The organism is Lactonifactor longoviformis DSM 17459 (genome assembly GCF_900129135.1).
In the GTDB taxonomy this organism is placed as follows: domain Bacteria; phylum Bacillota; class Clostridia; order Lachnospirales; family Lachnospiraceae; genus Lactonifactor; species Lactonifactor longoviformis.
In genome coordinates this window covers 300,271-415,613 of the sequence record NZ_FQVI01000001.1, presented here as the reverse complement: position 1 = coordinate 415,613, position 115,343 = coordinate 300,271, and the positions used below count along the sequence as shown (strand labels likewise).

Below are 115,343 nucleotides of genomic sequence, written 5' to 3'. Positions count from 1 at the left end.
CTTTCCCGTATCGAAACGGACGTACTCAACAATTTCAAGGTGCTTGGCGTATCGGCGCACCCCTTATCCGGCTATGAACGCTTAAAGGTGCTGCATGGGGTATTCCACCCGGCAGGCGAGCCGTTCTCATTCTCCTATGACTGGCTGACCCCGACAGGGCTTACCACAAAGGACTTTATCGCCCCGTCCTCTTTCAAGTTCGGGGAGGGACGCTACTTTGCTATGGGGAAAAAAACGGGGGCGGTATCGTTCCTTGAAATCCTTGCCCCGGAGTTAAACGACCGTATTTTAGCGGATATGTTGGACTTGGAAACAGGGGTTATTGTCAATCTCCATATTAAAAGTATCGACCAGTCGGAAGCAATCAAGACCATTAAGCGCAAAATCACTGACCTTGACAAGATGAAGATTGAGGAACAGAAAAAAGCAGTTAGAAGCGGTTACGATATTGACATACTCCCGTCCGACCTTGCCACTTTTGGGAATGAAGCAAAGAATTTGTTGCAGGATTTACAGAGCCGCAACGAGCGAATGTTTCTGCTGACGTTCCTTGTGGTAAACATGGCAGACACGAAGCGGAAACTGGAAAATGACATTTTCGCGGCGGCGGGCATTGCACAGAAATACAACTGCGCCTTGACCCGTCTTGACTATCAGCAGGAAGCGGGGCTGATGTCCTCTATCCCTTTGGGGGAGAACCTTATCCCTATTCAGAGAGGGTTGACGACGAGCAGCACCGCTATTTTTATCCCGTTCATCACACAGGAACTATTTCAGACTGGGGCTGCCCTGTATTATGGCTTAAATGCCCTGTCAAACAACATGATACTCTGCGACCGCAAGCAGCTTAAAAATCCAAACGGGCTTATCTTGGGAACACCGGGCAGCGGAAAATCCTTTGCGGCAAAGCGGGAAATCACAAATGCTTTTCTCATTACCGACGACGATATTTTTATCTGCGACCCGGAAGCGGAGTATTTTGCCCTTGTAAAACGGCTTGGCGGGCAAGTGATACGGTTATCCCCGACAGGCAAAGGTATGGACGGTACGCCCCAGTATGTGAACCCTATGGATATGAACCTCAACTATTCCGAGGACGACAGCCCCCTTGCACTGAAAAGCGATTTTATCCTTTCTCTCTGCGAGCTTGTCATTGGCGGCAAGGAGGGCTTACAGCCTGTTGATAAGACCGTCATTGACCGCGCTGTAAGAAATGTGTATAGGGACTACCTTGCTGACCCCGACCCGGAGAAAATGCCTATCTTGGGCGACCTTTACGACGAGCTGTTAAAGCAGCCGGAGCCGGAAGCTGCCCGCATTGCCGCAGCATTGGAGCTGTATGTTTCCGGCAGCCTTAACGTATTCAACCACAGAACCAACGTGGAGCTTTCTAACCGCCTTGTCTGCTTTGATATAAAGCAGCTTGGAAAGCAGCTCAAAAAGTTAGGTATGCTCATTGTGCAAGACCAGATATGGAACCGCGTTACCATTAACCGGGCAGAGAAAAAGTCCACCCGCTACTATATGGACGAATTTCACTTGCTCTTAAAAGAGGAACAGACCGCAGCTTACAGTGTGGAGATTTGGAAGCGTTTCCGTAAATGGGGCGGCATACCGACAGCTATCACACAGAATATTAAGGACTTGCTTGCTTCACGCGAGGTGGAAAATATCTTTGAAAACTCTGATTTTGTCCTCATGCTCAATCAGGCGCAGGGCGACCGGGCTATCCTTGCAAAGCAGCTTAATATCTCCCCGCAACAGATGAAGTATGTAACCCATACCGAAGCAGGCGAGGGACTTATCTTTTATGGAAATGTGGTGCTGCCCTTTGTAGACCATTTCCCGAAAGATACCGAGCTTTACCGCATTATGACGACGAAGCCGGAGGAAGTGAGCAGCCTATGAAAACAGACGTGATTATCAACCGGGACGCGCTTTGTGCTTTGCAGGAATTACCCAGTGAAAGCGTCCATTGCTGCGTTACAAGCCCGCCGTACTTTGCGCTGCGGGACTATGGGCTTGACGCACAAATCGGACAGGAGGATACGCCGGAACAGTATATTGACAGGCTGACCTCTGTTTTTCGCGAGCTTTACCGGGTGCTTAGAAAGGACGGTACGTTATGGCTGAATATCGCAGACACCTATTGCGGCACAGGAAATAAAGGCGGCTATGCTGACCCAAAAAACCCAAAGGGACGCACCGGACAGCGGATTGCAAGGAACAGCCGCGTTACCGGCTGCAAACAAAAGGACTTAATCGGTATTCCCTGGCTCTTGGCGTTTTCCCTACGGGAACAGGGGTGGTATCTACGGAGCGATATTATATGGCAAAAACAAAATCCTATGCCGGAAAGCTGCAAAGACCGCCCGACCCGCTGCTATGAACATATCTTCCTGCTTTCAAAGGAAAAGAAATATTACTATGACGCTGCCGCCATTGCAGAACCCTTAGCACCTACTACCGCAGAACGGTATCGCAGAGCGCGCAGCACCAACAGCAAATACACACAGGAAATACCCGGACAAGGAAAGGTGCAGGGACTAAACCGACCGCGGGACGGTGGCTACTATGACGACGCGCTCATGCCGACCACGCGGAACAAGCGGGACGTGTGGCTGATTAACACTGTCCCATATAAAGGGGCGCATTTTGCAGCTTTTCCCCCGAAATTAGCGGAAACCTGTATCTTGGCGGGCTGTCCCAAAGGTGGGATTGTCATAGACCCGTTTTTCGGAAGCGGAACCACAGGATTTGCAGCAAAAAGCCTTGACCGCCATTATATCGGGATTGAATTAAATGCAGAATATTGCGCCCTTGCGAGGGCGCGGATTGGAGGTGCAGGACTATCAAGCAATTAAAACCACGCGATAAAATCACACAGAAAATGACCCGCGACGGGCTTATCGAGGTAAACGAAACACAGCAGACCGCCGAGCGTATCAGCAGCCGGGAAGCAGACAGCGACTTTTCACAGCCGGACAGTGCCGCAGCGGAACGCGTCATAGAACATCTTGACGCAGCACATACCCGAAAAGCAAACAAAAAGGAAGTCAAAAAAGAGCAGGAAGCTACTGCTTTGCGTACTTCCACTTCCCGCTTACAGTTTACCGAGGAAGAACGGGCAACGCCGGAACTGGAAACTTACATCAAAAAATCGGAAAAAGCCGCTGACCGACTGGACGCAGCAAAGGCAGCTATCCCAAAGCAAAAGAAACTGGTTAAGGAGCGCACCTTTGACGAAGCCGCAGGAAAGGCAAAGACCCGCCTGCACTTTGAGGAACAGGAAAAGCCGATACCCGGCGGCAAAGCCCACAGCAACCCGTTATCCCGCCCCGCGCAGGAAGCGGGTATTTTTGTTCACAACAAAATCCACAGCGTCGAGAAAGACAATTCCGGCGCGGAGGGCGCGCACAAATCGGAGGAACTTGCCGAGCGCGGCGCAAGGTACGGGACAAGGAAATTCAAACAGGGCTACCGCAGCCATAAGCTGAAACCCTACCGGGAAGCAGCAAAGGCAGAAAAGGCAGCGTTCAAGGCAAATGTGAACTTCCAGTATCACAAAGTCTTGCAGGAAAATCCTCAGCTTACAAGCAATCCCTTTTCCCGGTTTATGCAGAAACAAAAAATCAAACGCCAGTATGCAAAAACTGTAAAGAAAGGCGGTGCAGCCACCGCCAAAGCAACCGCCGGAGCGTCACAGACAGCAGCAAAGAAAGCGGCTGCCTTTGTAGGGCGACACCCGGCGGGCGTGATAATCGCTATCGCCGCGCTGCTTCTGTTCATCATGGTATCAGTAGGGCTTTCCTCTTGTGGGGCAATGTTTTCCGGCAGCATGAACAGCGTGTTAGGGACTTCCTACACGTCCGAGGACAGCGACCTTGTGGCAACGGAACAGAGCTATGCTGCAATGGAAAACGAACTGCAAAGTGAGATTGACAATATCGAAACCACCCACAGCGGCTATGATGAATACCGCTATGACCTTGACACTATCGGGCATAACCCACACGAACTTGCGTCTTATCTGACCGCCCTTTTACAGAGCTACACCCCACAGAGCGCACAGGCAGAGCTAAAACGGCTGTTCGGCTTACAGTACACCTTGACGCTGACGGAAGAAATCGAGATACGCACCACTACCGACGAGGAGGGCAACGAGGAAGAATACGAATACCGTATCTTGAACGTGAAGCTGACAAACAAGCCGATTGCTTCCCTTGCGGAAGAACTGCTGAACCCACAGCAGTTTGAAATGTTCAAAGTGTACTTACAGACACAGGGCAACAAACCGTTGATTTTTGGCGGCGGCTCTCCCGACGGCAGCCCCTCCGAGGATTTAAGCGGCGTGGAGTTTGTAAACGGCACACGTCCCGGAAACCCGGAGTTTATGGAGCTTGCAAAACAGCAAGTCGGAAACGTGGGCGGTTATCCCTATTGGAGTTGGTATGGCTTTAACAGCCGCGTGGAATGGTGCGCCTGCTTTGTGTCATGGTGCTACAATCAAGCCGGAAAAAGCGAACCCCGCTTTGCAGGCTGCGAATGGCAGGGCGTTCCTTGGTTCCAGTCAAGGGGACAATGGGGCGCGCGGGGCTATGAGAATATCGCACCGGGCGACGCTATCTTTTTCGATTGGGATTTAGACGGTGTTGCAGACCATGTGGGGCTTGTGCTTGGCAGGGACGGAAGCCGCGTCTATACCGTTGAGGGCAATTCCGGCGACGCCTGCAAGATAAAGAGCTATGACCTTAACTATCAATGTATCAAAGGCTATGGGCTGATGAACTGGTAAAGCAGCCCCAAAAAGAAAGGAGAAATGACCTATGGCAAACAATAAAATCGACCGTATCAATAAGGAAATCGCAAAGACCCGCGAGAAAATCACAGAGTATCAGAACAAGTTAAAAGGACTGGAAGCGCAGAAAACCGAAGCGGAAAACCTTGAAATCGTGCAGCTTGTACGAGCTATGCGTCTGACCCCGCAGGAACTGAACGCTATGCTGTCCGGCAGCGGTATTCCCGGCATGAACGCCGCACACGCTACCGAAGCGGCAGACTACGAAGAACAGGAGGAAAATGCAGATGAAGAATAAACTGAAAAAGACCATGACTGCCCTTTGTGCCGCCCTTATCCTTATGGGCGGTTTTTCTGTCCCTGCCTATGCACAGGGCGCAGCCACAGAGCCGCCCGCAGGGGACGCGACCAACGACAGCAACGTAGTTGTGGAGGAAAAAGAGGAAACGCCGCCCCTTACCCCAAAGGGAAACGCAACACTGGTTGACGATTACGGCGGCAATAAGCAGCTTATCACTGTTACCACCAAAGGCGGCAACTATTTCTATATCCTCATTGACCGCGCCGCCGAGGGCGAACAGACCGTACATTTCCTAAATCAAGTGGACGAAGCCGACCTTATGGCACTGACCGAAAACGGCGAAGCTGCCAAAAAGCCGGAAATCTGTAACTGTACGGAGAAATGCGAAGCCGGAAAGGTAAACACGTCCTGCCCGGTATGTGTTACCAGTATGACAGGCTGCACAGGCAAAGAACCTACCCCAACACCAACCGAGCAGCCGGAAGAACCGAAAGGAAAAGGCGGCAATCCCGGTGTGGTGCTTGCCTTAGTCCTCTTTGCCCTGCTTGGTGGCGGCGCAGCGTTCTACTACTTTAAGTTTCTAAAGCCGAAGCAGAATGTAAAGGGCGATACCGACCTTGAAGATTTTGAATTTGAGGACTACGACGAGGACGAGCCGGAAGCAGATACCGGGGAAACTCCCGAAGATGAAGAAACGGAGGAAGAAACCCTATGACCCTGTTTACCGACAATCCCTTTGAAAAGATGATGATACAGAAACCGAACGGGCGGCGTGATAATGCGCCGCCTGTTCCTTATCCCCCGGCTTGCGCTTCCTGCCCTTACAAGGGACAGTCCCCTTGTGTTGGGTATTGCATTAGAAAGATTGAAGCAAAACGACAGCCGGAACGATAAAAAGATGTACTTTCGATATGGAATATGATATAATTGTTCCAACCATAGGAAATGATAGAGTTAAACAAATTTTTAGAGTAAGCAAAGGAGATAAAAATATGTTACCCATTTCTGATATTCTTATTCGCTCAATAAGTGGATATGTGTTTATAGTTCCAGTTTTTATATTGTATTTCTTATACCTTAAAAAATCAGGAAGAAAGCAAAGCCTTCTCCATATTACTGCTGTATTTTTATTCTATTATTATCTTTTCGGGATTTTGACCGTAACAGGTATTGGTTATACAAGCACAATATCATTTCGTCCGAGGATTTCTCTGATTCCGTTTCTCGGTATGATAAGTGGACCAATAGATACCATACTGAATGTTGTTTTATTTGTTCCTTTTGGATTTTTTCTGCCGTTGCTGTATAAGAAATATCATCACATAAAGACTGTTGTATTAACTGGTTTTCTGTTCTCTTTATCTGTTGAAATTGTTCAGATGTTTGGTTGGGGTTCAACAGATATAAATGACCTTATTACAAATACAGTTGGAGTCTGTTTAGGATATTTGGTTTATTATTTGCTATCAAAAGTCTTGCCTAATAATTTAAGAAAACAATTTCAATCTGAGAATGTCAATGATATGGTCGAAGTGCCTTTGTTTGCAATTTACACATTTATAATCATGGTTACAGTTCAACCTTGGGTAATCCATAGTTTACTCAATATTGGATAAATTTTAGTTTTGTCAAATCATTTTACTATTTCATATCGCACAATTTTATACAATCACTTGTAGGAGCAATCGAAAAATCGGTTGCTCTTTTCTTTTACCCGAAAGGAGGATTTTTATTTGATTTTAGTTATCGCAGAAAAGCCCAGTGTGGCGCAGACAATCGCTGCCGTACTTGGGGCAAAGGAAAAGAAAGACGGATTTCTCACAGGAAGCGGCTATATCGTTTCTTGGTGTGTGGGACATTTGGTAGGGCTTGCGGAAGCTGCCGCTTACGGGGAGCAGTATAAAAAGTGGAGCTATGACAGCTTACCGATTTTGCCGCAGGAATGGAAATACACCGTTTCCGCTGACAAGGAAAAGCAATTCAAAACCTTAAAGGAGCTTATGCACCGGGCAGACGTTTCCGAAGTCGTCAATGCCTGCGACGCAGGGCGCGAGGGAGAACTCATTTTCCGTTTTGTCTATGAAATGGCAGGCTGCAAGAAACCTATGCGCCGCCTTTGGATTTCTTCTATGGAGGACAGCGCAATCAAAGAGGGCTTTTCCTGTCTGAAGAACGGCAGGGATTATGACCCTCTCTTTGCTTCCGCATTATGCAGGGCAAAAGCAGACTGGCTAATCGGTATCAATGCCACCCGCCTTTTTTCTGTCCTTTACAATCATACCTTGAACGTGGGGCGCGTACAGACCCCGACCTTAAAAATGCTTGTTGACCGGGACGCAGCGATTACCACTTTCAAGAAAGAAAAATACTACCATGTACGCCTTGCATTATCCGGCGCGGAAGCTGCAAGTGAACGAATTTCAAATAAGGCAGAAGCCGACGCATTAAAAACGACTTGCGAAGCGTCGCGGGCAGTATGTACTTCCCTTGTGAAAGAGAAAAAGACCGCAGCTCCGCCGAAGCTCTTTGACCTTACTTCTTTACAGAGGGAAGCAAACCGCCTGTTCGGATATACGGCAAAACAGACCCTTGACCTTGCACAAGCCTTGTATGAAAAGCGTTTGCTTACTTATCCGAGAACAGACAGCGCATTTCTGACCGACGACATGGGCGACACAGCGGCGGGCATTATCAAGCTGCTTTGTGGGAAGTTTTCCTTTATGGCGGGAAAAGACTTCACGCCGGAACTTGGAAAGGTGCTGAACAGTAAAAAGGTATCAGACCACCATGCCATTATCCCAACTATGGAGCTTGCAAAGACCGACCTTGCCGCGCTGCCGGAAAGCGAAAGGAATATCCTTACCCTTTCCGGGGCGCGTCTACTTATGGCGACCGCTGCACCGCATACCTTTGAAGCGGTTACGGCAGTCTTTGAATGTGCCGGACAGTCCTTTACCGCAAGGGGAAAAACGGTGCTGTCCGACGGGTGGAAAGAGATTGACCGAAGATACAGGGCAGCCTTAAAGAACAAGCCCGAAACGGACGACGCAGACAGCGACACAGAAAAGACCCTGCCGCCGTTTACCGAGGGACAAACCTTTGACAATCCGGCTGCAACGGTAACGGAGCATGACACAACACCGCCAAAGCCCCACAACGAAGCGTCGCTCCTTTCTGCTATGGAACGCGCCGGAAGTGAGGACACCGACCCGGACGCAGAACGCAAAGGGCTTGGAACTCCCGCCACCCGCGCCGCTGTCATTGAAAAACTGGTAAAGGGCGGCTTTGTGGAACGAAAAGGCAAGCAGCTACTTCCCACAAAAGACGGTATCAACCTTGTGTGCGTCCTGCCGGACACCTTGACAAGCCCGCAGCTTACCGCAGAATGGGAAAACAATCTGACGCAGATTGCAAAAGGCAAGGCAGACCCCGCCGCATTTATGGAGGGTATCGAGAATATGGCGCGGGAACTGGTAAAGACCTATCCGTTTCTTTCTGATGATAAAGCGCAGATGTTCAAGCCGGAACGGGAAGCGTTGGGAAGCTGCCCCCGCTGCGGTTCTCCTGTCTATGAGGGAAAGAAAAACTACTATTGCAGCAACAAAGAATGTATCTTTACCATGTGGAAAAATGACCGTTTCTTTGAAGAACGAAAAGTAACCTTTACCCCGAAGATTGCCGCTGCACTCTTAAAATCCGGCAAGGTAAATGTGAAAAAGCTCTATTCCCCAAAGACAGGCAAAACCTACAACGGAACTATCGTATTGGCTGATACGGGCGGGAGATATGTCAACTACCGCATTGAACTGCCGAAGAAAAAATAACTGAATAGCAAGCATAGGAAAAGAGTACCCTTTTCCGTAAAATCCCTGCTTTCTCTACCGAGAACGGCGGGGATTTTTGCTTGTTGGGAAGTTTCCCAAACCCTCTGAAACCGAAGAAAGGAGGTTACACATGGCAAGTTTACGGGACACCGTAAAGGACTATCAAGAAGAATTAAGGGACGGTATCGCTTGGGTGGCGTTTTGGAAAACGGGACGCTCTTGGAACGCAGAATATTTCCACCTTGAAATGAGCGATATTCTCTACCCGGAGGACAGAAGCCGCATGGAAGAAATCAAACAGGCTGACCCTGCCGCCGTTGTGGTAAACGGCTATTACTCCGGCTATCTTGGCGAGGATAGGAACCTTGACGAGCTGACCGCCGGGGTGCGCCGCCACTACGAAAACGGATATAGCAATATCGGGGAATTTATCGAAGCCCACGACGACAGGCTGCCGCCGGAGCTTATCGAGGAAGCAAGAGCCGCCGCCCACGCTGCGGGGCTGCCTTTCTCTGAAAAAGCCTACCGGGACGGCGAAGAACCCGACCCCTATCTATTTGACGGGAGCATGAGCATGGAGGACTACGAGCTTATGCACCGCATGATTGAGAAAGAAAGGAGCGAACACATGGAACAACCGATTTTAAGCGGGTATCTTTCTAATCTTGGAAAGTACACCGAGGGCAGACCTGCGGGCGAATGGGTATCATTCCCCACGACTGCCGAGCATTTGAAAGAAGTCTTTGACCGTATCGGCATAGACGGCAAAAACTACGGGGAGCTGCATATCACAGAATACCAGTCCTCTATTGCGGGACTGGCAGGAAAATTGACCGAGCTTGAAAGCCTTGACGAGCTGAACTATTTGAGCGAACTTTTGAAAATGCAGTTTGACGACGACAGGGAAAAATTTGTTGCAGCTATGGCATACGGCGACCATACAAGGGACTTGCAGGACATTATCAACCTTGCACAAAACCTTGATTGTTACTGGCTTTATCCGTCCGTACAGAGTGAGGAAGATTACGGGCATTATCTGATTGAAGAACTGGACGAGTTGGAGCTGCCCGAAGAAGCAAAAAAATATTTCATGTATGAGGAATACGGGCGGGACGCTGCTATCAATGACGGGGGCAGATTTACCGAGCAGGGCTATATCTACAATAACCGTAATACCTTTACAGAATGGTATGACGGGCGCGACGTGCCGGAGGAATACCGGGTAACGCCGCAGCCGCCAGTACAGGAAAAGGAACAGGCAGACCTTGACGCTTCCGCAGCTATACCGACCACCGCCACAGAGCAGCCCCCGGTTCTCCCGATTATCCTATCTTCTGAAAAGCCCGCTGACAAGATGAAAGAGATTACCGACCGACTGGAACAGGGGATTTTAGGACTGTATGAAAGCGACCGTTACGCCGACTATCTGCGTACTATGTCAAAATTCCATGATTACAGCCTTAACAATACAATCCTTATCGCCATGCAGGGCGGCAATCTTGTGAAAGGCTATAAACAATGGGAAAAGGAATTTGACCGCCATGTAAAGCCGGGAGAAAAAGCTATCAAGATACTTGCGCCGTCCCCGTTTACCGTTAAGAAACAGGTGGAAAAAATCGACCCGGACACCCAAAAGCCTGTTTTCGATAAGGACGGGAAACCTGTTACCGAGGAAAAGGAAATCAAGATACCCGCCTTTCGTGTGGTATCTGTCTTTGATATTTCACAGACCGAGGGAAAGGAGCTTCCTGCCCTTACCTATGAGCTGACGGGCAACGTGGAACAATACAAGGATTTTTTCGCTGCCCTTGAAAAGACTTCTCCCTTTGCTATGGGATTTGAAGCACTAAGCGGCGGCGTAAAAGGACGCTGCAATTATGAGGAAAAGCGTATCATCATCAACGAGGGCATGGACGAATTGCAGAATATCAAGACCGCAATCCATGAAATCGCCCACGCCACGCTGCATGATACTGCCCTTGCTATGCCGGAACGCCCCGACCGCCGTACCCGCGAGGTACAGGCGGAAAGCGTCGCCTATGCTGTCTGCCAACATTACGGGCTTGATACGTCGGACTATTCTTTTGGATATATCGCCGGGTGGAGCAGCGGAAAAGAACTTGCAGAACTGAAAGGCTCTCTTGAAACAATCCGCAGCACCGCCGCAAATCTGATTGATACCATAGACGGACATTTTGCAGCAATCCAAAAGGCACAGGATAAGGAACAGACCACCGAACAGGCGCAGCCCGCACAGGAAGCTACCAAACAGCCCGAAGCAGAAGCCGCCACGCCGGAGCTTCCCGAAGAAACAGCCCCGGTACAGGAAAAAGAAACACAGCCGGAACAGGCTGCACCCGCCGCCCCTTATTATCCTATCAATGAAGCTGCCGCCAAACGTGCAAAGGATATGAACAGCTTTTCCGATTATAAGCAAGGCAGCGCGACGGCTGAATACAGGCATTATGTAGATGAAGCCGTACAAATCGCAGAAAGGCAAAAACAGCGGGTAGACCCGATGTACCATGAGAAAATCGACAGCCTGCTTGACACCTATGCCCGGAAACTGGCGGCGAACATGAATAAAGGCTATGAGATTGACGCGCGTGTTCCCTCTATCCTGATTGCGGGCGGCTCTAACTTCCCCACAAGGAAGAAAGAAAAGCAGAACGCAGCCCGCGACAGCAATTACCGGGAATGGCAGGACATACAAGGGCTTCTTGATAAAATCCGCAGTACCGGCATGGGCGGTATCAGCGCAGACGACCCGCAGGCAGTACAGAAGTTAGAAAAGAAACTGGAAAGCCTTGAAAAATCACAGGAAACCATGAAAGCCGTAAACGCCTATTACCGTAAGCATAAGACCCTTGACGGCTGCCCGCATTTACCGCCGGAGGAACTGGAAAAACTGAAAGCAGACATGGCGAGCAGTTGGCATTTGGAGGACAAGCCATTTGCGACTTGGGCGTTATCCAACAACAGTGCAGAAATCCGGCGCGTGAAAGACCGTATCAAATCTCTTTCACAGCAAAAAGAAATCGGTTTTGTGGGTTGGAAATTTGACGGCGGCAAGGTGGAAGCAAACACCGAAGCGAACCGACTGCAAATCTTCTTTGAGGATAAGCCGGACGAAGCCACGCGGGAAGCCCTAAAAAGTAATGGCTTCCGTTGGTCGCCCAAAGCAGGGGCATGGCAGCGGCAGCTTACCAGTAACGCCTATTATGCGGCTGATTATGTCAAGGCGATTGTACCCCTTACGGGGGAAAAGCCTACCGAGTTACAACGGGCGCATATCCGGGCGCAAAAGGTAGATGCACAGGAGCAGCCGGAACAGGAAGCCCCACAGGACAAAGACACCTTTTCCATTTATCAGATAAAAGGCGGGGACGAAACAAGAGATTTGCGCTTTGAACCTTACGACCGTCTGACTGCCACAGGACACCGGGTAGACGCGAAAAACTATACACTTGTCTATTCCGCAGAGCTTACGCCGGGGACTTCCCTTGAAGATATTTACACCCGCTTTAATATCGACCACCCGAAAGATTTTAAGGGACACAGCCTTTCCGTTTCCGACGTGGTGGTGCTTCATCAGAACGGGCAGGACACCGCCCACTATGTAGACAGCTTCGGTTATAAGGAAGTGCCGGAGTTTTTCAAGGAGCAGGAAAATGCCCTCATTCCCGCCGACTTGGAAACGGGCGAAACAATCAAAACACCGAGAGGGACTTTCTATGTAACCGCCATGAGCCGCGAGCAAATGGAAGCTGCCGGATATGGATTGCACCACCAGTCCGACGACGGAAAATATCTGATTATGGGGAACGGCACTAGGGCTTTTGCTGTTCCCGTTCAGCCAGAGAACTATCTGAAAGCTGCCGAGCAGACCACAGAGCAAAACTACAACATGATTGACGGGCAGATAAACAACACCCCGACTACCGCAGAACTGGAAGCAAAGGTAAAGGCAGGAGAAACCATTTCCCTTGTTGACCTTGCGGAAGCTGTCAAGGCTGACAAGGAACGCGGCAAGGCAGCAAAAACGGAAAAGAAGCCCTCTATCCGGGCGCAGCTTAGAGCAGACAAAGAAAAAACCGCACAGAAAAAAGCGGCAAAATCAAAAAATCACGAATTGGAGGTATGAGCATGATTAGACTGACCGTTGAAGAAACAAACCTGTTGAGCATTTACAATGAGGGCGGTAAGCGCGGGCTTATGGAGAACATCAACGCTGCGCTGCCGTTTATGGACGAGGATATGCGGGAACTGGCGAAGCGCACCCTTGCGAAAATTGCACCTCTGACAGAAAATGAGTATACGGAGCTTGCCATTTTCGCCGCTGATGAGGTATGACCGGGCTAAAGCGGCTTACGCCGCCCCAAAGCCGGAAAGTCAACAGCCTTGTAAAAAAGGAGTGCTGCAACTGCGATAACGGACACTGTATTTTACTGGACGACGGGGAGGAATGTGTCTGCCCGCAGCTTATTTCCTATTCTCTTCTATGCAAATGGTTTCAGACCGCCGTACTTCCCTTTGATAAGCTGCTGTATGCAGAGCTTTTCAAGACCGAGGATAAAAAGCGTTGTACCGAGTGCGGAGCTTCTTTTGCGTCCACCTCTAACAGCGTCAAATACTGCCCGGACTGCCGGAAGCGTATTACCCGCAGACAGGCAGCGGAGCGCATGAGGAAACGACGCGCCCTTGTTACGCAGTAGGGGCAAAAAAAGCCTTGATTTACAGGGCTTTCCGGGTGTGAAAATGACGCGGCAAGGGTTTTATACCTTTTCCCTCAAAAATGGCGTTCTACTGCGTAACATTTTATCGCTGTACCCATAAGAAAGCCGGGGCGCGGATAGTCTTTACCGACTGTCTGCGTCCCGGCTTTTAAAACTTCAAAACCACTTTGTTTTTTCATCTCTGAATTGTGGCATATCATTTTGGGCGTATGGATTATAGGTATTGAGATTACAACCAAATTCTTTCAACTCCATTATTTTGTTATTTTCCGTCCATACTATTAAAGAAATTCCGTCAAATTCTTCAATATTACCATTATTCATTTTGTTTTTGAAATACCATTCTACAATAGTTTGATTTTCCTTATGAAAAAATTGTTTAATATCCCACACTAAGACTTTTCCACGAGTATTCCATTCATCAAACCAATGTTTTACTGTTTTTCGACTTTCATACTTAGGACTCCAACTTTCAGTGTAAATCACATCTTCTGTAAAAATACTATCAATCCCTAAATCTTGTTGTTTTAGCCACATATCAAACCATAAATGAATAATTCTTTCTCTTTCATTCATAACTTTTAAATCCTTTCTCTATATTGATTTGAGGGGTTGCACTCTTATCTGCGGTAAGTAAACGGTATATCGTAAGGGGGATATACCACGTAGCAACGACAAGCCGCCATATTAAAATGCCCCCGCCGATAATGCCGTCCAAAATGAAGTTAATGGCAACGATACCCACCGTTCCAGCTATGTCATATCCATGCGGTACAAGCCATACGAACATACGGCGAATGCCAAAGGGGATACCGCAGCACAGCCATACATAAAAGTAATTGGTCTACCCGTCCTCTGTAAAGATGTTCTTGAACATGAAGAATAAAAACAATGCAATAACGGCGGGCAAAACGTTTCTCTTGAAAAAGTCTTTCCAAATTTCTCCGCGTGTCATGGTATCACTCCTTTTCCATTGGAAATTGTGGGATAGCTTCTAACAGTTTCATTATGAGTGTTTGCCGTAAATCTTCGTCGATTTCCTCTTTGATAGTCCCGTCCGGCTGACACTTTTTTACCATTGCAAGGCGGTTGATTTCGTCGCCGTAACAATCAAGCACCTTTTCCAACGCCCATTTTTCGCCCACAACGGCAGCGCATATCGTTTCATAGTCCGGCATTTCCTGTTCCATTTTCTGACACTTCCTTTGCTGAAAATGTATCACTTTAGTATGTGGCTACTGTCTTTGATAGGAACTATTATATCACACAAGTATGAACAAAACTACTCCCCGCGTTCTTTCCCTTTTTCCCGTTCCGGCTCTCTTGGCTGCCGTAAAATGCTGTCTATGTTCTGTTTGATAACGTCGTACTCTTTGACCTGTTTTTTCAGTTTGCCATAGTCCGCGTAAAGGGCTTCTTTCTGTTCCCGGAGCTTTTCATAGTCTACTTGTAGCGCGGCGACATTCGGGAGCTTGGAAACGCCCGCCGTTTTTAGTGCCTTTGCCGCTGCTTCATGGAGTATCAGACTGCTTTCCTGCTTTGCCCGGTATGCGTCCTTATCCTTTGCCCTGCGGTATGCTTCATAGACAGGTTTTGTCTTTTGGTAGGTGGTAACGTGCTTCATCAGCACCGCCATGTTTGCAAGACGTTTCTCCACGCTCTTTAATGCGTCTGCTGTCTTTTCATTTTCCGCATTTACTTCCTCAATCCGGCTGACTAAATCTGCGTACTGCTCAATCTTATGTTCTGTCAAGAAATTCATAGTCTTTGCAGCCAGTTTCAGATTATGGATTTTCGCCCACTGTTCATAGCCCCGGCTCTGCGCTGCCTTGATACTGTTTTCAATGTCAATAAGCAGCGATACGCCGCGCTGCTCTTTGGGAGCTTTCGCCGCCTTTGTGCGCTTGCCCTCTATCCGTTCTTTGATTGCTTCCTCTGTATAATCTGCACCGAGGGTTTTTAAGCGGGTAAACCGTTCCTGTCCCGGAGCGCGGCAGGAGATATATTTTCCCGGCTTTATCTCATAGCCCGCTGCCTGTAACCGCTGCAACAATTCTTCAAAACTTGCCACTTGGGGGATAAGCGTATCAACGGTAATTTTCAGCTTGCCTTTCCAACTTGCACCGACCTTTTCCGCTTGATATTCTGCATAGCTTTTTCCCTTGCTGCCCTTACCCGGAACGACAACGGACAGCCCGTTTTCCCGGCACAGCTTATCGCTCATGTTCCGTATGCCATAGTAGCTGCGTTTATTGGAATTGTATTTGTGGTAGTCAACAAAATTGACCGCACAAAAAATGATATGGTTATGGATATGCCCTTTGTCTATGTGGGTAGTTAAGACGTATTCATGCTGTCCCTTTGTTACCGCGTCGGCAAGCTGTTTCCCGATTTCGTGGGCTTTCTCATAATCCACTTCCCCCGGCTCAAAGGACTGTATCAAATGGTGGGCGAGATTGTTCCCTTTCTCTATGGCTTGTGCAAGCGTAAATCCAAACTCAATATCTGCCGTTTCATAGCTGCACCCAAAGGAGGACACAAGCGTTTTCCCGTCTGTTTTATCCGGGTTTTGGATATAGTCAAGGGCTTTGCTCAACGTGCTTTTAATAGGCTTAATCTTTGTAACCGCCATATCTCCGCAAGCACCCCCTTTATTTCCTCTATGTCCTCTTGGTAGACGCTGCCTGTCGCGTTGACACGCTTTGCAATCTGATTGATATTGACCCCGATTTTCTGTATCTCCGCTGTCATGGCTTTTATGTCGCTATGGTCTGTCTGAATGATATACCCGTCAATGGCAATCTTGCGAAGATACGCCGCCATGTTCCGGGTGGGGACGAGCTTCATTTTCTGCTCAATCAATGCCCGTTCTTCCTCTGTTACATAGAATTTGATTTGTACTTTTCTTTTGCGTCCATTCATGCAATCACTCCTTTCCGTTCCGAGGGTTTGGGACACTTCCCAACAAGCAATTTTCAACCGACGCACCGCAGGACGGGAGGGAGAAAATACGGAAAAGGGTACTCTTTTCCTATGCTTGCTACGAAAGTTTTTTCCTCACTGGTTACTACAACGCAATGCTCTATATGCCAAAAAAGAGCAAAAGAAAAACGCTGCAATCTGTAAAGATTACAACGCTTCCTAAATCATATTCAATTTGCCGGACACATTTATTTGTCCTCTTTTTCGACTTCTGAAATTTCTTTTGCAGTTGCCGTTACAATCCGTATGCCATTATCGCTCATATCATCAAGGAGAGCGTCGAGCTGCCGCCGCTTTGTATCTTTTTGGGTGGGCGTATCTAAAAGAAACTGGTCTACGGATATATTGTAACGAAGCATAAGCTCAAAAAAGATTTGCAGACTGGGGTGCTGTCCTTTGTTTTCGATATTTGCAAGATAGCGAGGAGAAATATACATTTCATCACTTACCTGTTTGCGGCTTTCTTTGCGCCCCGTCCGCGCAGCTTTTATAGCTTCTCCAAATGCCTTGAAGTCATATTTTTCTACCGGTCTTTTTGCCATATTTATTCACCCAGTTACATTTTACTGTTCCCCTTTCTCTTTGGATATGTCTATACAGTTCCACTAAATAGCCATAATAATTCATATTTATATACTTGCTATTGTTCGTGTGTCCGACTATAATTATTATGATAAGATTTTCAGAAAGGACGGGTGTTGTTATGGAATATATGTCTTGCCCCGAAGCAGCAAAGAAGTGGGGAATTTCTGAAAGGCGGGTACAGATACTTTGCAGGGAGAAACGCATACAGGGTGTTTCAAAACTTGGGTATATGTGGTTGATACCAAAAGACGCGGAAAAACCGATTGACGGTAGAACCAAACAAGGAAAGGAGCTATACCATGAATAAAGTTTTGATTATAGATGATGATAAGGAACTTTGTGCGCTGATTAAACGCAGCGTGCTATCAGAAGATATAGAAGCTGATTTTTGTAATACGGGAAAAGAGGGATTACAAAAATTAAAAGAGAGAGAATATCAACTTGTGATACTGGACGTTATGATGCCTGGTATGGACGGATTTGAAACATTGGAAGAAATTAGAAAAGAAAGCAGCCTGCCGATTTTGATGTTTACATCAAAAAATGACAGTGCTTCTAAAGTACGCGGTTTAAGGGCAGGAGCTGATGATTATTTGACAAAACCTTTTGACATGGACGAACTGATAGCCCGTATCGTTTCCCTTATACGCCGTTATACCCGTTTCAATCAACAGGACGGAATATCACAGCAACTTGAATTTGACGGGTTGAAAATTGATATTGAAAATCGTTCTGTTACTACGGAAAATGGAACTTTTGAATTGCCTCCAAAAGAATTTGACTTACTCTTATACTGCGCGAAAAATCAAGGGAAAATTCTGACAAAGCAACAGATTTATGAAGAAGTGTGGAGAGAGGAATATTTCTATGATGACAGCAACATTATGGCGATTATCAGCCGACTTCGCAAGAAATTAGAGGTAAATCCCGGAAGTCCAAAATATATTCAAACGATTAAAGGTATCGGTTATCGTTTTAACAAGGAGGTTTGATTTTCTATGGAAGCAGTCATTTTTCTATCCATAATAATTGCACTTTTCTCTATTCTTGTTTCCTGCTTTGCTATTCGACGTGTTAAAAAACAGATAGCCGAGATAACAGACGCATTGATTGATGTAAAAAACGGAAATGGAAACAGACGTATTTTATCTGCAACAAATGAACTGGTAGCCCCTCTTGCCTATGAAATAAATGAGATTGTTGTGTCTTATGAGAGCAGGCTTTCTACTGTCCGGCAGACAGAAGAAACAAACCGACAGCTTATGACAAGTCTTTCCCATGATGTTCGGACACCGCTTACAACGCTTATTGGGTATCTTGACGCTGCACATAAAGGAATTGTTACAGGAAAAGACAGGGACGACTATATCGAAACAGCCCGCCGCAAAGCTCACGATTTGAAAGAATATATTGATGTTCTTTTTGACTGGTTCAAATTAAATTCTAATGAGTTTGCTATGGATATAAATATTGTTGAAGCTGCGGAGCTGACACGAAATATCTTGATTGACTGGATACCCATATTTGAAGATAAGCAGATAGATTACAATATTGATATTCCCGAACAGCCTTTCCGGGTAAAACTTGATACGGACGGCTATATGCGGATATTGAACAATCTTATTCAGAATGTAATTTCTCACAGTCATGCGGATAAAATAGAAATAATCCTATCAAAGCAGGAAAAAAATATGCAAATCCGATTAGCAGATAATGGAATAGGGATTGAAAAAGAAGATTTGAAGCATATTTTTGAACGGCTCTATAAATGCGATAAGGGACGGTCTGAAAAAGGCAGCGGTCTTGGGCTTTCTATCGCACACCAACTTGTAGAAAAAATGAACGGCACAATAACAGCAAATAGCACACAGGGAACAGGAACGGAATTTACTTTGCTTTTTCCCTTAGCAAATTAAGGTTCTCCCGTTCTTTTGACGGGAGCCTTAATTATTTTTGGGACAATATTTCAAATTGCAAGGTTAATGCAAGGTTGCGGCAAGGTTAATGCAAGGTTGGTATGATAGAATAGTTTACAGAACAGGAGGTTTGAATATGGACAAAAATTATATCATTGAAACAAAAAATCTTACCAAACAGTACGGCTCACAAAAGAGTGTCGCTGACTTAAATATTCATGTGCAGAAAGGGAGAATTTACGGACTGCTTGGAAGAAACGGAGCCGGAAAAACGACCACTATGAAAATGCTACTTGGATTGACAAAGCCAACTTCCGGCGAAGTTAAAATATGGGGAAAGTCTTTGCAGGGGAATGAAAAGAAATTGTTGCCCCGTATCGGTAGTCTGATTGAGTCACCCGGTTTTTACCCTAATTTGACTGCTACGGAAAACTTACAAATTTTTGCTACCTTACGGGGCATACCCAACCGTCATTCAATTAAAAACACATTGGATTTGGTAGGATTGCCTTATAAAGACAAAAAACTGTTTTCCCAGTATTCTCTTGGTATGAAACAACGGCTTGCGATTGCACTTGCAGTTATGCACGACCCTGAACTTCTGATTTTAGATGAACCTATCAATGGGCTTGACCCGATTGGAATTGCAGAAGTACGTTCTTTTATTCGCGAGCTTTGCGATACAAAGGGAAAAACAATTTTAATTTCCAGTCATATCCTTTCGGAGATTTCTTTGCTAGCAGATGATATTGGAATTATCGACCATGGCGCACTATTGGAAGAAGAAAGTCTTGCGGAACTGGAACAAAAAAGCAGCAAACATATCCGATTTACTCTTTCTGATACCGCACAGGCAGCAAGAATTTTAGAGCGTACTTTCCATGAGAGTCATTTCTCTATACAGGACGACCACAATTTACGCTTGCATAATCTTGATTTGTCCGTAGGAAAAATCGTGACTGCTTTTGTAGAAAATGGATTGGAGGTATCAGAAGCCCATACTTGTGAAGAAAGTCTTGAAGATTACTTCAAGCGTGTGACAGGAGGCGAAGGAATTGCTTAAACTGATTAAGTGCGAATTTTGGAAATTAAAGCGAAAAAGACTGTTGTATGCACTGATGTCATTGTCGTTATTTTTTCCGTTGATTTTGGCATATATGGCAAAGGCGGGAACTGGTGCAGATACAACAGAACACTATCTTCAAACCCGATTTGATTATGTCTATACAATGATGTTGGGATATGGTTTAGTTTTTTTGCTTCCATGTCTAATTGGTATCATTGCCGCTATTTTGTTTTTTATAGAAAGAGATTGTGATACTTCCAAAAACCTTAGAACAATTCCAGTTACAAATACACAACTCATTATGGCAAAAATTTCTATGCTCTTTATTTTCAGCGTTGCATTTTGTCTGATAAGCACATTGTCTGTTGCGTTGTTTTGTAAATTGTTTCATGTAGGAATGGTTTACGGTATGACTTATAAGATATTTATGAGCCTTATTTTTGGAGTTCTTATCGTAGCAGCTTCTTTACCGATTGTATTTTTAATTATTTACTTTAACAAAAGTTTTTTACTTTCTATCCTGCTTGCTTTTTTTTATTCCATTTTTAACTGGGGCATACTGGGAACGATTGGGACATCTATAAGTGCTGCCAAAATTGCTTTCTTAAATTCTTTTCCGGTTATATGTGTTATGAACTGGACAAGCGGCTTAATGATGGATAATTTGCAAAAAGATAATCTTTTGCCGGAAGCCTATGCGATTGTACCAACTACTTTCCATACAATTTTTATTATGGCAATTACAGTTGTACTTTCTTTGTGGCTGATAATTCGCTTTTATAAAAAATGGACGAGGTAAAAGATATGAGAAATATAATAAAAACTGAATTTTTAAAATTAAAACGATATTCTGTAATAAAAGCCGGAATTATTATGACAACACTTTCTCCGTTGCTGTCACTGTTTTATTCCACAGCCAACGGTGGACCGACATGGACGTTTGACTATTTTATGCAACAGGTTATGATTAGTAATTGTACCTTATTTTTTCCGATTATTATTGCACTGATTGCAGGTTATATCATAACAAGGGAATATACAGACGATACTATGAAGAATATATTAACAATTCCTATTCCATATAAACAGTTACTTTCTGGAAAATTACTTATTCTATTGCTGTTGACAATCAGCTTTAGTCTTATAGGTTGTGTGATAGCATTAGTAATCAATATTATTGTCGGATTTCCGGGAGTTCATTTTGGCAATCTACTCAATATGTTTATTCGTGTTACTGGGGCGAATATAGGAATTTATATTTCAGTCTTGCCGATTATTCTGATATTCTGTTGTTCGGCAAATAATTTTTTGGGTGGAGTTGCACTAGCTTTTGTGTATGGATATTTTGGAACTTTTGAAGGAACACTGTTAAATTATTATCCGATTAAAGCAAGCATGATTTTAGTAGACCCTACTTGTGGTGCGGAATATGGTTATACTTATCACATTTTCCCCGCTTTCATTACAATAGTTTTGACTTTCTTGATTTCTATGATTATTCTTGCAAATAAAAAGAAAGAACCCGGTACATTGACTGTTGGTAAGAAGAAAAAAGCAGTTAGAAAAAAAGGTTGGTAAATACCAAAAAGATTGAACCGAAAATATGTATCATCTATTTAATAATTATGGAGGTAAAGATATGATGTATAGGACAGAATTATTAGAAGAAATTACTATTGAAAATGCGACAGTGAAAATCAATGCCAAAATAGAGGAAATGGAAAAGGAAAGCTATCGCCTTGTCACAATGTCATTTTGGGGAACCGAAAGGGCTGTATTGGTTTTCAAAAAAGGATTAAAGGGCAGTTTGCTTTAATATGTAGCTATCTAAATAGAAAATTACTCATTCTAAATTAACATCGGAGGTATAACTTATGGAAAAGGAAACAACAGGAACTGTAATTTCAGTTACAAAACAATGGTGGTTAAAAGTAAATCGTAAACCTGTCCGTACCCATGCTATGGATGGTGCAGCTTTTCCACATATTATCAAGGTCAAATACACGATAGGCGTCAAAGATTACACCTGCCAAAAATGGATTGGCGCAGGAAACAAAATTCCTGACAAGGGAACAACGATTAAAGTTATCTATTGTGAAGATAAACCATCAAAAGCAAGAATTGAACTCTGATTCAAATAGCTTGATATGGTAGGTTTTATTCGGTGTGGAGTAACAAGTTTTGGTAATTTGGATTCCTCACTACTGAAAAAATAGTGTCTTTTATGCACACTTCCTAATTCTACGCTACGACAGCAAAAGAAAAAAAGCCGTCGTAGCGCAGACATATTTTCACGCGCATTTGAAGCGGTGGCTTTAATTTTTAGAGCCGCCGCTTCTTTTTGTCTACTGCTAACATAAATTAGCGGCATTTAGGAGGGCTGCCGCTATGGGGATTTCTTTGTTGCTATACAGCATACATAGGTTACATTCATTAAAAAAAGTATAGCTCCCCCACCGGACAAGTCCGACTATACAGATGAACTATCAAATCAATTAAATACTGCTGTTATTTCCTATGCGTCGGTCTGCGCCTTGCAGATGGGCGCATTTTGCATTTTACAGAAGATTTTTCAAAGAAATTTTCGCTTTCGTCCGGCGTTTAAAAAAGTCGTCTGTATTATCCCGCGAAAAGGGGAGGTACTACCGCCTTTCGGCAGAAAGGAGGTGATTACATGGAACCTAATCGCAGAGAATTTCAGAAGCAATGTGTCTTTCAAAGTTTCTGTAAACGGGTGCTACACAACGAAGCCTGTAACGCCCATGATGAAATCCGGCGACGCAGGAAACGGGAAGTTTCTTTTTGTGACCTTGCCTTGCATGAGGAACGGCAGCTTTACACTACGGATAAATATTTTCAAGCTGAAACAGCCGAGCCGACTTATCAAATGGCAGGAAAAGAAATAACCCCGAAGTTATTGCTTGAAGCAATACGCACCCTGCCGGAAGAAAAGAGAACTGCTATACTTCTGTACTATTTCGAGGGCATGACTGACGTGGAAATCGGAAAAATGTTCAATACGTCGCGCAGCACGATACAGTACAGACGGACAAGCTCTTTTGAACTGTTAAAGAAATATTTGGAGGAACACGCTGATGAATGGAACGAATGGTAATCAAAACGACTACCCGGAAAATGCCCTTGTTCCCTATCCCGTTATTTTGGCGGCGAGCAAAGGCGACCCGGACGCTATGAAAATGGTCTTGCAGCATTTCAGCGGCTACATAGCAAGTCTTTCCATGCGGAAGCTCTACGACGAGCGCGGCAATGTCTATTATGGCGTTGACGAGGATATTCGGGAACGGCTGCAAGCAAGACTGATGAGGGCTATCCTCACTTTTCGGGCTGAATAACCTACGCGATATTGGAACGCTTCTTTCCCCTTTTCCGTTCCATACCGCAAGACAGCCCCCTGCTCTTTGATAAAGAAAGCGGCGCAATAGAACGGCGACGCAGCATAAGGCAAATCGGATACGTTCCTTTTGTGCCGAGCCATGCGGCGGGTACGCCATGACCTTTCTCTTAACAGAAAAGCGAGCGAGAAATACCACACCGTAAAGCAGGGATAGCAGCCTGCGGGCGATAACGCACAGAATACATAATGATACTTCCTTACAGCCATAGTCCGAGCGTTAGAAGCGTCGCAGGCAATGGGTAGGGCTTCGGCAGACCGCCGGAGGGGTGCAAGTCCCATGAGGTTACGCTAATAGCCGTCCGATTAAAGCCTATGTTACAGATTGATTTTTGACCCATTAAGAAAGGGGGACGACAAATTGAACAATAACGACGTGCCGATTTGGGAAAAGTACACTCTTACCATAGAAGAAGCAGCAAAATATTTCCGTATCGGAGAAAGCAAGCTGCGGAAACTGGCAGAAGAAAATCCCGTCCCGGACTGGGTAATGATGAACGGAAACCGTATTCAGATTAAGCGTAAGCAGTTTGAAAAAATGATTGATACGGTGGACGCAATCTAATAGTGAAATCGAGCCTTGAATGTGGTACAATGTAGTCAAGCATATCAAGGCTCTTTCCATTATGGAAAGGAGCATAACGATGTCGGAAAAAAGACGGGATAATAAAAATCGTATTCTCCGCACCGGAGAGAGCCAGAGAAAAGACGGGAGATATGCCTACAAATATATAGATACCTTTGGGAAACCGCAGTTTGTTTATTCTTGGAAGTTAGTGCCTACGGACAAAACCCCGGCAGGAAAGCGCGACGATATAGCGTTGAGGGAAAAAGAGAAAGAAATCCAAAAAGACCTTGACGACGGTATCGACCATATCGGAAAGAAAATGACGGTCTGCCAACTCTACGCAAAGCAGATACGCCACCGGGCAAATGTGCGGCATGGTACAAAGCAGGGGCGAAAACAGCTCATGCGGATTTTGCAGGAGGATAAACTTGGAGCCTGCCGGATTGAAAATGTGAAGCTCTCCGACGCAAAGGAATGGGCGTTACGCATGAAAGAAAAAGGTTACGGCTTCAAGACTATCAACAACCACAAGCGTTCCTTAAAGGCTGCCTTTTACACAGCCATACAGGACGATTGTATTCGTAAAAATCCATTTGACTTCCAGTTGAACACAGTCCTTGAAGATGATACGGAACCAAAGGAACCTCTATCCCCTACGCAGGAAGCGGCTTTTCTGTCCTTTGTACAGCATGATAAAGTCTATCAGAAATACTACGACGAGATTATCATACTGTTAGGGACAGGGCTTCGCATTTCGGAACTCTGCGGACTGACGGAAGCTGACATTGACTTAGACAAACAGCTTATCAATGTAGACCACCAACTTTTGAAGATTGCAGATGTGGGCTACTATGTGGAAACGCCTAAGACGAAAAGCGGCAACCGGGTTATTCCTATGAGTGAAAAAGTGTTGGAAGCATTTCAACGGGTGCTAAATAAACGGAAATATGTACAGCCTGTTATTTTAGAGGGCTACACAAAGTTTCTGTTCCTTAACCGGAACGGCTTGCCAAAAGTGGCAGTCAACTATGAAAGTATGTTCCGGGGGCTTGTAAGGAAATACAACAAAACGCAAAAGGTCGCATTGCCAAAGGTAATGACACCGCACACCTTACGCCACACATTCTGCACCACGTTAGCAAATGCGGGAATGAACCCTAAAGCATTGCAATACATCATGGGACATTCCAACATCAATATGACGCTGAACTATTACGCACACACAACTTCCGAAACGTCAATAACCGAAATGAAGCGGCTGATTGCATAGTAGTAAATGGAGAATTTACTACTCCACATACTACTTTTGAACACAAAAACATACGGGGATATAAGAAGATTTGAGAGTATCTTCCACAATGAAAAATGCCGGAAAAGCCTGTAACAATAGGCTATACCGGCATATAAGAACTTTTGAAAAGATAGTCAAAAATTACTTTGTGATTTAATATAAAAATGAGAACATACTTAAAAAGCAGAAAAATAGATATCTTGATTATCAGTATCATGTTATTAGTTCTCACCGCAGTGCTTGCGCCCACTGCCCGTTATTACATGCAACGCGCCGACGCCAGGGCTATCCTGACGGAGGCAAAATCTGCGAAGATGGCAGCTTACGTAACCGCTCTCGAGCACGCAACAGAAGGGAGCCCTTTCCAGGACCAGTCTCAGCCCTATGGCTTTGCAAAAGGCGTGGAAGAAGAAGTAGTTGAGCTTGCCGGCTGTCCCGGGGAGGTTTATTTGCAGCAGTATGATGCAGCAAAGATAGAGTTTTACAAACTGCTCTATATCGAAGGTGCATACACTGTGACCTACTTGCAGGATGAGGAAGGGGAACATTGGAATGTGTATTATTCGAAACATGTAATACAACATTAGAATATTTCCTGAAAAGTTTTACAGGCTACTGCTGGTTTGGACAGCAGTAGCCTGTAAGAGCTTATATTGAGACATTACTTTTAAACCAGGAGACAGTATGTTATACTTTTTAGAGATTTTATTGTTCGTATTGATATTTTTATTCGGCGCCTCTTTCTTTTCTTTTTTGAATGTGGTAATCTACCGGCTGCCGAAGAAGATATCTTTTGTAGGGGGGAGAAGCTTCTGCCCAATCTGCGGGGAGACCTTAAAGGGAAGAGACATGATTCCCATTTTCAGCTATCTTCTTTTGAGAGGAAGGTGCAGAAACTGCGGGGCGCCCATATCCTCCAGATATCCCCTGGTGGAAGCCCTGGGCGGATGTTTTAGCGTCCTCTGCCTGCGGCAATTCGGAAATACAGGGGAAGGATTTTATCAGATTACACTGTCTGCAGTTACAGTGTTTGCTTTTTTATCCATTTTAACAACAGTTACTTTTATCGATCTGGATACCATGGAGATACCCAATGGATTGGTGCTTGCGGCAGCCGGCTGCGGCCTGGTTTCTGTTTTTGTGTTTCCTGATATCACATTGCTTTCGAGAATAATCGGAGTATTCTCCGTTAGTGTTCCGCTGCTGCTCATTACCCTTTTGATTCCGGGTGCGTTTGGAGGCGGAGATATAAAGTTAATGGCGGCCTGCGGGCTGTTTTTGGGATGGCAGTTAAGTCTCGTCTCCCTGTTTCTGGCGGTTCTGAGCGGAGGTCTCTATGGAGGGGGCCTGCTGGCTGCCGAGAAGAAGGGGAGGAAGGAGCATTTTGCATTTGGCCCTTTTTTGTGTGCCGGGATGGGAATTGCTTTTTTCTGCGGGAATGAGATTCTGAACTGGTATCTGGGATTTTTTCGATTTTGACAGAGAAGACCAATAAGTAAAGGCAGGTGAACGGTTTGCCAAAGTATAAATATCGGGCCAGAGGTCTGGACGGCACGGAGACAAAAGGGTATGAAGATGCCGCAGGGGAAGAGGAGCTGTACGAAAAGTTAAAAGCAGCCGGACAGATTTTGATCTCCTGTTCTGAGAAAAAGGAAAATCGCTCAGAGAAACGGTTGAAGCCAGCTGTTCTGGCAGATTTCTGCAGACAGCTGGGGACGCTTCTCACAGCTGGGGTGTCGCTGGTGCGGGCGCTTAATATTATTGCCCAGGAAAGAAATCTGAAACCCAGAAGCAGAGGGATTTATGAAAATGTGCTCCGGCTGATCCGGCAGGGCGTTCCCCTGTCAGAGGCTATGGAATCCCAGGGGCCTGCTTTCCCGGAGATTCTTATCTATATGTTCCGGTCTGCAGAGGCCAGCGGAAGTCTGGACAAAACCGCCATACGTATGGCAGTGCATTTCGAGAAAGAGCACAGGCTGAACAGCAAAGTGAAAAATGCTATGATCTACCCTCTGATCCTGATCGTTATGGTTGTGGCGGTGGTGATATTTATTGTTTCTTATATCATCCCCCAGTTTTCAGAGGTGTTTGACACAATGGAGCAGCTGCCTCTTCCCACCCGTATGGTTCTTGGAATCAGTGATACCATCCGGAGCCACTGGCTGCTTATCATCATTATCCTTTTACTCGCAGGGGTGATTCTCTCCTTTGTCTTCCGGATCCCGCAGGTGAGGCTGCGAATGGATCAACTGAAATTAAAGCTTCCGGTCATCGGAAAACTGCTGAGGACAATCTATACAGCCAGATTTGCAAGAACCTTAAGCTCTCTGTACTCCAGCGGCCTGCCGATTATCACAGCTCTGCAGGTGGGAAAGAGGACAGTGGGAAATAGCTACATAGAATCCCAGTTTGAAGCTTCTATCCGTTCTGTGCGGGCCGGTGAGACGCTGGCCAGTTCTCTGGCGCTGATTGACGGGTTTGAGAACCGTCTGGCTTCCACTATACTCATAGGGGAAGAGACAGGAAGCCTGGACAGTATGCTGGATGTTATTGCGGATGCCCTGGAATACGATGCAGAGCTGGCGATCACAAAGCTTACCACACTGCTGGAGCCGGTGCTGATTATTGTAATGGGCGTGATCATAGGATTTATTATGATAGCCGTACTGCTTCCGATCTTCCAGTCATACTCTGCCATTGAGAATTCCGGGGGAGAGTATTAGACGGCCCGGGATGCGGGGATACCGGATTTGTCCAAATTACCAGGAGGAATGATAACACATGACGACATCTATTTATTTATCAAATAATACCATACAGATCCTGACCGGGGAAAAGGGAAAATGCAGCAGAGTAGAGCATTTATATTGCTTTGCCCTGGAAGAGGGGAACCTGATGAACGGAGTGATTACCAATGAGGCCGGGCTTCAGCAGGAGCTTCTTGGACTGTGGAAGGATCACAATCTCCCGGTGTCCAAGGTCTCCCTGGTGATCGACAGCACTCACTTCACCACCAGACTGGCTACTCTTCCGGTATTAAAAGAGCGGAAAATGCGGGATCTGTTAAAACGAGAATTTTCGGACATGGATTCTCTTCAGGATCCTCTTTACGATTACATGACAATGGAAGAGAACCGGGGAGCTAAGATGGGGAAGGTCATGTGCGCGGCAGCTGAGAGAAGCTTTGTTGGAAGCTTTGTGGAGCTGTTTGAACGTATGGGAATCACCATTGCCTCTGTAAAGCCTGCGCTGTGCAGCGCAGTTCGTCTGCTGGGTGCCCATGAAGCGCTGGCGGATAGCACCTGCATTATTCTTCTTCTGGATGGGGATAATCTGGTAAGTGCCCTCCTTGTGGGAGGAAAGTATGTGTATTCCAGCCGTGCCAGGCTGTTCAGTGAACACGGTACACCGGAATTTGCAGTGGAAGTGGCGAGAAATGTCAGCGGAATTATGCAGTTCCATACATCAGAGAAACTTGAGAATGTAATTACCCACGTCTATCTGGGGGGATTCTTCGGGACGGATGAGAGTTTGTCCGCAGAGAATATTGCAGGACTGGGACTGGCGGTGGAGCGGCTTCCGGAGACAAAACGGATCCAGATGCCTTCTGAGCGGGAGGCCTATGTGGAGGCTGGCACGGGGGCCCCTGCACTCTGCGATTATGTATATGCGGCAGGAAATTTTATCTTGTAAGCAGATAAGACTCCCACCGCACAGATGTATTATGTCATGCAGAGCATGGCGAGCAGCTCGCAGCAAGTACGCCGAGGCGTACTTGAATCAGTAGGCAGAATTCCAGGGAAAATGAGGTGTACAAAATGAGACAGGCGAATAAAAAAGATATTAACTTCTATCTTCAATTTAAGAAGAACCCCAATCAGGAGCAGATGAAAAAGAAAATACTGGCTGTTGCGGTTCCGGGCGGCATCCTTGTTGGCGTCTGCGTTGCGGTATCGCTGGTATTTCTGATTTCGAATCTAATGCTCCAGAATAAGCTGAATGGAATCAATGCATATCTGACGGATGAAACAAACCTGCAGAAATACGATGAAGTGAAGGCTCTGGAGACGGAGAATTCTGTTTTGGAGGCTTATATCGCGTCAGATACCTATGCCTGGAAGGCGATCCAGTCTTACCCCAGAGCCAACAGCACCGTGGTAAATGAGATTTTGGCATGCGGACAGGGGCAGATTGGCATACAGATTAACAGTTACGATGCCAGGACCGGAATGTTCCAGTTTACGGCCACGGCAGCCAACGCCGAAGAGTGCAATGCATTTATTGCCGCACTGAAGAATTCGGAGGTTTTTGCAGATGTACAGTATTCCGGATATGGCTACGAGGAAAGCCGGCAGTCTTACCTTATTAATGTGAGCTGCTTCCTCAGTGAGACAGCCGGCAGGCAGGAGGGATAAGCAGTGACGACAAAATTGACAAACAGGGATAAAGTTCTTCTCGCGGTATTAATTGTATTCCTTGTGATCGCGGGCTTCGTTGTGTTTATTATACTTCCGGCCATCGACAAGAGGAGTGATCTTCAGCAGCAGATAGAGCAGGCAGAGACGGAGAGGTCGGAGATGGAGGCAGAGATTGCGCTGCTTCCGTCCTATCAGAAGAGAAAAGAAGAAAATGAGGCGAAACGCCGGGAACTGATCCAGGATCTGTATCCTATGATGGAGAATCAGGAGATTGACAAAATGATCACCAATATGATTCTGGATATGGGCCTTATGGCAAGAGATTTTACAGTGTCCGTCCGCCCGGAGAACAGGAATTTTACACCCTACACAGCCTCGGCCATGGGGTTGGAGGAAGCGCTTACCCAGGAGGAGGGATCCCAGAGCAGTGAAAAGGATACCGCCGGAAATGAAATCTATATCTCAGATATCACAGTGACGGCGATTGGCAGTCTGGAAAGCCTTCAGACTCTTATAGACAGCGTTACCAATGAGTATCCGGCTCTCAGAGTTGTGAGCTATACCATTGGAGACAAGGATGCGCTGATCCTCGACAGAGATCAGAACGTACGCACAGATTCTACCCTGACCATCAGTCTGGAGATGTATATGTGCAGCAAATAGAGAGAAAAGTATGCCCGGGGCACCTATCATATTAGCCCCGGGCTTGGTTCGGAGGAAATGATTGTGAAGAATATTCCTATTGGAGAAGTGCTGAAAGAGTATGGCTATATCACGGAAGAGCAGCTTCAGAGAGCCCTGGCGTATCAGAAGGAGCACAGGGAAAAACGTCTGGGCGCTATTCTGATGGAACTGGGGTTTGTGACAGAAAAGCAGATGATCCAGGCTTTGGGACAGCGCCTTGGGATGAAAACAGTGGAGCTGAGCCAGATTACAGTGAATATTGAGGCTGTGGAGAAGGTTCCCAGGCAGCTTGCCGCGCGGTACCACGTACTGCCGGTGGACACCGACGGCCAGACCCTGACACTGGTAACAAACGATCCTTTGAACTTCTACGGCCTGGAGGATATCCGTCAGCTGACAGGGATGAATCAGGAAGTGCTGCTGGCTGAGCTTGCCCCTCTGAATAAGGCAATTGATTACTACTATGCAGAAGTAAATGCCCGTATGGCGGCAAAGGATGCCAACCAGAGCATAGAAGAGCCGGTGATAGAAGAGCTGGAAGTGGAGGAAGGCGGCGGCGATGTACCTGTGATCAAACTGCTGAACAGTCTGATTCACAGGGGATATCAGACTAACTCCAGTGATATTCATATAGAGCCTTTTGAGGACAAAACTTTGGTGCGCATGCGTATGGATGGGACTATTGTTGACTATGTTACCCTGCAGCGGTCTCTGCACCCTTCGCTCATTGCCCGCATAAAGATAATCTCGAATCTGGACATAGCAGAAAAAAGGATCCCCCAGGACGGCCATTTCCGCATTAAGATTGAAAATGAAAATGTGAATGTCCGTGTGTCAGTCATTCCCACTGTGTTTGGGGAGAAGGCAGTACTTCGTCTTCTGGCGAATAATTCAGTGATCGATCATGCCGGACAGTACGGAATGAATGACGAGAACTATACTAAATTCCGACGGATGCTCCAATCCCCCAACGGTATTATTTACCTCACAGGCCCCACCGGATCGGGAAAGACTACGACTCTGTATATGGTACTGGAGGAGCTCTGCAAAAAGCAGGTAAATATTTCTACTATTGAGGACCCTGTGGAGAAGAATCTGACGAGAGTCAATCAGATGCAGGTAAATACCATGGCGGGTCTTACCTTTGAGGTGGGACTTCGGGCGCTTCTCAGGCAGGACCCTGACATCATCATGGTGGGGGAGACAAGAGACGCGGAGACTGCTTCTATCTCGGTTCGATCTGCCATTACCGGCCATCTGGTGCTCTCTACTCTTCATACAAATAATGCCGTGTCTTCCATTGTGCGTTTGGTGGACATGGGTTTAGAGCCTTATCTGATAGCAAACTCTCTGGTGGGAGTAGTAGCCCAGCGGCTTATGAGAAAGCTGTGCCCCCACTGCTCCTATGAGGATATGCTTACCTATGAAGAGGCAGCCCTGCTGGGAACCGATAGGAAAGCAGTGCGCAGGGCCAAAGGATGCAACCGCTGCAATCATACGGGATACCAGGGGCGAATTGCCATCCATGAGATACTGCTGATTGACAAAGAGATACGCAGGATGATATCCGCAGGTTCCGCCATGGAGGAAATTGCTGCATATGCGCTGAAGACACAGGGGATGAAGACTCTGAAAACCAGCGCACTGGAGCTGGTGGAAACCGGAGTAACAACCATAGAAGAGCTGATGAAGGTTGCCTATTATGAATAGAGAGGGAGACTGCTATGAATGAAATCTTTGAGATTATCCAGGAAGCCAGGAAAAGAGGAGCCTCGGATATCCACATATCCCAGGGGCTGCCCATGCTGTTCCGGATCAACGGAAGTCTTGGGGAGGCCGGGGGAGGAATGGATGAGGGCAAGACCAGACAGGTGATTCTTTCCATGCTTTCCCTGGAACAAAAAGGACTGTTGGAGGGGGGAGAGGATCTGGATTTTGCCGTTGAGACACCGGACGGGAACCGGCAGCGCGTAAATGTTTTCTGCCAGCAGAAGAAATATGCGGCGACGATCCGTCTGCTGAACAACCAGATTCCTACCCTGGAAGAGCTTCAGCTTCCTAAGGTGCTTCGGGAGCTGGCAGAGAAGCCAAGAGGCCTGATTCTGGTGACGGGTCCCACAGGAAGCGGGAAATCTACCACTCTGGCTGCAATGATCGATTATATTAACCAGAACAGAGCGGAGCACATTATAACCATAGAGGATCCCATTGAGTATGTATATACCCGCAAACTATCCCTGATTCATCAAAGGGAGGTGGGATGTGACGCCCAATCCTTTGCCTCAGCCCTTCGGTCTTCCCTCCGGGAGGATCCGGATGTTATCCTGGTAGGGGAGATGAGGGATTATGAGACGATCTCAGCCGCCCTTACGGCTGCGGAGACCGGGCATCTGGTACTCTCCACCCTGCATACTACCGGAGCGGCCCAGACCATTGACCGTATTATTGATGCCTGTCCGGGCGCGGCCCAGAATCAGGTACGGACTCAGCTTTCCGGAATACTGGCGGGTGTTGTCACCCAGTGTCTGATCCCGAGAATGGATGGTTCCGGCAGGATTGCGGCTACGGAGGTACTGGTGGGAACCGATGCGGCACTTAATCTGATCCGGGAGAATAAATGCCATCAGATGAATACCATTATGCAGTCCGGGGCTTCTGTGGGGATGCATTCGCTGAACGCAGATCTGGCCAATCTGGTGCGGAAAAAGGTAATCAGCAGCAGCAGTGCGTTTAAGTATTCCAATGACCGCAAGGATCTGGAACAATACCTGACTTTTTAAAAGGCCCGGGAATTCCGGCAGAACAAAAAAAGAATGTGAAAAAAATGTCAGAAAAATGCGTGAACTACTGGCAATGATAAGAAATATCATTTATAATAGAACTAATGCGGCGGTCCTCTGCAGGGCCGCCATATTGTTTCGACAAATTTATTTAAGAAAGAAGGAAATCCTATGTACGATGTTATGTCAAAAAGAGCTACGGAGTTTATCAATCATGAGGAAATCCTTGACACTTTAGAATATGCCAAGGCGAATAAGAATAACCGGGAATTGATTGAGTCTCTCATTGAGCGAGCAAAAGACTGCAAGGGTCTGACACATCGGGAGGCAGCTGTCCTCCTGGAATGCGAAGAGCGGGATCTGGTGGAGAAAATGTTTGAGGTGGCAAAGGAAATCAAGGAAAGGTTCTATGGAAACCGTATTGTCATGTTTGCCCCTCTGTATCTGTCCAATTACTGTATCAACGGCTGTGTGTACTGCCCGTACCATTCCAAGAATAAACACATTGCCAGAAAGAAACTGACCCAGGAGGAAATCCGCAAAGAGGTAATTGCACTGCAGGATATGGGACATAAACGTCTGGCCCTGGAGGCTGGTGAAGATCCCAAGAACAATCCCATTGAATATATTCTGGAAAGCATTGAGACCATTTACGGAATTAAGCACAAGAACGGGGCCATCCGCCGGGTAAATGTAAACATTGCGGCTACCACAGTGGAGAATTACAGAAAGCTGAAGGATGCGGGCATCGGGACCTATATCCTCTTCCAGGAAACCTACCATAAGGAGAACTATGAGGCACTCCACCCCACAGGGCCTAAGCACGACTATGCCTATCACACTGAGGCCATGGACCGGGCTATGGAGGGCGGCATTGACGATGTAGGCCTGGGAGTTCTCTATGGACTGAATACATACCGTTATGATTTCGTGGGTCTGCTGATGCATGCAGAGCATCTGGAGGCAGCTATGGGAGTAGGACCCCACACCATTAGCGTTCCCAGAATCTGCCCTGCAGACGATATCGACACTGCAGACTTTTCCAATGCTATAGATGATGAAACCTTTATGAAGATTGTAGCTGTTATCCGTATCGCAGTTCCCTACACAGGCATGATCGTCTCCACCAGAGAATCCCAGAGGGTGAGGGAAAAAGTCCTGGAACTGGGGATTTCCCAGATAAGCGGAGGGTCCAGAACCAGCGTGGGAGGCTATGTAGAACCAGAGGAAGAGAATTCCGCCCAGTTCGATGTAAGCGATACCAGAAGTTTGGACGAGGTAGTGAGGTGGCTGTGCCAGCTGGGCAATATCCCCAGCTTCTGTACCGCCTGCTACAGAGAGGGAAGAACCGGAGACCGCTTCATGACCCTTCTAAAATCAGGACAGATAGCAAACTGCTGCCAGCCCAATGCCATAATGACCTTCAAAGAATACCTGATGGACTATGCCTCACCGGAGACGAGAGAGATTGGCGAAAAGCAGATTGAAAAAGAACTTTCCCATGTGAAGAGCGATAAGATCCGGGAGCTCACAAAAGAGCATCTGAAGGATATTGAAGAAGGGAAGAGAGATTTCAGGTTTTAAGTGCAAAAGCCCAAAAGGGGACGTGTTCTTTCTAGAAAGAACACGTCCCCTTTTGGGATCAGGGTGTCCCAGATTCGGAAAGGCCTGTCCCTTTTTTATATTTCTTCCCGCAGAACCAAAAGAAAATGATACCTGCCAGAAAGGTAAAGATTGAGATAAACTGGGAGGTGGACAGCGCCCCCACACTTCCCCGGATTAAATCTCCCCGGAAGAATTCCAGGATAAACCGTCCTGCGCTGTATAAGATCAGATACAAAGCTGCGATCTGCCCATGTGCCTTTACTTTTTTCGCCAGATAGATGAGCAGGAAAAAGTGAATGAAGTTCAGTCCGCTGGATATAAGCTGCGTGGGGATCAGGGGTATCCCATTGGGTGCAAATTCTGAGCTGTGGAATGTGATGCTGAAAGGACAGCTGGATTCCATTCCGTAACAGCAGCCCGCCAGGAAGCATCCGATACGCCCGAAGCCCTGTGCCAGTGCAACAGAGGGGATCAGGATATCGAAATATTGGAGAAAATTAAGCTTCTTATATCTGCTGTAAATATAGAAGGTAAGGATTCCTCCCAGGATTCCTCCATAGACAACAAACCCATAGGAGAGATCTAAAAGTACTTTGGGATTTTCCAGAATTTCTTTTATATCTGTGATAAAAAAGAGCAGCTTTGCTCCCAGCAAACCACCGATCAGACAGAGAAAGGTGATAGCAAATACAGGTTCCGGGTTGAGATTGTTTTTCTTTGCCCGGTATTCCCCCACCAGATAGGCAGCCAGAACACCAATGGCAATCATTAGCCCGTACCCGTGGATGGTGAGCGGTCCGATACTAAATAAGTCGTTTTTCATAAATATAGTCCTTTGCTTTTCCTTTTCTTATTCCGGATAGATCAACCGATCTCCGGTAATGCCTGTGAGAACATCCCTGAGATACTTATCGGCCAGATAATTGGCCATTCCCAGGTTCATGTCCAGATAGTTGCCGCAGTCCTTAGGGCTGGCGCCGGGAATTTCATCCCTGTAATCTCTTATAAATTCAAACATGCCGGTCAGAAGATCTACAATGTCAGTAGACTCGTAGTCCCCTGCAAGAAGAAGATAAAAACCGGTGCGGCAGCCCATGGGGCCAAAGTAAATAATCTTATCCTTAAAGTCAGGATCGTTTCGAAGAAAAGTGGCGCCCAGATGCTCAATGGTGTGAACCTCTGCAGTATTCATAACAGGTTCGTCATTGGGAGCGGTCATACGGATATCAAAGGTTGTGATCACCTGATCGCCCACCGGATCCTTGCGGGAGACGTAGACACCTGGTTTTAGTTTTATATGGTCGATGGTAAAGCTTGTGATTTTTTCCATTTTAATTCTCCTTTTTTCGTTAGTATATCTATTATAATGAATTGAAGGCATTCGTGCAACCCCTCCATTGACTTTCCATATCCCCGGTGATACAATAAAACCTAGCGAAAAAGCCGGCAGAAAAGCCCGAGTATGGAGGAAAATCAGATGATCAACGACAAGAAAATATTATTTAGCGGTATGCAGGCTACAGGAAATCTGACCCTGGGAAATTACCTGGGAGCTTTAAAAAACTGGGTGAATCTGAGCGACGAATACGAATGTTTCTACAGTGTCGTGGATATGCACTCGATTACGGTACGTCAGGATCCTGCTACCCTTAGAAAAAGAGCCAGAGCACTTCTGACCTTATATATTGCAGCAGGCTTAGATCCCAAGAAAAACTGTATTTATTATCAGTCTCATGTATCGGGACATGCGGAGCTGTCATGGATTCTGAATTGCTTTACTTATATGGGAGAGCTGAACCGAATGACCCAGTTCAAGGATAAATCTGCAAAGCACGCGGACAATATTAATGCAGGCCTATTTACCTATCCGGTTCTTATGGCGGCAGATATTCTGCTCTACCAGGCCGATGTGGTACCCGTGGGCATTGACCAGATGCAGCATCTGGAGCTTACGAGAGACATAGCCATCCGTTTTAACAATCTGTACGGCGATGTCTTTACCGTTCCGGAGGCATATATCGGCAAAGTAGGAGCCAAAATCATGAGCCTTCAGGAACCGTGCAAGAAGATGTCAAAGTCAGATGAGAATCCCAACGGGAGCATTTACCTCATGGACGATCCGGATACGATTATACGCAAATGCAAGCGCGCCGTCACAGATTCCGAAGCCTGCGTTGCTTACAGAGATGAGCAGCCGGGGGTAAAAAACCTCATTGACATATACAGCGCATGTACAGGAAAAACACCATCCGAAGTAGAGAGTGAGTTTGAGGGAAAAGGCTATGGAGACTTCAAGATGGCAGTGGGAGAGGCAGTGGTAAGTATCCTGAAGCCATTGCAGGACAGAGTGAAAGAGCTGGAAGCAGACAAAGCCTATATAGACTCCATCATCAAAGAAAACGCAGAGAAGGCCAACTATTATGCGGCAAAAACACTTCGAAAAGTACAGAGGAAAGTAGGCTTTCCGGATCGGATTCGATAGTCCTGTCCCCAAATGCCGTTGTCACAGGCCCGAAAAAGAGCTATAATTAAGACAGCAAGAATGTGACAGGAGGTAATGAATATGACGATTGATGAGGTGATTGCCGTACTGCAGATGCAGGAGGAGATTCTTCAGTTTAACCATTTTACAAATGAAGATGCGTGGGAGCTTGGGAATATTATTGTTTCGGAAGCTAAGAGAAGAGGACTGGATGTGGCTGTCAGCATCCGATTGAATAACGGATATACGGTGTTCCAGTACGCAGGAAATACCACCAATCTGGATGATGAGAGGTGGATGAGAAGAAAGTTCAATACTGTAAAGACCATAGAGAAGAGCAGTCTCAGGCTATACAGCGAACTGCAGAAGACAGGGGAATCTATGGAGGACTTATTCCTGGATGAGAAGGAATATGCCTGCTGCGGAGGCGGTTTCCCTATCCGGGTGGAGGAAGTAGGTGTGATTGGTGCTATTGTAGTATCCAACCAGAACCATTTTGTGAACCATGATATTGTAATTAAGGGTGTAAGCAGGTATCTTCATATTGACGAGGTCCCCAGGATCCGTACGGTTGGAATGTAATAGAATCAGAGGCAAAAAGAAGCAGAAGGAAGTCTGTGCAGACAAGCACGGCTTCCTTCTGCTTTACTGTCCCAGGATATCCTTTTGCAGATAATTCGATCGTAGTATTTGCAGACACTACACTAGTAAGAAGAAGCTGTAAGAATACGTTTCATATCCTCCGGGATATCGTCGGTAAAGGTAAGTCTCTGCCGTGTAACCGGGTGCTCGAATTCCAGGCGGTAAGAGTGCAGCGCCTGCCGTTTGATTTTTCGGTAGTCAGGGTTGTAGAGGTAATCCCCGATGAGCGGATATCCCAGATATTTCATGTGCACCCGGATCTGATGGGTCCGGCCCGTGTCCAGCTGAAGCTCCACCAGGGAATAAGAATCCCCGGTGTCTGTTACAACAGAAGCAATCCTGCGAAAATGAGTAACGGCCCGCTCCCCGCTGTGAAAATCAATCTGCCGTTCTATGGCGGAGCCTTCTTTTCTGGCAATGGGGGCATCTATGGTTCCCTCTTCGGGGGGGATCCCGCTAACCACAGCCCGGTATGTCCGGTGTATCTGCCGGTTCAGCATCATCTGAGACAGGACAGCGGCGCTCAGCATATGCTTGGCAATGATCAGAAGACCCGTAGTATCTCTGTCCAGACGGTTGATACAGCGGTAGACAAAAGTTTCTCCCTGCTGCTGATAGTAGTAAGCAATGCCGTTGGCCAGTGTGTTGTCATAATTGTTCAAAGATGGATGAATAGGAGTGTCTGCCTCTTTGTGAACGATAAGAATATCTTCATCCTCATACACAATGGACAGGGGCATATACACAGGACGAATGTTGGGGGAGGAATCTTCCGGTGCCAGATAGACAGAAAGGACATCCCCCTCCCTAAGAACGGTTCGGACATACGCCCATTGGCCGTTAACCAGAATTCCATTCTGCGTCTTTTTCAGATGGACCAGGATATGGCGTGAGTAGCCCAGCTTCCGAAGATAAGAACCAACATCTGTGCCTTCATCTTCTGCTGTGATGCTATAAGTAAAAGTTCTTTTCATAATAGTTTTCATCCACGCCGGATGATTTTACAGAGTATATCTGTATCTCATGTAAAGGCGTGGATTTCCCTCATTTCTACCAGTTCATATCCCACGCGGTTTCCGCTTTGGGATCTGTGGAATTACGTACGATTAGTTTCCCGTCCAGATTTATCAGCATTCTGGAGGCGGAAAGGTTATCCATACGGCGCATCAGGAGATTAAACGCCATAGTCCCCATCTCTTCTTTGGGAACGCGTATGGTTGACAAAGAAGGGGTAATGAGAGAAGCGGGAAAATTGTCATTGAATCCAATGACGGCAATGTCCTCAGGGATTCTCAATCCTGCTTCTTTAATAGCACGCATGGCGCCGATAGCCATCTGATCGTTTCCCGCCACGACACCGTCCAGAGGAAGATGGGTCTGAAGAAGCTTCTGCATACAGCGGTAACCGCTGACGGGACTGTAGTCACCCTCCGCGATCAGACGTTCATTCACCGGATATTGATGTTCTTCCAGAGCACGGATATATCCGGCTTTCCGCAGCTTGCCCATAGTAAACTGAAAAGGAGCGGCAATATAGGCGATGTTCTTTTTCCCTACAGCAATCAGATGCTCTGCCGCTGTCTTTATCCCCGCAGTATCGTTTACAACAACCGCGTCCAGCATATCGCTGATGGCAGCCTCCAGACAGACAACAGGGATAGAATGCCCGTTTGTGTTCAGAGAGGTAAGCATATGGATATACTCCCGGGCCTTGGGGCTTTCCGTATCCAGGGAGGAAGACAGCAGAATACCGTCCACCCACTGGGATTTGAGGAGCTGGATATACTTTTTTTCCTGCTCCAGGCTGGAATGGGTTCCGAATACACTGATGGTATAATTTTTCTCTTCCGCAGCTGTCTGTATGCTGTTCAAAAGCGCAGGAAAGAAGATACTGTTGATGGAAGAGACAATCACTGCTATATTGTTGGTTTTTCCGCTTTTCAGCCCACGCGCTATCATATTCGTCTCATAGCCCAGGGCATTTACGGCGTTCATAACTCTTTCCCGGAGCTCTTCGCTTACTGTCTTTGTGCCGTTCAGAACATTTGAGACAGTAGAGATAGATACCTTGGCATATTTGGCCACATCTTTAATGCCTATGGGCTTTTTTGGCGGATTAGGATTCATTTTCTTTATACAACTCCTTTACAGCAGACAGCCAATGGGAAGCGGCAATTTTCGCCTCTGGGAAATATTGGCATTCAGCACTAATGGTTTTATTATAATTACAGTCTTTTAAAAAAGCAACGATTTTTTTGAAATCTATATGTCCCTGTCCGGGCCAGCTGCGGTTCGAATCTGCAAAGTGAATATAATAGATATCACTATAGTGCTTTGCAAAAGAATCCAGAATATCCTTCTCTTCTATATTCATGTGAAAGGAATCCACCATTAGTTTTACATTTGTGTAGGCATTTTTATGTATGAAGTCAGCCACTTCGTCAGTACTGCACAAAAAATTATTTTCGTATCTGTTGATAGGCTCCATGACAAGGAGCACCTCTTGCTCTGCCGCATACCGGTCCAGCTCTGTCATAGATTCGGATAAAAGCTGCAGAGAAAAATTCTTTTGGGACAGCGCGGAGAGATTGCCCCGTATGCAGCCGATGATTACCAGACAGCCAAAACGGGAGGCGAGCGTGATAAAGGATTTCATCCGTGCAACTGCCTCTCCCCGTTTCTTTGGACTGGGGTCAATCAGGGATAACCCTTCCTCGGCATAGACTCTGCCTGTTCCAAAAGCGCTGATACGTATGCCGGTGTCAGAAAGGGCGGCGTCTATGTCTTCCACCGGAAGTTCTTGCGGGCGGGCGGTGTGGATTTCTACGCAGTCGTACCCCAGGGAATGAGCATAGAGAATTCCCTGGTCAAAAGGCCCTCCATACAGGAAAGGTGCGGTGTCCTCAAGCTGCGAGGCCAAAGTAAGAGAAAATGATACAGCGTTCATATGATATCCTCCCGTCTTAATATTCTTCCGGATAGATAACCACTTTAAGTGCTTTTCCGGCTCTCAGGAGATCCAGGCCCTGCCGGTACTGGCTGAGAGGAAAGGTGTGGGTGACAATTTCCTCCAGCGGCAGTGTTCCGCTTTCAATGATACGGGCCGTTTTTTCAAAATAATATTTTCCCAGGAATCCGCCGAATATCTGCGCTTCTTTCCGCACAATCTCCGCAAGCCGGATCGGGGGAGCGGCTGTCTCATCATGGCCAAACATCAGAATCTTTCCGCCGGGACGGATGACATCCAGTGCCGCCGGGAGAAGCTGCCCGACAGCTTCGATACAGTGGTCAACCCCAAGACCGTGTGTTGCGCTCAGGCATATTTCCTTCAGGTTTTCCCGGGCGGGGTCCACCGTTTTGGTGGCTCCGCATTTCTTTGCTTTTTCCCTGCGGAATTGGTGCGGCTCAGAGACAATCACCTGAACAGCCCCGTTCGCCTTTGCCATGGAGGCAAATAAAAGCCCCATAGGACCTGCGCCCAGTACGCATACGGTATCTCCGGCCTGAATCTTCAGTTTCTCAATAGCATAGCCCACACAGGACAGCGGTTCCGCAAGAGCGGCAATCCTCCAGGGAGTCTGCGGGGCGATCTTGTATACACTGTGGGCAGGCACGCAGGTATAGCTGGTGAGCGCCCCATCGGTGAAGAGGCCTCTGGTAAGGCCGTGATCTGCGTAAGGCGTACCTTGCTGGGAGTAAAGCGTGGTGCACATTTCGGGACGGTCGCTTCTGCAGTGCCGGCAATGGCCGCAGGGAGGATGGGGATCTACAATTACCCGATCGCCGGGGGAAAGGTTTGTGACATCACTGCCAACCTCCGTCACTTCACCGCAGTATTCATGTCCGAAGATGATATTTGGCCGGGCGGGGTGAAGGGGCGGATCCATGAGAACGTGAAGATCAGTCCCGCAGATTCCCACACCCAGAACTTTAATAAGGACATCATCACCGGCAGCGATATGGGGTTTTTCCCGTTCTTCATATGCGAATACTCCCGGCTTCTTAAAAATAATAGATTTCATAAAGCAACCTCCTTAATCTCAATGGAAAAGAAAAACGTTTCTAATATATCTTTTCTAGATTATACAATTTATTTATGCAAATTGCAATATAAATGTATAATAAATATATAAACTTAGTCAAAATGACGAAAAAACAAGGCGTGAAGTATTGACATCAGAAAAACGTTATGCTAACATAAAAAATAACCAGAAAAACGTTTTTTTAGAAAAGGAGAGAGCGCATGATACCAAATTTTAAGTTGAGCAACGGCGTTGAAGTACCTGCCATGGGACTGGGAACATTCCTGACAAAAAACGGGGAGGAGGCTGCAAGGTGTGTCTGCGATGCGGTAAAAGCCGGTTACCGGAGCATTGATACCGCTATGATTTACCTGAATGAAGAGGGGGTCGGAAAGGGAATAAAAGAATGCGGGATTCCAAGAAATGAGCTTTACCTCACAACAAAGCTTTGGAATGATTCTCACGGATATGAGGAAACGCTCCGGGCGTTTGATGCTTCCCTGAAACGGCTGGGGGTTGACTACATCGACGAGTATCTGATTCACTGGCCGGGTCAGGAAGGAAGTTTTCTTCCCACCTGGAAAGCGTTTGAAAGGCTGTATGAAGAAGGGGTAATCCGTGTCATAGGGGTTTGTAATTTTATTAAACCTGTGATGAAAGAGCTTCTTGCATCCTGCAATGTGAGCCCGATGGTAAATCAGATTGAGATACACCCAATGTTTCAGCCGGACCATCTGATTGCCTTTTGTCAGGAGCAGGGGATACAGGTAGAGGCGTGGAGGCCTATTGTATGGGGAAAACTGGAAAAGGAGCCGATTCTGCAGGCGGCTGCCAAGTACCGCAAAACTCCGGTTCAGATTACACTGAGATGGCATTACCAGAGGGGCGTGAGAACAGTTCCGAAGACCACGCATTATGACAGAATGAAGGAGAATATGGATATCTTTGATTTTTCTCTGACAGAGGAAGAGATGGAGGCTATAAAAGGTCTGAATACCTATGTGAGAACCGGAGAATCACCGGATGAATTCTTTGGTATGGATTCTTTTTGAGAGAAGAGTGTTTAAAAGGAGGTTGCTTTTTATGAAGAGAAAAACATTTGCAGCGATTTTAATGGTGTGTCTGTCTGCCGCCGCAGCTCTGTCGGGATGCGGGAACCGGGAAACAGAGGAAAAGAAAACGGAAACCGGAGCGGAAGAGGACAAAACCCAGGAGTCAGAAGAGGAAAAGCAAATGGTGATTGGGTACAATTCCTATGGGGACACTTCAGACTTTTCCAAAAGGCTGAGCGAAGGGTTTATTGAGAGGGCAGAAGCAGCGGGTATGAAGGTCCTGAAAGCAGATACGGGAGGAGATCCCACAAAGGCAATTAAAAATGTGGACAGCTTTATCCAGCAGGGGGCAGATCTGATCTTTGACTGCAGCTGGGTGGTATCCGCGTGTGAGGCAGTGGCAGACAAATGCCAGGAACAAGGGATTCCCTGCATTATCACAGACATTTATGTAGAAAATGAGAGCGCGTATTATATGGGGATCGATAACAATGAAGTAGGACTGACCACCGGTACCGCAGCGGGGAAATGGATCAATGAAAACTGGGGAGGAGAACTGGACTACGTGCTGATAGCCTTTAACGAGTCCTTTGGAGAGGGGGTGCGTCCCCGGGTAGGATCTGTGGCAGAGGGTCTTTCCCAGGAGGGGATCGAGATTTCAGAGGATCGCATCGTGTGGGTGGATCCCCAGAGCTCAGATGCCTCTGTGGCATGCAAGCAGCTGGGCACAGATTTTCTGACTGCCCATCCGGAGGAAAAGCATATCCTAATGGTGGGTGCCAACGACGAGATGGCCCAGGGATTCCTCTCAGCGGTGGAGACATCCGGAAGAACCTCGGACTGCATCCTGGTCAGCAATGACCTCACGACCATGGGCATCTCCAGCCTGTACAATGACAATATTTGGCTGGGTTCTACTGCTTTTTTCCCGGAAAATTACGGGGCTGCTCTTGTGCCGATGATTGAAGATCTGCTTTCCAGAAAAGAGGTTCCGAAAGAAGTCTATACAGAGATTAATTTTGTGGACAGGAATAATATCAGCCAGTATTATGAGAATCCGGACAAATAGCAGAGAATAAGACTGGTGGTGATCTAGTGGTCAAAATATTAGAAATGAGGAATATCTCCAAAAGGTTTCCCGGAGTTCTGGCACTGGACGGGGTAAGTCTTACACTGCATGCAGGGGAAATACTTGCCCTTCTGGGTGAGAATGGGGCGGGAAAGTCAACCCTGATGAAAATATTGAGCGGCGCTTACCAGGCGGATCAGGGAGAAATATTTTTAAAGGAAGAAAAAATCATCAGTAAGAACCCTGCAGAGATGATGAAAAAAAATATAGCTGTTATGCACCAGGAATTGAGCTATCTCAATGACCTGAGCATTGCGGAAAATATTTTTCTGGGAAAGCTTCCTATTAATAAATTCTTTCAGGTGGATTATAAGAAGCTTCGGGCAGATACAAAAAGACTGCTGGATATGGTTGGACTTGACCTGGACCCCATGACAGAAGTATCCACCATGACAGTGGCCCAGAAACAGATGATGGAAATCGCCAAAGCCCTCTCCGCCGAAGTCCAGGTTCTCGTATTAGACGAGCCTACCAGCGCTTTAAACGAGACAGAAGTCCAAATATTATTTGGGCTGATCAGACGCCTGGCTGCCCAGGGAAAAGGTATCATCTACATTTCCCATAAGATGGATGAGATTTTTGAGATCTCTCACCGGATTCAGGTGCTCAGAGACGGCAGGCATATCGGTACCGCGCATACAGGAGAGATAACCACAGGCGAGCTTGTGAATATGATGGTCGGAAGAACCATAGACACCATCTGTGCAAAAGAGGGCAGAAGCCCCGGGGACGTGGTTTTGGAAGTGAAAAATCTGGTAACTGCGCGGATAAAGGACATAACATTCTCTGTCAGAGCCGGTGAGGTAGTGGGCCTGTACGGACTTATGGGATCCGGACGCACGGAGCTTGTGGAAGCCATATTCGGCAAAAAGCCAGTAAGCGGCGGAGAGATACGGATAGACGGGAAGAAACTGAGCATCCGATCCCCCAGAGATGCCATCAGGGAAGGAATTGCCTATATTCCCAGGGAGAGAAGGAGTGAAGGTCTGGTACTCACAGAGAGCGTACAGCACAATATGAGCATTGTACATATTGACAAGCTTCAGAAATTTCTCAAGCTGGACTTAAAAAGGGAAAAGACCCTGGTAAGGGAATGGATTCAAAAGCTGCAGATTAAAACCCCTTCTTTGCATACACCGGTTAAAAACCTGTCCGGTGGGAATCAGCAGAAGGCAGTCATTGGAAAATGGATGATGGACGAGATGAAAGTAATTATTCTGAATGAACCCACCAGGGGAATTGACGTAGGTGCCAAGGCAGAAGTCTATCATTTAATAGAAGAATTGTGTCAAAAAGGCATGGCTGTCATTATGATATCCTCGGAAACCCCGGAGATAATGGGGGTATCCGACAGGATCCTTGTAGTCCATGAAGGCAGAATTACAGGGGAATGTGAAAGGGCTGAGTTTAAGCAGGAAACGATTATGCATTATGCAATTGGAGAAAAAAGCCTATGAAAATGAAGGAAGAAAAGAAAGGTCAGGAAGGGTCATTCGGAAAGTTTTTTCAGCAGTCAGGCACTACCATCAGCCTGGTTATTGTCTATATCATTATCTGCATTATTTTCACATTTCTTTCCGAATATTTTCTGACGGTGAAAAATTTTTTGAATATAGGCACGTACGCATCGATTACAGGAGTAATGGCGGCAGGGGTTACGGTGGCCATGCTTCTGGGACATATTGATATGTCCCAATACGCAACGCTGACCATAGCAACTATGACAGTTGCGCTTATGCTCCAGAAGGGGATGCCGGCAGGTCTGACGATTTTGGCGGCGGCAGCTGTAGGGGTATTGTGCGGCACCATTAACGGAGGACTCATTGCAGTTTTCAAAATTCCCGGAATCATTGTCACAATGGGTACCATGCAGGTATTCCGGGGGATTGCCTATCTGACCACCAATGGGAATACGGTAATGATTCACGATTCATCTTTTGGGTTCATTGGAAAGGGGTACGTATTTGGCACAATACCGTTTTGCATCGTACTGATGGCGGCCGTGTTTCTGATAATCGCCTATATCCTGAAATATACAAACTTTGGAAGAAAGATATTTGCAGTTGGAGGCAATGAGCAGGTGAGTTATCTTTCAGGGATACGAACGGGAACGGTGAAGTTTCTCGGCATGGTGATCTCCGGCGTCTGCGCTGCGGCAGCCGGACTTATCACATGCTCCCAGGTAGGGGCTGCCATTCCCTCCACCGGCACCGGATCAGAGATGGAAGTTCTCTCGGCTGTCATCCTGGGAGGGGTAAGTCTGTCGGGAGGGAAGGGGAAGATATCGGGAACTGTAATCGGGGTTCTGATTCTGGCAACTATCCAAAATGGCATGACCCTCCTGAGCCTGCAGTCCTTTTACCAGATGATTATAAACGGAAGTGTTCTGATTCTTGCAGTACTGCTGGATGTGATTAAAAGCGGTGCGTTAAAAAGAGAATAGCAGAAAGGAGAGGCAAGATGCCCAGAGGTAGGATCAAAAGAGACACGTATCTCAACGTTCTGTCTGAGAAAAAAGAGAACAGGATTCACGAGGCATCCCTGGAAATTCTGGAAAAGACAGGGGTTATGGTGCAGGACGAAGAAACCCTGTCCAGGCTGGAAGGGGAGGGCTGCAGCGTAGATTATAAGACGCAGACGGCTAAAATGGATGAGAGCTTTATCATGAAGGGGCTGAAGAGGCACCCGAAGGAGTTCCTGCTGAGGGCTGTGGATCCGGATCAGGACTGCTGCCTCACCAGCGGAAATTCCCTTTTGGTGACAACATCTCCAGGGATGTCAACTGTGGATCTGGATACCTGGGAACCCCGCCTGCCTCTCCCGGGGGAATACTACGAATATATGAGAGTCATCCACGGGCTGGAGGAGATCGACCTTCCCGGGAGTTTTCCCTGGGCGGGGTTTCAGGGCGTTCCGGAGTGTATGAGGCTGATTGAGGGATTCGCGGCAAAGGTAAGATGCAGCGGGAAAGCTTTGTGGGAGGGCAGCACCATGGACAATTATAAGTTTATGGTATCCATGGCCGGGAAGCTGGGTGCAGATGTATGGATGAATACAAATCCCACATCTCCCCTGACGTTTTCCAAAGACACAATGGAACAGATGAAGTATTTCTGTGAAAACGATGTAGTCTTCACTCTTACCAGCGGCCCTATCCCTGGGGTGAGCAGTCCGGCAACTCTGGCAGGGACCCTTGCTCTTAACAATGCGGATATCCTGGCCGGAAATGCCATTGCCCAGATGTATGCACCGGGGTGCAGATGTATGGCGGGGGGAATGATACTGACACTGAATATGCATACAGGAGCCCCTCTATTTGCCAATGCGGCAAGTTATCTGTCGGAGGCGGCCTTTGTCCAGATGTGGAGAAGATACCGGATTCCCTGTGTGACCAACTCTCCGGGCTGGTCCAATGCCAAAAGCATCGACTATCAGGCCGCCTATGAAACAAGCACTGGTTTTCTAATGCTTGCACTGGCAGGGGCCTCTGTGATTCCCTATGCCGGAGGACTTACGGCGGAGCTTACCGCCCATCCGGTAAAAGCAGTCATAGATGCGGATGTGGTCAGGATGGTGCGGAGAATACTGGAGGGGATTGCGGTGGAGAACGAGACGCTTGCAGTATCCCTGATTGATGAAATCGGCTTTGCACCTGCCTCCTATCTGGCCGAGGAGCATACCGTTGACTGGTATAAAAGGGAGCGGTGCGATCTGGAGCTGGCGGATACAGACACCATCTCCGGCTGGCTGGAGAAGGGAAAACCCACTCTGATAGAAAAAGGAAAAGAAAAGATGGATCGGCTGCTTCTTGGCGCACCGGCGTACAGACTGCGTCCAGGGCAGGAGAATGCAGTGAAAGAGGTCCTGGAAGAGGCGAGAGCGTATTACAGGGAAAAGGGAGCCATACAGCCGGAAGAGTGGAAGGCATATAAAAGAGCGCTGGATGCCCTGGAGCTATAAGATACACTTCAGGCAGTGCCGGGGATACATGAAGGTATGTCTCCCTGGTTAGCTGCCTCTGTGAGAAATAAGGAGGAGCCGCATATGGCAGAGATGGATAAAAAATGGATTACTACAGAGAATCCCGCAATCATATTTGAGGACAACGCAGTCGGCAGGATGAAAAAAGAAGTGTGGGATATGTCAGAGAAGGAACTGGATGCAGTGCTCGGGGAGTATGGGATTCCCTCCCCTTCTGAGCTTGGCACCGCGGGCACCTATATTCAGAACACACCCCGGCAGGAGCAAATAGAAAAAAGAAGAAAAAACGATATTGTATTTGTACCGGTGGGGTGTACGGAGAATCACGGGCTTCACGCAAATACAGGCCTGGACACCTTTATGTGTTCACAGATTCTGGAAGGCCTCCGCAGATATACAAAGAAGCAGGGACATGAGGTGAACCTTGCCTTTACTCCCCTGAATTACGGGGGACATCCCTACCATCACATCGGCATGCCCGGTACGGTTATCATGCCTGAGGAAGTAGTGAAGGAATCATTAATTTACTGTATGCTGGGGCTGTGGAACGACGGGTACCGGAAAATCATATTCCTCAACAACCATGGACACCTCTGGATGCTCGAATCTGCCATACAGGAATTCTGCAAGCGCTATCAGCTCCCCGGGATCTTCCGTGTCATTGAATGGCACAGAGCGGTCCGCGAGTTTTTCTATCCCATAGACAGCGAATTAAGCCTTGGCACCCATTTTGTCCACGCAGACGAGGCAGAGACATCTGTGGCACTCCTTATGTTCAGGGATATGATAAATATGGCCTATGTTCAGGATAAACTGGGGGAATCGCTGCTGCCGGACGGGCATATGGATAAATCCGTAGATCCCTTCAGACGGCCCTGCAGGTGGAGTGAGGGGGAAGGGCACAGCGCTATAGAACGTCATGCTACGCCGGAGGGGATTGTGGGGACTCCTTCTCAGTCAGACCCACGCAAGGCGAAGAGACCAATAGCGGCTATTTTAAGATACCTTACACTTCTCCACGACGAGATTCTGGAGACCTATCCGGCGGGAAGCGTTCCTCCTGTTGAAAAAGTTACGCTGCGCACGGCGGAGGAGATGGAACCCTTCCTCAGAGAACCGCTCAGTGAGGGGTGGAAATCGGTGGATGAGCTCCCCAGGATGGGGATTTTTGAAAGGCTGTAAGAAGAAAGAGGAAAAGTATGAACGGATTTGCAGAGGCAGTGTGCAGGCATTACAATAAAAGACCGGACGAAATCTACAGGAATTCCTATGAGGTGAAAGAGGGGATCCAGGTGATGGGAGTCCGGCGGGAAGGTGTAAACTATCTGGCCGTCTCAGGGGAAGGGCGCTGCCTGTTTGCGGGCCGGGATCTCCCTGATTTCAGACAATGCCCTATGAATCATGAAAACAGACTCACGTTAAACCGGTTATTTCCCCATACGGTCCCTCAGGCCCTCGGAAAGGATACCGCCTCCATCGGATGTGGCGACCGTCTGGGAAGGGCCAATGATGCCCATATAAGAGCAGTCTCCAGGGCCCGGATCAGACCGGTATTGGCCCAGCAGAGCATAAGAGAACTGAAGCTGACCGGCCGGGGATATGAAGATGTGATTGACGCTGCGGCCTGGAGTGTCTTTCGGATGGGATGGAAAGAAGGATACGGCGCAGACGGGGATCATCTGAAAACAAAAGAGGAGGCTGCACAGGCTCTGAAGGCCGGCTGCAGTATGATTACTCTGGACTGCTCAGAGGTTCTCGGAAAGCTGGAAGAGGACTGGGATAAGATACGGGAGGCATATGGAAGGATCCCGCCCGGTATAAGAAAAAAGTATGAGAGTAAATATCTTGGGAGCAGCGGGGAAGGGCAGCTGCAGGGAATCCATTTTACGGAGAGAATTCTGATGAAAACCGCAGCGAATTATCATAAGGCCGCAGAGCTGGCAGAGGAGATATACTGTGACGTAGTGAAAAAGGCCCCATCTCCTGTGGATTATGAGATATCTCTAGACGAAACTGACAGAGAGACAACACTGGAGGCGCACTTTTTTATGGCCAGTGAATTATCTGACAGGCAGATCCCTGTGACTGGGATTGCCCCCCGGTTTGCCGGAGAATTCCAGAAGGGGATTGACTATATCGGCGAACCCCGGCGGTTCAGGGAAAATCTGAAAGGACATGTGAGAATAGCCAGGCAGTTCGGATATAAAATCAGTGTGCATTCCGGCAGTGATAAATTCCGCATTTTCTCCGCAGTGGCCGGGGAAACCGGAGGTGTCTTCCATATAAAAACATCGGGAACCAGCTGGCTGGAGGCTGTCCGGATCATTGCCCGTGTGAATCCCCGGCTGTACAGGAGCCTGCACGAGAATGCCCTGAGGCATCTGAAGGAAGCCCGCGCCTGCTATGCGGTCACCTGCCGGACCGAGATGATACCGAATCTGGAGCAGGTGCCTGACTCCAGGCTGGAGGAGTTTCTCCTGGAAGACAACTCCAGGCAGCTGCTGCATATCACCTATGGGTTTCAGCTGGAAAAAGAAAGTTTGCGCAGGCAGATTTACAGCACATTGACAGAATATGATGCCGCGTATGGACAGGCAGTATATGAACATTTCAGACACCACTTGCAGGAGCTTAAGTGTTGGAAAGGAGAGGAAGCAGGATGGCAAAGGTAAGAGTAGGAGTAGCGGGTTACGGAACCATTGGACAGAGGCTGGCGGACGGGGTAGCGCTTCAGGGGGATATGGAACTGGTGGGCGTGGCGGATCTGGCCCCCACTCTCGCAGTGCAGGCATTGCGGGAGAGAGGAATGCCCTATAACCTGTATCTTGCACAGGGCGGAGATAAAAGAATATTTGCAGAAAAGGGAATTCCGGTAACCGGTACCTTTGAAGAATTGGCAGACAGCGTGGACATTATGCTGGATGCCTCTCCCGGGGGCGCAGGCGCAGAGAATAAAAAAATATATGAAGCCAGAGGAGTCAAGGCGGTATTTCAGGGAGGGGAACACAATTCCGTTGCCGAGGTGTTCTTTCACGGATACGCAAACTATGAAAGAGGGGTGAATAAGAACTACCTGAAACTGACTTCCTGCAATACCACGGGGCTGATACGCTCTGTGGACTGTCTGGACCGCAGATATGGCGTGGAGAAGGTGGTTGTCACCATTATCCGGAGAGTAGCGGACCCGGGAGATTATCACAGGGGATTGACAAATGCACTGCAGATAGACCGGGCCCCCAGTCATCAGGCGGTAGACTTAATGACAATCATGCCTCATATCAATGCTACAGGGATTTTAGTGCATACGCCGGTGACTCACGGCCATATGATCACTGTCGTAGTCTCCGGAAAGTCAAAGATTACCAAAGAGCAGGCTCTGGAAGCGTTTCGGGAGCATCCCAGAATCCGGGTAGTCTCTGTAGCGGAGGGGTTCCTGGGAAATGCCTCCTTCTTTAAGTATGCCAGAGATTTGGGAAACCCAAGAGGAGATATGTATGAGATCGGCCTTTGGGAGGACAGTATAGCGGAGAGCGGCAAGGACCTGATCTACGCTATTTATATTCCCCAGGAAAGTGTTACCATCCCGGAAACCATGGATGCTGTACGCGCGGCCTGCGGGATGCAGACAAGCGGTCAGGAAGGTACGGAAAAAACCAATCAGTATCTGCATATCGGTTCATACAGGCAGGAGGGGAGCCATGCGCTATGGAATTCATACGATAGATGATTTCACCTTGGACGGAAAGACGGTACTGTACCGGGCAGATATGAACCAGCCGGTAAACCGGGAAGAGGGGAGACTGGAGAGCTGCAGCAGAATCCGGGCATGCATCCCCACGATCCGGGAATTGCTGGACAGAAATGCTAAGGTAGTAATTCTTATCCATCAGGGAAGTGATATTGAATACCATAATTTCTTTACAACAAAACCGCACAGGGATGTGCTTGAGAAGCTGCTGGAAAGACCCGTGGGATTTCCGGAAGATGTCTGCGGCCCCGCAGCAAGAGATGCTGTGAGGCAGTTACAGCCGGGGGAAGTGCTGCTGCTGGACAATGTGAGATTTCTTGCCCAGGAACAGACGCTGTTCGAGAACGCTTTGAAGCTGTCCTTTGGGGAGCAGGCAAGCACCCTGCTGGTGGAAAAACTGGCGCCTCTGGGGGATTTGTATGTATGTGACGCATTTGCCGCCGCCCACAGAAGCCAGCCGTCTCTGTGCGGGTTTGAACTGGTGATGCCTTCCGCCATGGGGCGGCTGTTTGAAAAGGAATATTGCAGGCTTTCTGAACTGATGGAGAGTCCGAAGCGCCCCTGCACATTTATCTTAGGCGGGGCCAAGGTTTCAGATGCTTTTGGTGTCATGGAGGAGGTTCTGAGAAAGAAAACTGCGGACAGAATACTCACCGGAGGAGTGACTGCTAATCTCCTGCTGGCAGCCGCAGGCATTTCAATCGGTGAAAAAAGCCGGGAATATATAAGCACACATGGATATGAAAGGTATTATGACGTTTCCAGAAGGCTTTTAGGCACGTACAGGGACCAGATAAGCCTTCCTTTGGATGCAGCGTGGGCAGAGGACGGAAAACGGGCGGAAGGAGAAGTGAAGGCAGTTCCTTCCGGCGCCGGCATATTCGACATTGGCAGGGAGACTGCCGCAGAATACAGCAGAATGATTCAGAGCAGCAGCACTATATTTATAAACGGACCAATGGGAGTGTTTGAGAGAGAAGAATTTTCTCTGGGAACACGTAAGGTATGGGAAGCTCTGGCCGGAACAGGGGGAGAGACTATCCTGGGAGGCGGGGACAGCATTGCGGCTGCCGAGCGTTTCTGCGAAGTGGAACAATTCTCCTATGTGAGCACCGGGGGAGGCGCTCTCATACGTTTTTTGTCAGGAGAGGAACTGCCGGTGATTCAGGCGCTGCGATATGGGGCAGAGCTGTTTGCGGGAGATTACAATTATGAAGATAGAGCTTAAGTATGGAGAGGGAATACAGATTGCAGAGATACCGGATAAACACCTGAAAGGGGTGCTTCTGCCAGAGGAAGAGCAGGGGAGAAGAACAGAGGAGGAAGAGATCGCGGATGCCCTGGAATATCCCATAGGGACAGAAAGACTGCGGGATCTGGTACAGCCGGGGCATAGGGCAGTGATTATAACGAGTGATATTACCAGACCTTTTCCTTCGGCCACAGTGCTTCCCTTTGTGCTGAGGGAGCTGGAAGCAGGAGGGATCCCCCGAGAAAATGCTACGGTTGTATTTGCCCTGGGAAGCCACAGAACACATACGAAAGAGGAGATGGCCCGCCTGCTTGGAAAAAAGCTGTGGGGGCAGGTTTCCTGCAGAGACAGTGATCCCCTGGACTGCGTCAGGCTGGGAACAACCGCAAGGGGAACTCCTGTGGATGTTACAAGGGCTGTGGCTGAGGCGGATATTAAAATTTGCCTTGGCAATATAGAATACCACTATTTTGCCGGGTACAGCGGCGGAGCCAAGGCTGTCATGCCCGGTGTTTCCTCCTGGGAGGCGATCCAGAACAATCATAAACTTATGGCCTCAGACCAGGCCGCAGCGGGCCGGCTGGAAGACAATCCGGTGCGGGAAGACATCGAGGAGGCCGGGAGGATATGCGGCATAGATTTTATCTTGAATGCAGTGCTGGACCGGAATAAGAAAATAGCAAAGGCTTTTGCGGGGGATGCTGTGAAAGCCCACCGGGCAGGGTGCAGATATGCAGACAGAGTGTACCGCCGGAGGGTGGATGGCAAAGCAGACATTGTAGTGGTATCCCCTGGAGGCTTTCCCAAAGACGTAAATTTATATCAGACACAAAAGGCGCTGGACAATGCCGCCCACGCAGTGAAAAGAGGAGGCATTATCATTCTGGCCGGGGAGTGCCGGGAAGGAGTGGGCAGCCCTGTTTTGCAGAAATGGCTGACAGAGGCCGAAACACCCCGGAAGGTTCTGGAAAGGATCGCAGCTGAATTTGAACTGGGAGGGCATAAAGCAGCTGCCATAGCCGGGGTACAGGAGAAGGCATCTGTTTATCTGATATCAGAGCTTCCCGCCTCTGTGTCCCAAGCTATGTTTTTTATCCCGGCAAGAACAGTCCAGGAGGCATTGGAGGAGGCCCTTGATATAATGGGAAAAGATGCCTCTGTGCTTGTGATTCCAAGCGGAGGCGCGGTGTTTCCCTATACGACAGAGAACGGATAAGAGAAGGAAGTGAGGAAATGGGAGATACGGATGAAGTAAAACGATTGCAAGAATTCGCCCTCCGGATAAGAATGGGCATTGTGGAGGAAATTCAGGCCAGGGGATTCGGCCATTTGGGAGGCAGTCTCAGCATTGCCGATGCCTTGGCAGTGCTGTACGGGGAGGAGATGAGGGTTCAGCCGGACAATCCCCAGTGGGAAGAGCGGGATATGCTTGTGTGCTCCAAAGGGCATGCCGGACCTGCTGTCTATGCGGCATTGGCGCTCAAAGGTTTTTTTCCTTATGACTGGCTGGTGTCCCTGAATCAGCCGGGAACGCGGCTGCCCAGTCACTGTGACGCGCAAAAAACGCCAGGGGTAGATATGACCACCGGCTCCCTGGGACAGGGCGCCTCTCTGGCGGCAGGACTGGCTCTGGGAAAACTCCTGAAAAGGACTCCCGGCCGTGTTTTCCTGATACTGGGGGACGGAGAACTGAATGAGGGGCAGGTATGGGAAACCTTCCAGTTTGCATCAGCAAAGGCTTTAAGCAGCCTGGTGGTTCTGATTGATAAAAATAATAAGCAGCTGGACGGTTATACCCGGGATGTCCTGGATACGGGTAGTATATTGGATAAAATGCGGGCTTTCGGGTTTGAGAGCGAAGAGATCCATGGGAATTCTGTGGAGGAACTCCGCCGGGCCCTCTCCCGGACAAGAGACAGAAAGGGCATGCCTTCTGCGATTGTTCTGCACACGGTGAAAGGAAAAGGGATCCGGGAGGCAGAGGAGACTATGGCAAACCACAGTATGAATGTCTCTTATGAAAAATGTCAGGAATGGCTGCTGCTTCTGCAGCATGAACTTGAGATGCTAAGGAGGGAGGTGTGACAGTGAGGGTGATTTATAATGGGGAGATGGGAGCCCATCCCCTGAAGGAGGTTTTAGGAAGAACCATCCGGCAGCTGGCAGACGGAAACAAAAAAATCATATATCTGGACGCAGATTTAATGAGCTGTATCTGTATGAGAGAATGGGCTGAAAAAAATCCTGACAGAGGCATAAACTGCGGGATTGCGGAGGCCAATATGATAGGGATAGCCGCCGGGCTGTCTGCTGTGGGGTTTCAGCCGCTGGTACATACCTTCTGTGCATTTGCTTCAAGAAGATGCTATGATCAGGTGTTTTTATCCTGTGGATACGCACAGAACAGCATTACCGTAATCGGAAGCGACCCTGGTGTCTGCGCCGCTTTTAATGGGGGAACCCACACTGCCTTTGAAGATATGGCGCTGTACCGTGCCATCCCTGGATCCACAGTGATTGATATTTCGGATGAAAATCAGCTCATCAGCGCGTTAATTCAGACAGGCGGCAAAAAGGGGCTAACCTACATCCGGACCCCCAGAAAAAGTGCGGCAAAGCTCTACGGCGATTATTCCCATATGCCTGTGGGAAAAGGAATACTGCTCAGAGAAGGAAAGGATGCTGCAGTATTTGCCTGCGGAATCATGGTATGCGAGGCAATGAAGGCGGCAGAGCAGCTGGAAAGAGAGGGCATCTTTGTTTCAGTCATTGATATGTTTACGGTTAAGCCCCTGGATGAGGAGTGCCTTCTGCGGCATGCCAAGGCTTCGGGTCTCGTAGTAACGGCAGAAAACCACAACAAGATCGGCGGTTTGTACAGTGCTGTGACCGAAGTGCTGGCAGAGAAGCTGCCGGTACCGGTTGAATGTGTGGCGGCGGAGGACTGCTTCGGAGAAGTAGGACCCCAGGAATATCTGCAGGAGAAATTTGGATTAAACAGCAATGAGATAGTAAAAAAGGTGAAGCGGGGCTTAGAAAGGCGGACAAAACGGTCTCAGAAATAAACCCCACACAGGAGGGTGCTTCCTTAAGAGCTGCCCTCCTGTGTGGGGATTTTACCGTGCAGATTAGTTTCTATCTTGCTGCAGAATTCTAAAACATGTAATCTTTCCTCCTTTGAAAATCCGGCAAAAATAAACTCTAAATATTCCCTTTGCATCGTCTGCCCGGCCTGAACAATCTCTTTGGAAGCTTCTGTCAGCTTTAAATGGAGCTTTTTGTGGTTAAAGGAATTCATTTCACAGGTAAGATACCCCTTTTGCGTTAACTCTTTTACAGCAAGCGAGACATGTGATTTTTGCATTTTTCTTAATCTCACAATATCTGCAGAGGTATCGAAGCGTTTATTATTTGCAAGGAACAGTAAAATGTCTAACTCTGCAGAAGAAATTTGAAAGCGGCTTATGACAGTCTTCTTTCGGTTAAAATATTCTTTTTTAAGTGATGCGATAAGCAGCCAGTAATCGTTTTCCATTATGCCCTCCTGTATTTAGTACCAATACTAAAAGTATAGTTCTGTTTTGAACTTATGTCAACTGCTGGAAAGTGTGAATTTTTCCCTGTTTCTGCAAAGAAAGAAAATATATTGAGATACCTATGTAAGTGACGTATAATGAAAAATAAAAGATGTTGTACAAGAGGGGGATTTGCATGATTCAGAAAAATGAAAAATCGATTATGATTCTGGAGGACGATGATGATTTGGCAGAAGGAATCGCACTATCCCTGCAAGACAAAGAATTGAGCTTTATGCTTTGTAAAACCATAGGAGAAGCAAGGGAAATATTAAAAAATAATGAATTTGACTTGCTGATTTTTGATATAAATCTCCCCGATGGAAGCGGACTGGAATTCTGCCGTGAAGTAAGGCGTATGGTAAACGTTCCGATTGCTATATTAACTGCAAGAGATATGGAACTTGATATTGTTAAAGGTTTAGAGAGCGGAGCGGATGATTATATAACGAAGCCATTCAGTTTAATGGTGCTTCGGGCAAGAATCCGTGCCTTGTTAAGAAGAAACAATCCGGAATCAGAAAAAGATTATAGGGATTCTGTTTTTTTGTTTCGTTTTGCGTCTATGGAATTCTTCAAGTCTGGCAAACCCATAGAGTTAAGTAAAACGGAACAAAGAATTTTGTATTTATTAGTATCTAATCCAAATAAAATCATAACACGTGAACGTCTCTTGGAGTGGGTATGGCCTGACGGAACAGAGTATGTGGAAGATAATGCCTTGTCAGTTGGAATACGGAGACTGCGGGATAAAGTAGAAGATGATTCTTCAAACCCGGCATTTATTAAAACTGTATACGGCAAAGGCTATATATGGGAGAGCCTGTAAATGAATATGTTTATCGTGCTTTTCGTTATGATTCTAATCAATATAAGCATTACTTTTTTAGCAATCTATTTATACAAAAAGAAAATGTTTGTGCAGTATAACCGTATGCTGCAAAGACTGGATCGTGTTCTTGCCGGCAAAAGGCTGGATACTGTCTATGATGAATCTTTGGATTCTGCGATTTCAGAGAGGCTAAATCGCATTATAGAGTTAACGGAAATTCAAACAGGAAGGGCTGAGTCAGAGCGGGATATTGTAAAATCTTTAATTTCAGACATTAGTCATCAAATCCGCACGCCGCTGGCGAATATTACCCTATATATTGGATTGTTAAAAGAAGAAATAGCAGAGGAAAAAGCCATTCGTTTGTCAGATAAGATAGAGAAGAATGCTGAGAAATTAGATTCTTTTATGAAAGATTTGATAAAATCTTCTTATGCGGAACAAGAATTGATTTCTGTTACTCCCCGTTATATGGAAGTGGATGAATTGATAAAAAAAGGGTGTCAATACGTTGAACTGGAGGCTCTTAAGAAAAATATACAAATCGATGCTGAATATCATGGCTATATGGGATACGCAGACCCTAAATGGACAGAAGAAGCAATAGGAAATATCATTGAAAATGCGGTTAAGTATTCTCCGGAGGGTACATCTGTGAGAGTAGATTCCATACAGTATGAAACATTTGTCTGCATACAAATAAAAGACAATGGCATCGGAATTCCGGAAGAAGAACAAGGAAAGGTTTTTCAGCGCTTTTACAGGGCTTCAAATATAAGAGATAAACAGGGGTATGGAATCGGACTCTATTTGGCCAGAGAAGTGTTGCGCAGGCAGCAGGGATATATAAAATTAAAATCCGTACAAAATAAAGGTACTACAGTTGAAGTATTTCTTTTGAAAAAGACCTCTTAAAATAAAGCTTCTTTCTCAACTCTTCAGATTGTGTCAAAACTGTCATGTTCTGGAAAGAATTGAGAAAGAAGCTTTTGTTATGATTGAGAAAAAGGAAAGGAGGATGGTACATGGTAATTTTATCCGTAAAAGGCTTAAAGAAGTATTTTACAATGGGAGAAAATATTGTAAAAGCTCTGGATGGGATCGATTTAGAAATTCAAAAAGGAGAATTTCTTGCTATTGTTGGAACCTCAGGGAGCGGAAAATCAACGTTACTAAATATGCTTGGAGGGATGGACAACCCAACTTCCGGGGAGGTGATGATAGATGGGCATGACATATCTAAAATGTCAAGAGATGAACTGACCATCTGCAGAAGAAGAAAAATAGGATTTGTTTTTCAAAATTACAATCTGCTTCCTTTACTTAACGTATATGAAAATATTGTACTCCCTATTAAATTGGATGGCATTCAGCCGGATGATACCTATATAGATACCATATTAAAATTACTAAATTTAGAAAGCAAAAAATATGCTATGCCAAACCAGCTGTCCGGGGGCCAGCAGCAGCGTGCTGCACTGGCAAGAGCACTGGCGGCAAAGCCTACGATTATACTTGCAGATGAACCAACTGGTAATCTGGACAGTAAGACCAGCCAAGACGTTTTAGGCCTGATGAAAGTATCAGGTTTAAAGCTGGTCCAAACAATTGTGATGATTACACATAATGAAGAAATCGCACAGATGGCTGATCGGATTATACGGTTAGAGGACGGAAAAATCGTAAAAGGCGGTGCAGATGATGTGGAAAGTAGATAGTAAAAGGGTTATATCGGACATTGCCAAAACGACATATAAATCTAACAAAAAAAGGAATATAGTAACGATCACTGCGATTTTTCTGACGACATTTTTACTATGTACTGTAATTTCTATTGGATTAAGCTATTGGGATACCGTTTCCTTACGCCAGCAAAGAATGAATGGTATGGACTACGACATTGAATTAACGGAGCCAAGGGAGGAACAAGTATCTGCGATTAGAGATATGGATGAAGTAGCGTATGCAGGTTTATGCGTCAAATGCTCCATAGGATCAAGATATGGTAACAGGGAACTTGATAAAATAAAGTTTTTTTGGGCAGATACTATTTGTTGGGAAAAACAAGTAATCCCTGCACTGGAATCATATTCTGGTTATTACCCGCAGAAAGAAAATGAAATCATGTTGTCCAAGAGTGCCTTAAGAGCTATGGGGATTGAGAGGCCAGCGGCCGGCATGAAATTACCGATCACCTGTGAAAATTTAGCAGAAGGGTTTAAAAACGATGAGACAGAAAAGGAGTTTGAACTTAGCGGATGGTTTTTAGATTATACAGGGGAGAGTAAGGGGTATGTATCAGAAGACTTCTATAAATCAACAGGTGTCAGACAGACAGACTTAACACAAGGGTCTCTAAAAATATCGCTCAAGAATCCTCTGTATTCAGAAGCGGATATTATTCAAATGCAAAATGCAGTTAAGTTAGCTGGAAATCAGATTATAGAGGCGGATTATGATACCATTTCAAATTTTTGCAAAACCATAGCCGCACTGTGCATGATGCTGGTGCTTGTGTTTTTCAGCGGATATTTATTTATATACAATACGTTATATATTTCTGTAAATAAAGAGATTCGCTATTATGGCCAGCTAAAAACTTTAGGGACGACTTCTGTACAGTTAAAGAAAATTATTTATAAACAGGTTATCTGGAACTCTATCATTGGGATTGGCCTTGGATTGCTGCTTTCGGCGATGATAGGAAAGGGAGTGATTCCGCTGGTCCTGCAAAGTGTAAATCCCACCATTGACAAATATGACGCAGGAGATGCATCTATATGGGTATTTATAACTGCGGCTGTATTCGCTGCAGTCACAACATTCATCGGCAGCAAAAAACCAGTAAAAATTGCAGAAAATTTTTCCCCTGCAGATGCTATGCGATATATTGGAGTATCAGAGAAAATAAAACAAAGGAACACACGGGGCGGAGACATTGCTTCCATGGCAAGGCAATATCTTTTTCGGGAGAAAAAACAATTTATTATTATCCTGCTTTCCCTGAGCTTGGCGGTTTCGCTGTTCGAAGTCATAAATGTTGTGATTTCAGCGAATAATGCAAAAAATATTCTGAACCATACCTGTGACTATGATATTCGGGTTTTGAATCTCACGTTATTAAGCGACAGGGAAGAACAAGTCATAACCAAGGGATTGTTAAAAAAAATAGAAAAGACAGATGGTGTGAAAGATGTACGTGTTTTGACTTCCGCAACAGCTATTGTACCTTATCAGGAAGATATTTACGGCGATTATTATAGAGAATTATATAATTCCAGATATACTCCGGGGAACTATGAAAAGGATATGGAACTTTATAAAATACAGCCTGATTATTATTCTTTTACCTGCAGAATTGTGGGCATTGATTCTAAGGAATTTGATAAAATCAATCAGTCATTGGATAAACAGGAATTTGAAAATGGGAAAATTGCTTTTGTTTCTAAGACTTTTACAGCGGGGAGCAATGGCATTCCCGGGAAGGCGGTTCGCTTTTCCATTCCCACATCCGTACAGCCGAAAAAAGAAGAACAAATAAAAATCGGTGAAGTTTTAGATACGTTTCCGGCACATTACTCTGCCGGATATACACCGGATATCATTGTCAGCCATAAATATCTGGAAAAACTGATGGGAGAAAAATTGTTAATTGAAATGATTAAGATTGATTATGACGAATCATTTTCCCAGGACACGGAAACGGCAATCTTAGGTTTACTGAAAGATAACCCAAAACTTTCAGCGGAATCAAAATTACAGAGATATGCGGATATGAAAAATACAGAAAATCAAATTATAATTTTAGGAGGAAGCGTTGGACTTATTATCATGTTACTGTCCCTTTTGAATTTTGCAAATATGATGTCAGCCAGCATTCAAAACCGCTCAAAGGAATTTGCAATTCTGGAAGGTATCGGCATGACAAGAAAACAAATCAGGTATATGATAACACTTGAAAGTCTGTATTACGCGGGATTAGCAATTATTATATCCTTGTTGATAGGCCTGCCGGCCAGCTATTTTGTTTTCAACAGTTTCAACAGATACGGCATTCCATTCTCATTTCCTGCCGTGAGGAATCTGGTGTTGTTTGCAGCTATTATACTTGTCTGTGTGTTTACCGCTTTATGCATTCTGGATAAATCAAAAAATGAAACAATTATTGAGTTACTGCGTAAAGAGGACAATTAAAGGGGAAGAATGGAGAACGGGAATTATTCTTCCCCTTAAGGTATTCTCTGTGTTAGCTGGATTTCACTTTATTCCAAAGCTCATTATAATAACTGTCCACATCATCCCCCAGGAAGCGGAAGGTCTCACAGTTTTTCAGATCTTCCCCTGTGGGAAACGCGATGCGGCTGTTTCTGATCTCTTCATCTTCTATGAGCTTACGCCCCTCCAGATTCGGGGTAGAGTAAGTGATGAATTCAAAATTCATAAGGGCAATATCCGGGCGGCAGAGGAAGTTGATAAAGGCTTCTGCGTTCTCCTTGTTTTCTGCATTCTTGGGGATTACCCAGGAATCGATCCAGACATTTGAGCCTTCCTTGGGGATTACATATTCCAAATTGTGGTTTTCTCTCTGCGTATAGATTGCCTCTCCGGAATAAATGACGCCGATGGCAGCCTCATTGCCTATCATTTTATCCCTCACCTGATCAATGACATAAGCCTGAACCAGAGGCTTCTGTTCGATCAGATCATTGGTGGCCCGGGTAAGCTCTCCTACCTCTGTGGAATTCAGAGAATACCCCCGGCGCTTCAGAGCCACGGCAAAGGCATCCCGGACACTGTCCTGCATAAGAATGTTGTCCTTATAAGCTTCATCCCACAGCACATCCCAGCTGTCTATGGGTTCATCCACCATTGTTTTGTTGTAGAGGATGCCCACGGTGCCGAAACAGTAGGGGACTGAGTATTTGTTTTCCGGGTCAAAGCTTTTTGACTGATCCATATAAGTAGGGTCAATATTCTTTATGTTGGGCACATTGTCCCAATTAATCTCCGCCAGAAGGTTGTTCTCAATCATGCGCTGAATCATATAATCAGAGGGACAGACCACATCATAGGCGATGGCATGGGAGAGAATCTTGGGGTACATGATCTCATTGGTTTCATATTCCTCATACACCACATCAATTCCGGTTTCCTTCTCAAACAGTTCGATAGCCTCCGGATCCAGATATTCTCCCCAGTTATATACCACAACCTGTTCATTGGAGGCAGAGGTTCCCTGCACCCGGTAGAAGATTCCGCCGCCCACGATAAGGAGAATAAGTGCCACCGGAATCACCTGGCGCACGGGAAGGCGTCTCTGCTTTGCCGAGGGATCCTTTGTGCGGCTTTTTGGTTCTTTGGGTGAGGTATTTATAAGTATCATCAGAAGGATAACGGTAGCAAACAACAGCGTGGACAGGGCATACATCTCAGGACGTATTCCTTTTCTTACTTCGGAATAAATTTTTGTGGACAGTGTGTCTACTCCAGGTCCCTTGGTAAAATGCGTGATAATAAAATCATCCAGGGACATGGTAAAGGCCATAAGAAATCCGGAAACCACGCCGGGCAGAATATCCGGAAACACCACTTTAAAAAAGGCATACACCGGGGAGGCCCCCAGATCCAGCGCAGCCTCGTAGGTTCGCTTATTGGTCTGCCTGAGTTTGGGCATCACGCTTAAGATAACATAGGGAATGTTAAAGGTGATGTGCGCCAGCAAAATGGTGCTAAATCCCAGGGTAAACCGGCAGGCGATAAACAGCAGCATCAGGGAGATGCCTGTGACGATATCGGCATTCAGCATGGGAATATTGGTGATGCCCATACAGATGGTCCTGGCCCGGGATTTCATGGAATGGATGCCGATGGATGCCGCAGTGCCGATGACAGTCGCCGCAATGGCTGAGACAAAGGCAATAATCAGTGTCGTGTAAAGGGCATTCATAATGGCATTGTCCTGGAACAGGGAGATATACCATTTTCCCGTGAATCCCCCCCATTTGGCTCTTGACTTAGAGGCATTAAAGGAGAGGATGATCAAGGTTCCGATTGGGGCATACAGCAGGAATAAAATCAGTCCCAGATAAATCTTTCTGCCGATAAAATGTGTCTTCTTCCGGTTCATCAGAACATTCCTCCTTCCCCGTCTTTGTCGTATTTATTCATCACTGCCATACTCAGGAGAATGAATACCATCATTACCAAAGAAAGACCGCTGCCCACATGCCAGTTGCTGCCCTGCTTGAACTTCTGCTCTATGACATTTCCGATTAGAAGGATTTTGCTTCCTCCCAGGAGGTCGGAGATGACGAAGGTAGTCAGAGCCGGTACGAATACCATAATAATCCCGCTGATGACTCCGGGCATGCTCAGAGGGAGTATAATCTTCCGAAAGGTATAAGCCTCCGTCGCGCCCAGATCCCGGGCTGCATTGATGATGTCTCTGTCGATTTTCAGCAGGGCGTTGTACAGGGGCAGTACCATAAAGGGCAGAAAGTTGTACACCATACCCAGGATAATGGCATAGGGCGTATTGATAATCTGCAGAGAGGGCAGGTGCAGGAACCCAAGTATCTGATTGATCACCCCGTTTTTCTCCAAAAGCGTCTGCCAGGCCATTGTGCGCAGAAGAAAATTCATCCACATGGGAAGAATAAAAATCAGGACAATAAAGCCGGACTGGCTGACATTCATATTCACCAGGATCATGGCCAGGGGATAGGCCAGAATCAGACAGACAGCTGTGCTGATGATGGACAGGATCAGAGAGAGCCCCAGGGCCTTAAAGTTTTCCCGGGTGCCGATGGCCAGGAGATTGCCCAGGGTAAAGCCTCCGTCCTCCCCGGTAAGTCCGTAATAAAATATCATGGCAAGGGGTATGAGGATAAAGGCGGCCGCCCAGATGAGATACGGCCCTGTGAGTAATTTTTTATGACTATTCATCGATGGATACCGCCTCCTCATCCTCAGACTCTGGTTTGTTCATGATCTGTATATCAAAGGGATCTACATGGAGTCCCACCCGCTGGCCCACCGGGGACATGTCGGTACTGTGCACCAGCCAGCAGAAGCCGTTGGCCTCCACCTCCATTTCATAGTGCACACCTTTAAAGATCAGGTGGGTGACGATTCCCTGCATGGTCCCCTGGCTGGGGTCCACAAGATCAATATCCTCCGGGCGGATGACCACATCCACCGGTTTGTTTTTGCCAAAGCCCACGTCCACACAGGGGAATTTCACCCCCAGTATCTCCACCAGCTTATCCTCCAGCATGATGCCGTCCAGGATATTGCTCTCGCCGATAAAGTCAGCCACAAACGCATTCTGGGGTTCATTATAGATATCTTCCGGAGTCCCCATCTGCTGAATGTAGCCCTGGTTCATAACAATAATTGTGTCAGACATGGTAAGGGCCTCTTCCTGATCATGTGTGACATAGATAAAGGTGATTCCCAGCTCATTTTTCAGACGGATGAGCTCATACTGCATATCCTGCCGAAGCTTCAGATCCAGTGCGCCCAGAGGTTCGTCCAGGAGCAGAACCTTAGGCTCATTGACAATAGCTCTGGCGATGGCCACCCGCTGCTGCTGGCCGCCGCTGAGAGAATCGGGATATCTGCTGCCGAATCCCTCCAGATTTACCAGCTTTAAAGCGTAATGGATCTTATCCCTGATGTAGGTATCCGTCTTTTTTGCTATTTTAAGTCCGAAGGCAATGTTTTCCGCAATGGTCATGTGGGAAAAAAGTGCGTATTTTTGAAATACCGTGTTAAGATTCCGTTTGTTGGGAGGCAGGCTGGTAATATCCTCCCCGTCAAAAATCACCTGCCCCGAATCCGGTGTCTCAAAGCCGCCCATAATGCGCAGGGTGGTAGTTTTGCCGCAGCCGCTGGGGCCCAGAAGTGTCAGGAACTCATTTTCCCTTATGGAGAGATTCAAATTATCTAAAATCACCTGATCATCATAGGATTTCGTTATATCTATCAAATCAATTAAAATACGATCCATTTCCAGTCTCCTTTGTACGGGCGCTTTAACCGCCTGGCAAATAAGATATTTTTCCTTATTTACCAGGCGGCTAAAGTACCATTCTTAGACAAATTATACAGGAAGAGACGGGTATGTCAATACCATTTTTTATGTTTCCCATAATAATAAGAAGAAATTTTACACAGTTTTCTCCCTGGGAGGGAAGATGTTAAAAATACGTAATAAGATTGTGCAAAGAAAAAGTTTGTGGTAGAATGTTTAAAGATTAGTGTAAAGTTAGGAGGGTATTGCATGAATAAAGAGAAATATGTGGCATATGTAGGAACCTATACCCATGGAAGCAGTATCGGAATTCATCTGTATGATCTGAATGTGGAAGAAGGCACGATGAAGGAACGGAAAGTAATTCCTGTCAATAACTCTTCCCATATAGCAAAATCTAAGAACGGCAAATATCTGTACTCTATCGCGGATGAGGGTGTGGCCGTATTCTCCATAGCACCCGACGGTGATCTTACCTTCATCAATCAGGTAGATATCGACGGCATGAGAGGCTGTCATCTGTCCACAGATGTGGATGGCAAATATCTTTTTGTTTCCGGCTATCATGACGGAAAAGTTACGGTGGTACATACCCACAGGGACGGCAGGCTGGGCAGCGTTATGGATGGTGTGTTTCACAGGGGTCTGGGCAGCGTGGCTGAGAGAAACTTCCGTCCCCATGTAAGCTGTGTAAGGCCTACGCCGGACAACAAGTATCTCTGCGCAGTGGACAATGGAATTGATCAGATTAAAATTTACCGGATCAATGACAGAACCCATAAACTGGAGCTGGTGGATGTGCTCAGATGTAAAAGAGAGTCTGCACCCAGAAATATCAAGTTCAGCAAAGACGGCAGATTTGCCTATGTAATATACGAGCTGGCCAATACCATTGAGGTGTATTCCTACGACGGAAACGGAAAGCTGCCGCAGTTTGAACGCCTCCAGGAAATCAGCGTACTGGCTGCCACAGATGATGAAAAGCACGATGCAGCTTCCGGAATCTGCCTGTCACCGGACGGCAGTCATCTGTTCTGCTCCACAGCGGGGGAGGACACGGTGGGAATGTTTGAAGTAGATCCCGCCTCCGGTCTTCTGGAGAAAAGGTTTGTGCTGCCCATAAGCGGAGAGTACCCCAAGGATCTGGAGATATTCCCCGACGGAAAGCACATTGCAGTTGCCAATCATGCATCCAATACCATTACGACGTTTACAATTGACTATGATAAGAATATTTTAGTTATGAAAGGGAAACCACTGAAAGTAGAGACGCCGAATTGTATCCTCATATCTAAAATAGAAGAAAGCCCTGTGAATTAAGAAAGGAAGTGTTGTTCATGGAAGGTGGGCCTAGTCCTAGGTGGGATAGAATTTTTGAAAAAATGAATACTAAAGTTCTATAGGCAGGATGCGGCCATTTTTCGCTGCCCTCTGTCTGTAGGCAGCGAAAGGAGATAACCATGATTAGAGTTTTTAAGACAATAGATGGAAATATCCATCAGGTAAATGAGGCGACAGAGGGCTGCTGGGTGGCACTCACAGATCCAACGGCGACAGAGCTGTTCGAGATCTCCAACAAATACGGGATAGAGGTGGACGATCTCAGGGCGCCCCTGGATGAGGAAGAGCGTTCCCGTATTGAAGTAGAGGATGAATATACCTTGATTCTGGTGGATATCCCGGTCATCGAGGAGAGGAACGACAAGGACTGGTATGGGACCATCCCCCTGGGCATTATTGTCACAAAGGAAATGATATTTACTGTCTGCCTGGAGGATACCCTGATTTTGGAGCGTTTTATGGACGGCCGTGTCAGGAATTTCTATACGTATATGAAGACAAGATTTATACTTCAGATTCTGTATAAGAATGCCAGTATGTATCTGCATTATCTGCGTATTATTGACAAGAAGAGCGTAGAGGTGGAAGAAAAGCTCCACCTGTCTACCAGGAACCAGGAGCTGATAGAGCTTCTGGAGCTGGAAAAGAGCCTTGTATACTTTACCACGTCTCTGAGGGCCAACGAGGTGGTTTTAGAAAAACTGCTGAAGGTGGAAAGCATAAAGCAGTATCCGGAAGACACAGATCTTTTGGAAGACGTTATTATTGAGAATAAACAGGCCATTGAGATGTCAAATATATACAGCGGGATTTTAAGCGGTATGATGGACGCTTTTGCCTCTGTAATTTCCAACAATCTGAATATTGTGATGAAGTTTCTGGCAACAGTAACCATTGTAATGTCCATACCCACCATGATTTTCAGCGCGTACGGCATGAATGTCAACAGTGCGGGGATGCCCTTTGCGGGAAGTCCCTACGGATTTCTGATTGTGATTTTACTGTCTCTGCTGTTAAGCCTTGTGGTTGCTTTTATTTTCTCAAAGAAAAATTTATTTTAAGTAAGGAGCATTATGAAGTTTTTCAATAAATTAGAACGAAAATATGGAAGATATGCAATTTCAAATCTGACCAGATATATTATCATCTGTTATGTGATAGGATATCTGCTTGCACTGGCGGCGCCATGGCTTCTTACCATGCTTACCCTGGACCCTGGTAAAATTCTCCGCGGACAGGTCTGGCGTCTGGTAACGTGGGTTTTAATTCCTCCCGGAGGACTAAGCATATTTACTATTATTATGCTGTTTTTCTATTATTCTTTAGGGTCAGCCCTGGAGAAAACCTGGGGGGATTTCCGATATAATATGTATATTCTCACAGGACTTGTGGCAACCGTGATCGGTTCCTTTATCCTGTTTTTTGTGTCAGGGGGCAGCAACTACAGCGGTGCCTTCAGCACCTACTATATTAACCTGTCAATTTTTCTGGCTTTTGCAGCCAGCTACCCGGATATGCAGGTACTGCTCTATTTTGTAATACCCATTAAAATCAAATGGATGGCGTACCTGGATATTGCGTACCTGGCTATTTCCTTCTATCAGTCCGGCTGGGGGGGAAGGGTGGCGATCATCGCATCCTTGTTTAACTTTATTGTATTTTTCTTTGCCACCAGGGACTTAAACCGGATATCGCCAAAGGAAATCCACAGAAAGCAAAAGTTTGCCAAAGCAGTGAATCCCACCCGCACCGGGGACGGGGTGACAAAGCACAAATGCGCAATCTGCGGCAGGACTGAAAAGGACGGAGCCAACCTGGAGTTCCGTTTCTGCTCCAAATGCAATGGGAATTATGAGTATTGTCAGGATCATTTATTTACACATGAACATGTAAAGTAGAGGAGAAAAGGAATCTATGAGAAAAACAAAAATTATTTGTACGATGGGGCCGAACACGAATAAAAAGACAACCATGAGGGCATTAGTAAAGAATGGCATGGATGTTGCAAGATTCAACTTTTCCCACGGAGACCATGCGGAGCAGCAGTCCCGGATTGATCTTCTGAAGAATGTCCGGGAAGAGCTGAATAAACCAGTAGCCCTTCTTTTGGATACCAAAGGTCCGGAGATCCGAACCGGACTGCTGGAAGACGGTAAAAAAGTGACCCTGCGGGAAGGGGAAGAATTTACCCTCTATACCGATGAGATTGCGGGCAATGAAAAAGGATGTTCTATTACGTATCCCGGACTTGTAAGAGATGTTGACGCGGGCAATAAAATCTTAATTGACGACGGCCTGATTGAACTTGAAGTAGAGAAGGCAAAGGCAGGGAAAATTATCTGCAGAGTCTTAAACGGCGGAGAACTGGGCGAGAGAAAAGGTGTGAATGTGCCGAATGTGAAAGTGAAGCTGCCGGCAATCACGGAGAAAGACAAAGAGGATATTCTCTTTGGGATCCAGCAGGAGTTTGATTTTATCGCTGCATCCTTTGTGCGCAACGCAGCTGCCATCAAGGAAATCCGGAAGCTGCTGCGTGATAACGGCGGAGAGCATATTGCCATCATCGCCAAGATAGAGAACGCAGAGGGTGTGGAAAATATTAACGAGATTATCAGTGTCTCCGACGGCATTATGGTGGCCAGAGGAGATCTGGGGGTAGAGATACCAGCGCAGGAAGTTCCCCATATACAAAAAGAGATTATAAGCAAATGCAACATGAAATACATCCCGGTTATCACAGCCACGCAGATGCTGGATTCCATGATCCGCAATCCCAGACCTACCAGGGCGGAAGTGACAGATGTGGCCAATGCAGTCTACGACGGAACCGATGCGATTATGCTGTCCGGAGAGACCGCTGCCGGCAAATATCCTATTGAGGCCCTTAAGATGATGGGTGAAATCGCAGAGGCCACAGAGCCTTATGTGGATTACCGTTCCCATATGCTGCACAGAAGCATGTTCCGGGAAACCAGCGTATCCAGTGCAGTGGGAATCGCAGCGGTGCAGACAGCCAAGAATATTAATGCAGACTGTATCGTTACACCTACCATTTCCGGACAGACCGCAAGGCTGATCTCCAGTTTCCGTCCGGAGGTACCAATCTATGCAGTGACGCCGAATGAGTCTACCCAGCACAAGATGCAGCTCTACTGGGGCGTGACTCCGTTAAAAGGATACGAAAAGGATACCACTGAGCATATCATTAACCATGCCATGGGTACAGTAAAAAGAAAACGTCTGGTAAAGAAGGGGGATCTGGTTGTATTTACCGCCGGGGATCCTGCAACCAACACCAGAACCGGTGAGGGAGCCATTACCAACATGATGCATGTGGTAGAGGCAAAATAGCAGAAACAAAACGAGGAGATGAAAAAATGACTAAAGAACCTTTCGTTACATACGAAAAACTCAAAGAGATCAATGAAGCTTACCCTACCCCTTTTTATCTCTACGATGAAAAGGGGATTCGGGAGAATGCGCAGGCGGTAAAAGAGGCGTTTTCCTGGAACCCGGGGTTTCGGGAGTATTTTGCAGTAAAGGCGACGCCCAATCCCTTTCTGATTGATATCCTGCGGGAGTATGGGTGCGGCTGTGACTGCTCTTCTATGACAGAGCTTATGATGGCTCATGCCCTGGGCTGCAGACCGGAGGAGATTATGTTTTCTTCCAACGCAACTCCTGCGGAAGAGTATCAGTATGCCAGAGAGATAGGGGCTATCATTAACCTGGATGATATCACTCATATTGATTTTTTGGAACAGGTAACAGGGAGTATTCCGGAAACAATCAGCTGCCGCTATAACCCCGGAGGCTTATTCAAAATCAGCAATGACATTATGGACAACCCGGGGGACGCCAAATACGGCATGACCACAGAGCAGCTGTTTGAGGCTTTCCGTACATTAAAGGCAAAGGGGGCAAAGGAATTCGGGATTCACGCTTTCCTGGCCAGCAATACTGTGACGAATGAGTATTATCCTATGCTGGCAAAGGTGCTTTTTGAGGTTGCAGTTGAGCTTCAGAGAGAAACCGGTGCCCATATTAGTTTTATCAATCTTTCCGGGGGAATCGGAATACCTTACCGACCGGACCAGGAGTCCAATGATATCCGTGTGATTGGGGAAGGCGTCCGCAAGGTATATGAGGAAGTCCTTGTCCCTGCGGGGATGGGAGATGTGGCTCTCTATACAGAGCTGGGACGTTTTATGATGGGCCCTTACGGCGCCCTGGTCACAAAGGCAATCCATGAGAAGCATACCCACAAAGAATACATTGGCTGCGATGCCTGTGCCGTAAATCTTATGCGTCCGGCTATGTACGGGGCGTACCATCATTTGACCGTGATGGGAAAAGAGGATTCCCCCTGTGACCATATGTACGATGTCACGGGTTCCCTCTGTGAAAACAATGACAAATTCGCCATTGACCGGATGCTCCCCAGGATCGACAAAGGGGATCTGCTGTTTATCCATGATGCCGGAGCCCATGGATTCTCCATGGGGTATAACTATAACGGAAAGCTGAAATCTGCGGAACTGCTTTTAAAAGAGGACGGAAGCGTGCAGATGATACGCAGGGCAGAGACTGCAGAGGATTACTTTGCTACCTTTGATTGTTTTGACATCTATCAGAAACTAGTATCTGACAAATAATATACGATAGCAGGGGGAAGCATTTGCTCCCCCCTTTTTTTGTTCATAATATCACTGCCTGCATGAAAGGAAGAAATAATATGGAAGAATGTGCCATTTAATGGTATAATAGATTAGGTTGCATAGTAAACCATTGGAAAGAGGATAAAAGGGAGGAGTCCTACATACGGCAGCATAGTGCGGATCACTGGTTTAGCATTGCCTTCTGGCAGTGCCTTAAGGATTGAGGGAGGAAATGATATGAAGTGTCCAGATTGTGAAGCGGAGATTTGTGCAGGTTTGAAAACCTGCCCGGAATGCGGCTATGATTTCGAGTATGAAAAGGAAAAACAAGAACCGTCTGATGTACCGGAGCTGACAATGCAGGGAGGTCCTGCGGGCCTGACAGACCGAATAAAAGGGAAAGGCTTACTGTTGCTGGGAATCGGTGCAGTGGTTCTGGTGATTATCTGTGGAATTGCTGTTTACAGCTGGAACAGTGATTCCGGTGAACAGAATGCAGAAAAAAAATCCGGGACAGGCTTCACGGAGGTACAAAAGAATACTCTGCAGTGCAGTACAGCGGAGGGTAAAGCACAGACTATGGCGTCTGTGCTTTTTTACAGGAAATCTCAGACCCTCCATTCCACTACATCTGAGAATGGCTTTCTGGGCCTGGCAGAGGGAGCTTCCTCAGGATACCCAAGGGAAAGCGCTGCAAAAAGGGTGCCCTGGGGATTCAGCCACGCCTGGAGTTCTTCCAAAGCAAAAAAGATATCACAGATCCACAAGCTTCCCAGGCCCAGCCCGGCTGCTGCCAGGGTCATATTCTCAATGGCAGCTCCCACAGACTGTGCATTGCAGATCTCAAAAATCCGGTCTTCTTCCGTCAGTGGTTCTGACAGGTTAAGCCCGAGAGGGTTGGTGATAAAAATAGTAACCGGAGCCTGTCTCATGATTTCCAGAGTATTCCGTGCTCCCCCAAGATACTGCCGGCAGCCGGGAAGAAGAGGGCTTCGGGATTCCCGGTCCAGTCCCTGCTCCATGGCTTTTAGCATAACAGACTTAGAATCCCCGGAGACTACCGTGAATTTCCATGGCTGTCTGTTTTTGGATGAGGGGGCAAGGATTCCGGCCTGCAGGATCTCCTCGATGAAAGGCCGGGGTATGGGAATGTTTTTATATTTTCGGATACTTCTTCTTTCTGCTATGGTACTCAGCATATTATGATTCCTCCTGATTGTAAGTGTTCCTATTATACCAAACCTTTGGTATCGAGGCTAGCCTCAGGCACAAGAAACAGGAAGTGCCTCTCTGTCTGCAGACACCCGATTCACGGAGAGATTTTCTTTCCATAAAGTAATGACATATTTTTCAGACAATGGTATAATTATATATATTTAATGAGACAAAAAGGGCAGTTGCTGAACAGTGAGAAAACACAGGGCCAGAGGAAGACTATATGGATGAACGAGCAGAAAAAATGTTGCACGAAAATCCTTTCCTGAATAATATGGAGTTAGCGTATAAGCTGATTTTCGAGGACATTATTTTGGGCAAATTTCAAAATGGTGAGAGGATGCAGCAGGAAAGGCTGAGCTTAATGTACGGGATGAGCAGAACGCCTGTCCGGGAAGCCTTAATGAAGCTGGAGACGGAAGGATATATTAAAAAGGATGATCGGGTAGGATATAAGGTCAGTAATGTAGACATTATAGATTATATTGATTTCTGGGAGTTCAGAAAGAACCTGGAATCTCATATAGCGTACCTGGCCGCCACCAATATATCCATTCAGCAATTGATGAAATTATCCAGGAACCTGGAAAAGACAAAAAAGATGGGCAACAGCGGGAATTCACTGGAAGTCTTTCGCTGTGATGAGGAGTTTCACAAGCTGGTGGTAGAATCCTCCGGCAATAAATATTTTATTGATGTATATAACCTCTATGAAGCCAAGATCAGGTATTACCGTTATCTGTTTCAGCAGAAGGTAAATGCGTCCATGATTTATGATGCCCACAGTAAAATATACAAGGCGCTGGAGAGCAGGAGTGAAGATGCAGCAAAGAGGGCCATGTATCAGCATATGAATGCGTTTATGAGGCATTTGCGGGATAAATTAAGGTGATGCATATAATGAAAAAACCATATATTAAGTTTAAATGATAATAAGTTAACAATAATGTCTGAAAATTAATTCATAAAGCGGTATTTCGCACAGATTTTAGTGCGGGGTACCGCTTTTTGTATGGAATCTGACACGGAGTGAATTTGTATGTATTCTATAAGTAGAAACTGCAGGTGACGATGCCGGCAGTGCGAGAACCCGAAACCGATAAAAGAGAAATGAAAGAAGAGAGGAGGAGAAGTTTATAGTGAACGAGAAGAGTAAAAGCAATCGAAAGCTGTGGTTCAGTGTTTACGGGGTGGGTAATGTGGGATATGAACTTATCTACGAGTTTTTCAAAAATTTCCAGAATTTTTTCCTTACAGATATCTGCGGATTCAGCACCTTAATCACAGGTTCTTTAATTACTACCGTAAATGTCTGTAAAGCAATATTTACTCCCATATCCGGAATTCTTATTGATGCAGACCCTTTTAAAAGGAAGGATAAACATACCCCATGGGTATTGGGGATGCCGGTGTTTTTGGGAGCGCTGTATATCCTGATGGCTTATTTCGCCTGGAAGGGATTGTCCGGGACTTTGATCCTGGTTCTGTTCTCTATCTTCTACTTTCTGCCGGTACTGCTGCAGAATGGCTACCGAAGTGCAATTCCGTCTATGGCTATGAATGCCCAGGAGGCAAGTTTTCTCTCAGGTGCCATCAATGTGGGATCCAACGCGGGCCGTGTGCTTACCGGTATTATTGTTCCTGTAATTATGGTAAAAATGTCTGCCGACGGCAAGAGTGAGGATGCCCGGGGGTTCTTCTGGGCGGTAGCAGTAAGTGTGGTTCTGGCTGTTATTGTTTACTGGACTTCTGTTCTGGGAATCAAGAAGACTATTCGGGCCGATGCACTCCGTCAGGCAGGAAAAGAGGTTCAAAGTGCCGGAAAGAAGCAGGGCACCGGATTTGTTAAAATGATTGCTATGATTTTTACCGACAAGAACATATTGATCCCCTTTGTCTGCGGGCTCGGCATATTTTTCCGCACCTTTGTAGTAGCACCTACCGCACCTTATTTTTTCAAATATGTCACAGGCGATATGCTGCAATACGCAACATTTTCCACAGCGACAAACATTGCCGGCGTAGCTTCCTGCTTTGTGGCGCCTTTTATTGTCTCCAAGATTTGTGCAGATACAAAAAAGGTCTGTGTGATCAGTGTAAGCCTGTGTATTATTTGTCATCTGATTCTTTTTATCAGCGGAAGCAGCACTGCAGGCTTTATTGTTCTGATGACCTTGGCGCAGTTTTTTTATCAGGGAACTTCTGTTTTGCTGTTCGGTATGTTTGTGAATGCAGTGGATGCTTCTGAATTAAAAGTGCGGAAGAGAGGAGACAAAAAAGTGGCGTCAGGCACTGCTATGAGCCTTCATTTTACGGCAGTGATGTGTGCGCAGGTATTAGGAGGAGCTGTCCGGAACGTAGCCCTGTCACAGGCAGGCTATATAGGTACGGAAACAGCTGCCTCAGACTCATTGACCAAGGGTCTCATCAACATGTACGCAATCTGGCCCACAGTATTTTTGGCAGCGGGACTGATTGCCCTGTTTTTCTACACACTGGATGCAAAAACCATGAAGGCAATTCATGAAGAATTGGATCCTTTGCGGGAGGCCGCTGCGTCAGAGGCTCAGAATGCAATGAAAAAATAGTTTCTGTTATTTGTTATCCTAGTTAAACCTATAAAGATGGGAGGAGAAGTACATGAAAATTGCAATTGTAGGTGCCGGAGCCATGGGGAGTATTCTCGGAGCACATTTTATTCTGGGCGGTGCAAAAGTCTATTTTATAGATCCCTTTGAAGCGCATATCAAAGCCATGCAGGAAAATGGTCTGAAGATCCGGATAAATCAGGAAGAGCCCCGGAATCTTAAGGTGACGGCTGTTACCTCAGCAGATCAATTGACAGAAAAGATGGACTTAATCCTTTTTATGGTAAAAGGATTGTATACCGCATCAGCGGCGGAAAGCGCCAGAAAACTGGCGGATGAGAAGACCTACTGCATGACACTGCAAAATGGTGTGGGTAACGCTGAAATTCTGGCAGAGTATTATAACAGGCAGCGGATATTGGCCGGGATTGTAGAATTTGGAGGCCGTATAGAAGAACCCGGATCGGTTAGTGCCCTCATTAATCCGGCCGCTAAGATAGCGTTTGCCTCTACGACAGAGGAGGAGCCGGATGAGTTTATGCAGGAGACAGCAGATACCCTTGTGAGGGCAGGTCTGAAAGCATTTGCTATGAAAAAGAGCCAGATCGATTCTATTATCTGGTTTAAGCTGGCAAAGAACTGCTCCGGGAACCCAATCTGCGCTGTGACCCGTCTGCCTCTGGGACCGTACAATAATACAGAGGAGGGCCTGCCCATTGAAAAGGCAGTATTTGAGGAAGTGGAAGCAGTTGCCAATGCCCAGGGAATCAAGCTGGCGGATCAGGGGGCGCCTCATAAGATTCCAAAGGAAAGCCAGATGTATTATCATCTGCCGTCCACAGCTCAGGATGTGAAGGCTAAGAAAAAGACGGAGATTGACTTTATTAACGGAGCGGTAGTACGCTTAGGCAAAAGATACGGCGTTCCCACCCCTTACAACCATATGATTGCTGCTCTGGTTAAGATTATCGAGCAGAATTATGACAATCAGTTTTAAACAGGAGGGTTACCATGGCAAAGAAAAAAATGATTACCATCGACAGCGCCCACTGTAAGGCCTGTCAGTACTGTGTGGATGCCTGTCCCAAAGAGGCGCTTGTCCTGAGGCGGGAAATGAATACAGCCGGTTATACCTATGTACAGGTTGATAAAGAGAAGTGTATCGGCTGCGGATCTTGTTATATTGTATGTCCTGACTATGTATTTACTGTTATGGAAGAGGAGGGTGCATAAGCATGGCAAAAGAATTAATGAAGGGAAACGTTGCGGTAGCAGAGGCCGCACTCCGGGGCGGGATGGATTTCTTTGCGGGCTACCCCATCACACCGTCTACGGAAACTCTGGAATATCTTTCATACCGCATGGATGAGATTGGACGGAAAGGCCGTTTTATCCAGGCCGAAAATGAAATATCCGCCATCAACATGGTGATGGGTGCGTCTTCAGCGGGAGCCCGCGCTATGACTGCTTCTTCGGGGCCTGGCATCTCTTTAAAAGCAGAGGGGTTCTCCTATGCGGCCAGATACAGTCTTCCCTACGTATGCCTGAATGTACAGCGCTGGGGAAATGGACTGGGGAGTCTGGACAGCGGACAGGCAGATTATTTCCGGGATGTAAAAGGCTCCGGACAGGGGGATTACCACCGCATCGTTTACGCTCCTGCCGATATCCAGGAGCTGATAGACAGTGCTTATGAGGCGTGGGAGGCAGCAGAGCGTTACCGTATCGGGGTATGCATCTTTTCAGAAGCTTTTTTGGGGCAGATGATGGAAGCTGTAGAGATGCCTGACTTTAAAAAACGGAAAGAACCGCTGGATTGGGGAATCGATGGTACGGGAACAAAAGGACTGAAATATCTTCCGGGTTCCGGTCCTCATATTTCTGCATTTAACGCAGAAAAATATGCAAAAGTAGAGGCCGAGATGCAGAGGTGGGAATCGATTCAGACAGAAGATGCTGAGTATATCTTTGTGGCTTTCGGACTTCCTTCCAGGGTTTGCAAGGATGCTGTCACCAGGCTTCGGGCAGAGGGTGATAAGGCCGGCATAATACGGCCGAAGCTTATCTGGCCGTATCCGTGGAAGGCCTTTGAAGAGGTGAAGGCAGTAAATCCTCATGTCAAAGGGTTTATCTCAATTGAAACCAATGACTTAGGGCAGATGGTTGAGGATGTAGCCCTTGCCGCCAAACGGGCCGGACTTGATGTGCCTGTTTACTGTTATGCTCATGGTCCCGGGACCCCTGGTGTGCGTAGAGTCATGGAAAAATACCAGGCGGTTACATCCGGTGAAGAAAAGGAGAGATTTTAATGACTATTACAAAGACAAAGCCTGCTAAGACTGGCTATCATAATCTTTGCCCTGGCTGCGGCCATGGTGTTATTGTCCGTCTGATCGCCGAGGTTTTCGAGGAATTGGGCGTTGAAAAAGAGGCTGTTGTTTTAGGGGTGGGATGCAGCTGCACTGCAACACCGGCATTCGGAGCGATGGATCGTTTCCAGGCTGCCCACGGCAGGGGAACGGCAACAGCAACGGCTATCAAGCGCTGCCGCCCGGAGATTACTCTTTTTACTTACCAAGGCGACGGGGATGCTTATGTAATTGGTCTGAGCGAGACTGTGAACGCGGCATACCGCAACGAAAATTTTGTGGCTGTGGTTATCAATAATAATAATTTTGGCATGACCGGGGGACAGATGAGCTGGACCACTATGCCCGGCCAGGTCACCGAGACGAGTATTCACGGCAGAGACTGCGGATATACAGGGGAACCTTTCCATCTGCCTGAAATAATATCTGAAATTAGGGGATTTCATCCGGCATACGTTGCCCGGGGTGCTGTTTACGATGTAAAATCCATCAATCAGACAAAAAAAATGCTGAAAAATGCTTTTCAGGCACAGCTGAACAACGAGGGGTTCTCTCTGGTGGAGATACTGTCTCCCTGTCCGACCAATTGGCATATGACACCCCTGCAGTGCAAAGAACATATTGAGGATGAAATCGTAAAGGAGTATCCGCTTGGCGAGTTAAAGGTCAGGAAGGGGGAAGAAGGATGAAAGAGATTATTTTTGCCGGATTTGGGGGCCAGGGTGTTCTGACCGGCGGTCTGATTATTGCTGATATGGCAGCGAAAAAGGGGCTGAGTACTGTCTGGATGCCTGCATACGGACCTACCATGCGGGGCGGTAAGGCGAACTGTGTGGTGAAGTTTGGAGAGACAGCAGAAGAAAAAGTAGGCAGTCCCATTATGGAAGAGGCCGATATTCTGGTTGCCATGAATGTACCGTCCCTGGATTATCTGGCTTTCTGTAAACCGGGTGTTAAAGTGTTTGCCAACGCCCATGCAGTACCGGCAGATTATAACTATCCGGAAGGCACAGAAGTGACTGCCATAGACGTGGCTGAACTTGCCGCACAGGCAGAGAATATAAAAGGCCAGAATCTGGTCATGGTAGGTGCGGTAGTTAAAAAGTGCGGTCTGTTTACGGAAGCTTACGCGGAAGAAAGCATGTGTAAGTTTTTTGCAGGCAAGGGTAAAGGCAGGTTTAACGATGCAAATGTTGCAGCACTTCGTCTGGGGTTCGCAGCGGTGTCCTAAGCTATGTAATTCCTTGGAGAAGTGAAGCTATAAGGGGGAAACCATATGAAATTATTTCTCTTATGTATAATTGCAGCTTTAGTTGGCATTTCCTTCATATTGTCTAAAAAAGTGAAATCGGATTCGGATTTGCTGATCCCCCGGGGAGGTATCCCTTTCCTTGTAGTGGGCTTTACGATGGCTGCCGGTCAGTTTGGCGGCAGCTCATTGATCGGAGGGGTTCAGCTTGCCAGTGAATATCCTGCAGGTGCGGGCTTTTATGCGGGAGCCTATGCGCTGATAGGGGGAGCTATCTCCTGTTTTATTAATCTCTTTGTGGGCCCGGAGGTAAAAAGGAGGGCCAGGGGCTCTGTCACCCCTTCCGATTATATGCGCAGGAGGTACGGCCGTGTCGCTTTTGTGCAGGGATTTCACTCTATAGCTTATATGATGAGCCTGACTTGTGTACTGGTTTCCCAATTTATCAGCTTTGCGAACATAGTGGCGGCGATTGGATTTCGCTATACTACAGGGGTTATTATCTGTGCCGTTACTGTCTGCCTGCTGGTTTTCGGATCCGGTTTGCTGGGCGTGGCTTTTACGGACATGATACAATATTCATTTATTGTGATCCTGCTGCCCATCACAGCATATTTCTCCATTCAGAAACTGGGAAGTGTGGGAGTAACGGTGGGGGAACTGTTTGCCCAGCCGTTCTTTCCAACGGAATTACACTTTAACAAATTTATGTATATTTTATGGCCCTATGTATTTGGCAATATGTTTAATTATGAATATTTTATGCGCTACCAGTCCTGCCGCGGGGTTAAGGAGGCGCGGAAGGCCTGCGCTACGGCAGGGGTGCTTCTGCTGATTATAGCGCTTCCGGTAGCACTTCTGGGTGCAATTGCCAATTACTGTTACAACGGAGAGAATACCAGCAAAGTGTTTCAGGAAATTATAACGAATGACCTTCCCCCAGTCTGTGGGTATGCCATGATATTAGTCGTGCTTATGGCCATTCTCACAACAGCAGATTCTTTTCTGGCTTCAATCTCAGCCATTGCATCGAAAGACTTTTACGGAAATCTTCTCCATAAAGGAAAAAATATCAACGAACTGCCCCATACCCGGCTGATTGCCCGGGGAGCAGTCATACTAGCCTGTGTGGCGGCGGCTTTTTTGGCACTGGAATTTACACAGATCTTGTCTATTATGTTTACATTTGCTCCCCTGACTACCGGGGTGTTCTGGGCGCCCATTATTATAGGCATCTTCTGGAAGAAAGCATCGCGTAGAGGTATGATATGTGCGGTTGCCATAGCCGCTGCAACGGCGATTCTGCATATGACAGGGATTCTTCCGCTGTTTGACCGTCTTCTGGGCGTTATCTGTGTAAGTGCCGTCTCCCTGGTTGTGTTCAGTCTGCTGTTCCCGGACCCGGTGCAGAAGTCATAAAGAATACCGGAAGGCGGGCGGCGGCTTTAGAATTGGAGGAAAAGGATGGACTCTGAAATTCAATATATTTCTTACAAACTTTTTGCCGATCCGGTGCAGGTAAATGGTTATCTGCTATATGCACCGGACAGTAAAGAGGCCCTTGTCATAGATCCGGGGGGAGAGCCGGACCGTATCATGAAAGATTTACAGATACATGGCCTGAAGCTGAAATATATTCTGCTCACACATGGACATTTTGACCATATAGGAGGCGCGGCAGAGCTTAGGGAGGCAACAGGCGCCAGGATTTGTATGAGCCCTCTGGATGCACAATTCATTACGGATTCCCGATGGAATGCGGCTGACTTCGTGCACAGGCCTCCAGTCCCGGTCTTTCCTCTGGAAATCCCCCTAAAGGACCATGATGCTTTGTATCTTGGAACTCAGGCGGTAAGAATTCTGGCCACGCCGGGGCATACTCCGGGGGGAATATCTGCCTGTATTCCGGGGCACTTATTCTGCGGGGATACCATTCTCAAGGGAGAGCTGGGACGCAGTGATCTTCCAGGGGCAGATGTGCCCCAATCAAAAGTTAGTATCAGAAAAAAGATATTTACACTTCCCGGGGATACGGTAATTCACTGCGGCCACGGAGAGGAGACATCTGTGGCATATGAAAAAAAGAATAACCGTATCCTGTGTCAGGAGCAGAAAGGAAGGACGTTTGCTATGGAAAAAATATACAGGATCCTGTGTATAAATCCCGGTTCTACCAGTACGAAGCTGGCGGTATTTCATAATCAAATAAAGCTGGATGAGTCTAATCTGGAACACTCCGCGGAGGTGATTCACAGGTATCCCGACATTGTCAGCCAGCTGCCTATGAGAAAAGAGGCAATTTACAGCTACCTGGAACAGCAGGGAATAAAGCCGGAGGAGATTGACGTCATAGCCGCCCGGGGATGCCCGGCGGGACGTGTGTACCATGCGGGGGCTTACCGGATTGACCGGGATATGGCAGATGCCTGCCTGAAACCGGAAAATGCAGTACATGCCATGTGTCTGGCGCCTGTAATTGCCTATGAGTGGGTGAAGGATTTCGGGATTCCCGCCTATAACTACGATGTTGTAATGGTTGACGAAATGAAAGAGGTAGCCCGTATTACCGGTCTGCCAACGATTAAGAGAAATGCTTCCTGTCATGTGCTGAATACTAAGGCAGTCGCCCGGGAGGTGGCTGAGGGCATGGGCAGATCCTATGACCAGGTAAACCTGATTATGTGCCACTTAGGCGGGGGGTGCAGTGTGAGCATGCACGAGCACGGGCGTATTACCGATGCGGTCAGCAACGGGGAGGGTACCTTTTCTCCCAGCCGCGCAGGTACCTTTGCCAATAATGCGCTGATCAAATTGTGTTTTTCAGGAATCTATACGGAGAAAAGCCTGAAGGATCTTTTTGCCAACAGCTGCGGACTGGCAGCGCATCTCGGCACGAATGACTGCCGGGAAGCAGAGAGAAGGATTGAAGAAGGAGATGAAAAAGCAAGGCAGGTGTACGAAGCATTGGCTTATAATATCGCAAAGGACATCGGAACTATGGCAGTTACCACCGGAGGAAATGTAGATGCTGTGGTTTTGACAGGCGGGATTGCCCATTCCAGGATGCTGACCGGAATGGTTGAGGAACTGGTGAGGTTTATCGCGCCGGTTATCATCCGCCCGGGCGCTATCGAGATGGAAGCCCTCGCCGCGGGGGTTCTCCGTGTTCTGCGGGGCAAGGAAAAAGCATACACCTTTGCCGAACCTTTTTAAAAGATAAAGAAATAAACAGCGGATCCAGGGAGGAGGAGATGATGCTATGCAGGTAAAGGTTATGTTATCCAATCACCATATCCATCTGACACAGGAAATGGTGGACAGGCTGTTTGGAGAAAAAGGAATTACGTTCCGAAACTATCTTGCCGGTGACGGCGGTCCCTATGCTACCAATGAATTTGTGGATCTGGAAGGACCGAAAGGAAAGATAACGCAGATACGTGTTCTAGGACCCTGCCGGAATTATAATCAGGCAGAAATATTAAAAAGCGACTGTTTTAAGCTGGGGGTGGACGCCCCGGTGAGCTCTTCAGGCAAAACGGAAAATGCTGTGATGCTGAAGGTCATAGGTCCATGCGGAGAGGCAGAGATACCCTGCGGTATTCTGGCGCAGCGGCATATCCATATGGATAAAGAAACAGCGGAACAAAATGGTTTTGTCCGCGGGCAGACAGTTAAGGTAAAAAGCAGGGGGATACGTGCCATAACCTTTGAAAACGTTCTCGTGACCGTCGGCGGAAAAGGCATGGTAATGCATGTGGATACGGAAGAGGGCAATGCGGCGCTGATTAAAAACGGGGATATGGTGGAGATCCTTTCAGAGTAAAATTATAAATATATGATAGATTCAAACTGCCGGGCTTTGGGAAGCCTGGCAGTTTGACGATCAGATGGTTTCATACAGGAAGTTCTCCTGAATCGTTTGATCGAATTTTTTCAGAAACACCTCTGTGGCTTTGGAAACCGTCCGATTCTTTTTCCAGATAATGTTATTGCTGGTTTCGAACCATGGCTTGAGGGGGATAAACTTTAAACTGTTGTATACACTGGTATCTACATCTGTGTTGAGACAAAGGGGATATCCCAATCCTGCCTGTGACATTTTAACAGCGCTTCTGATTAAGGTATGGTTACTTACGATGGAAAGGGAATCAAAGCTGTCTCCAAGCCAGCCGGAGATTTCACTTCTTATAAAATCAGACTCCACAACAGACAAGGGAATTCTTTTCAGGTCCTCCCTTGTGATGGATGTATGGTCATACCATTCCGAGCCTTTGGGGGCAACGATTCCCCAGGTTGACGTGAATGGCAGGGGGCGGCATACTAAGTCATTTCTCATGGGACTGCCTGCGATTATAAAGTCCACATTGCCCTGGATTAAGGATTCAATCAGAGTCCGGGAGTTCCCGTTTACAAAGTTAAACTTTATTTTCGGATACATTTCGTGTATTTCTTTTGCTGTGCGCGATAACAGTCTTAGCGCAGGCGGCCTGTTTGCGCCCACATGAACCGTGCCGGTTACGGTGGAGTCGCTGTGAGCGACATCGTTTGCTGTCTTGTCTATAAGATTAATGATCTCAATTGCCCGTTCAAAGAATATGCTTCCCTCTTTTGTCAGAGAAATCCCATGATATCCCCGGCTGAACAGTTTTTTTCCAAGCTCAGTTTCAAGGCTTGCGATCTGCCTTGACAGGGCAGGCTGGGTAATGTGAATCTCTTTTGCAGCACCTGCAATAGAACCTGTACGGACAATTGTAACAAAATATTTGATGACTCTTAATTCCATAGAAATCTCCTTTTGGCCGGATAGTAGTCGCTGTACAGTAAATGTATAATAAAAAGTTATAGTTCCGTATAAATTATAAGCATTTGTATCTTATTTGTAAAGTAGTTATAATAAAATCACTAGCTAGTAGTAACTTTTGTTAAATTTAGACAAAGGAGTGAATTGAAGGAGATGGGTAAAGAGGCAATAAAGAAAACAAACTTAAGCCGAAATACAATGGCAGTTTTTTCACTTGTAGGCGGCGCCCTGGTTCTGATCTGTACAGGAGGAGGAATCTACGGCGCATCGGTTATGACAGTTGCTCCGGCAGCAGAGAGATTTGGTGTAACCACCGCAGTTACAGGTATGTACAATACGGCCTGGCTGGTTGGTCTTATTCTTTCCGCATTTTTAGGCGGAAAAATTATTGCAAAGATTAATACAAACGGAAGTGCAATTCTTGGGGGAGTTCTGGGGTTTTTGGGGCTGCTCCTGATGGGATTTGCACCTGCACTTCCCATATATTTTTTCGGTGCATTTCTAACAGGCTGGCCGATCTGTCTTACCGGACCGGCGCTTCTCCAGACAACCATATCAAAATGGTATTATAAGGGAAGAGCTACCATGATCGGAGTCGTAGGAATGACAGAGGCGATTGGAACTACCATCGTTGCGAATGTTACAGCAAAGCTCCTTGATAACGCGGGCACGGGTTATACGACGGCGCTGATCTTTGCGGCCTGCTTCGTTCTGGTGGGGAATCTTCTGGCAGGTCTTATCTTCTTTCGGGGAGTACCGGAGGACTACGGATATGTTCCCGTGGGTGCGGAGAATATGAGAAGTGAGAGCGGAGCATTAGATGTGCCCGGACTTACAAAAAAAGAAGCGTATTCCAAATCTTACTTCTGGATGTTCCTCATTGGCATGTCGATTCTCAATATGGGATATGGGCTTGTACAGCCACAGCTCTCTGCATACAGTCAGTTTTTAGGATATTCTGCTGCTCAGGCTGCAATCCTTGTTTCCGTGTGGAGCTGGGGGAAGAGTCTGATTAAGATTGTATATGGTTTTCTGGGCGATAAGTTTGGGCTTAGGGTTGGCATCTGCGGAATCGCCATTATCCCCATTATTACCGGTATTCTTTACATCTTTAATACCGGATTCCCTGTGCTGATATTATGCGCGGCAGGTATGGGTATTATCGGCGGACTGACAGGCGCCGGAACTTTGGGGATTTCCAGAATGGTAGGATCTAAGGAGCTTACCAAGATGGCACTGCTGCCACATGGATTTAACGGAATAGGCAACTTTTTTACCGGATTTATCTTTAGAGCAATGTTCACAGGAACCATGGGAGGATACCAGAGGGCTTATACACTTTCTGTTGTTGTGCTGGTCGTATATTTTGTACTAATGTACATATCACTAAACAAAAAAAATATGTTCGAGAGCGAAGGAACATTGTAAGAATTCAAGGAGGTCTATATGAATAATTTTGAATATTTTTTAGGAAGTAAACTGATTTTTAATAATGATCTGAAAGAAGGATTGATGGCGGCAAGGGAATCGGTAAAGGCGGATAAGGCGCTTCTCATCACTGACCCCGGGGCAGACTGCATTATCGCATTTGGCGGGGGAAGTGCGCTGGATACTGCCAAGGGTGCGGCAATTATCCGGACAAACGGCGGACAGATGAGAGATTACTTTGGGGTGAATAAGGTTAGGACGGCACCGTATCCTGTAATCGGAATTCCCACAACAGCAGGATCCGGTGCAGAGGTTAGTCGTGTGATTTCTGTCACAGATTCCCAGAAGAATGTCAAGGATCAGGTGATGGACAGAGCATGCTGCCCGGCAGTTGCCCTGTATGTTCCATCTGTGCTGAAGGGGTCCCCCAGGTCTGTTACAACAACAGCGGGTATTGATGCTTTGGGACATGCTGTTGAAAGCTACCTGAATATTAAGGGAAGCCCGGTCACACAGGCAGTCTCATTGATGGGTGCGGGAATGCTATACAAGAATATCCTTTCCTTTGTGGATGATACCGGGAACGAAGATGCTGCTGCTAATATGCAGATTGGCTCTACGCTGGGGATCATGGGTGCCGGTTTTACGGGAAATATTGACGGGCACTGTGTGGCAAGATCCGTTGGGGGAAGCGGAGAGATTAACCATGGTGCGGCAGTTGCTGTTGCGCTTCCCTATTGTATGGAGTTTAACCTCAATGCTGCAACAGACAAGCTTGCGAATCTCGCAAAAGAATTTGGACTTGCAAAAGATGGCATGAGTCAGATGGAGCTTGCACAGCAGGCCGTCTTAGGTGTCCAGAAGCTTCGGGATGATCTGGGGCTTTGCGGAAACTACAAAGATCTGGGAATGAAGCTTGACAATTTAGACGCTATGATTGAAAGAAGCGTGTATTTTTCACAGAATGGTTCGGATGCCTATGCATCTCCCGGAAATCCTGACTTTGAAGATTTTAAAAAGATGTATATGGATGGATATAACGGAAGGGTAATCAGTTTTTAAATTAGATCCTTGAATGAAATGGAGGCAGTCAAATGACGGATAGAGAAATGATTATGGAAATGGTGGAGAAAGCCAGGGCAGCCCAAAAGGAGTTTGAAACCTTTTCTCAGGAAAAGGTGGATGCCATTGTTCGGGCTGCGGGAAAAGTGATTTTTGACCATTCCGAGGAACTTGCAAGAATGGATTTTGAAGAGACCGGTATGGGAACCTATGAATCAAAGGTATCCATGCAGTCCAACAGGGCAAAGGCATTCTGGTTTCATATGAAGGGCAAAAAGAGCAGGGGTGTTCTGAGGCGGATTCCGGAAGAAGGCTTAATCGAGATTGCAAAGCCTATGGGGGTTATCGGTTCTATTACACCGGTTACTTCAGCCGTAATTTCACCAATGCATAACACCATGGCATCTCTAAAGTGCGGCAATGCAGTCATTGTAGGACCACATCCCAGGGCCAAAGCAACCTCTGGCCGTGTCGTTCAGCTGATGCAGGGTGCCATTGAAGAACTTGGGGCACCCAGGCATCTTATCCAGGTGATAGAGGAGCCAAGCATTCAGCTTTCAAAACTTCTCATGGAGCTCTGTGATGTCTGTATCTCCACAGGGGGACCAGGTGTTGTCAAGGCAGCCTATACCAGCGGGAAACCGGCTTACGGTGTAGGGGCCGGAAATGTGCAGTGTTTGGTAGACCGGGGGATGGACACCAAAGAGGTGGTTCCGAAGATTATTGCGGCACGTATGCATAATCAGGGAATTCCCTGTTCCTGTGAGCAGTTTGCACATATTCCGGAGGAATTATTTGATGATTATATAAATGAGTTCAAACAAGCAGGCTGCTGTTATATCGACGATGAGGTCCTTACAGATAAAGTCCGTAACACTTTATTTCCAGACGGGGAGATTAATAAAGAGCTCGTAGGCCGTCCTCCTTTTGAGATTGCAAAAGCCTTCGGTGTGAAACTCCCGGAGGATACCAAGATTATCGTTGTCAAGGTTACAAAATATGGTGACAATGAAATTCTTGCGAAGGAGAAGCTGTTTCCGGTTCTTGCCGTACGTTCTTATCAGACATGGGAAGAGGCCGTAGGGGTTGCAGAGGCCAACCTGACGGTCATGGGCAAAGGACATTCCACTACGTTTCATTCCAACGACAAGGATAAGATTGAGTATGCAGCAGAAAAAATCAGTGTTTCACGTTTTGCCATTAATCAGTCCTCTACCGCAGTAGTAGGCGGAACGATGCGGAATGGACTTGCGCCTACGGGCACCCTTGGGTGCGGATCATGGGGGAATAACAGTATCAGTGAAAATCTGGACTATAAGCATTTGTATAATATTAGCAGAGTCGTTTTCGAACCAAAGAACAATGTGGATCCAACAGACGAAGAAGTATGGGGTGAGTAGACCATGAGAATTGACAGGTTTTTAGAAAGAACTTCTGATGATGGAAAAAAAACGATGGTAGTCTCTGCCGCGGATGATCAGGAAGTTATGACATGCATTGGAGAGGTTTTAAAGAGGGGTCTCTGCAATTGTATCCTGGTAGGAAATAAAGATAATATTTTCTCTATCGCCCATGAGATTGGCATGGATATTTCAGACTGTGAGATTGTCCATGCCGCGGATGAAGTGGAGAGTGCAGGGAAGTCCGTCAGCCTGGTACGGGAAGGAAAGGCAAATGTCCTTATGAAAGGCGGGATACTCACAAAGACACTTATGCATGCCATTCTTGACAAAGAAAAGGGGATCAGAGGCGGAGGCATTCTGAATTCTGTCTGTGCCATTGACTGCCCGAAGCTTGACAGAATTGTCTATTTGTCGGATCCGGGGGTTGTGACATATCCTACTTTCCAGCAGAAGGTGGATATTATAAACAATACAGTATCCTTTGTAAGAAAACTGGGGGTGGATATTCCTAAGGTAGCAGTTGTGTGTGCGGTTGAAATCATCAACCCGAATATGCCTTCCACTCTGGAAGCAGCGGCGCTTGCCCTTATGGGGCAGCGCGGCCAGCTGAAAAACTGCATCGTAGACGGGCCCCTGGGATTGGACAATGCGCTTTTTCCGGAGGCAGTTAAGCATAAGAAGGTCAGTTCACCGGTTGATGTGTGCGGAAAAGCAGATATTGTGATTATGCCCAATGCTGAATGCGGCAATGGAATTATGAAGGCAGTGCGGTTTATGACAGATTCCGCTACGGCGGGCGTACTGCTGGGCGCGAAGGTCCCTGTGGTAATGACAAGCCGGGCAGACAGTGCTGAAAATAAGCTGCGCTCGGTAGGACTGGCCCTGGCAGCGTCAGAATAAAAGTAAGGAGAATATTTTGAGAGAAGAAAAAATATATCGGATCCTCACAATCAATCCGGGCTCTACCTCCACAAAAATAGGTGTTTTTGACAATGATACATGTATCCTTGAACATGTGGTAAGACACCAAAGGCAGGAGCTTGTCTCCTGCCCCGGGCCTGGAGTTTTTTCGCAGAAGGATATAAGAAAGCAGCTGGTGCTGGAGGCACTGAAAGAGAATCACATTCCCTTGGAAACCCTGGATGCTGCTTCCGGGAGGGCGGGAAGACTGCCGCCTATGGAAAGCGGTACCTATGAAATTAATCAGGATCTTATGGACAGTATACCAGATCCCCTCCCCTCACCGGCGCTTCTTGGAATGGTGATTGCGAAGGAGATCGCAGATGAGTACCATATTCCGGGGTTTATCGTTGATCCTGCCACAGTGGATGAGCTGTGGGAGATTGCCCGGATTACAGGATTCCCGGAGATTACAAAGGTTATCCATGTTCACTGCCTGAACCAGAAGGCAGTTGCAAGACGTGCGGCAGCTGAACTGGGGAAGGGGTATGAAGACTGCCGGTTTGTGGTTGCACATCTGGGCGGCGGTATTAGTATCGGTGCACATCGTTACGGGAGAATCGTTGACGGCGTGGGAGGAAGCTCCGGTGAAGAGCCGTTCTCTCCGGAACGGGCCGGTGCAGTCCCCGGGGTCTTGTTTCTGGATTTCTGTTTTTCCGGGAACTATACCAGAGATGAGATCATGGATCGTTTCGTAAGGAGCGGCGGTATGTTCTCCTATCTTGGGACATCGGATTTGAGAGAGACAGAGGCCATGATTGCAGATGGGGACAAAAAGGCAGAGCTGATCTTCGAGGCCATGACCTATAATGTGGCAAAAGCAATTGGACAAATGTATGCCGTACTTGATTCGGATGTCGATGCCGTTATTTTAACCGGAGGCCTTACATACTCTGAACATTTTAGGGATAAGGTGGTAAAACGTATCAGAAACATGGGAAAGGTAATCGTATATCCAGGTGAGTTTGAGCTTGCCGCCCTTGCACAGGGAGCACTCAGGGTGCTGAGAAACGAGGAGAAGCCGAAAGTATTTAGGAAAAAATAAGAGTAGTTTGGCGCACTGTTTCAGTAGAGAATAACAGGGGGAAAAGAAATGATATTTGGCTTACCGTTGCTTACTTTTTTTCTTGCGATTGGAGCACCTGTAATTTCGGTGATCCTTTCACTGGTTTTTGTGTTCACTTTTGATGAGGGGGATCACTGGTTAACAGTGGAAGATATTATTGAAAAGTTCAGAAAGGGGCGGTAGAGATGCGGACAATAATTCTGGTGTGTATTTACTTTGCTGTTATCCTTCTGATTGGCTTTTTCGCGGGAAGACGCACAAAAGATATGTCGGGGTATATGGTTGGCGGGAGGAATCTCGGGGTATGGATTGTATCTCTGGGTATTATGGCGGCTGTGATGAGCGGCTGGACCTGGCTGGGGAATCCGGGCAGTGCATATTCCGGGGGCTATTCCTCTGTTATTACATACACTGCGTTTTCCCCCCTGGGACTTGTTATAAGCTATTTTATAATTGCAAAACCGGTGCGTATCATCAGTGAAAAGTTCAATTGCTATACTCTGGCGGATATTCTTGCGGCGAGATGGAATGACAATAAGACCATCCGTTTTTTGTGCGGGATCATTATTTTGATCGGCTCCGCCACCTATCTTGTCAGTCAGTGGGTTTCCATGGGAACGGCAGTGCAGGAAGCGCTTGGCACCGGATACAGACAAAGCGTAATTATCGGTGCGGTTATCATAACCCTGTATATTATAGCGGGCGGAATGCTTGCCAGTATGTGGACAAACTTTATTCAGATGATTATTATGTTTTTTGTGGCAGGCATTCTGGTAGTGGCGGGGTTTGCCGCGGTTGGGGGTTTTACAAGTATGAACGAACAGATCGCAGCGATTGAGCCGCAGATGATTAGCCCCTGGCATGCAGGAGACGGGGGTCTTGCCATGAGCTTTGTCCTGACGTATACGGTGTTTATGCTGGCAATAGCCTATGGGGGACAGCCTGCGGTGAATACAAAGTTTATGATGATTAAGGATAAAAAGCTGCTGAAGTGGTCCCCTTTCATTAGTGTAATTGCACTGATCGTTGGTACCTTTACAGTTTACGTGGGAATCCAGGGAAGGATCCTGGTGGAACAGGGAATTCTTGCACCTCCGGAAAGGCAGGATACGATTTTGCTTGATGTGATATCTCATATCATACCTGGGGAATTGACGGACTTGTTTTTGATTGCGATTCTGGCAGCTGTCATGTCTACTGCCGAATCCTATCTGTTTACTTCATCCACATCCATCATACAGGATTTGGCAATCAAATCATTCGATATAAAAATGGAGGATCATAAAGTGCTGATGCTTACGCGGGTGACAATGGCAGTCATTGCAGTCATTACTGTTATCATTTCCCTGAGTCCTCCGCCGCTGATTGCGCTGATAGGCACGCAGGCTTTCGGTACCTTTTGCGCAGGCTTCGGACCTGTCTTATATCTCGGGCTCCGATGGAAAAGAATGTCTTCCAGGGCTGCGGTGGCAGGCATGAGTGTGGGATTACTGGGCGGAGGAATCTTTCCCATTATAAATAAGCTGCTTTTCGACGGTGCACTGCTGTCCAATTGGACCATCGGGGGATTGGCTGTAGTTGCTTCCTATGCAGTGACCATTGCGGTAACGCTTTTGACGAAAGCAGAAAAATCAAAAGTTTTTGAGTAATCAATAAGGAGAAATTTACTTTGAAAGATTTGTTAGGATATAAAGATAAAATATGTGTTGTGACAGGTGCATCATCGGGCATGGGAAAGGCCTGTGCAGGGGAGCTTGCTGTTCTGGGAGCGAAGGTGTATGCCCTGGATATTGTTCCGCCGCAGATCGATGGAATCTGTGAATTCGTAAAGATAAATATGGGAGATAAGGCTTCTATTGATGGGGCATTTGCACATCTTCCGGAAACAATTCACAAATTTTTTAGCTTTGCCGGAGTTTCGGGGGAGAAAACATCCCCCAGGGAGACGATCTCTATTAACTATCTCGGCAATAAATATATTATGGAAGAATATCTTCGGGAAAGGATCCCGGAACAGGGGGCAGTAATGATGTGTACTTCTGTGGGAGCAAACAGATGGTATTCTGAAACAAATAAACCCGAACTGGAAGCACTGGTTCATGCCCGGGACTGGGAGGAAGCAGAAAAAGTGTTAGATATAATCTGTGAAGACCTCCAGAAAGGGAATGCATATACGTACTCCAAGAGGGCCCTTGGATATTTTACAACACTTTTTGCGTGCCAAATGGCTGGGAAAAATGTGAGGGTAAATTGCCTGAAGCCCGGGAATACAAGAAGCGGACTGACAGATGAGTTTGTTGAAAGATATCTGAGATTACATCCCGGGGAAACCATTGAGGATTATCACAAAGCAAATGGGCTGCGCCCCATTGCCGAGCCCCGCGAGATGGCAGAACCGGCAATTTTCCTGAACAGTGACATGGCATCTTACATCTCAGGAGCGGAATTGATTGTGGATTATGCAACAGATGCAGCAGTTCTTAGCGGGATAGAGAAGGAAGACCGATGGACCGGCAGAAAGCTAGTGCATACGTATGCTTAACCCAGCAGAATATGGAGGAAATGTATATGAGTATCAAATATAAAAATTTGTTCTCTCCTTATAATATAGGAAAGGTAAAAGTAAAAAACAGATATGCAGTTGCACCTATGGGCGGGGCGAAATTCACTGCACTTGGAACTTATGATCCCGATACAGTGGATTTTTATGTGGATTGTGCAAAGGGAGGATTCGGTCTTATCTTCAGCAATTCACTGGCAACTGACCTGGAGGTGGATCCCAACAGTCCTTTAGACAGACTCTTTCCAAACTACAATCCCAAAGCCTTTATTGCAAACTGTGTATTTATGAATGAGAGAATTCACTCCTACAATGCCAGGATTTTTTGCCAGATTACCATGGGACCGGGCAGAAACGGGGGTGGAAAACTGACACCCTCAGAATTACCGTATTACTTTGCACCGGATGAGAAATCGAGAGCGCTGACAACAGAGGAAGTCAAAGCTAAGATAAGTTCACTTATCCGCGGTGCGAAAATAGCAAAGGATGCAGGGTTTGACGGTGTTGACATCCATGCGATGCATTGGGGCTATCTGATTGACGAATTTGCGATGGAAATGATGAACCATAGGACGGATGAATACGGGGGAAGTTTTGAGAACCGTATGCGAGTGCCAAAGGAAATTGTAGAAGGAATAAAAAAAGAATGCGGCAGTGATTTCCCGGTCACAATCCGGGTGTCTCTGAAAGGATATATCAAGGATTTTAACGTAGGTTCCTATACAGGAGAGGGGGAAGCAGGAAGAACTCTTGAGGAGGCGGTTCAGATTTGCAGGACCCTGGAGTCTTATGGGTATGACGGACTGAGCGTGGATGTGGGTACTTATGAATCCTTCTACCATGCATGCCCCCCAAGTTACATACCAAAGGGAAATTATATAGACCTGGCGGAGGAAGCGAAAAAGGCAGTGAATATTCCCATCCTTTTAGCCGGAAGAATGAATGATCCCCAGATGTGTGAAAAAGCACTTGAGGAAGGGAAGATAGACGGAATTGTACTGGGAAGAGCAGCCCTTGCCGATCCCCATTATGCGGCTAAGCTTGAGAAGGGGCAGGAAGAAAGAATCCGGCCATGCCTTTCCTGCAACCAGGGATGCATTGGGAGAGAATTTCTGAATGGCGCTGTTTCATGTGCAGTCAATCCTTCTGTGCTGAGAAGAGAAAGCTACGGCATCAGGAAGGCGGACGAACCAAAGAAAGTTATGGTAGTAGGCGGCGGGGTTGCCGGTATGGAAGCCGCAAGAACCCTGTTTATGCGCGGCCATGAGGTTGCTCTTTATGAAGCTTCCGATCATTTGGGTGGCAATCTGCTCCCGGCAGGGGCTCATACATTCAAAGCACCGGTGCTGGAACTCAATGACTGGTATAAGAGGGAGCTAAAAGAGCTGGGGGTTGAGGTATATCTGAATACCAGGGTGAGTGCTGACTTCATTGAGCAGAGCGGGGCAGATGCTGTGATAATAGCAATCGGTTCCCTGCCGGTCATGCCTCCGATTCCGGGAATCGAACAATCCATTTCCAGCATCCAGGCACTTTCAAAGGGAACCAGGATTGGGGATAAGGTAATTGTTATAGGCGGCGGTCTTGTGGGATGTGAGCTTGCTATAGAGTACGGAATGGAAGGGAAAGATGTGACAGTTGTTGAGGCACTGCCAAAGATTCTCTCGGCTGGTGCTCCGGTTCCGTTTATGAACAAGATGTGCATTGAGGAAATGATGGATTACTATAAAATCAAAGTAAAAACGGGAAGCCGTGTGAGCAGGATAACGGAGACAGGCGCTGTAATTGCTGTGGATGGAGAGGAGGAGGAGCTGACTGCCGATACGGTGGTAATGGCAATCGGATTTAGGCCTGTCCCCTCGTTTGCTGATGAAGTAAGAGGCTGTGGGATGGATGTATATGAGATTGGGGACGGAAGAAAAGTGGGCAGTGTAATGACGTCCGTATGGGATGCCTATGAGATTGCCCGAAGTATATAAGAAAGAAAAGTACTGCCGCGCCAGGGGTGAAAGCATCCCTGGCGCGGCAGTTTCTGTAACTATTAATTATAACACAGTAACTGATAAAATAATAGTATCTGTTAAGATAATATATCTTTCTACATTTGAGTAATATCCCCGGGAAATCAATTCAAGTAAAATAATTATATAGGGATTGGGCAGTGATAAAACACACGTAAACCGGCCGCAGTTAGTGTTAGGAAAGGAGGAACAGGAATGGAATTAACAGAAAAAATGATACTTGGATTGACGCAAATGAGCACCCAGGATGCCCGCAGTCTGCAGGAGATCTTCTGCACAGATCTGAAAGGGAAGGTAGCCGTTGTTACAGGCGGAGCCACCGGACTTGGCTATTGCGTGGTAAACCGCCTGTCAGAGGGCGGGGCATCTGTGATCATCGCATCCCGGAACGAAGCCAGAGGGAAAAAGGCGGAAGAGGAGTTCCGGGCAAAAGGACGGGAGGTTATCTGGTGCCGGACGGATGTGACTAAGGTAGCTGACTGCTATAAAACCGTGGACTTTGCTGTGGAAAAGTACGGGAAAGTAGATATTGTTGTAGCCAATGCTGCTACCTGGTCTATGTATTCCTTCCTTGATATGCCGGAGGAAGCCTTTGATCATGTTATAAATACAGATTTAAAGGGAGAGTATTTTATTGCCCAGGCAGCTGCCCGTGTTATGGTGCGTCAGAAGATCAGAGGGAAGATTGTATTTATCGCCTCTGTGGCGCATAAGGGATCCGACACCCCTAAGATCGGTATGATGACCCATTACAATGCGGCGAAGGGTGCAGTGGTCAGCCTGACCAAGGGGGTTGCCAAGGAACTGCACCAATACGGGATCAGTGTCAACTGTGTTGCTCCCGGCGGGATGACAACATACGGTGCCGTCAGCAATTCCTCCGAGGCATTTGAACTGTATGGCCAGGAACTGGCGGCAGATCGGATGCGGTTCGGGGCAGAGGTACCTGTGGCATCCAGTCCGGATCAGGTTGCCCTGGTGGTATTGGCCATGTGCACAGCGATGTCTGACTATGTGGTGGGAGAGACCATTGATGTGGACGGCGGTTCTCTCATGAGCTTCCAGCAGAAGCCCTGGAGTTACAATGTGGAGGGCTGTATACCTGGTCCGAAAGCAGAATAGTCCCGGTTCTTACAGGTGTTCGTTTCTTTACCCGAAGCTGCGGGGAAAGAAATTGGAATACGGTACATGAGGCAAAGCAAATTCAAATGTGAAAGGGGAACAGTTACATGGAAGAAAACAAAGTAGTAGTTTCTGAGGAGGAACAAAAAGAAGCCCAGAAGGGTATTCACATGTCTACGGTAAGAAAAGCCAGAAAAAATCTCGCGTATCTGCAGAAAAAGAAGGATAAAGGGGAAAAGATTGTCCAGATGTGCCCGGCAGCCCTGGGTCCTATGTTTGCATTGGCGGCGGAGGTCGCTGACTGTGATATTCTCCGCACGCCGTCCTGGTTTGCCGATACCCAGCAGGATTCTATTGACAGCGCAATTCCCACTATTAAATCCTACCGGGCGGTAGCACAGAGACTCCATATTAACTTCTATATGCCCACGCCTACGTACGCGTCAAAAGAGAAGGCTCTTTCCTATGGATCGGAATATGTGGTTGCAGGGGCAGATTCTATGCTGCCCATGGGTATCAGCAATGAGACACTGCGATACATGACAGATAATTATGTCCCTGTATACGGCCATATCGGAGCGATCTCGGGATGGCAGACCAATGCTACCGGCTATTCAAAGCTGGGTAAGACAGCAGAGGATGCTCTGAGAGTTTTTAAGATGGGGTATGAATATCAGGAAAATGGGATGGGCGGAATGACTGTTGAGCTGACGCCCATCGAGGTCAGTGCTGCCATAGCAAAGAAACTGCGCGTTCCCGTAGTGTCTATCGCCGGCGGTGCGGCGTGCGACGGATCTGAGATGGTGGATATGGATACCTTCGGTATGATGCCGTCTGCAGCATCCCATGCCAAGACCTATGCGAACTTTATGGAATTTGCAGCCACCGCATATGCGATGTGGGCGAATGATGTGCGTACAGGGGCATATCCGGAAGACAAGCATGGCTGGCATATGGATCCGGAGGAATTGGATAAGTTTATGAATGCATTAGAAAAATTCTAACCCCGGGATAAACACCCCAGGGCAGGCATACAGCCGTCTGCCCTGGGGACTTCTATCCTAAAAGCCGGGCAAGCAGTTCCCTCTGGGAAGATACATGAAGCTTGGCGTAGATGTGTGAGATGTGCTTTTGCACAGTTGCCCGGGTGACACTGAGAGTCGTGCTGATGTGGGCAGGGGACATTCCATTGCACAGCAGAGTAGCGATCTCTATTTCCCTGGGAGTTAGCTTTGTGGACTTCCAGTCTATCTTGCTGATATCGGTATCCTGCATCTGATAGCTGAAGAAGTTTTTGTACATATTTTTAAACTGGGGAACTGCCAGCTTGATAAATGCAATCTCTGACGGCAGAAAGTTTTCGTTCGTTGTCTTATCAAGACAGGAGAGAACTCTAACGTGTCCGTTCAGGTCCTGAAAAGCATAGCCCAAGGTATAGGTGAGCCCCCGGGGACGTATAAAATCAGGGATAAATTCTTTTGCGCTCTCCTCCTTCCAGGACACAAGAGAAATCTCGGAATCTGCCTCATTCGTTAGGTAGGGGGTGTAAATGGAGTAGCGCTTGTTTTCCGGCAATTTTGAATAGTATTCCAGGTAAAGGGTAGACCAGTGGCTGTCTGTATTGAACAAATACTGATCATAGACCTTCCCGTTAGAGTCAAAAAAGTAGATAAGTCCCTTGTCAAAGCGGCAGTATTCCCGCAGGCCGGTCATAATCTCAATGGCAAACTGTCTCTGATCATGGAAGCTTCCGCAATGCAGACAGAAATCATATAGCTCACGCCAGGGGATCTTGGTATCGTTCATATCATCCTCCTCTTTACAAATCAGTGAGTTCCTAATGATACTCTTATGCGGGGAAAGGTAAAGTACACTTTTTCTTTAATATAAAAGTATTTGAGTGAAATGTCAATATAGTACTTGTCCTTGAAACTTTAGAGAATCGGCATTCACTTTAATTAAAATACAGAGGGGGAATAGCGCATGCAATGCTTAGACGAAGTAAGAGAACTTAAATATTTGCAGATAAGGCTGGAGCGGAGCGGTCTGGATGAACAGCAGATAAAAGAGGCGCTTTTGGAAAAGGCCGCAGAACAAAGTAACATCCACGTGCCCAACGAGCAGGTGGAAAGGGAATATACCGCTCTGGTCCAGACTGCGAAACAAAGGATCCGGTATGAGTACATGGCTGAGGGCAAACCGTTTTATGGATTCCCGGAGTCTTTTTATGCTGCACTGGAGTCTCTTCGGGTGGAAGCCTATTGTTCGGTAAAGACAGAATTGCTGCTGCAGGCTGTTATTGAAGCGGAACATCTGGAGGTCTCCCGGGAAGAGCTGGAGAAAGAAGGACTGGCTTCTGCCAAAAGACTGGAAGTCACACCTGAGATGGCCCGGATGTTTTACGGGGATGACTACGGACTTCTTAAAAAAGATCTTCTGAGGCGAAAGGCGATAGACTTGATTTATGAGCATGCGGTTCTGGTCTGAATAGGGACATACTGTGGGAGGAGGATACGATGGTAAAAACAATGACACACGGTGCAGGCGCATTGGAGAAGCTTGCCGCCGGAGCAGATAAACTGGCCGATACCGTAAAAGTAACGCTGGGTCCCAAAGGACGGAATGTCCTGATCGGCAGGGAACCGTCCGGCTGTCTGATTACCAATGACGGTGCCGCAATCGCGGAGGCAGTGGAGCTTCCCGACCCTTTTGAGAATATGGGTGCGCAGATTATAAAACAGGCCGCCCAAAAGACGAAGGAGGGTGCCGGAGACGGAACTACTACAACTCTTGTGCTGGCCCAATGTATTGTTCATGAAAGTCTGAGAAATATAGCGGCGGGAGCCAACCCCATAGAATTGAGAAAGGGGATTCAGGCAGCTGCAGACCTTGTGACAGAGGAAATAAAAAAAGCGGCTGTGCCCATGGAGGACAAGGCGGCAATGGCCCAGGTAGCGGCAGCCGCCTGCCAGGATCCTGCGGCGGGCAGCATGATCGCTGACGCCATGGAGCAAATAGGAGAATACGGAGTAATCACCGTTTCCGAGGGCAGTAAACTGGAGACAGTCCTGACCGTTGCTCAGGGGATGCAGTTCAGCCGCCGTCTGGTGACAAACAGCTTTCTAAAAGAAGGAGAAACACAAATCCGTTTGGACCACCCCCTGCTTCTGCTTACCGATTACGAAATATCGGAGATTGAGGAGCTGGTGCCTATTCTGGAAGAAGTGCTGAATCTGGAGCAGCCCCGGCCGCTGCTGATCCTTGCCGAAAAGCTTCAGGGAGAGGCACTGGACACTCTGGTATTAAACAGGGCTAAAGGGATCCTGGATGTGGCCGCCGTCATGCCTCCGGAATACGGGGAGGGACGTCAGGAAACCATGGAAGACATTGCGGTATTGACCGGAGGAACCGTAATCACCAAATCTTCTTATAAGATAGAAGAAACAACCCTGGACATGCTGGGAAGCGCCGACTCGGTCACTATAGATTCACAGAAAACCGTGATTGCCGGGGGAGGGGGAAGCAAAGAGAAAATTCAGTTTCGTATCAATGAGCTCCGGATGAGATCGGAAGATACAGCGTATGCATTTAAAAAAGAACGGTATAAAGAACGCCTGGCCCGGTTCGTCGGGGGAATTGCCCTTATTGATGTTGGGGGAACTACAGAAGTGGAGATGAAAGAGTGCAAGATGCGGATTGACGATGCTGTGAATGCGGCAAAAGCAGCTGCGGCAGAAGGAATGATACCAGGCGGGGGCACTGTTTTAGTAAAATCTATCCCTAAAGTGAAGGAATTTGCTGAAACGCTGGAAGGTGACCGAAGAACCGGTGCCTATATCGTGAGCCGGGCTCTGGAGGGCCCTCTGCGGCTGATTGCCGAAAACGCCGGATTTCACGGAACAGAGGTTCTGGCAAAGGTAAAAACTCTTCCGGCGGCATATGGGTTTGACGCGGGGGCGGGAGAGTACAGAAATTTGATGGAGGCGGGAATCATAGATCCGGCCAAAGTCACGGTATCGGCCCTCACGTGTGCTGTATCTGCAGCCTCAACGCTTTTGACTACCGGGGCGTCAACCCACCTATTTCCTTAAGATGTCCGGCAGGTAAATAAGGAGCCTTAGATATAATCCTCCCCGTAATCTTACGAGTGCTGATACGTCTGATTTCACACAAAAAAAGAGTCCAGTATTCTCAGTGAATACTGGACTTAATACTGCCGGCAATGGGACTTGAACCCATACGTGGTTGCCCACAACAGATTTTGAGTCTGCCTCGTCTGCCATTCCGACACGCCGGCATGTTCATTCCGAACCGAAAATAATTGTACCATATTCTAACATGATCTGCAAGGGGAAATTTGGCTTTTTTCTGATAAGCAAGATGAAAAACCTATAACTCTAAAACTTCCCCCTTCATGTACCGTGAATGTGAAGTCTCTAATTTCTTAACGCATACTTCACACATCTCCCCCCGGTAGAATGTTATAATTTAGAAAAGTCAATTCTTAATAGAGAAGGAGTGAAATCTTATGAAGCAGAGGGGAAATTACAGGTTCCTGCTGCTATTTTTTGCGGCTTTTTGTCTCTTGCTCGGGGGATGCAGGACGACAGAAAAGAAGGAAATAGCGTTTGCCGATGTGGGATGGGACAGTGTACGCTTTCATAACGCTGTGGCGGGACTGATTGCAGAGTCTGCGTATGGGTATACCTGGACAGAGACGCCGGGGTCTACGCCGATTATGCATGAGGCCCTGAACAAGGGCGAGATTGATGTGAGCATGGAAGAGTGGACAGATAATATCTCTTCTTATGAAAAAGACTTAAAGGCAGGGACGTTTCAGGAATTAGGATCCAATTATGATGACGACAAACAAGGGTTTTATGTGCCCAGATACGTAATTGAGGGGGATCCCTCCAGAGGAATTGAAGCGGCTGCCCCTGATTTGAAGACAGTACAGGATCTGGAAAAGTATGCGGACATTTTTACGGATCAGGAGAATCCAGGCAAGGGAAGGATTTATGGGGGAATCCCGGGATGGGAGATTAATGAGACTATGAGAAAAAAGGTAAGCTATAATGGCCTGGACAGCTTATACAATTACTTTCAGCCGGGTTCAGATTCTGCATTATCTGCAGCCTTTACCTCTGCCTATGAAAAGGGGGAACCGATCGTAGGATATTACTGGGAGCCAACGTGGCTGACGGGGAAATGTGATCTGGTACTGCTGGAGGACAAAGCATACGTGGATGAGGAGCAGTTCCGGGAGGGAAAGACAGAGTGCCCTGCAGTAAATGTTACCATTGCGGTGAGCAATACATTTGCACAGTCAAATCCGGAATTCTGCAGTTTCCTGGAGAATTATCACACTTCCAGCAAATTAACCAGCGAGGCTCTGGCATATATGCAGGAGACAGGGAATGACTATACTGCTGCGGCAAAATGGTTTCTCACAGAGCATGAAGATCTGATTGAACAGTGGCTGCCGGACAAAGAAAAAGCTGATGCGGTAAAAGGCGCATTGGGGATTCAAAAAGTCAGAAAAAATTATTTTCTTGAGTTTCCCTTTGAACTGCCTATACATACCGAAGACTTTGACAGTGCCGTAAAGGCTTTTGCCGCACACTTCAGCGGTTTTTTCAATGGGATCCGGGATGGGCTGGATGGGATGATTGGGGGAATCCATGGCATTCTGGGACTGATTCCCTGGTGGCTTATGATTTTCCTTGTCTTCTTAGGTGGATGGAAAATCGGAGGAAAGATAAAAACGGGAATTCTCTATAGTATTCTTCTTTTCATTGTAGGAATGATAGGGCTGTGGGCGATGATGTATGAGACTTTAGCCATTGTGATTGCATCAGTTGTCATTTCATTGGCAGCAGGACTTCCTATCGGCATTCTTATCTCAGGCAGTGAAAGAGCGAATCGGATTCTGCGTCCGATCTTGGATACGATGCAGACCATGCCTGTGTTTGTCTATCTCATACCGGCAGTCTTGTTTTTCGGGCTGGGAAGAGCACCTGCGGTCATCGCTACCACAGTGTACGCAGTGGTTCCAGTAATACGCCTTACCAGCCACGGGATCCGTCAGGTAGAGCCCGAGGTGGTGGAGGCAGCCAGGTCCTTTGGATCTACCTGGCTGCAGTGTCTGTGGAAAGTACAGATTCCACAGGCAATGCCTACGATTCTGACTGGTGTCAATCAGACACTGATGATGGCCATGTCCATGGTAGTTACCTGCTCTATGATTGGTGCTTCCGGTCTGGGGATGGAAGTACTTATCAGTGTGAACCGGATTGAGATAGGAAGAGGACTTTTGGCCGGCATTGCAGTAGTAATTGTAGCGATACTCATGGATCGTATGACCCAGGGATGTCTGAGGAAGGGCGAGGAGGAGAGAAATGGAAAATAAGGCTGGGCAGAATACAGAACGGATGCTCCGAATCAGGCACCTGACAAAATTCTACGGAATGAATAAATCAGAGGCATTCAGGATGGCTGAGAGAGGAGAGGAAAAAAACAGCATCTATGAGAAGACAGAGGTTACCTTGGGACTGTGGGACGTGAACTTCGAAGTACAGAAAGGAGAGATATTCGTTATTATCGGACTTTCCGGATGCGGAAAATCCACTCTGGTGCGCATGCTGAATCTTCTCCATCGACCTACCAGCGGTGAAATAATTTTTAACGGCCGGAATATAGCCGGATTCAGTAAGAGAGAGCTTCTGGACTACCGGAGAGAAAAGATCTCTATGGTATTTCAGAATTTTGGGCTCATGTCTCACAGGGATGTGCTGGGAAATGTGGCATACGGACTGGAGACGAGAGGTATGTCAAAAAGTAAGAGGGAAGAGACAGCAGCAGATATGATACAGCTGGTAGGCCTTAAGGGACAGGAACATACACCCATTCAGAGTCTGTCCGGAGGGATGAAGCAGAGGGTGGGGATTGCCAGGGCTCTGGCCAATGATCCGGAGATTCTGCTCATGGATGAACCATTTTCCGCTCTGGATCCTTTGGTTCGGAAGGATATGCAGTTTGAGCTTTTGTCTCTGCAGAAGAAGCTGCAGAAAACAGTGGTTTTTATCACTCATGATATTAATGAGGCATTTAAACTAGGTGACAGAGTGGCTATTATGCGGGACGGAAGGCTGGTTCAGGTTGGAACTCCGGAAGAGATGAGCGCGGAACCTGCCGATGATTATGTAAAAGAATTTGTAGAGAGCGCGGATAAGGCAAAGGTGCTGACAGTGGGGCATGTGATGGCAGCGCCCTCCTGTGTGGTGAGCAAGAGAGACAGTCTGGATTTTGCTATTTACCTCATGCAGAGGGAGGGGAATTCGACTGCCTATCTGGTAGACGAAGAAGAACGCCTGAAAGGGATCCTTACCATTGAGGCAGCAGTCAGAGGAAGGCAGCGGCACCAGTCTTTGGAAGAAATACAGTGGCAGGAGGCGAAGACAACAACTGCGGATACTACGGTGAGAGATATTCTTCCTGTGGCGGCACGCACCCGATACCCAATTGCAGTGGTAGACGCTGTGGGGCATCTGGAAGGAATTCTTACTAAGGCGGCTGTACTGTCCTCTCTCGCGTAAGGGGAATTACCAGGAATTGCTTGTTTCTATTGTGGTTAGACTGTGCTAATATAATGAATGTAACAAAAATGTAATATTTACATAATCAATATGTAACACAAGGAGGACAACATGTTTAAACATTCATTATCTATTTTAGCAACTGCAATAGCTGTAGCGGGAAGTAGTTTGCCTGTATACGCTTCCGGCTCAGAAGATATGATATCCCAGCAGCTCAATGGGAAGGGTGTAATCGTAATTGGCACAGGCCAGCTGGCAGACTGCCCGGAATTAAATCTTCCAGGCATTATCATACCCGGCTTACCGGACTGCAATTTTCCTGAGATACCAGGTCTGCCGGGGGAACCGGATACGGAGCAGCCAGAGGGACCTGACACCGAGCTTCCGGAAGAACCAGATACGGAACAGCCGGATCTGCCTGACACCGAGCTTCCGGAGGAACCGGATACCGAACTTCCCGACACACCGGACACAGAGCTTCCGGATATGCCGGATACGGAACAGCCGGATGTGCCAGGGGAAGATCAGCCTGGAGATGACAATGCCGATGAGGACACGTCTTTTGCCCGCCAGGTTGTTGATTTGGTGAATCAGGAGCGGGCCAAAGAAGGTCTCTCTCCTCTCTCAATAGATGAAAAAGCAGTATCTGCAGCGCAGGTAAGGGCCAGAGAGATTGAGACATCCTTCTCTCATACAAGACCAAACGGAAGCAGCTTCAGCACAGCTCTTACAGAAAGCGGAGCCAGCTACCGGGGGGCAGGAGAGAACATTGCCTGGGGACAGAAAACTCCGGAGGAAGTAATGAAGGGCTGGATGAACAGTCCCGGACATAGAGCCAATATTATGAATGAGAAGTTTACTTCCATAGGGGTAGGGTATTATCAGAACGCCAAAGGCGTAAATTACTGGACCCAGTTATTTACTTACTAAGCTATTCATTTTCTAATAATTTCGATAAAAAGAGATGGACCCGCAGATAATGCTGTCCATCTCTTTCTTATGATAGGGGGAACTATTAGCCCCTGCGGGAATCTGAAGTCCCTTGAGAATTGATATGTGGGTCAGGCAGAAACTCATAGGTGGAGGTTCTGTAGCGATAGAGCAGATACAAAAACAGCAGTACATTGACACATGTAGTCAGAATCCCTCCCTCTATGCCGAAGTCGCCTCCGTTCAGCAGGTTTGCTGCAGGGTAGTGTGAGGTCATAATACTGCTGATGTTCAGCCCGCTGACCGGCATTCCATAAACTATAGATTGGAAAATATTCCATGTGATATGATAACCTATGCACATCCACAAATTGCCGGATTTGTAGTACGAATAAGAAAATACGATTCCAACGAGTATAATATTCACCAGGGATAGTACGGTCACACCGGGATTGAAGAGATGAATCCCGCCAAAAATAACAGATGGCAGTGCCATAATCAGATATATATTGTTTGATCTGCGCAGGACAGACATAAGTAATCCGCGGCAAAACAGTTCTTCCGCAAACCCTACCAGCAGCATAGTGACAATCCACCAAAATAAGGAAGGGGAGAAGGCGGGTCTCACAGAATCAATACAAACGCTGTTTGTTAAGATCAGGATGAAAAAGATAAGCGAACATGCTCCAAACCCAAGGAGCAGGCCGGTGGCGCCATCCTTTTTAAACCTTTTCCTAAAATCCCGAAGCCCTAAGTCCCTCCACTGGTACCTCATAATTTTCCAGACACATAATGACAGGAGGATGATTACAAGTTCCATTAAAATCTGCAGCACAACAGGCAGTGCATCATCTACTGCAAGTGCAAAGGAACTCATGTAGCCAGCTGCGTCATTGATATCTCCGGTTAACACTAATATTTTTCTCAATATCTCTACGCATAGCGTACTTGTCAAACCGGTGAGGGCATAAAACAATGCCATACAAATGATAACAATCCATCCGGAGCGGACGAGGCCATAACGATTTTTAAATAGTTTTCTCATAAAGTTTCCTTCCTCCATAGATGTGTTTAAGGACACCGTAAATCAGCCTTGTTACATTTAGGTTCAGTATCGTCTCTGTATTCTTCCCGGGCTGTTGTTATTCCGGAAGGATATATTCAGTTACTTTATCCGTAAACAAAATACCGTCCAGGTGATCCAGTTCGTGGCAAAAACATTTTGCCATTTCACCGGACACAGTATACATATGTTCTTCCCCCTGTTCATCCAGCGCCTGTACCGTAACCTGTAAGGGACGAAGTGTCTTTCCAAACCGATCCGGGAGACTGAGACAGCCCTCCACACACTCCTGTACACCTTCTTCTTTTAGGATTACAGGATTGACAAGCTTATACTGCTGTCCATCCATATGGATTACAACCAGACGTTTCAGAATACCTACCTGCGGGGCGGCAATGGCAGCCCCATTTTCTGTGTGATGGAGGGTATCCATCATATCCTCAAGGATCTCCCGTATGCGGTCATCCACACAGTCCACGATTCTGCATTTTTTTCTTAGGATTGGGTCATTCTCATACCGCAGTCTTCGTATGGCCATAAGAGCACCTCCTGCTTTTTTCTGTCCTTGCTTTCCGTTCACTTTCCTCAAACATAAAAACTTCTTCAATTCTGCAGCCGAAAATCCGGGCAATATCATATGCCAGCCATATGGAAGGCTCATATTTTTCTGTCTCAATGGCATGAATTGCCTGGCGGGAAGCCCCCACCATTTCCCCCAGCTGTGACTGCGTCAGGCCCTTTTCTTCCCTCAGTTTTTTTAACCTGTTTTTCATTTTGGCATACTCCTTGTAAAAATTAACCTGGTTCTATTATAAAAACCCTCTTCTGATATGTCAAGTAAACCTTACATGTGGTGCATGAGGCAGTAGAACGGGCAGCGGCGGTGTAAAAAATCTCCGGGGAGCATCGTTTACGGGTTTATGTATCAATTAAAATACAAAAGTAGTTATTGACTCTGGTATAATACTAAGGTTTGTACTAAATTTTATATCTAATTTTCGATTATCCGCATAAACACTATACTTTCAAGTATTTTGAAGTATAGAAAAAACTCATTTTACCACGATTTTACCACGATTGAATGAGCCTTGATATGACCTATAAAATAACACCCAAAAGACATCATTACACCTAAATGGTGTCTTTTTAAAAAGCAGTCAATCCTAAGACTAACTGCTTTGTGTGTATGGATATGAAATTGTCAAACTGGAATTTGTCTTACAACAATTTATATATGCATAAAAAGCAATATATTTATGAAAACACCCTAAATCCAAAATCTACTCAATTCATTTTTCCTTACATAAAATGTTCTCGTATATTTCACTTCCTCACCAAGTGTTTCCCCTATCAAAACTTCAAAATCATTGATATCAAATTCTGGAAAGAATGTATCTCCATCTTCAATATTTAAATCTACTTCTGTGATATACATTTTATCTACTATTTGCAAAGCTTCCTTAAATAGTCCATATCCACCAGATATGTATACATCTCGTCCTTTAGCCAATAATAATGCATCTTCTAATGATTTAACTGAAACTAAATTATCTCCTTGATACTCTGTTGTGGTGGAAACAACAATATTCATTCTATTAGGCAACGGATGACCGATTTCTTCATAAGACTTTCGCCCCATAATAACCACATTACCCGTTGTTAACTCTCTAAATTGCTTTTGTTCTCCCTTTATTTTCCATGGTATATTACCATTCTTGCCTATAACATTATTCTTTGACCTCGCAACAATCAAACCTATCATCTATTTCATCCTCCATAATATGATGTCGTACCTGTGATTCCATCAAGTGCACCACATCTTAACAAACTCAAAATTATCTCGAACTAACCAGCTCGACAAATTCTAATTTGTCCGTTTCTTCATATCCACATTATATCATTTTCATATCTGCACCACAATAAAATTTTATGCACCGATAATCTTATTGAACAGCTCTAACAAACACCATTTCATCACTCCAATCTGAAATTTAGGTATGAAAAAAGCAGTCAATCCTAAGACTAACTGCTTTGTGTATAGAGATATGAAATTGTGAAATAGAATTTGCCTATTTCAAATCAAAAAGAGAATTTTCATAGTCCTTTACATAGTATCGTATATTTTTACGCCCCTTTTGAATAATGGTATGTCCCTCTGCTTCTAATTTTTCTTTCTGTGCTTCAATACCATTTGGATATTTAGCATTTAATTCTCCGTTTGCTTTTAATGTTCTCCAATAGGGTGTTTCATCTTCGGAACGCTGATAACTCGCCCACGCTACAATAGAAACAAATATACCCGCTGTAATCGGCTCTGTAAAATCTGCACCACTCAATTTTGCAAAGTGTTCTCGTATTTTTCCAACCGTAATCACTTTACCATACGGAACTTTTTTCATTACTTTGTCATAGTCAATCGGGGGAGCAAAATACATTTTGTTTCCACCATATTTCTCAATACTTTTCTGGTCTATGATAATTTGAAATTTTGGCATATCCTTACTATCATGCAACATAGCATTAAAATCTTTTTTATCTTCATTTGCCATTTGTGCCACCTCCTACTTTAAGGATAGTCTGTTTCTTATTTCCATGCAATGAGGCTGTTTGAAAATTATTAACACTTTCAAATTTGTCGCTTTCTTCATATCCATATTATAACAGTTCCATATATCCGCCACAATAAAAATCAGCATACCCTTAGCATTTATGGAACAAAAATGCACACTTTTTCTTTCTTCCTCTTGATTACCCCACAACAGAAAAGAAAAAGCCCTGTCAAGAGCCTTGCCACCATTGGTGGTGCTTTGCACTCTTTACTGGGCTTTTTGTTTGCTGTATCTTCCATGCAAGAGGAAATTAAAGACCTCTGTTCCATTTCGCCTTTAGATAATCTTCATAGTCTGCTTCATTGAAGTCTACTTGTGGAGAAGTGTCGGGAATGTTGTTTCTGTTGTCTATATCCGCAAGCTGACGAAATATCCAATCATCATAAGGGTCATGGTATTTATACTCTTTGGGCTGTTCTCTGTATCGGTCTAACCCTCGCATTTCCTTATGCACTTTTATCATGCGTTCCAGTTTTTGACGCTGTATCAACTGCTTGATTTCCATAAGTTCTTCCAACTCCGTAACCTCATTGGTAATGTAGTTATGGATATACTGTATGAGTTTATATGCCTTGTAAAATGTGCATTCTTTTTCATCATCGAAAAATTCATTTTCAGACAGGTAATCTAAGGAAACATTGAAGTCTTGTTCCCGTTTGATAATATCCATGATATAGGGCTCGGTGTGGTCAATATACTTCCATTCTCCCGACAATAATTCATTGGGCGTTACACCCAGCACGTCCATTATCTTCTCTAACGTATCAAAGGTAGGATAATTCACGCCACGTTCAATCTTGGAAAGGCTCTGCATATTGATACCGATTTTGTCCGCAAGTTCCTGTTGTTTCATTCCTCTGTGTTTTCTTATGGTCTGTATGTTTTCTCCTAAGAAACTGATTTTCTTTTCATAATGCTCCATAACTTAGTATAACCGCTCCTTTCGTTGCTTTTCTTGGTATTTATAAGCATATCATACTTAATCTATATCTAAAAGTCAACAAAAACTTCTTGACAAGTAATTCTAATGGAGTTATTATCGTATTAGACAGAGTGATTAAGCACGCTAGGGTCAATCACACGCTTGAGTAAGCATATAAAATATATATTTTCACTTTGATAGCATGAATAAGCATGGACTATCAGACCGAAAATAAGGTTTCTGACTGGGGCTGTTCCGTTTAGCCACGAGCCTTACAAGGCTCGTGAGCGTTAAGAACGGGGCAGACACAGGAAGAAAGGGAACGCCTTTAGGCGTTCGTAAAGGGCGTATATGTAACACCGCCCTGCGCATACATGTCATAGTACCTAGAAACTGTGATAAATAAAGGAAAAAACACGATTTTTACCCCGCAAAAAAACGGGAAGTACGAAAGGAGTAATGCACTATAACTGCACACAAAAATTTATCCGTTAAGATTGATTACATCAGTATTGTATTTGATACGGCAACCGCTGAAGATGTAATCATGCACATTTTAGGTTTACCGACTGACATTTTCAATGTCTATCCGGCAAGCATTAAATACAAAACCTATCAAGCACGCTGGCAGATTGGAGATATTTATGTATCGGGGGACGCAAGAAAAACAGAGGACAACCCACAAGGGTTAGGCTGTTATCTTGTTATGACTGGCAGAGGTTGTGATGATATTTTCTGTATTCTCGACAGTAGGAATTATACCTTTGGGGATATGTTCCGACGTTGTGAGCGAAGATACGGACGGGATAACTTCCACTTCACAAGACTTGATATTGCCATTGATGACAAAAACGAAAAGCCATTCTTTACCATAGAGCAGATAAAGAAGAAATGCGAAAAAGAGGAATTTATCTCCAATAGTGAGGGCTACCACTTTGATGAAAGCAAGTTTGACGATTTCGACACCGCAAAGACTGTTTATATCGGTGCTGGAAAATCTGGATTATCCTACCGCTTTTATGATAAGGATAAAGAAGTCTGTTCAAAACATAATAAGACGCTTGAGGAAGTCGGCAGTTGGAAACGGACAGAAATGCAACTGCGTGATGATAAGGCTCATGCTTTTGCCATGACATTCAAGGACAGACCGCTGGAACTTGGGGAACTGGCTTTCGGGCTACTGGCAAACAACCTACGCTTTGTCGTGCCAAACAGAAACGAAAGTAATAAAAGCAGGTGGAAAACGTGTCGATTTTGGGAACGCTTTTTAGGGGCTGTGGAAGTCTTGAAACTGCAAGTACCAAAACAGCAAAATTCCCTTGAGGAAACACAGCAATGGCTCACAGAGGGTGGCGTGATTTCCGCTGTCAAAAGTTTTTACTTCTTGGAAGAACATGACGCATTAGGTGGACTGGAAAAAGTGGGAACTATGCTTGATAAGGCAAGATACAGCAATTCCCTTTCCAGTAAATTAACCGCCCATTTACAGAGGATAAACCGCACCGACCTTATCCCCTATATCCAGTATGACACGAAACATGGGAAAGGGGGTATCTGATGAATAACAACGATATTCCCGTATGGGAAAAATACACCCTTACCATTGAAGAAGCGTCAAAGTATTTCCGTATCGGAGAAAACAAGTTAAGACGATTGGCAGAGGAAAACAAGGACGCTGGCTGGCTCATTATGAATGGCAACCGCATACAGATTAAACGCCGACAGTTTGAACAGGTTATTGATAAATTGGACGCAATCTAATGCAAATGAGCCTTGTATGTGTTATGATGAACACAAGTCATATCAAGGTTCTTTCCAACAAGGAAAGGAGCAGACACCATGAAAGAAAAAAGACGGGATAACAAAGGACGTATCCTGCATACTGGAGAGAGCCAACGAACAGACGGAAAATACTTATATAAATATGTGGACGCATTTGGAAACACAAAATATGTGTATGCTTGGAGATTGACACCCACAGACCCGACACCAAAGGGAAAACGGGAAAAACTCTCACTTCGTGAACTGGAACAGCAGATAAGACGGGATATTGAGGACGGTATCGACAGCACAGGCAAGAAAATGACACTTTGTCAACTCTATGCCAAACAGAACGCACAAAGGGCAAATGTGAAGAAAAGCACAATGAAACAACGGGAACAACTCATGCGGTTATTGAAAGAGGATAAGTTAGGTGCTAGGAGCATTGATACGATAAAACCCTCTGACGCTAAGGAATGGGCGTTACGCATGAAAGACAAAGGCTTTTCCTATAACACCATTAACAACCATAAACGCTCGTTAAAAGCGTCATTCTATATCGCCATACAAGACGATTGTGTAAGGAAAAACCCTTTTGATTTCAAGTTAAGTGAAGTCCTAGAAAATGATACCAAAGAGAAAGTCGCATTGACAGAGGAACAGGAACAAGCCTTACTCTCATTCATCAAGACGGACAATGTGTATCACAAGTATTATGATGATGTGCTGATACTGTTAAAGACAGGACTTCGTATCTCGGAACTGTGCGGACTGACAGTAGCCGATATTGATTTTAAGAATGAAGTTGTGATTATCGACCACCAGTTACTAAAGAGCAAGGAACAGGGCTATTATATTGAAACGCCTAAAACAAAGAGCGGAATAAGGCAAGTGCCATTAAGCAGAGAAACAATACAGGCATTTCAACGGGTTATGAAGAAACACCCAAAGGCAGAACCATTTGTGATAGACGGACGGAGCAATTTCCTATTTGTCAATCATAAAGGCAAGCCCAAAGTTGCGATTGATTACAACGCCTTATTTGTCCGTATGATAAAGAAATACAACAAGCACCACAAGGACAATCCCTTGCCACATATCACACCGCATACGCTACGCCATACATTCTGCACAAGGCTGGCAAGCAAGAACATGAACCCAAAAGATTTACAGTATATCATGGGGCATTCAAACATCAGTATCACAATGAACTGGTATGCTCATGCGTCCATAGATACCGCAAAATCAGAGGTTCAGCGTCTAATCGCATAAAAGTATTTACCACGATTTTAACCATGTTTGATAGAGAAAATATAGGAAGATAGACCTAGATATGTGAGGTTTACCACAAAAGCAAAATGCCCGTAGAGCCGATAAAATAAGGCTTTGCGGACATTTAAGAAGATATAAAAAGATAGTCAAAAAGACATATATAATTTATAGTAAAATAAATCAAGCGGCAAAGAGGTGCTTAGGGGATGAATCCCGAGCGCCTTTTTTGTTTTCTAAAGGAGGTGTACGGTTATGGAGAACTTCATTTATCATATTCCGACCAAAATAGCATTCGGTAGAGGGCAGATCCAAATGCTTCCGGAATTCTTAAAAGAATATGGTAACAGGGTATTGGTGCTCTATGGAGGAGGAAGTATCAAACAGAATGGAATTTACGATGATGCAGTCGGATTGCTGCAGGAAAACGGAATCTTCTTTTCCGAGCTATCAGGAATTGAACCGAATCCACAGATCGACTCTGTAAGAAAAGGGATTGAGATCTGCAGACGAAAAAAGATTGATGTCCTGCTGCCGATCGGAGGAGGAAGCACCATTGATTGCGCAAAAGCCATTGCAGTCGGTGTCTTTTATGAGGGAGATCCCTGGGAAATTGTAAAGGATAACAGCTTAATCACAAAAGCGCTTCCGATTGTTTCGATCCTCACCGTTGCGGCGACGGGATCCGAGATGGACGCCAGCTCGGTAATCAGTAATGCCAAAGAGAAGGATAAGGCGGAATTGTTTTCAGAGCTGTTATATCCGAAGGCGTCCATTCTGGATCCCACCTATACGTTCACAGTGCCGGCTTATCATACGGCGGCGGGTGTTGCGGATATCATGTCTCACATTTTCGAATATTATTTTAACGGAGACAGGATACCGGATATCCAACGGGGTATGATGAACAATATCCTGCGGACATGTATCGTATATGGGCCTATTGCAGTGAAAGAACCGAAAAACGAATGTGCCCGGGCTAATTTAATGTGGGCGGCCAGCTGGGCAATCAACGGATTTATCGCCTGCGGAACAGCAAGTTCCTGGCCATGTCACGCGCTCGAGTACCAGCTGACAAACCGGTATCACGTCCCTCATGGTCATGGGATGGCGATTATTGATATGGCCTGGATGAAATATATACTGAATGAAACAACATTGCCGATGTTTGCCGAGTACGGAAAGGAAGTATTTCGTATAGAAGGAGAAGATCCACTGCAAACTGCCAGAGCTGTGCTTGGAGAGACAGAGGCTTTGTATCGGGAAATGGGATTGACGCTTACACTTCGATCAATCGGGGCGGAGGATAAATCGGAGATTTTGCCCATGGCAAAGCAGGCAGTGGAAGAATTCGGATTAACGGATGGCAGCAGTCTTTCCCTGAGCCGGGAGGCAGCAGAACAAATCTATGAAATATGCTATTAGCAAAAACAATCAGTCAAAGGAGACACTTATAACCTTTGGCTGTTTTTTTATAGAGATCTTTTTATCTAGATGTATTTTCATTGTGAAGGAGGTAGCTGCTATGAGAAGTAAAAGTAAAGTGGTGACAGCGCTGTGTTTGAGTACTGTCATGAGTATCGGATTTTTAAGTGGATGCAATTCTTCTGAATCAGGCTCGGCGGATGCAGAAGGACAAAAGAAAGAGTTGAATATCTGCATCTGGGACGGACTCTTTTCCGAAGAAGCAATCAAACAGTTTGAAGAAGAAAGCGGCTGTACGGTCAATATAACCTATATCGACAATACGGATACGATGATCAGCAAGCTCGTGGAAGGCGGAAATCAGTATGACGTGTGTGATATTGAGGCAGCGTATGTAAAATCCTTTGTAGAGAACGGATTGCTTCAGGAAATGGATCATAGTGCGATTACAAATGAAGAATATGTTGAGCCTGCATTGATGGAAAATGGTCCGATCGGTGACGAGGAAATGAAATATACAACTCCGGATTCCAATTCCGGATATACAGCCATCATTTATAATACAGAGACATGTCCGATCGAGATCGACTCTTTAACAGATTTGGCGGATCCTGCCTTGGAAAATCAAGTGGCCCTGGTAAGCTCTACTATTTCTCTTTACGGTTCGGCTCTGTCCTCGCTCGGATACAGCCCGAATTCCACAAGTGAACAGGAGATTTCTGAGGCAAATGATCTTCTGGCAAAAATTAAGAAAAATGTAAAGACTTTTGTGAGTGAAAGCGCAGTGTCTCCATTGGTAAACGGAGAATGCTCCGTAGCGCTGTGCTGGGATTATTCGGTACTTTGCTTTGAGAGCGACGAATACTGGGATCAGTTTGCAATTGCGGATATTGATTCTAAATATGAGAAATTTATTCAGTACTGGGGCATCACCTCCACCTGTGAAAATACGGAACTGGCACAGGAATTCATCAACTATATGATTAGTCCGGAGACTGTTGCTATGCATGTTGATGAATGGGGACAGGTTCCGATGGTTCAGCAGCAGTATATCGAGGAATATCTTCCAGAGGACTTTTATAAAAATCCTTGTATTGAAAAATATAACGAGCTTTCGGAGAAGAGCTGGCTGGTAGCGGTTGACGATGAGCAGATCAATCTGATGGATAAATATTATACCTTACTGATGGGAGAGGGCACCGAATAAAAATGGAGGGGACAACATGAAAAAAATAGAAGTGGTAACAAGACCGGAAAAATTGATTGGATTAAAGGAAGTATTGGCATCGCATAACTGTCAGGGCATGACGGTGTATTCGGTCATGGGATGCGGACGGCAGAAAGGGTATCTGCCGGAAATGAATTTTACAGGAGATGATATCAATCTGCTGCCGAAGATTATGGCATTTGTTGTGGTAGAGGATGAGGCAGTGGAGGATATTCTGGCGGATCTTGCAGCATCTATAGGAACAGGCAAAAACGGAGACGGCAAAATCTTTGTGACAGATGTGCTGGAAGCTGTTCGGATACGTACAAACGAACGTAATTCAGATGCCATTGGCTAGAGGGGGAGGTGAGATGATATGAGCAAACCGATTGTTTCAATCGTAAATGTGGAAAAGCTCTACGGAGACAATCATGTGGTAAAGAACATGAATATGAATATTGACGAGGGCGAATTCCTGACCTTGCTGGGCCCTTCGGGATGCGGAAAGACTACAACACTCCGTATGATCTCTGGCTTTGAGATGCCCACCTCGGGAACAATTAAAGTTCAGAATGAAAGAATTGATAAAAAAGAACCTTATCAGAGAGACGTCAATACGGTATTCCAAAATTACGCGTTGTTTCCTAACATGAATGTGTATGACAATGTAGCTTATGGTCTGAGAGTGAAAAAGGTTCCGAAGGCTGAGATACACGAGCGTGTGAAGGAAGCGCTCAAGATGGTTCAGCTGGAAGGCTTTGAAAAGAGAAAAGTCACACAGATGTCCGGCGGACAGAAGCAGCGTGTGGCCATCGCGCGTGCGATCATCAACCGCCCGAAGGTACTGCTGTTGGACGAGCCTCTGGGAGCGCTGGATCTGAAACTCAGAAAGCAGATGCAGATTGAGTTAAAAAGACTGCAGAAAAAGCTGGGAATTACATTTGTCTATGTCACACATGATCAGGAAGAGGCATTGACGATGTCCGATCGCATCTCAGTTATC

Annotated in this window: 110 protein-coding genes, 1 tRNA gene and 1 pseudogene (2 of these 112 only partly in view); 86 read left to right on the top strand and 26 right to left on the bottom strand. The window is 46.4% G+C overall.

Going from position 1 to position 115,343, the window contains the following annotated elements; genetic code table 11:
* The 10 genes from BUA56_RS01865 to BUA56_RS01815 all read left to right on the top strand — a co-directional run.
* Positions 1-1,908, top strand: the 3' portion of a protein-coding gene (locus BUA56_RS01865) for a VirB4-like conjugal transfer ATPase, CD1110 family (protein WP_069432101.1). 522 nt of this gene lie to the left of the window's left edge; only the last 1,908 of its 2,430 coding nucleotides appear in the window; its start codon lies beyond the left edge, outside the window; the stop codon is at positions 1,906-1,908.
* Positions 1,905-2,864 carry a DNA-methyltransferase gene (locus BUA56_RS01860; RefSeq protein ID WP_015529209.1) on the top strand — a complete coding sequence of 320 codons (960 nt, stop codon included), beginning with the start codon at positions 1,905-1,907 and terminating at the stop codon, positions 2,862-2,864. Before BUA56_RS01865 ends, BUA56_RS01860 begins: the two co-directional genes overlap by 4 nt.
* A gap of 26 nt (positions 2,865-2,890) precedes the next feature.
* Positions 2,891-4,795, top strand: a complete 1,905-nt coding sequence (locus tag BUA56_RS01855) for a CHAP domain-containing protein (protein ID WP_069432102.1) — start codon at positions 2,891-2,893, stop codon at positions 4,793-4,795.
* A 31-nt stretch (positions 4,796-4,826) separates the two neighbouring features.
* Positions 4,827-5,096, top strand: a complete 270-nt coding sequence (locus BUA56_RS01850; RefSeq protein ID WP_069432103.1) for a DUF4315 family protein — start codon at positions 4,827-4,829, stop codon at positions 5,094-5,096.
* On the top strand, positions 5,086-5,814 hold the full coding sequence (locus BUA56_RS01845; RefSeq protein WP_035394374.1) for a DUF4366 domain-containing protein: 729 nt from the start codon (positions 5,086-5,088) through the stop codon (positions 5,812-5,814). The genes BUA56_RS01850 and BUA56_RS01845 overlap by 11 nt, the downstream gene beginning before the upstream one ends.
* A 196-nt stretch (positions 5,815-6,010) precedes the next feature.
* Positions 6,011-6,715: a VanZ family protein gene (locus BUA56_RS01835; protein ID WP_022621592.1), complete on the top strand. Its 705-nt coding sequence runs from the start codon at positions 6,011-6,013 to the stop codon at positions 6,713-6,715.
* A 117-nt stretch (positions 6,716-6,832) separates the two neighbouring features.
* Positions 6,833-8,923 carry a DNA topoisomerase 3 gene (locus tag BUA56_RS01830; protein WP_069432104.1) on the top strand — a complete coding sequence of 697 codons (2,091 nt, stop codon included), beginning with the start codon at positions 6,833-6,835 and terminating at the stop codon, positions 8,921-8,923.
* Between the two features lie 130 nt (positions 8,924-9,053).
* A complete protein-coding gene (locus tag BUA56_RS01825; protein WP_069432105.1) occupies positions 9,054-13,067 on the top strand; it encodes an antirestriction protein ArdA in 4,014 nt (1,337 codons plus the stop codon).
* Positions 13,064-13,276 carry a transposon-transfer assisting family protein gene (locus BUA56_RS01820; RefSeq protein WP_436970290.1) on the top strand — a complete coding sequence of 71 codons (213 nt, stop codon included), beginning with the start codon at positions 13,064-13,066 and terminating at the stop codon, positions 13,274-13,276. Before BUA56_RS01825 ends, BUA56_RS01820 begins: the two co-directional genes overlap by 4 nt.
* Positions 13,273-13,638, top strand: coding sequence for a cysteine-rich VLP domain-containing protein (locus tag BUA56_RS01815; RefSeq protein WP_069432107.1), 366 nt, complete (start codon positions 13,273-13,275; stop codon positions 13,636-13,638). The genes BUA56_RS01820 and BUA56_RS01815 overlap by 4 nt, the downstream gene beginning before the upstream one ends.
* 177 nt (positions 13,639-13,815) lie before the next feature.
* Here the strand turns inward: BUA56_RS01815 and BUA56_RS01810 are convergent, their stop codons facing one another.
* The 6 genes and pseudogenes from BUA56_RS01810 to BUA56_RS01785 all read right to left on the bottom strand — a co-directional run bounded on the left by BUA56_RS01810 (position 13,816) and on the right by BUA56_RS01785 (position 17,183).
* On the bottom strand, positions 13,816-14,235 hold the full coding sequence (locus BUA56_RS01810) for a nuclear transport factor 2 family protein (protein WP_011861104.1): 420 nt from the start codon (positions 14,233-14,235) through the stop codon (positions 13,816-13,818).
* Positions 14,228-14,614 (bottom strand): annotated as a pseudogene (locus BUA56_RS23525) (DUF6050 family protein). Before BUA56_RS23525 ends, BUA56_RS01810 begins: the two are co-directional and overlap by 8 nt.
* 4 nt (positions 14,615-14,618) lie before the next feature.
* The gene (locus BUA56_RS01800) at positions 14,619-14,849 is read right to left on the bottom strand and encodes a helix-turn-helix domain-containing protein (RefSeq protein ID WP_011861102.1); all 231 of its coding nucleotides are present in this window, start codon (positions 14,847-14,849) and stop codon (positions 14,619-14,621) included.
* A 92-nt stretch (positions 14,850-14,941) separates the two neighbouring features.
* Positions 14,942-16,291 (bottom strand): relaxase/mobilization nuclease domain-containing protein, encoded by a 1,350-nt coding sequence (locus tag BUA56_RS01795; RefSeq protein WP_069432108.1) that lies wholly within the window; start codon positions 16,289-16,291, stop codon positions 14,942-14,944.
* On the bottom strand, positions 16,252-16,581 hold the full coding sequence (locus BUA56_RS01790; protein ID WP_009905253.1) for a plasmid mobilization protein: 330 nt from the start codon (positions 16,579-16,581) through the stop codon (positions 16,252-16,254). The genes BUA56_RS01795 and BUA56_RS01790 overlap by 40 nt, the downstream gene beginning before the upstream one ends.
* Before the next feature lie 248 nt (positions 16,582-16,829).
* Positions 16,830-17,183 (bottom strand): helix-turn-helix domain-containing protein, encoded by a 354-nt coding sequence (locus tag BUA56_RS01785; RefSeq protein ID WP_016728880.1) that lies wholly within the window; start codon positions 17,181-17,183, stop codon positions 16,830-16,832.
* 161 nt (positions 17,184-17,344) lie between these two features.
* On the opposite strand from BUA56_RS01785, the gene BUA56_RS01780 reads away from it, so the two are divergent.
* The 21 genes from BUA56_RS01780 (at position 17,345) to hydG (ending at position 34,945) form a co-directional block, all read left to right on the top strand.
* On the top strand, positions 17,345-17,533 hold the full coding sequence (locus BUA56_RS01780) for a MerR family transcriptional regulator (RefSeq protein WP_009905249.1): 189 nt from the start codon (positions 17,345-17,347) through the stop codon (positions 17,531-17,533).
* Positions 17,526-18,218 carry a response regulator transcription factor gene (locus BUA56_RS01775; RefSeq protein WP_021360404.1) on the top strand — a complete coding sequence of 231 codons (693 nt, stop codon included), beginning with the start codon at positions 17,526-17,528 and terminating at the stop codon, positions 18,216-18,218. The genes BUA56_RS01780 and BUA56_RS01775 overlap by 8 nt, the downstream gene beginning before the upstream one ends.
* 6 nt (positions 18,219-18,224) lie before the next feature.
* Positions 18,225-19,142 (top strand): sensor histidine kinase, encoded by a 918-nt coding sequence (locus tag BUA56_RS01770; RefSeq protein WP_069432109.1) that lies wholly within the window; start codon positions 18,225-18,227, stop codon positions 19,140-19,142.
* A gap of 136 nt (positions 19,143-19,278) precedes the next feature.
* Positions 19,279-20,205 carry an ABC transporter ATP-binding protein gene (locus BUA56_RS01765; RefSeq protein ID WP_016728878.1) on the top strand — a complete coding sequence of 309 codons (927 nt, stop codon included), beginning with the start codon at positions 19,279-19,281 and terminating at the stop codon, positions 20,203-20,205.
* Positions 20,198-21,007, top strand: a complete 810-nt coding sequence (locus BUA56_RS01760) for an ABC transporter permease (RefSeq protein WP_069432110.1) — start codon at positions 20,198-20,200, stop codon at positions 21,005-21,007. The genes BUA56_RS01765 and BUA56_RS01760 overlap by 8 nt, the downstream gene beginning before the upstream one ends.
* 5 nt (positions 21,008-21,012) lie before the next feature.
* Positions 21,013-21,786: an ABC transporter permease gene (locus BUA56_RS01755; RefSeq protein WP_016728876.1), complete on the top strand. Its 774-nt coding sequence runs from the start codon at positions 21,013-21,015 to the stop codon at positions 21,784-21,786.
* 61 nt (positions 21,787-21,847) lie between these two features.
* Positions 21,848-22,024 carry a hypothetical protein gene (locus BUA56_RS23155; RefSeq protein WP_166460160.1) on the top strand — a complete coding sequence of 59 codons (177 nt, stop codon included), beginning with the start codon at positions 21,848-21,850 and terminating at the stop codon, positions 22,022-22,024.
* 58 nt (positions 22,025-22,082) lie between these two features.
* The gene (locus BUA56_RS01750; protein WP_022621582.1) at positions 22,083-22,340 is read left to right on the top strand and encodes a hypothetical protein; all 258 of its coding nucleotides are present in this window, start codon (positions 22,083-22,085) and stop codon (positions 22,338-22,340) included.
* A 542-nt stretch (positions 22,341-22,882) separates the two neighbouring features.
* On the top strand, positions 22,883-23,323 hold the full coding sequence (locus BUA56_RS01745; RefSeq protein WP_018112814.1) for an RNA polymerase sigma factor: 441 nt from the start codon (positions 22,883-22,885) through the stop codon (positions 23,321-23,323).
* Positions 23,304-23,561, top strand: a complete 258-nt coding sequence (locus tag BUA56_RS01740; protein ID WP_009905237.1) for a helix-turn-helix domain-containing protein — start codon at positions 23,304-23,306, stop codon at positions 23,559-23,561. The genes BUA56_RS01745 and BUA56_RS01740 overlap by 20 nt, the downstream gene beginning before the upstream one ends.
* A gap of 420 nt (positions 23,562-23,981) precedes the next feature.
* Complete coding sequence (locus tag BUA56_RS01735) at positions 23,982-24,185, top strand: excisionase (RefSeq protein WP_009905235.1); 204 nt, start codon at positions 23,982-23,984, stop codon at positions 24,183-24,185.
* Positions 24,186-24,264: 79 nt separating this feature from the next.
* On the top strand, positions 24,265-25,458 hold the full coding sequence (locus tag BUA56_RS01730; protein WP_044477098.1) for a site-specific integrase: 1,194 nt from the start codon (positions 24,265-24,267) through the stop codon (positions 25,456-25,458).
* Between the two features lie 236 nt (positions 25,459-25,694).
* Complete coding sequence (locus BUA56_RS01725; RefSeq protein WP_072848540.1) at positions 25,695-26,066, top strand: hypothetical protein; 372 nt, start codon at positions 25,695-25,697, stop codon at positions 26,064-26,066.
* A 97-nt stretch (positions 26,067-26,163) separates the two neighbouring features.
* A complete protein-coding gene (locus tag BUA56_RS01720; protein ID WP_072848538.1) occupies positions 26,164-26,958 on the top strand; it encodes a prepilin peptidase in 795 nt (264 codons plus the stop codon).
* Positions 26,959-26,993: 35 nt separating this feature from the next.
* Positions 26,994-28,202, top strand: a complete 1,209-nt coding sequence (locus tag BUA56_RS01715) for a type II secretion system F family protein (RefSeq protein ID WP_072848536.1) — start codon at positions 26,994-26,996, stop codon at positions 28,200-28,202.
* A 58-nt stretch (positions 28,203-28,260) separates the two neighbouring features.
* A complete protein-coding gene (gene pilM / locus BUA56_RS01710; protein ID WP_072848534.1) occupies positions 28,261-29,172 on the top strand; it encodes a type IV pilus biogenesis protein PilM in 912 nt (303 codons plus the stop codon).
* Positions 29,173-29,297: 125 nt separating this feature from the next.
* On the top strand, positions 29,298-29,894 hold the full coding sequence (locus BUA56_RS01705; RefSeq protein WP_072848532.1) for a hypothetical protein: 597 nt from the start codon (positions 29,298-29,300) through the stop codon (positions 29,892-29,894).
* A gap of 3 nt (positions 29,895-29,897) precedes the next feature.
* Entirely contained in the window at positions 29,898-30,560 is a 663-nt protein-coding gene (gene gspM, locus BUA56_RS01700; RefSeq protein WP_072848530.1) for a type II secretion system protein GspM, read from the top strand.
* A gap of 57 nt (positions 30,561-30,617) precedes the next feature.
* On the top strand, positions 30,618-32,291 hold the full coding sequence (locus BUA56_RS01695) for a GspE/PulE family protein (RefSeq protein WP_242946702.1): 1,674 nt from the start codon (positions 30,618-30,620) through the stop codon (positions 32,289-32,291).
* Between the two features lie 14 nt (positions 32,292-32,305).
* Entirely contained in the window at positions 32,306-33,361 is a 1,056-nt protein-coding gene (locus BUA56_RS01690) for a type IV pilus twitching motility protein PilT (RefSeq protein ID WP_072848528.1), read from the top strand.
* A 171-nt stretch (positions 33,362-33,532) separates the two neighbouring features.
* Positions 33,533-34,945 carry a [FeFe] hydrogenase H-cluster radical SAM maturase HydG gene (gene hydG, locus BUA56_RS01685; RefSeq protein WP_072848526.1) on the top strand — a complete coding sequence of 471 codons (1,413 nt, stop codon included), beginning with the start codon at positions 33,533-33,535 and terminating at the stop codon, positions 34,943-34,945.
* Positions 34,946-35,003: 58 nt separating this feature from the next.
* On the opposite strand, the gene BUA56_RS01680 is transcribed toward hydG, so the two are convergent.
* Positions 35,004-35,789: a prolipoprotein diacylglyceryl transferase gene (locus BUA56_RS01680; protein WP_072848524.1), complete on the bottom strand. Its 786-nt coding sequence runs from the start codon at positions 35,787-35,789 to the stop codon at positions 35,004-35,006.
* Between the two features lie 27 nt (positions 35,790-35,816).
* On the bottom strand, positions 35,817-36,296 hold the full coding sequence (locus BUA56_RS01675; RefSeq protein WP_072848522.1) for an S-ribosylhomocysteine lyase: 480 nt from the start codon (positions 36,294-36,296) through the stop codon (positions 35,817-35,819).
* A 132-nt stretch (positions 36,297-36,428) separates the two neighbouring features.
* Between BUA56_RS01675 and trpS the strand changes: the two genes are divergently transcribed.
* Both trpS and BUA56_RS01665 read left to right on the top strand, forming a co-directional pair.
* Positions 36,429-37,448 carry a tryptophan--tRNA ligase gene (trpS, locus tag BUA56_RS01670; RefSeq protein ID WP_341443314.1) on the top strand — a complete coding sequence of 340 codons (1,020 nt, stop codon included), beginning with the start codon at positions 36,429-36,431 and terminating at the stop codon, positions 37,446-37,448.
* Between the two features lie 81 nt (positions 37,449-37,529).
* The gene (locus BUA56_RS01665) at positions 37,530-38,030 is read left to right on the top strand and encodes a heme-degrading domain-containing protein (protein ID WP_072848518.1); all 501 of its coding nucleotides are present in this window, start codon (positions 37,530-37,532) and stop codon (positions 38,028-38,030) included.
* Positions 38,031-38,152: 122 nt separating this feature from the next.
* Here the strand turns inward: BUA56_RS01665 and BUA56_RS01660 are convergent, their stop codons facing one another.
* The 4 genes from BUA56_RS01660 to BUA56_RS01645 form a co-directional block, all read right to left on the bottom strand.
* Entirely contained in the window at positions 38,153-39,076 is a 924-nt protein-coding gene (locus BUA56_RS01660; RefSeq protein WP_341443313.1) for an RluA family pseudouridine synthase, read from the bottom strand.
* Between the two features lie 64 nt (positions 39,077-39,140).
* On the bottom strand, positions 39,141-40,217 hold the full coding sequence (locus BUA56_RS01655) for a LacI family DNA-binding transcriptional regulator (protein ID WP_072848514.1): 1,077 nt from the start codon (positions 40,215-40,217) through the stop codon (positions 39,141-39,143).
* Entirely contained in the window at positions 40,207-41,037 is an 831-nt protein-coding gene (locus tag BUA56_RS01650; protein ID WP_072848512.1) for a sugar phosphate isomerase/epimerase family protein, read from the bottom strand. The genes BUA56_RS01655 and BUA56_RS01650 overlap by 11 nt, the downstream gene beginning before the upstream one ends.
* A 16-nt stretch (positions 41,038-41,053) precedes the next feature.
* Positions 41,054-42,112, bottom strand: a complete 1,059-nt coding sequence (locus tag BUA56_RS01645) for a zinc-dependent alcohol dehydrogenase (RefSeq protein ID WP_072848510.1) — start codon at positions 42,110-42,112, stop codon at positions 41,054-41,056.
* A gap of 221 nt (positions 42,113-42,333) precedes the next feature.
* Here BUA56_RS01645 and BUA56_RS01640 point away from each other — a divergent pair, with 221 nt between their 5' ends.
* From BUA56_RS01640 to BUA56_RS01585, 12 genes are all read left to right on the top strand, one after another.
* The gene (locus tag BUA56_RS01640) at positions 42,334-43,164 is read left to right on the top strand and encodes an aldo/keto reductase (protein ID WP_072848509.1); all 831 of its coding nucleotides are present in this window, start codon (positions 42,334-42,336) and stop codon (positions 43,162-43,164) included.
* A 31-nt stretch (positions 43,165-43,195) separates the two neighbouring features.
* Complete coding sequence (locus tag BUA56_RS01635) at positions 43,196-44,233, top strand: sugar ABC transporter substrate-binding protein (protein ID WP_072848507.1); 1,038 nt, start codon at positions 43,196-43,198, stop codon at positions 44,231-44,233.
* A 26-nt stretch (positions 44,234-44,259) separates the two neighbouring features.
* Positions 44,260-45,750 carry a sugar ABC transporter ATP-binding protein gene (locus tag BUA56_RS01630; protein WP_207650890.1) on the top strand — a complete coding sequence of 497 codons (1,491 nt, stop codon included), beginning with the start codon at positions 44,260-44,262 and terminating at the stop codon, positions 45,748-45,750.
* Positions 45,747-46,736, top strand: a complete 990-nt coding sequence (locus BUA56_RS01625; RefSeq protein ID WP_084067558.1) for an ABC transporter permease — start codon at positions 45,747-45,749, stop codon at positions 46,734-46,736. The genes BUA56_RS01630 and BUA56_RS01625 overlap by 4 nt, the downstream gene beginning before the upstream one ends.
* A gap of 17 nt (positions 46,737-46,753) precedes the next feature.
* Positions 46,754-48,253, top strand: coding sequence for a trimethylamine methyltransferase family protein (locus BUA56_RS01620; protein WP_072848505.1), 1,500 nt, complete (start codon positions 46,754-46,756; stop codon positions 48,251-48,253).
* A gap of 84 nt (positions 48,254-48,337) precedes the next feature.
* On the top strand, positions 48,338-49,456 hold the full coding sequence (gene iolN, locus BUA56_RS01615; RefSeq protein ID WP_072848504.1) for a 3-dehydro-scyllo-inosose hydrolase: 1,119 nt from the start codon (positions 48,338-48,340) through the stop codon (positions 49,454-49,456).
* A 17-nt stretch (positions 49,457-49,473) separates the two neighbouring features.
* On the top strand, positions 49,474-50,946 hold the full coding sequence (locus BUA56_RS01610) for a tagaturonate epimerase family protein (protein WP_072848502.1): 1,473 nt from the start codon (positions 49,474-49,476) through the stop codon (positions 50,944-50,946).
* Positions 50,934-52,001: a type II glyceraldehyde-3-phosphate dehydrogenase gene (locus BUA56_RS01605; protein WP_072848501.1), complete on the top strand. Its 1,068-nt coding sequence runs from the start codon at positions 50,934-50,936 to the stop codon at positions 51,999-52,001. Before BUA56_RS01610 ends, BUA56_RS01605 begins: the two co-directional genes overlap by 13 nt.
* On the top strand, positions 51,973-53,250 hold the full coding sequence (locus tag BUA56_RS01600) for a phosphoglycerate kinase (protein WP_072848500.1): 1,278 nt from the start codon (positions 51,973-51,975) through the stop codon (positions 53,248-53,250). The genes BUA56_RS01605 and BUA56_RS01600 overlap by 29 nt, the downstream gene beginning before the upstream one ends.
* Positions 53,234-54,490, top strand: a complete 1,257-nt coding sequence (larAH6, locus tag BUA56_RS01595) for a nickel-dependent malate racemase, LarAH6 family (protein ID WP_072848499.1) — start codon at positions 53,234-53,236, stop codon at positions 54,488-54,490. Before BUA56_RS01600 ends, larAH6 begins: the two co-directional genes overlap by 17 nt.
* A gap of 17 nt (positions 54,491-54,507) precedes the next feature.
* Positions 54,508-55,359: a transketolase gene (locus BUA56_RS01590; protein WP_072848497.1), complete on the top strand. Its 852-nt coding sequence runs from the start codon at positions 54,508-54,510 to the stop codon at positions 55,357-55,359.
* A 2-nt stretch (positions 55,360-55,361) separates the two neighbouring features.
* Positions 55,362-56,339, top strand: coding sequence for a transketolase family protein (locus tag BUA56_RS01585; RefSeq protein ID WP_084067584.1), 978 nt, complete (start codon positions 55,362-55,364; stop codon positions 56,337-56,339).
* A gap of 23 nt (positions 56,340-56,362) precedes the next feature.
* On the opposite strand, the gene BUA56_RS01580 is transcribed toward BUA56_RS01585, so the two are convergent.
* The gene (locus BUA56_RS01580; protein WP_072848495.1) at positions 56,363-56,809 is read right to left on the bottom strand and encodes a MarR family winged helix-turn-helix transcriptional regulator; all 447 of its coding nucleotides are present in this window, start codon (positions 56,807-56,809) and stop codon (positions 56,363-56,365) included.
* 176 nt (positions 56,810-56,985) lie between these two features.
* Between BUA56_RS01580 and BUA56_RS01575 the strand changes: the two genes are divergently transcribed.
* From BUA56_RS01575 to BUA56_RS01560, 4 genes are all read left to right on the top strand, one after another.
* The gene (locus tag BUA56_RS01575) at positions 56,986-57,678 is read left to right on the top strand and encodes a response regulator transcription factor (protein WP_072848493.1); all 693 of its coding nucleotides are present in this window, start codon (positions 56,986-56,988) and stop codon (positions 57,676-57,678) included.
* Positions 57,679-58,596, top strand: coding sequence for a sensor histidine kinase (locus tag BUA56_RS01570; RefSeq protein ID WP_242946701.1), 918 nt, complete (start codon positions 57,679-57,681; stop codon positions 58,594-58,596).
* 110 nt (positions 58,597-58,706) lie between these two features.
* Positions 58,707-59,399: an ABC transporter ATP-binding protein gene (locus BUA56_RS01565; RefSeq protein WP_072848491.1), complete on the top strand. Its 693-nt coding sequence runs from the start codon at positions 58,707-58,709 to the stop codon at positions 59,397-59,399.
* Positions 59,380-61,875 carry an ABC transporter permease gene (locus tag BUA56_RS01560; RefSeq protein ID WP_084067557.1) on the top strand — a complete coding sequence of 832 codons (2,496 nt, stop codon included), beginning with the start codon at positions 59,380-59,382 and terminating at the stop codon, positions 61,873-61,875. The genes BUA56_RS01565 and BUA56_RS01560 overlap by 20 nt, the downstream gene beginning before the upstream one ends.
* A 52-nt stretch (positions 61,876-61,927) precedes the next feature.
* Here BUA56_RS01560 and BUA56_RS01555 read toward each other — a convergent pair whose 3' ends face one another.
* The 3 genes from BUA56_RS01555 to BUA56_RS01545 are packed head-to-tail and all read right to left on the bottom strand — an operon-like array spanning position 61,928 to position 65,692.
* A complete protein-coding gene (locus tag BUA56_RS01555; protein WP_072848487.1) occupies positions 61,928-63,808 on the bottom strand; it encodes an extracellular solute-binding protein in 1,881 nt (626 codons plus the stop codon).
* Entirely contained in the window at positions 63,808-64,647 is an 840-nt protein-coding gene (locus BUA56_RS01550; protein WP_341443309.1) for an ABC transporter permease, read from the bottom strand. The genes BUA56_RS01555 and BUA56_RS01550 overlap by 1 nt, the downstream gene beginning before the upstream one ends.
* A complete protein-coding gene (locus BUA56_RS01545; RefSeq protein ID WP_072848483.1) occupies positions 64,619-65,692 on the bottom strand; it encodes an ABC transporter ATP-binding protein in 1,074 nt (357 codons plus the stop codon). Before BUA56_RS01545 ends, BUA56_RS01550 begins: the two co-directional genes overlap by 29 nt.
* Positions 65,693-65,965: 273 nt before the next feature.
* Between BUA56_RS01545 and BUA56_RS01540 the strand changes: the two genes are divergently transcribed.
* The 5 genes from BUA56_RS01540 to BUA56_RS01520 all read left to right on the top strand — a co-directional run bounded on the left by BUA56_RS01540 (position 65,966) and on the right by BUA56_RS01520 (position 71,712).
* Positions 65,966-67,036 (top strand): lactonase family protein, encoded by a 1,071-nt coding sequence (locus BUA56_RS01540; protein WP_072848481.1) that lies wholly within the window; start codon positions 65,966-65,968, stop codon positions 67,034-67,036.
* A 140-nt stretch (positions 67,037-67,176) separates the two neighbouring features.
* Positions 67,177-68,118: a magnesium transporter CorA family protein gene (locus BUA56_RS01535; RefSeq protein WP_072848480.1), complete on the top strand. Its 942-nt coding sequence runs from the start codon at positions 67,177-67,179 to the stop codon at positions 68,116-68,118.
* A gap of 12 nt (positions 68,119-68,130) precedes the next feature.
* The gene (locus tag BUA56_RS01530) at positions 68,131-68,955 is read left to right on the top strand and encodes a hypothetical protein (RefSeq protein WP_072848478.1); all 825 of its coding nucleotides are present in this window, start codon (positions 68,131-68,133) and stop codon (positions 68,953-68,955) included.
* Between the two features lie 16 nt (positions 68,956-68,971).
* On the top strand, positions 68,972-70,408 hold the full coding sequence (gene pyk, locus BUA56_RS01525) for a pyruvate kinase (protein WP_072848476.1): 1,437 nt from the start codon (positions 68,972-68,974) through the stop codon (positions 70,406-70,408).
* Positions 70,409-70,434: 26 nt separating this feature from the next.
* Positions 70,435-71,712, top strand: coding sequence for a diaminopimelate decarboxylase (locus BUA56_RS01520; protein ID WP_072848474.1), 1,278 nt, complete (start codon positions 70,435-70,437; stop codon positions 71,710-71,712).
* A gap of 611 nt (positions 71,713-72,323) precedes the next feature.
* Here BUA56_RS01520 and BUA56_RS01510 read toward each other — a convergent pair.
* On the bottom strand, positions 72,324-72,914 hold the full coding sequence (locus tag BUA56_RS01510) for a nitroreductase family protein (protein ID WP_072848470.1): 591 nt from the start codon (positions 72,912-72,914) through the stop codon (positions 72,324-72,326).
* Positions 72,915-73,204: 290 nt separating this feature from the next.
* Here BUA56_RS01510 and BUA56_RS01505 point away from each other — a divergent pair, with 290 nt between their 5' ends.
* From BUA56_RS01505 to BUA56_RS01455, 10 genes are all read left to right on the top strand, one after another.
* Complete coding sequence (locus tag BUA56_RS01505) at positions 73,205-73,822, top strand: GntR family transcriptional regulator (RefSeq protein ID WP_207650889.1); 618 nt, start codon at positions 73,205-73,207, stop codon at positions 73,820-73,822.
* A 247-nt stretch (positions 73,823-74,069) separates the two neighbouring features.
* Positions 74,070-75,518: an MFS transporter gene (locus tag BUA56_RS01500; protein WP_072848466.1), complete on the top strand. Its 1,449-nt coding sequence runs from the start codon at positions 74,070-74,072 to the stop codon at positions 75,516-75,518.
* A gap of 52 nt (positions 75,519-75,570) precedes the next feature.
* The gene (locus tag BUA56_RS01495) at positions 75,571-76,515 is read left to right on the top strand and encodes a ketopantoate reductase family protein (protein ID WP_072848465.1); all 945 of its coding nucleotides are present in this window, start codon (positions 75,571-75,573) and stop codon (positions 76,513-76,515) included.
* A 14-nt stretch (positions 76,516-76,529) separates the two neighbouring features.
* Positions 76,530-76,751, top strand: coding sequence for a 4Fe-4S binding protein (locus BUA56_RS01490; RefSeq protein WP_072848464.1), 222 nt, complete (start codon positions 76,530-76,532; stop codon positions 76,749-76,751).
* Between the two features lie 2 nt (positions 76,752-76,753).
* Positions 76,754-77,827, top strand: a complete 1,074-nt coding sequence (locus BUA56_RS01485) for a 3-methyl-2-oxobutanoate dehydrogenase subunit VorB (RefSeq protein WP_072848463.1) — start codon at positions 76,754-76,756, stop codon at positions 77,825-77,827.
* Entirely contained in the window at positions 77,827-78,576 is a 750-nt protein-coding gene (locus tag BUA56_RS01480) for a thiamine pyrophosphate-dependent enzyme (RefSeq protein WP_072848462.1), read from the top strand. Before BUA56_RS01485 ends, BUA56_RS01480 begins: the two co-directional genes overlap by 1 nt.
* The gene (locus tag BUA56_RS01475) at positions 78,573-79,118 is read left to right on the top strand and encodes a 2-oxoacid:acceptor oxidoreductase family protein (protein ID WP_072848461.1); all 546 of its coding nucleotides are present in this window, start codon (positions 78,573-78,575) and stop codon (positions 79,116-79,118) included. Before BUA56_RS01480 ends, BUA56_RS01475 begins: the two co-directional genes overlap by 4 nt.
* A 45-nt stretch (positions 79,119-79,163) precedes the next feature.
* A complete protein-coding gene (locus tag BUA56_RS01470; protein ID WP_072848460.1) occupies positions 79,164-80,555 on the top strand; it encodes a sodium:solute symporter family protein in 1,392 nt (463 codons plus the stop codon).
* A gap of 45 nt (positions 80,556-80,600) precedes the next feature.
* Entirely contained in the window at positions 80,601-82,349 is a 1,749-nt protein-coding gene (buk, locus tag BUA56_RS22525) for a butyrate kinase (protein ID WP_084067553.1), read from the top strand.
* Positions 82,350-82,395: 46 nt separating this feature from the next.
* A complete protein-coding gene (locus BUA56_RS01455; RefSeq protein ID WP_072848459.1) occupies positions 82,396-82,959 on the top strand; it encodes a PduL/EutD family phosphate acyltransferase in 564 nt (187 codons plus the stop codon).
* A gap of 60 nt (positions 82,960-83,019) precedes the next feature.
* Here the strand turns inward: BUA56_RS01455 and BUA56_RS01450 are convergent, their stop codons facing one another.
* Positions 83,020-83,919 (bottom strand): LysR family transcriptional regulator, encoded by a 900-nt coding sequence (locus BUA56_RS01450; RefSeq protein WP_072848458.1) that lies wholly within the window; start codon positions 83,917-83,919, stop codon positions 83,020-83,022.
* 216 nt (positions 83,920-84,135) lie between these two features.
* Here BUA56_RS01450 and BUA56_RS01445 point away from each other — a divergent pair, with 216 nt between their 5' ends.
* From BUA56_RS01445 to BUA56_RS01400, 10 genes are all read left to right on the top strand, one after another.
* Complete coding sequence (locus BUA56_RS01445) at positions 84,136-85,365, top strand: MFS transporter (protein WP_207650888.1); 1,230 nt, start codon at positions 84,136-84,138, stop codon at positions 85,363-85,365.
* 18 nt (positions 85,366-85,383) lie between these two features.
* Positions 85,384-86,427 carry an iron-containing alcohol dehydrogenase gene (locus BUA56_RS01440; RefSeq protein WP_072848456.1) on the top strand — a complete coding sequence of 348 codons (1,044 nt, stop codon included), beginning with the start codon at positions 85,384-85,386 and terminating at the stop codon, positions 86,425-86,427.
* 32 nt (positions 86,428-86,459) lie between these two features.
* Positions 86,460-87,827: an aldehyde dehydrogenase family protein gene (locus BUA56_RS01435; protein WP_072848455.1), complete on the top strand. Its 1,368-nt coding sequence runs from the start codon at positions 86,460-86,462 to the stop codon at positions 87,825-87,827.
* A 3-nt stretch (positions 87,828-87,830) separates the two neighbouring features.
* The gene (locus BUA56_RS01430) at positions 87,831-88,730 is read left to right on the top strand and encodes a bifunctional enoyl-CoA hydratase/phosphate acetyltransferase (protein WP_072848454.1); all 900 of its coding nucleotides are present in this window, start codon (positions 87,831-87,833) and stop codon (positions 88,728-88,730) included.
* A gap of 16 nt (positions 88,731-88,746) precedes the next feature.
* Positions 88,747-89,835 carry a butyrate kinase gene (gene buk, locus BUA56_RS01425; RefSeq protein ID WP_242946700.1) on the top strand — a complete coding sequence of 363 codons (1,089 nt, stop codon included), beginning with the start codon at positions 88,747-88,749 and terminating at the stop codon, positions 89,833-89,835.
* A 206-nt stretch (positions 89,836-90,041) separates the two neighbouring features.
* Positions 90,042-91,505: a sodium/proline symporter gene (locus tag BUA56_RS01420; RefSeq protein WP_072848452.1), complete on the top strand. Its 1,464-nt coding sequence runs from the start codon at positions 90,042-90,044 to the stop codon at positions 91,503-91,505.
* 20 nt (positions 91,506-91,525) lie between these two features.
* Positions 91,526-92,398 (top strand): SDR family oxidoreductase, encoded by an 873-nt coding sequence (locus BUA56_RS01415; RefSeq protein WP_072848450.1) that lies wholly within the window; start codon positions 91,526-91,528, stop codon positions 92,396-92,398.
* Between the two features lie 26 nt (positions 92,399-92,424).
* A complete protein-coding gene (locus tag BUA56_RS01410) occupies positions 92,425-94,395 on the top strand; it encodes an oxidoreductase (protein WP_072848753.1) in 1,971 nt (656 codons plus the stop codon).
* Positions 94,396-94,632: 237 nt separating this feature from the next.
* Positions 94,633-95,559, top strand: a complete 927-nt coding sequence (locus tag BUA56_RS01405; protein ID WP_072848449.1) for an SDR family NAD(P)-dependent oxidoreductase — start codon at positions 94,633-94,635, stop codon at positions 95,557-95,559.
* A 107-nt stretch (positions 95,560-95,666) separates the two neighbouring features.
* Positions 95,667-96,563: a 3-methyl-2-oxobutanoate hydroxymethyltransferase gene (locus tag BUA56_RS01400; protein WP_072848447.1), complete on the top strand. Its 897-nt coding sequence runs from the start codon at positions 95,667-95,669 to the stop codon at positions 96,561-96,563.
* A 52-nt stretch (positions 96,564-96,615) separates the two neighbouring features.
* On the opposite strand, the gene BUA56_RS01395 is transcribed toward BUA56_RS01400, so the two are convergent.
* Positions 96,616-97,365 (bottom strand): helix-turn-helix transcriptional regulator, encoded by a 750-nt coding sequence (locus tag BUA56_RS01395; protein ID WP_072848445.1) that lies wholly within the window; start codon positions 97,363-97,365, stop codon positions 96,616-96,618.
* Positions 97,366-97,542: 177 nt separating this feature from the next.
* On the opposite strand from BUA56_RS01395, the gene BUA56_RS01390 reads away from it, so the two are divergent.
* The gene (locus BUA56_RS01390; protein WP_072848443.1) at positions 97,543-98,046 is read left to right on the top strand and encodes a trigger factor; all 504 of its coding nucleotides are present in this window, start codon (positions 97,543-97,545) and stop codon (positions 98,044-98,046) included.
* A 29-nt stretch (positions 98,047-98,075) separates the two neighbouring features.
* Complete coding sequence (gene groEL, locus BUA56_RS01385) at positions 98,076-99,650, top strand: chaperonin GroEL (protein WP_084067551.1); 1,575 nt, start codon at positions 98,076-98,078, stop codon at positions 99,648-99,650.
* Between the two features lie 123 nt (positions 99,651-99,773).
* Here groEL and BUA56_RS01380 read toward each other — a convergent pair.
* Positions 99,774-99,856 (bottom strand) — tRNA-Leu (locus tag BUA56_RS01380).
* A 231-nt stretch (positions 99,857-100,087) separates the two neighbouring features.
* On the opposite strand from BUA56_RS01380, the gene BUA56_RS01375 reads away from it, so the two are divergent.
* From BUA56_RS01375 to BUA56_RS01365, 3 genes are all read left to right on the top strand, one after another.
* Complete coding sequence (locus BUA56_RS01375; protein ID WP_072848441.1) at positions 100,088-101,968, top strand: glycine betaine ABC transporter substrate-binding protein; 1,881 nt, start codon at positions 100,088-100,090, stop codon at positions 101,966-101,968.
* Positions 101,958-103,154, top strand: coding sequence for a quaternary amine ABC transporter ATP-binding protein (locus tag BUA56_RS01370; protein ID WP_072848439.1), 1,197 nt, complete (start codon positions 101,958-101,960; stop codon positions 103,152-103,154). Before BUA56_RS01375 ends, BUA56_RS01370 begins: the two co-directional genes overlap by 11 nt.
* 111 nt (positions 103,155-103,265) lie before the next feature.
* Positions 103,266-104,084: a CAP domain-containing protein gene (locus BUA56_RS01365; RefSeq protein WP_072848437.1), complete on the top strand. Its 819-nt coding sequence runs from the start codon at positions 103,266-103,268 to the stop codon at positions 104,082-104,084.
* Between the two features lie 85 nt (positions 104,085-104,169).
* Here BUA56_RS01365 and BUA56_RS01360 read toward each other — a convergent pair whose 3' ends face one another.
* The 6 genes from BUA56_RS01360 to BUA56_RS01330 all read right to left on the bottom strand — a co-directional run bounded on the left by BUA56_RS01360 (position 104,170) and on the right by BUA56_RS01330 (position 108,678).
* Positions 104,170-105,129 (bottom strand): CPBP family intramembrane glutamic endopeptidase, encoded by a 960-nt coding sequence (locus tag BUA56_RS01360; RefSeq protein WP_072848435.1) that lies wholly within the window; start codon positions 105,127-105,129, stop codon positions 104,170-104,172.
* A 97-nt stretch (positions 105,130-105,226) separates the two neighbouring features.
* Positions 105,227-105,685 (bottom strand): peptide deformylase, encoded by a 459-nt coding sequence (gene def, locus BUA56_RS01355; protein WP_072848433.1) that lies wholly within the window; start codon positions 105,683-105,685, stop codon positions 105,227-105,229.
* The gene (locus BUA56_RS01350; RefSeq protein ID WP_072848431.1) at positions 105,660-105,920 is read right to left on the bottom strand and encodes a helix-turn-helix transcriptional regulator; all 261 of its coding nucleotides are present in this window, start codon (positions 105,918-105,920) and stop codon (positions 105,660-105,662) included. Before BUA56_RS01350 ends, def begins: the two co-directional genes overlap by 26 nt.
* Positions 105,921-106,414: 494 nt before the next feature.
* Entirely contained in the window at positions 106,415-106,909 is a 495-nt protein-coding gene (gene dfrF, locus BUA56_RS01345) for a trimethoprim-resistant dihydrofolate reductase DfrF (protein ID WP_002322211.1), read from the bottom strand.
* Positions 106,910-107,216: 307 nt separating this feature from the next.
* The gene (locus tag BUA56_RS01340; protein ID WP_002322212.1) at positions 107,217-107,696 is read right to left on the bottom strand and encodes an MGMT family protein; all 480 of its coding nucleotides are present in this window, start codon (positions 107,694-107,696) and stop codon (positions 107,217-107,219) included.
* 310 nt (positions 107,697-108,006) lie between these two features.
* Positions 108,007-108,678, bottom strand: a complete 672-nt coding sequence (locus BUA56_RS01330; protein ID WP_002322214.1) for a helix-turn-helix domain-containing protein — start codon at positions 108,676-108,678, stop codon at positions 108,007-108,009.
* Between the two features lie 496 nt (positions 108,679-109,174).
* Between BUA56_RS01330 and BUA56_RS01325 the strand changes: the two genes are divergently transcribed.
* The 7 genes from BUA56_RS01325 to BUA56_RS01295 all read left to right on the top strand — a co-directional run.
* A complete protein-coding gene (locus BUA56_RS01325; RefSeq protein ID WP_272897751.1) occupies positions 109,175-110,236 on the top strand; it encodes a replication initiation factor domain-containing protein in 1,062 nt (353 codons plus the stop codon).
* Positions 110,236-110,439 (top strand): excisionase, encoded by a 204-nt coding sequence (locus tag BUA56_RS01320; protein WP_002607397.1) that lies wholly within the window; start codon positions 110,236-110,238, stop codon positions 110,437-110,439. Before BUA56_RS01325 ends, BUA56_RS01320 begins: the two co-directional genes overlap by 1 nt.
* 78 nt (positions 110,440-110,517) lie before the next feature.
* Entirely contained in the window at positions 110,518-111,711 is a 1,194-nt protein-coding gene (locus BUA56_RS01315) for a tyrosine-type recombinase/integrase (RefSeq protein ID WP_021425046.1), read from the top strand.
* A 252-nt stretch (positions 111,712-111,963) separates the two neighbouring features.
* Positions 111,964-113,133, top strand: coding sequence for an iron-containing alcohol dehydrogenase (locus tag BUA56_RS01310; protein WP_072848427.1), 1,170 nt, complete (start codon positions 111,964-111,966; stop codon positions 113,131-113,133).
* 100 nt (positions 113,134-113,233) lie between these two features.
* Positions 113,234-114,340 (top strand): ABC transporter substrate-binding protein, encoded by a 1,107-nt coding sequence (locus BUA56_RS01305; protein ID WP_158640964.1) that lies wholly within the window; start codon positions 113,234-113,236, stop codon positions 114,338-114,340.
* Positions 114,341-114,356: 16 nt separating this feature from the next.
* Entirely contained in the window at positions 114,357-114,698 is a 342-nt protein-coding gene (locus BUA56_RS01300; protein ID WP_072848423.1) for a P-II family nitrogen regulator, read from the top strand.
* An 18-nt stretch (positions 114,699-114,716) separates the two neighbouring features.
* A protein-coding gene (locus BUA56_RS01295) for an ABC transporter ATP-binding protein (protein ID WP_072848421.1) crosses the window boundary here: on the top strand, positions 114,717-115,343 show its 5' portion. 510 nt of this gene lie beyond the right edge of the window; 627 of the gene's 1,137 nt are visible here — the first part of the coding sequence; the start codon lies at positions 114,717-114,719; the stop codon falls past the right edge of the window.

Excerpts from the sequence above, each read along its gene's own strand:
- BUA56_RS01860 (WP_015529209.1), top strand. The coding sequence starts at position 1,905 with ATGAAAACAGACGTGATTATCAACCGGGACGCGCTTTGTGCTTTGCAG.
- BUA56_RS01855 (WP_069432102.1), top strand. The coding sequence starts at position 2,891 with ATGACCCGCGACGGGCTTATCGAGGTAAACGAAACACAGCAGACCGCC.
- BUA56_RS01850 (WP_069432103.1), top strand. The coding sequence starts at position 4,827 with ATGGCAAACAATAAAATCGACCGTATCAATAAGGAAATCGCAAAGACC.
- BUA56_RS01845 (WP_035394374.1), top strand. The coding sequence starts at position 5,086 with ATGAAGAATAAACTGAAAAAGACCATGACTGCCCTTTGTGCCGCCCTT.
- BUA56_RS01835 (WP_022621592.1), top strand. The coding sequence starts at position 6,011 with ATGGAATATGATATAATTGTTCCAACCATAGGAAATGATAGAGTTAAA.
- BUA56_RS01825 (WP_069432105.1), top strand. The coding sequence starts at position 9,054 with ATGGCAAGTTTACGGGACACCGTAAAGGACTATCAAGAAGAATTAAGG.
- BUA56_RS01820 (WP_436970290.1), top strand. The coding sequence starts at position 13,064 with ATGAGCATGATTAGACTGACCGTTGAAGAAACAAACCTGTTGAGCATT.
- BUA56_RS01815 (WP_069432107.1), top strand. The coding sequence starts at position 13,273 with ATGACCGGGCTAAAGCGGCTTACGCCGCCCCAAAGCCGGAAAGTCAAC.
- BUA56_RS01810 (WP_011861104.1), bottom strand. The coding sequence starts at position 14,235 with ATGAATGAAAGAGAAAGAATTATTCATTTATGGTTTGATATGTGGCTA.
- BUA56_RS01800 (WP_011861102.1), bottom strand. The coding sequence starts at position 14,849 with ATGGAACAGGAAATGCCGGACTATGAAACGATATGCGCTGCCGTTGTG.
- BUA56_RS01795 (WP_069432108.1), bottom strand. The coding sequence starts at position 16,291 with ATGGCGGTTACAAAGATTAAGCCTATTAAAAGCACGTTGAGCAAAGCC.
- BUA56_RS01790 (WP_009905253.1), bottom strand. The coding sequence starts at position 16,581 with ATGAATGGACGCAAAAGAAAAGTACAAATCAAATTCTATGTAACAGAG.
- BUA56_RS01785 (WP_016728880.1), bottom strand. The coding sequence starts at position 17,183 with ATGGCAAAAAGACCGGTAGAAAAATATGACTTCAAGGCATTTGGAGAA.
- BUA56_RS01780 (WP_009905249.1), top strand. The coding sequence starts at position 17,345 with ATGGAATATATGTCTTGCCCCGAAGCAGCAAAGAAGTGGGGAATTTCT.
- BUA56_RS01775 (WP_021360404.1), top strand. The coding sequence starts at position 17,526 with ATGAATAAAGTTTTGATTATAGATGATGATAAGGAACTTTGTGCGCTG.
- BUA56_RS01770 (WP_069432109.1), top strand. The coding sequence starts at position 18,225 with ATGGAAGCAGTCATTTTTCTATCCATAATAATTGCACTTTTCTCTATT.
- BUA56_RS01765 (WP_016728878.1), top strand. The coding sequence starts at position 19,279 with ATGGACAAAAATTATATCATTGAAACAAAAAATCTTACCAAACAGTAC.
- BUA56_RS01755 (WP_016728876.1), top strand. The coding sequence starts at position 21,013 with ATGAGAAATATAATAAAAACTGAATTTTTAAAATTAAAACGATATTCT.
- BUA56_RS23155 (WP_166460160.1), top strand. The coding sequence starts at position 21,848 with ATGATGTATAGGACAGAATTATTAGAAGAAATTACTATTGAAAATGCG.
- BUA56_RS01750 (WP_022621582.1), top strand. The coding sequence starts at position 22,083 with ATGGAAAAGGAAACAACAGGAACTGTAATTTCAGTTACAAAACAATGG.
- BUA56_RS01745 (WP_018112814.1), top strand. The coding sequence starts at position 22,883 with ATGGAACCTAATCGCAGAGAATTTCAGAAGCAATGTGTCTTTCAAAGT.
- BUA56_RS01740 (WP_009905237.1), top strand. The coding sequence starts at position 23,304 with ATGAATGGAACGAATGGTAATCAAAACGACTACCCGGAAAATGCCCTT.
- BUA56_RS01730 (WP_044477098.1), top strand. The coding sequence starts at position 24,265 with ATGTCGGAAAAAAGACGGGATAATAAAAATCGTATTCTCCGCACCGGA.
- BUA56_RS01725 (WP_072848540.1), top strand. The coding sequence starts at position 25,695 with ATGTTATTAGTTCTCACCGCAGTGCTTGCGCCCACTGCCCGTTATTAC.
- BUA56_RS01720 (WP_072848538.1), top strand. The coding sequence starts at position 26,164 with ATGTTATACTTTTTAGAGATTTTATTGTTCGTATTGATATTTTTATTC.
- pilM (WP_072848534.1), top strand. The coding sequence starts at position 28,261 with ATGACGACATCTATTTATTTATCAAATAATACCATACAGATCCTGACC.
- BUA56_RS01705 (WP_072848532.1), top strand. The coding sequence starts at position 29,298 with ATGAGACAGGCGAATAAAAAAGATATTAACTTCTATCTTCAATTTAAG.
- BUA56_RS01695 (WP_242946702.1), top strand. The coding sequence starts at position 30,618 with ATGATTGTGAAGAATATTCCTATTGGAGAAGTGCTGAAAGAGTATGGC.
- BUA56_RS01690 (WP_072848528.1), top strand. The coding sequence starts at position 32,306 with ATGAATGAAATCTTTGAGATTATCCAGGAAGCCAGGAAAAGAGGAGCC.
- hydG (WP_072848526.1), top strand. The coding sequence starts at position 33,533 with ATGTACGATGTTATGTCAAAAAGAGCTACGGAGTTTATCAATCATGAG.
- BUA56_RS01680 (WP_072848524.1), bottom strand. The coding sequence starts at position 35,789 with ATGAAAAACGACTTATTTAGTATCGGACCGCTCACCATCCACGGGTAC.
- BUA56_RS01675 (WP_072848522.1), bottom strand. The coding sequence starts at position 36,296 with ATGGAAAAAATCACAAGCTTTACCATCGACCATATAAAACTAAAACCA.
- trpS (WP_341443314.1), top strand. The coding sequence starts at position 36,429 with ATGGAGGAAAATCAGATGATCAACGACAAGAAAATATTATTTAGCGGT.
- BUA56_RS01665 (WP_072848518.1), top strand. The coding sequence starts at position 37,530 with ATGACGATTGATGAGGTGATTGCCGTACTGCAGATGCAGGAGGAGATT.
- BUA56_RS01660 (WP_341443313.1), bottom strand. The coding sequence starts at position 39,076 with ATGAAAACTATTATGAAAAGAACTTTTACTTATAGCATCACAGCAGAA.
- BUA56_RS01655 (WP_072848514.1), bottom strand. The coding sequence starts at position 40,217 with ATGAATCCTAATCCGCCAAAAAAGCCCATAGGCATTAAAGATGTGGCC.
- BUA56_RS01650 (WP_072848512.1), bottom strand. The coding sequence starts at position 41,037 with ATGAACGCTGTATCATTTTCTCTTACTTTGGCCTCGCAGCTTGAGGAC.
- BUA56_RS01645 (WP_072848510.1), bottom strand. The coding sequence starts at position 42,112 with ATGAAATCTATTATTTTTAAGAAGCCGGGAGTATTCGCATATGAAGAA.
- BUA56_RS01640 (WP_072848509.1), top strand. The coding sequence starts at position 42,334 with ATGATACCAAATTTTAAGTTGAGCAACGGCGTTGAAGTACCTGCCATG.
- BUA56_RS01635 (WP_072848507.1), top strand. The coding sequence starts at position 43,196 with ATGAAGAGAAAAACATTTGCAGCGATTTTAATGGTGTGTCTGTCTGCC.
- BUA56_RS01625 (WP_084067558.1), top strand. The coding sequence starts at position 45,747 with ATGAAAATGAAGGAAGAAAAGAAAGGTCAGGAAGGGTCATTCGGAAAG.
- BUA56_RS01620 (WP_072848505.1), top strand. The coding sequence starts at position 46,754 with ATGCCCAGAGGTAGGATCAAAAGAGACACGTATCTCAACGTTCTGTCT.
- iolN (WP_072848504.1), top strand. The coding sequence starts at position 48,338 with ATGGCAGAGATGGATAAAAAATGGATTACTACAGAGAATCCCGCAATC.
- BUA56_RS01610 (WP_072848502.1), top strand. The coding sequence starts at position 49,474 with ATGAACGGATTTGCAGAGGCAGTGTGCAGGCATTACAATAAAAGACCG.
- BUA56_RS01605 (WP_072848501.1), top strand. The coding sequence starts at position 50,934 with ATGGCAAAGGTAAGAGTAGGAGTAGCGGGTTACGGAACCATTGGACAG.
- BUA56_RS01600 (WP_072848500.1), top strand. The coding sequence starts at position 51,973 with ATGCGCTATGGAATTCATACGATAGATGATTTCACCTTGGACGGAAAG.
- larAH6 (WP_072848499.1), top strand. The coding sequence starts at position 53,234 with ATGAAGATAGAGCTTAAGTATGGAGAGGGAATACAGATTGCAGAGATA.
- BUA56_RS01590 (WP_072848497.1), top strand. The coding sequence starts at position 54,508 with ATGGGAGATACGGATGAAGTAAAACGATTGCAAGAATTCGCCCTCCGG.
- BUA56_RS01580 (WP_072848495.1), bottom strand. The coding sequence starts at position 56,809 with ATGGAAAACGATTACTGGCTGCTTATCGCATCACTTAAAAAAGAATAT.
- BUA56_RS01575 (WP_072848493.1), top strand. The coding sequence starts at position 56,986 with ATGATTCAGAAAAATGAAAAATCGATTATGATTCTGGAGGACGATGAT.
- BUA56_RS01570 (WP_242946701.1), top strand. The coding sequence starts at position 57,679 with ATGAATATGTTTATCGTGCTTTTCGTTATGATTCTAATCAATATAAGC.
- BUA56_RS01565 (WP_072848491.1), top strand. The coding sequence starts at position 58,707 with ATGGTAATTTTATCCGTAAAAGGCTTAAAGAAGTATTTTACAATGGGA.
- BUA56_RS01560 (WP_084067557.1), top strand. The coding sequence starts at position 59,380 with ATGATGTGGAAAGTAGATAGTAAAAGGGTTATATCGGACATTGCCAAA.
- BUA56_RS01555 (WP_072848487.1), bottom strand. The coding sequence starts at position 63,808 with ATGAACCGGAAGAAGACACATTTTATCGGCAGAAAGATTTATCTGGGA.
- BUA56_RS01550 (WP_341443309.1), bottom strand. The coding sequence starts at position 64,647 with ATGAGGAGGCGGTATCCATCGATGAATAGTCATAAAAAATTACTCACA.
- BUA56_RS01545 (WP_072848483.1), bottom strand. The coding sequence starts at position 65,692 with ATGGATCGTATTTTAATTGATTTGATAGATATAACGAAATCCTATGAT.
- BUA56_RS01540 (WP_072848481.1), top strand. The coding sequence starts at position 65,966 with ATGAATAAAGAGAAATATGTGGCATATGTAGGAACCTATACCCATGGA.
- BUA56_RS01535 (WP_072848480.1), top strand. The coding sequence starts at position 67,177 with ATGATTAGAGTTTTTAAGACAATAGATGGAAATATCCATCAGGTAAAT.
- BUA56_RS01530 (WP_072848478.1), top strand. The coding sequence starts at position 68,131 with ATGAAGTTTTTCAATAAATTAGAACGAAAATATGGAAGATATGCAATT.
- pyk (WP_072848476.1), top strand. The coding sequence starts at position 68,972 with ATGAGAAAAACAAAAATTATTTGTACGATGGGGCCGAACACGAATAAA.
- BUA56_RS01520 (WP_072848474.1), top strand. The coding sequence starts at position 70,435 with ATGACTAAAGAACCTTTCGTTACATACGAAAAACTCAAAGAGATCAAT.
- BUA56_RS01510 (WP_072848470.1), bottom strand. The coding sequence starts at position 72,914 with ATGCTGAGTACCATAGCAGAAAGAAGAAGTATCCGAAAATATAAAAAC.
- BUA56_RS01505 (WP_207650889.1), top strand. The coding sequence starts at position 73,205 with ATGGAGTTAGCGTATAAGCTGATTTTCGAGGACATTATTTTGGGCAAA.
- BUA56_RS01495 (WP_072848465.1), top strand. The coding sequence starts at position 75,571 with ATGAAAATTGCAATTGTAGGTGCCGGAGCCATGGGGAGTATTCTCGGA.
- BUA56_RS01490 (WP_072848464.1), top strand. The coding sequence starts at position 76,530 with ATGGCAAAGAAAAAAATGATTACCATCGACAGCGCCCACTGTAAGGCC.
- BUA56_RS01485 (WP_072848463.1), top strand. The coding sequence starts at position 76,754 with ATGGCAAAAGAATTAATGAAGGGAAACGTTGCGGTAGCAGAGGCCGCA.
- BUA56_RS01480 (WP_072848462.1), top strand. The coding sequence starts at position 77,827 with ATGACTATTACAAAGACAAAGCCTGCTAAGACTGGCTATCATAATCTT.
- BUA56_RS01475 (WP_072848461.1), top strand. The coding sequence starts at position 78,573 with ATGAAAGAGATTATTTTTGCCGGATTTGGGGGCCAGGGTGTTCTGACC.
- BUA56_RS01470 (WP_072848460.1), top strand. The coding sequence starts at position 79,164 with ATGAAATTATTTCTCTTATGTATAATTGCAGCTTTAGTTGGCATTTCC.
- buk (WP_084067553.1), top strand. The coding sequence starts at position 80,601 with ATGGACTCTGAAATTCAATATATTTCTTACAAACTTTTTGCCGATCCG.
- BUA56_RS01455 (WP_072848459.1), top strand. The coding sequence starts at position 82,396 with ATGCAGGTAAAGGTTATGTTATCCAATCACCATATCCATCTGACACAG.
- BUA56_RS01450 (WP_072848458.1), bottom strand. The coding sequence starts at position 83,919 with ATGGAATTAAGAGTCATCAAATATTTTGTTACAATTGTCCGTACAGGT.
- BUA56_RS01445 (WP_207650888.1), top strand. The coding sequence starts at position 84,136 with ATGGCAGTTTTTTCACTTGTAGGCGGCGCCCTGGTTCTGATCTGTACA.
- BUA56_RS01440 (WP_072848456.1), top strand. The coding sequence starts at position 85,384 with ATGAATAATTTTGAATATTTTTTAGGAAGTAAACTGATTTTTAATAAT.
- BUA56_RS01435 (WP_072848455.1), top strand. The coding sequence starts at position 86,460 with ATGACGGATAGAGAAATGATTATGGAAATGGTGGAGAAAGCCAGGGCA.
- BUA56_RS01430 (WP_072848454.1), top strand. The coding sequence starts at position 87,831 with ATGAGAATTGACAGGTTTTTAGAAAGAACTTCTGATGATGGAAAAAAA.
- BUA56_RS01420 (WP_072848452.1), top strand. The coding sequence starts at position 90,042 with ATGCGGACAATAATTCTGGTGTGTATTTACTTTGCTGTTATCCTTCTG.
- BUA56_RS01410 (WP_072848753.1), top strand. The coding sequence starts at position 92,425 with ATGAGTATCAAATATAAAAATTTGTTCTCTCCTTATAATATAGGAAAG.
- BUA56_RS01405 (WP_072848449.1), top strand. The coding sequence starts at position 94,633 with ATGGAATTAACAGAAAAAATGATACTTGGATTGACGCAAATGAGCACC.
- BUA56_RS01400 (WP_072848447.1), top strand. The coding sequence starts at position 95,667 with ATGGAAGAAAACAAAGTAGTAGTTTCTGAGGAGGAACAAAAAGAAGCC.
- BUA56_RS01395 (WP_072848445.1), bottom strand. The coding sequence starts at position 97,365 with ATGAACGATACCAAGATCCCCTGGCGTGAGCTATATGATTTCTGTCTG.
- BUA56_RS01390 (WP_072848443.1), top strand. The coding sequence starts at position 97,543 with ATGCAATGCTTAGACGAAGTAAGAGAACTTAAATATTTGCAGATAAGG.
- groEL (WP_084067551.1), top strand. The coding sequence starts at position 98,076 with ATGGTAAAAACAATGACACACGGTGCAGGCGCATTGGAGAAGCTTGCC.
- BUA56_RS01375 (WP_072848441.1), top strand. The coding sequence starts at position 100,088 with ATGAAGCAGAGGGGAAATTACAGGTTCCTGCTGCTATTTTTTGCGGCT.
- BUA56_RS01370 (WP_072848439.1), top strand. The coding sequence starts at position 101,958 with ATGGAAAATAAGGCTGGGCAGAATACAGAACGGATGCTCCGAATCAGG.
- BUA56_RS01365 (WP_072848437.1), top strand. The coding sequence starts at position 103,266 with ATGTTTAAACATTCATTATCTATTTTAGCAACTGCAATAGCTGTAGCG.
- BUA56_RS01360 (WP_072848435.1), bottom strand. The coding sequence starts at position 105,129 with ATGAGAAAACTATTTAAAAATCGTTATGGCCTCGTCCGCTCCGGATGG.
- def (WP_072848433.1), bottom strand. The coding sequence starts at position 105,685 with ATGGCCATACGAAGACTGCGGTATGAGAATGACCCAATCCTAAGAAAA.
- BUA56_RS01350 (WP_072848431.1), bottom strand. The coding sequence starts at position 105,920 with ATGAAAAACAGGTTAAAAAAACTGAGGGAAGAAAAGGGCCTGACGCAG.
- dfrF (WP_002322211.1), bottom strand. The coding sequence starts at position 106,909 with ATGATAGGTTTGATTGTTGCGAGGTCAAAGAATAATGTTATAGGCAAG.
- BUA56_RS01340 (WP_002322212.1), bottom strand. The coding sequence starts at position 107,696 with ATGGCAAATGAAGATAAAAAAGATTTTAATGCTATGTTGCATGATAGT.
- BUA56_RS01330 (WP_002322214.1), bottom strand. The coding sequence starts at position 108,678 with ATGGAGCATTATGAAAAGAAAATCAGTTTCTTAGGAGAAAACATACAG.
- BUA56_RS01320 (WP_002607397.1), top strand. The coding sequence starts at position 110,236 with ATGAATAACAACGATATTCCCGTATGGGAAAAATACACCCTTACCATT.
- BUA56_RS01315 (WP_021425046.1), top strand. The coding sequence starts at position 110,518 with ATGAAAGAAAAAAGACGGGATAACAAAGGACGTATCCTGCATACTGGA.
- BUA56_RS01310 (WP_072848427.1), top strand. The coding sequence starts at position 111,964 with ATGGAGAACTTCATTTATCATATTCCGACCAAAATAGCATTCGGTAGA.
- BUA56_RS01305 (WP_158640964.1), top strand. The coding sequence starts at position 113,234 with ATGAGAAGTAAAAGTAAAGTGGTGACAGCGCTGTGTTTGAGTACTGTC.
- BUA56_RS01300 (WP_072848423.1), top strand. The coding sequence starts at position 114,357 with ATGAAAAAAATAGAAGTGGTAACAAGACCGGAAAAATTGATTGGATTA.